Origin of the sequence: Pseudomonas sp. Q12-87 (assembly GCF_001269755.1) — a bacterium.
GTDB classification, from domain to species: Bacteria; Pseudomonadota; Gammaproteobacteria; order Pseudomonadales; family Pseudomonadaceae; genus Aquipseudomonas; species Aquipseudomonas fluorescens_S.
The window spans coordinates 114,206-229,548 of record NZ_LHVI01000022.1; the positions used below are offsets into that span (position 1 = coordinate 114,206).

The following is a 115,343-nucleotide window of genomic DNA, read 5'->3' on the forward strand; positions in this document are numbered from 1 at the left end:
TTGCTGTTCCATAGCCTGCTGGAAGATGGCAACGGCGTTTATGTCAATCAGCTGCAAGCCGAGTTGCAAGGCCCGCTGGACCCCGAGCGCTACCTGGCGGCATGGCGCGATACCTTCGCCGCGCATCCGCTGATGCGGACCGGGATCCTCTGGCAAGGCCTGGAGGAACCGCTACAAGGGGTTTATCGCGACCTGCACTTGCCGGTACGACAACTGGACTGGAGCACCCTCGACGAACCCCAGCGCCAGCAGGCCATGGCCGATTATTGCCAGGCCGACCGTGCCCTGGGCTTCGATCCGCAGCGCCCGCCCTTGCAGCGCATCGCCCTCATCCGGCTCGACGAACGCCGCACCTGGCTGGTGTGGAGCCGCCATCACCTGATCGCCGATGGCTGGAGTTCGGTGATGTTGATGGAAGAAATACTTGCCCGCTACAACGGCCTGGCGGTCATCCGTCGCCCACCTTATCGTGACTACATCGACTGGCTTGCCGCGCAACCGGACACACAGAGCCAGGCTTACTGGCAGCAGCGCCTGGCAGGCTTCGAAGGTGCCGGCTCTCTGCCCGCCCTGGCCGTCGCCGAAAGCGCGGCGACCGCGCAGTACTACACCGCCGGCCTGCAACTGGACGAAGCCCAGACCACCCGGCTGAACGCACTGGGGAAAAACAACCGGGTCACCCTCAATACGCTGATACAAGCGGCCTGGGGCCTGCTGCTGGCGCGCCATAACAACCAGCCGGATGTCATGTTCGGTGTCACCAGCAGCGGACGGCCGGGCGACCTGCCGGACGCCGGGCAGATGCTCGGCGTGTTCATCAACACGCTGCCGCTGCGTTTGCAGGTCGACTCCGGGTTGACCTTGGGCGACTACCTGCATCAGGTCCAGGCGATCAGCGTCGCCATGCGCGAGCATGAGCAAACGCCACTGGCTGAAATCCTCCAGCAGCACCCACGGGGCGCTGGGCTGTTCGATACATTGCTGGTGTTCCAGAACCTGCCGGCCCTGGGCGAACGGCAACTGCAATCGGGCGATTTGACGCTCAAGATCATGGATAACCTTGAACAGACCAGCTACGGCCTCACGGTCGAAGCCTTGCCCGGACGCCGTCTGGAGGTGCTTTTCAGCGCCGACGCCCGACGCCTGCCGGTCGAATCGCTGCAGGGGCTGATCAATGATCTGCGTCGGCTCCTGCTCGCCATGGACACCGCACCGGACACCCGTCTCGAACAGTTGTCGATCCTGACCACGGACGAGCGTGCCCGCCTGCTTGACTGGGGAACCCATCGGGCCGACTACAGCCTTGACGACACCTGGGAGCAACGGGTGGCCATGCAAGTCGCCCTCCACCCCGAGCGCTTGGTTACACGTTGTGCTGATCAGTGCCTGACCTATGCCCAACTCTGGCAACGCTCGGAAGTCCTGGCTCGCGGCCTTCAGGCATTGGGTGCGCAACCTGACCAGCCGATTGCCTTGCTCGCCGACCGGGGCCTCGACTGGTTGTGCCTGATGGTCGCGACCCTGCGTGCAGGCTATGCCTGGCTAGCGCTGGAACCGTCCCAGCCGCCGGCACGCTGGCAGCAGGTGCTGGCGCGGCTACAGCAGCCTTTGGTGATCAGCACCCCCGATTACGCAGAGCGCCTGATCTCGGTCTACCAAGGCAAGCACGCCTCGCCAGGCGACCTGGTGGAAATGAGCAGCCTCGGGCGTCTGCCGCACCAAGCGGCACGTCAGGACCAACTGGCCTATGTGCTGTTCACCTCGGGCTCCACCGGTCAGCCCAAAGGCGTGATGGTCACGCGCGCCGGCATGCTCAACAACATGCTGGCCAAGCTGGAACCCCTGGGTCTGAACCAGAACGATGTGATTGCCCAGACCGCACCGGCCTGCTTTGACATTTCTGTCTGGCAAGCACTCACCGCCCCGTTGTTCGGCGCTTGCGTGGAGATCATCGGCGACAGCGTCGTACGCGATCCCCAGGCATTGCTCCAAGTCCTTCGTACGCGCCAGGTCAGCCTGTTCGAGCCGGTCCCGGCGTTGTTGCAGGCGATGCTGGAAAGCCAGGCCGACCAACCGGTGCCATTGCCGGATTTGCGCTGGGTACTGCCCACCGGCGAAGCCCTGCCGGTGGCAACCACGCAGCAATGGTTCAGCCATTACCCGCACATTCCCCTGATGAACGCCTACGGTCCGGCAGAGTGTTCGGATGACGTGGCCTTCCAGCCCTTGCGCACCGCACCCGATCAAGGCACCAGCGTCGCGATCGGCCGGCCCACGGCCAATGCCGAACTGTACGTTCTGGGCCACGACCTGCAACCACTGCCCAGCGGCGTCGTCGGAGAGTTGGCCATCGGCGGCATCGGCGTCAGTCGCGGCTATCTGGCGGACCCGTCGCGCACCGCCGCCAGCTTCATTCCCAACCCGTTCGGCGAGGCCGGCAGTCGTCTTTACCTGAGCGGCGATCTGGCGCGCTGGGGCGATGACGGCGTGTTGCAGTATTTCGGACGCAAGGATTTCCAGCTCAAGCTGCGCGGCTTCCGCATCGAACCTGGGGAAATCGAAGCGCATCTGGAACGTCACCCGGACATCCTTCGCGCCATGGTCAGCCTGCAACGGCTGGGCAGCAGCGAGATGCTGGTGGGCTACTGGCAGGGTCGTCACGGACACGCACTCACCGATGCCGCGCTGACGCAGTTCGTCCTGGAGGGTTTACCCGCTTACATGGTGCCCTCCCTGTGGGTGCAGATGGACAGCTGGCCACAGAACGCCAACGGCAAAATCGATCGCAAGGCCTTGCCGGCCCCCACGCTGCACAACGCCGAGATCGATCCTCCGCGCAGCGCCAACGAACACTTGCTGGCCGAGCTATGGGCGACATTGCTGCCGCCCCAGGCGCTGGGACGCAACAGTCACTTCTTTGAAGCCGGTGGGCATTCACTCCTGGCGACCCGCCTGATCGCCCGCATTCGCCAACGTTGCGGCCTGGAACTGGCGCTGCGCAGTGTTTTCGATGCGCCGCTGCTGTGGCAACAGGCGCAGTGCCTGGACGTTCTCTCGACTCAACCGGCCAAGACCGCCAGCGCGCCCGAGCTGCGACCCATCGAGCGCCAGCAACACATGTCCCTGTCCCTGAGCCAACACCGCCTGTGGATGATCGATCGCCTGCATGGGCCATCCGCGGCCTACAACATGGCCGCCACCCTCAGCCTGCAAGGTTCACTGGACATCAGCGTCCTGCGCGCCACGTTCAATGTGCTGTTGAACCGTCACGAGGTCCTGCGCACCGCCTACTCGGACATCAATGGCGAACCGGTTTCGCTGATCGCAGCGCACCTCGACATGGAGCTGCCGCTGCGCGATGTCTCCCACCTCGACGCCGAACAACGCCAAGCTGTGGCTGATCAGGAGAGCCTGGACAACTTGCGCCTTCCCTTCGATCTGGCACAGGCACCCTTGATCCGGGCGCGAGTACTCAAGCTCGACGAGCGTCAGCATCTGTTATTCCTGAGCTTGCACCATATGGTCGCCGACGGCTGGTCGGTCGGCGTACTGATCAATGAACTGAGCCATGTCTATACCGCGCTCCATACCGGCACCCGTGCGCAACTGATGCCGTTGCCCGTGCAATACGCCGACTATGCACACTGGCAGCGTGAGTGCCTGCAAGGTCCAGGCCTCGATAAAGCAGTGGGCTTCTGGCAGCAGCAATTGCGCGGAGCGCCACAGGTCCTCGCGCTGCCGACCGATTGGCCGCGCCCGGCCCAAGCCGATGCGCGGGGCGCCGCCAAGGCCCTGGAAATACCCGCGCCGCTGCTGGCACGCCTCGAGGCACTGGCACTGGTCGAAGGGGTCACCCTGTATATGGTGCTGCTCAGCACTTTCGAAATGCTGCTGCATCAGGTGACGGGCAATGATGAGTTGTTGCTGGGCACCGACGTCGCCGGTCGCGACAACGCCAACCTGGAAGGTCTGATCGGCTTCTTCGTCAATGTCCTGCCGCTGCGCTCGCGTCGAACCGGTGACCAGCGCTTCAGGGATTTCCTGGCCCGTACCCGGGATACCTGCCTGCAAGCCTTCGAACATCAGGCGCTGCCGTTCGACCGTATTGTCGAAGCCTTGCAAGTGCCTCGCGAACGCAGCCGTAACCCGTTGGTGCAAGCCTTGTTCGTCCTGCAGAACACGCCCCCGGCCGACTTTGCCATTCCCGGTCTGGAGGTGCGCGTGCAGCCACCGGCGGAGCGCACCAGCAAGTTCGACATGGCGTTGTTCCTCGAGCGCCAGGGCGATGTCATGCGCGGTGATTGGGTCTACGCCCGCGCACTGTTCAAGGGCGAACGTATCGAGGCCTTGATCAGCGCCTGGCTGAGCCTGCTGCAACAGGTCGTCGAGCAACCCCACGCCGCGCTTGCTCATTTCACCCTCACATTGCCCTCTGTGGAGTCGTCCGCCTTGGCTCATTCGCCCGTGCCGTCGAGCAAGCTCGACAAACTGAAAAAAATGCCGACCCGCGCCACGGCGGCGCCCAAGCCGCTGATCCGCACCGCGCCATTACTGCCGGGACAGGAATTTCCCTTCATGATCGAACCCTGCGTACCCGACCTGGATCCGGTGGGATGGGCACAAGGCTCGCGGGACCTCATCGACACCCTGCTGTGCAAGCACGCCGGGCTCCTGTTTCGCGGCTTTGCCCTGGACGACGCCAAGGCCTTCGAAGCGTTCGCCGAGGCCATCCACCCTGGCCTGTTCGGCGGCTATGGCGACCTGCCGAAGAAGGAAGGCGGACGCAATATCTACCGGTCCACGCCTTATCCGGAGCGGGAGATGATCCTGTTCCATAACGAGAGCTCGCATTTGCCCCGCTCTCCGCGCAAACAATGGTTTTTTTGTGAACAGCCTTCGCCTGTAGGGGGCGCGACGCCTATCGTCGACTGCCGCGAACTGTATCGCCGCTTGCCGACCGCACTGGCCGAAAGGTTCGAAAGCAAAGGGCTGCTTTACGTGCGCACGTTCACCGAGCGCCTCGATGTCAGCTGGCGAGCGTTTTTCAAGACCGAGAACCGCGACGAGGTCGAGGCCCTGTGCCGGGCCAGCGGCACCGAGTTCAGCTGGTTGGCCAATGATGAGCTGCAAACCCGTACCCGTTGCCCGGCTGTGATCCGTCACCCCTTGAGCGGCGAGCGCAGCTTCTTCAACCAGATTCAATTGCACCACACCTTTTGCCTGGACCCTCAGGTACGCGAAGACTTGCTGCGAATGGTCGGCCCGGAACGTATGCCGCGCCAAGTGTATTTCGGTGATGGCAGCCCCATCGACCCTGAAACGATGGCGCTGATAGGTCGTCTCTACGAAGCCTGCGCGGTGCGTTTCGACTGGCAACAGGGCGATGTGATCATGCTCGATAACTTGCTGGCCGCCCACGCCCGTGATCCCTTCGAGGGCCCGCGAAAAATTGTCGTCGCCATGGGCGATCTGCATGAGCCGGCCCGCCTGGCCGGTCACAACAACGCAATGGAACTGCAGGATTGACCCCCACCATGAGCCATAACCTGAAAACGCATCACGACCTGCCCCTCAGTGCGGAGCAGTCCGTCGCCCTGCAAAGCGGCCGCCCGTTCGTGCATTTGGGCATGACCCTTGAGGGCGCGCTGCACCCCGGGCAACTGCATGAAGCATTGCTGAAGGTGATCGAACGTCATACCAGCCTGCACACGGCGCTACGCCCCTCGAATTTGTATCGAAGCCTGCGCCAGCATGTCGTGGCGCCAACGCTGCAATGGCATGTGCTGGAGGCCGGCGTGTCCGATGCCGAGCAGCAAAGTGCTGCGCTGTTGCAAGCGCCGTTTGCCATCGAAACCGGCTGTCTGGTTCGAGGCGTCTTGCGTCAACTGGCACCGGCCCAGTGGCGCCTCGATCTGCTGGTCGCGGCGTGTGCCGGTGACCGGCTCAGCCTGCAGAACCTGTTCAGTGAATTGACCGAACTCTATGCGCGCCCCGCAGCCGTACTGGAGGAAGCATTCCAGTATTCGCAGTACGTGGAATGGCGCAACGACCTTGATGCGGATGACGAAGCCCTCGACGGTCGCGCCTACTGGGCCGCGCTGGCGCTTGCGGACACCCCGCCAATGCAGCTGGGATCGCATCACGAACCGATGGGGCAGCGTGGCCTGTCGTCGGTCTCCCAACGCCTGCCCGTCGAGTTGCATCAGGCGCTACAGCAACTTGCCGACCGGTGCCAGCAACCGCTGGGGACCGTGCTGCAAGCGGCGTGGTGGTTGCTGTTAGCCCGTGTGGGCGGGCATCGCGTCTACACGGCTGGCTGGCAGCAGGATTGCCGTGTCGAGTACGAGGCCCTGACCAACGGAATCGGCGTGTATGAAAAAATCCTGCCGCTGGTGCTCGCCCCGGACCTGAACGGCACGTTCGAGCAGTGGCTGCAAAGCCTGGCCAGTCAACTCAACGAACATGTTCAACAACAGGAATACTGGAACGTCGCCGACACGACCCACACCCTTTATCGCAAAATCGGTTTCAACCTGGCCCGCCATTGCCAGGACGTCGACATCGCTGGCCTGCGCTGGCACGTTGATACGCTGCCGGGTGTCGCCCCATGCTTCGAGCTGGCCCTGCAAGTCGTGCTGGATGAGCACGGTCCCGGGCTGACCATCAGCATCCAGGCACCGGGGGCGCACTATGACGACGAAGTGCTGCAATGCCTGCTGGACCAATACGCCTGCCTGCTGCAAAGCCTGCCCGTAGGGCCCGACAGTCGCGCCCTGATCGAGCTGCCATTGAGCAACGCCGAGCATCAGGCCCGCCAATTACAACTGTGCGGCCCTCGCCGGGACTTCGGTTCACAGGCCTTGCCTCAGCGGCTGCATCACTGGGCGCATACCACGCCGGATGCGCCGGCCTTGCAGGTCGGCGACCACACCTTGAGCTATCGCCAGCTGCACGAACAGGTCGAACAGTTGGCCGGGGCCTTGTGCGCCCGAGGCGTTGGCCGTGAATCGAAAGTGGCTTTGCTGCTGCCCCGCTCGGCAGACCTGCTGCTGGGTCTGTTCGCGGTGCTGCGCGCCGGTGCCGCCTACATCCCTCTGGACCCGTCCTGGCCGGCCGCTCGCCAGGAAAAAATCCTCGCCGATGCGCAGCCACAGCTGCTCATTGGTTCAGCCCAGGACGTGAGCATTGCCGAGCTGCAAAACTCGGCGGTGGTCGCCTTGCCTTCGATCGACAGTATCGCGCTCAACGACGCGGCTTACCTGCTCTACACCTCTGGCACCAGCGGTGAACCCAAAGGCGTCGTCATTGAACACGGTCATTTGCTCAATTACGTCGCCGCGGTCAGCGAAGCACTGGACCTGGCCCATTGCAAACGCTTCGCGCTGATTTCCTCGGTGGCCGCAGACCTAGGCAATACCACGCTGTACGGAGCGCTGTGGAAGGGTGCGTGCATGGTGCTGGCCAGTGACGAAGCCAGCCGCGATGCCAGCGCATTCGCACGGTTTGTTCGCGATCAACGGATCGACTGCCTGAAGATCGTTCCGTCGCATCTGGCGGCACTGCTCGAAGACCACGCCAGTGCCTTGCCGGATGTTGTGATACTGGGCGGCGAACCGTGCCCGGGGGCATTGCGCCAACGCATCCAGCAAGTAGCCCCACATAGTCGGGTACACAATCACTATGGTCCGACCGAAACCACCGTGGGCGTGCTGTTCAGCCTCAGCCAGGCGTTCGACAGCGCCGCGCCGCTGGCCCTGGAACAGGCATTGGCCAACACTTGCGCCTATGTCCTGGAGCAAACCCCGTCCGGCCTGCAACCAGCACCGTTGGGCGCCTTGGGCGAGGTGTACCTGGGGGGCTCGCAAGTCAGTCGGGGTTATCTGAACCGAGCGTCAGACGCGTTTATCGACGACCCCTTCAAGCCGGGCCAACGCCTTTATCGCACGGGAGACCTGGCACGGTTGTCACCCCACGGGCGCCTGCACCTGGCCGGACGTAGCGACCAGCAGATCAAGATTCGCGGCTTTCGCGTCGAGCCCGGGGAGTTGGAGGCGGCGCTCTTGAAGCTGGCCGGCGTCAACCAGGCGGTGGTGCATTTCACCGCTGGCCAGCTGTTCGCCTACGCCGTCAGCCACCGCGAAAGCGCTGACTTGCTCGCCGAGTTGCGTACCTCGCTACCCGATTACCTGATCCCTTCGCAACTGCTGCGCGTACCGGCACTGCCGCGCCTGGCCAACGGCAAGATCGACTACGCCGCGCTGCCCAGCCCCGACAGCCTGGCGGAGCATCGGGTGGCGCTGGCGCCACGGGATGCGCTCGAAGCCCTGCTGACAGACCTTTACCGGGAACTGCTGGAACGCGACAGCCTGAGCATCACCGACAGTCTGTTCGATCTGGGCGGCCATTCGCTGATGGTCATCAAACTCTGCACGCGCCTGCGCAGCCTGTTGCAGCTGGAAGTACCGCCGGGGCTGGTGTTCGACAACCCGAGCGTCGAGACGCTGGCCCAAGCGTTGCGCGACCAGGAAAACCAGCCGGGAAGACTGGTGAAAATTGCCGAGCTGCGTCGCACGCTGGCCGCGATGTCGCCCGAGGAGCGCGCTGCCTTGCAGGCCCGCGCCAAAGCCTCCAGCCCTTCTGTCTGACGCCTCCAGGACGCAATCACGCTATGGAAATCAATCCGAACCAACTGGCCGAGCGTATCGCCAGGCTCACGCCGCAAAAACGCGAAGCCTTTGCCGCCGCATTGGCAGCGCAAGGCATCGCGCTCAGCCGCTTGCCGATCGTGCCGTCACCGGACGAGGGCCCCCGTCCGCTGTCCTGGGCCCAGCAGCGCCTGTGGTTTCTCCACCGCCTCGAACCCGACAGCAGCGCCTATAACATGCCCGCCGCATTACGTTTGCGTGGCTTGCTCAACCTCGATGCCTTGCAGCAGAGCTTCGATCAACTGGTGGTGCGGCATTCAATTCTGCGCAGCACCTTCCACGAAGCCGAGGGCAAGGCTCATCAGATCATCCACGAGCAACTGCCACTGACGCTGGCGCGGATCGATCTTTGCGCTGAGCAGGCCAGCGTGCGCCAGTCACGCCTGCAACAGCTGATCGACAGCGAAACCAATCGTCCTTTCGACTTGCAACAGGCCCCCCTGCGCTGCCTGCTGGTCAAGCTCAGCGACGATGAGCACGTGCTGATCCTGACCGCCCAACACATCGTCGCGGACGGCTGGTCCCTGGGGATCCTGGTAAGGGAACTGACTGCGTTCTACAGCGCCGCGCTGCAAGGCGTCGAGGCGCAACTGCCGGCCTTGCCGGTCCAATATGGCGACTATGCGGCGTGGCAACAGACGTGCATGAGCGACAGCGCCCTGGCACCGGAACTGACCTATTGGCGAGAACACCTGGCGGGGGAGCAACCGGTGCTGGAACTGCCGGTCGATCGTCCCCGCCAGAAGCACTCAAGCGGTCGAGGTGCCCGCCATTACCTCACCGTCGACCCGGCGTTGACTGACAGCTTGCGAGCGCTTGCCAAGGCGCGCGGGACGACATTGTTCACGGTACTTTTGAGCGCCTTCAACGTGCTGCTGTATCGCCTCAGCGGCCAGACCGACTTGCGTGTCGGCGTGCCTGTGGCCAACCGTACGCGCATGGAAACCGAAGGTCTGATCGGCTGCTTCATCAACACGTTGGTGATGCGCTGCGAGCTCAACGGCCGGCGCACCTTCAATGAGGTGCTGGAAGACGTCAACAACGCGCGGCGCAATGCCCTGGAACATCAACAACTGCCGTTCGAGCGGCTGGTCCAGGCCCTCGAGCCCGAACGCCATCTGTCCCACTCGCCCTTGTTCCAGGTGATGTTCAATCTGCTCGATGATCACGCGCCGCGTCGCCTGCAGTTGCCAGGGCTGGAAATCGAGGAGATCGAGCGCGAGCAGATGACCGCGCCATTGGACCTGGTGCTCAACGTGTCGGAGCGCAGCGACCGGCTCGAGGTGTGCTTCACCTACAACGCCGATCTGTTCGAACAAGACAGCATCGTCAACCATGGACAGGCCTACGCCAGCCTGTTGCAGGGCCTGGCAACGGCTCCCGATAGCCTCATCGCTCATCTGCCGATACGTGATGCCAAAGCCGAGCAGCATCTGTTGGCGCAGTGCCAGGCTTCATTGGCCCTTTCGCCGCTGCCCGAGCTGGTGCACCTGCGACTGGCGGCGCAAGCGGCGAAAACCCCGGACAGTCTGGCGCTGATCCACGATGACCTGGCCTGGAGCTACGCCGAACTGCAACGCCGGGTCGACCGTGTGGCCCAGCATCTGCTGGCGCTCGACCTGCCGGCGGAAGCGCGCATCGGACTGTGCCTGCCTCGGGGCCTGGACATCGTCGCGGCCGTGTTCGGCGTGTTGAAAGCAGGGCTTGCCTTCGTGCCGCTGGACCCCCAATTTCCAGCGGAACGCCTGGCTCACATGATCGACGATGCCGACATTCGCCTGGTACTGGTCGACGCATCCACAGCGCCGATAGTCGAGTCTTATCAACGGCCGATCCTCGACGTCTGTGCACTCGCGCCAATGCCCGGGCTTCAACCCGCCGTGGCGGAGCGCGCCGTGCACCGAGAACAACTGGCGTATGTCATCTACACCTCCGGCTCCACGGGCAAACCCAAGGGCGTGGCGGTCACTCACCGCTCGCTCGCCGGATATACCGAAGTCGCGCGCATCTATTACGGCGTCAGTGCCGAGGACCGGGTGTTGCAGTTCTCCACGTTCAACTTCGATGGCTTCGTCGATCAGCTGTTTCCTCCGCTGATGTGCGGCGCCAGCCTGGTCGTACGCGGCCCCGAGCTTTGGGACACTCGCGAATTTCTGACCCGGTTGTATCGCCATGGCATTACCGTCGCGGCCTGCCTGACCACCGCCTATTGGTACCAGCTCGCCCAGGATTTCGCCCTGGTCCCGGCCGACGCCTACGGTGCCTTGCGCCTGGTCAGCGTCGGTGGCGAAGCCATGCCGCCCGAAGGACTCAATGCCTGGCGCAAGGCCGGACTGAGTCATGTCCGGCTGCTGAATATCTACGGTCCCACGGAAATCACCGTGGTATCGAGTATCCAGGATTGCACCCTGCTGCTGGACGATGAACAGCTGCCGCTGCAAATGCCCATCGGCGAACCCTTGCGCGGCCGCGCCTATTACCTGCTAGACCGCGACGACAACCTGGCGCCTGTTGGTGTGCCCGGGGAGCTGTGTATTGGCGGCTCGTTGTTGTCTCGCGGCTATCACGACGTTCCAGGCCTGACCGCCGAACGTTTCTGCCCCGACCCGTTCGGCCCGCCAGGCAGCCGTCTGTACCGCACCGGTGATCGGGTCCGGCGCCTGCCCAACGGCACCTACGAATACCTCGGGCGCATCGACCAGCAGGTCAAGCTGCGAGGCTTCCGGATCGAATTGGGCGAGATCGAATCACGCTTGCAGAACCATCCGCAGGTTCGCCAGGCCGTGGTGATCGTGCGTGAGGACCGGCCCGGCGACCGTCGCCTGGTGGCCTATGTGGTTTACCAGGCGCAACCTTTGGCGATCACGGCCCTGCGCGAACACATCGCCCAGCATTTGCCTGCCTACATGGTGCCGTCCGCCTTTGTCACCCTGGAACAGATACCGCTGACGCCCGGCGGAAAACTCAACAGGGCAGCACTGCCGGCCCCCGATTATTCGCTGCAGACGACTCAAGTGCGTGCGCCGCAAACCCCGCAGGAGCAGCAGTTGCTGGCGCTCTGGCAAGACGTGCTCGGGGTGGAATCCATCGACCTGCACGACAACTTTTTCGCCCTGGGCGGGCACTCGTTGCTGGCGGCTCAATTGGTCACCCGCATTCGCCTGGCGCTGAACATCGAACTGCCCCTGCGGGTACTGTTCGAAGCGCCGACCATCGCGCAACTGGCCTCTGAGCTGTCCAAGGCAGAGGCCAGCAGCGAACGTCCCATCGAGCCCGCGCCTGTCCCGTCCCATGGCCGCAGGCTGCTGTCCCACGCCCAGCAAGGAATGTGGCTGGTACAAGCCATGCAACCGGAAAGCGCGGCGTATCACATTCCCAGCGCAGCGCGCTTGCGCGGCCACTTGGACATCGACGCGTTGCACCTGGCGTTCAAGGGATTGGTGCAGCGCCATGAAGCATTGCGTAGCAGCTTCCACGAACAGGACGCGGAGCTCTTCGTTCAGGTGCAGCCGCAGGTCGATCTGCCGATGCCCCTGCATGACCTCAGCGCCCTGCCCGCCGACGCCTGCGAAGACACGGCCCGGCGGTTGTTGATTGAGCTGGCGATACGCCCTATCGATCTGCGCCAGGCGCCGTTGCTGCGCTTGCACCTGATCAAACTGCGGGACGATGAACACCTGTTGTTGCTGGTGCTACACCACATCGTTTCAGATGGCTGGTCGATGGGCCTGTTAGTCAGCGAATTGACTCACCTTTATCGCGCCGCCCTGAGCGGTGAAAACCCGGCGCTGGCGCCATTGCCCATCCAGTACTCTGACTACGCTGCCTGGCAGCAGCGATACCTGGACGCGCCGATGCTTGAGCGTCAGCTGGGTTATTGGAAGCAGGCGCTTGGCGAACCCCAGCCGCCGCTGGACCTGCTCAGCGACAGACCGCGCCCGGCGGCCTTGAGCGGGCAAGGTGCGCGCTGGTCGTTCCAGATTGGCGAACACACCGCAGACGCCCTTAAACGGCTTTGCCTGAGCAACGGGGCCACCCTGTTCATGGGATTGCTGGGCGCCTTGCAGGTGTGCCTGTATGCCCAAAGCGGTCGCCAGCATCCGGTGATCGGCACCGACGTGGCCAACCGCAATCGCGCGGAAACCGAAGGGCTTATCGGTTTTTTCATCAATCAATTGGCCCTTCGCGGCGACCTGACCGGCAACCCGACGTTCAGCCAGTTGATCCAGCGTCTGCGCCCGCAGGTACTGGACGCTTTCAAACATCAGGAGCTGCCGTTCAACAAGTTGGTTGAAGCGCTCAACCCGCCGCGCAGTCTCGCCTATAACCCGCTGTTCCAGGTCAAGCTGGTGTTGCAGAACCAACCGGCCAGCGTGCTGCAGATGCCGGGGCTGGACGTGCTGCCCGAGCGCATCGAGCACGGCCAGTCACAGCTGGACCTGCACCTCACCGTGGAGGAGGACCGGGGCACCCTGGCCTGCACCCTCAAATACAGCACCGACCTGTTCGACGCGACAACGGCCGAGGCGTTCGCCAACGCCTTCAGCACACTGCTGGAACAGGTCGCCACTTACCCCGAGCGACTCATCGACGAGCTCGCCCAGGACTTGAAACGGCAAACCCATGAACAACGCATGAAGCACCTGAACGCACGCAACGAGCAGAGCCTGGCGCGGTTGGGCAGCACACGTCGGCGTACTCGATTCACTACTGACTCTATGGAGGGATAAGACATGAATGGTCCCGCGACACCTACCCTGGGCGGCATGCGCCGCAAGCCGATTCGCCTGGATGAAGAAAACCTAGTGACGTTCAAGCCGCTCAATGACGGCCAGAACTACACGCTGCTGTGTGAGCCCGCCAGCCCCGGCGTCAGCCTGATCGCCTGGGCGCAGCGGCAACGGGAACTGATCGAACGCAAACTGCTGGAACACGGTGCTTTGCTGTTTCGTCATTTCCAGGTCGACACTGCCACGGCTTTCGACCAATGCATCAGCTCATTGTCAGGGGGAGCGCTGGAGTACAAGTTCAGGGCCTCGCCGAGGACGCAGGTCGATCCGGGCCTGAACATCTACACGTCCACCGATTACCCACAGGACCAGCGCATTTTCCCTCACAACGAACACTCCTACTCGCCGGTTTTCCCGCTGAAGATTTTCCTGTGGTGCGACGTCGCCCCGCAATCGCGGGGTGAAACGCCGATCGGCGATACCCGCGCCATCACCCGCGGCATCGACCCACAGGTCCGTGAACGCTTCGCCCGTCTGGGCATCATGTACGTGCGCAACTACGGAGACGGCTTCGGCCTGCCTTGGCAAACCGTGTTCCAGACCGAGGACCGGGCGCAGGTCGACGCCTACTGCGCCAGTGTCGGCATACAGACGGAGTGGAAAGAGAACAATCGCCTGCGCACCCGCCAGGTCGGCCCAGCGCTGGTCCGGCACCCGCGCACCGACGAGATCCTCTGGTTCAACCACGCGACATTCTTCCACGTCAGCACCTTGCCGGCCAGCGTGGGCGATGCCCTGCAGGCCGATTTCGCCGACGACGACCTGCCGCAGAACACCTTTTATGGCGACGGCAGCCCCATCGAGCCCGAGGTGCTTGAGCACCTGCGCGCGGTGTACCTGCAAAACATGATCGAGTTCAGTTGGCAGCACGGCGACGTGTTGCTGCTCGACAACATGCTATCGGTGCACGCGCGCAACGAATACAGCGGTCCCAGGCGCATTCTGGTGTCCATGGCAGAAGCACTGAACAGTACGGACGTTGCGCTCAAGCCCTGAGCCGCTCGACCGTCCAACGCCGCTGACTCGCCCCTATTTTCAAGGCCTCATTCTATGTCCAGTAACGCCTTAGAGGGTTTTCGCCCCGCTCTGCAACAAAACCTGTATTGGTCGCGCGCCACGGATCGCAGCGCCCCGCTGTTCCTGACCCTGGCCTTGCCTGACGGTATCGACAGCGCACGCTTGCGTTCGGCCCTGGAGCACGTGCTGGAGCGCCACGAAATCCTGCGCACCCGCCTACTAGCCGCTCCCGGCATGGACCTGCCGGTGCAGGTGATCGCCGAACACATCGACATTGACTGGCGAGACATCACCACGGCCCCAGCCTCTATCGACGACTTGAAATCGGCACTGCGCGCGGTCCTGAGCCAGGAGACGCCACCTGCCCTGGCCGTCGCCCGGCTCCCCGCCACCCTGCTGGTCGCATTGCCTGCCGCCAACGTCGACGCTACCACTGTGGAGCGCCTGCTGTCGGAGTGGCAAGCGCTTTACCAAGGCAATGAGCTGCCGGACGACACCGTCCAGTTCGCTGACTTCGCCGAATGGCAGTTCGAGTACACCAGCGGCGGCGACAGCGACGCCGGTCGTGCCTTCTGGCAACGCCAACAAGCGCCGGACCTGATGGCGGTGCTGCATCCATTCCAGCGCGCATCGGCCGGTAATGAACGGCATATGGCCCAGGTCCAACAGACCCTGGACGCTGAATGCCAGGACCGACTCAACAGTGCCCTCGCCGGCCTCGATACCCCGGCGCAGCATCTGTTCGGCGCGTGCTGGGCGGTGCTGCTCAGACGTCATCTGGGCCAGCCCCAGGTGGTGCTCGGCTGGGAACATCCTGGCCGTAACAGTGCCACGACGACCGCCATGGGTCCCTATGCCAAGTCCTTGCCATTGCTGCTGACATTCGACGACAGCCAGTCCTTGGCCGGCCTGCTCGCTGCACTCCGCGCCTTGTTGACCGAGGCCGATACCTGGCAAGAAGCGTGGCCCGCTCAATCAGCGCCAACGCCGTTCGGTTTTCGCTTGCGCAAACCCGCGCCCTCGGCCTGGACCGTGCAGGCACTGGAAGGCGAAGAATGTGCGCATGCGTTGCTGCTGGAGGTCACTGAACGGGCGCAAGGATTCGAATTTCGCCTGCACTTCGACGCCTCGACACTGGACGTCGACGCCGCACGTCTGCTGCTCGATCAGTACCTGACCCTGTGCCTGCAAGCCAGCGCTGCCAGCTCGCAACCCTTGAGCGATGCCAACGGTATCAGTCGCGTTCACCAGGACTGGCTGGCGACCTTGAACCAGACCGCCACGCACCTGGCGACGCCGTCGTTGTTGCACCAGCTGTTCGAGCAACAGGTCGACCTGCAACCGGACGCCATCGCCATGACCCACGGTGATGCTCATCTGAGTTACCGGGCGCTGGAGCGCCAAGCCAACCAAGTGGCGCACCGACTGCGCCAGGCGGGGCTGACGGCCGGACAGCCGGTGGGGTTGTTCATCGAGCGTTGCAGCGAAGCCCTCGTCGGTATCCTGGGCATTCTCAAAGCGGGCGGCGCCTACTTGCCGCTGGACCCAACGTACCCGGCCGAACGCCTGAGCGACATGCTTGAGCAAGCCGCGGCCCCGCTGCTGCTGAGCCTGACACGTCTGCAAACGCGCTTGCCCGAGGGCAACTACGAAACGGTATGGCTCGACCAGCCGGGCAGCGACAGCACCTTCGACGTGCGTCCCGAGCCCATCAGCGATGCCGACACCCTGGCTTATCTGATTTTCACCTCAGGCTCCACCGGGCGCCCCAAAGGGGTCATGGTGACCCATCGCAATGCCGTGCATTCGACTTCGGCGCGCCAGTTGGCCTATGAAGAGCCGTTGACGTCATTCCTGCTCGTGTCTGGGCTGGCGTTCGACAGTTCGGTCGCCGGTCTCTTCTGGACCCTGGGCCGTGGAGGGCGACTGTGCCTGCCCCAGGACGACCAGGTTCAGGATGCGTTGGCACTGGGCCGCTTGATCGCGGCCCAACGCATCAGTCATACCCTGATGTTGCCGTCGCTCTACGCCCAGGTACTGGAACAGGCCGCCGACCAACTGGGCAGCCTGCGCTGCGCCATCGTCGCCGGCGAAGCCTGCCCGGCTGCCCTCGCCCGACACCATCGCGAGCAATGCGCGCAAGCCCAGTTGTACAACGAGTACGGGCCGACCGAAGGCACCGTCTGGTGCAGCTACTACCGCGCCCGAGGCGACGAACACGGTGTGTTGCCGATCGGCAAGGCCATCGCGAATATGCAGGTGTTCGTGCTCGACGAGCAGCGGCGTCCGGTGGCCGCTGGCGTGGCGGGTGAAATCTACCTCAGCGGCGCTGGCATCACCCAGGGTTATCTCGGACGACCGGACCTGACCGCCGAGCGCTTCTTGAGCAACCCGCTCGATCCCCAGGGCAGCCAGTGGTACCGCAGCGGCGATATCGGCAGGGTCAATCCCCAGGGTGACATCGAGTTCCTCGGACGTATCGACGACCAAGTGAAGATTCGCGGTTTCCGGATCGAGCTGGGGGAAATCGAAGCCCGCCTGCTGAGCCATCCAGGCATACGGGAGGCCGTCGTGATCGCCCGCCAGAACGAAGTCGGCGATACCGAACTCATCGCCTATCTGGTGGCGCGCGAGGCATGCCCCGGCGCTACCGCGTTGCGCGACTACCTGGGCACGCAATTGCCTGACTACATGTTGCCAAACGCCTATGTGATGCTGTCGGCATTCCCCTTGACCCCAAACGGCAAGCTGGATCGCAAGGCGTTACCGGCCCCCGCCCGTGATCGCCAGGTCAGCTACCGGGCACCGCGCAACGAACGCGAGCAATTGCTGGCAGCGCTGTGGTCCCAGGTGCTGGGGGTGGAGCGTGTCGGCCTGGATGATAACTTCTTCGAACTGGGTGGCCACTCGCTGACCGCGACCCGACTGGTGTCACGGCTGCGCAGCAGCCTCGGGCTGGAAGTGCCGGTACGTGCGCTGTTCCAACACCCGACGCTGGGCGAATTCATTGACCAGGCGCTGCCAAAGGCCGATGCCTCGACGTTACCGCCCATCACGGCCCAACACCGCCAGCCTTCAACGGCAATGTCCTACGCCCAGGAACGGCTCTGGTTATTCGATCGCCTGCACCCGGGAAGTACCACGTACAACGTGCCTGAATCGGCGCGCCTGCATGGCGACCTGGACGTGCTGGCGCTGGAGCGCAGTTTTGCGCTGTTGCTGCAACGCCATGAGGCCCTGCGCACGACCTTCACGCTGGAAAACAATCAACCGGTGCAGCGCATCAGTGCCGCGCAGGGTTTCACGCTGACTTTGATCGACCTCAGCCATCTGGACGAAGGTGATCGGCATCAGCACCTGCACACCGAACTCAGGGCCCAGGCCGCCCATCCGTTCGATCTGGCACGGGGCCCCTTGATCCGTGCGGGCCTGGTGCGGCTTTCTCCACGAGAGCATGTGCTTTGGCTGACCTTGCACCACATCGTCTTCGATGGCTGGTCGATGCGCGTGTTCATTCGTGAGTTGACCCAGCTCTACACGGCGTTGAGCAAAGGGGAACCCTCGCCCCTCGTCGGGCAAACCCTGCAGTACGCGGATTTCGCCCAGTGGCAACGCCGTGAACTGAATCACGACGCGCTCAAGCCGCAACTGGATTTCTGGCTGCAACACCTGGGCACCGACCGCACGCTGCTGCAACTGCCTTGTATGTTGCCGCGGCCGGCGCTGCCCAGCCATCGGGGCGCTGAGCACACCTTCGAACTGGGCCTGGAGACCACGCAAGCGCTGCACACCTACAGCCGGGAACAAGGCGCGACCCTGTTCATGACGTTGCTGGCCGTGTTCAACGTGCTGCTGGCCGGCCATAGCGCACAGCGGGCCATACGTATCGGCATCCCGATTGCCAATCGTCATCGCCAGGAGCTGGAGGGCTTGGTAGGTTTCTTCGTCAACACCCTGGCCTTGCGCACAGACCTGGCCGGCAACCCGGGATTCGACACGGTACTCAAACAGGTCCGGGACAACCTGCTGACGGCTCACGCCAACCAGGACCTGCCGTTCGAGCAACTGCTGCAAGCACTGCCCAGCGCGCAGCAGCACAGTACGCCGTTGATCCAGGTCATGTTCGACCTGCATCGCGAGCGCATCCTGACCTCGTCCGAGTTTGGCGATTTGAGGATCGAGCCGATCAAGGAGGACAATGGCAAGCGCAGTACCCTGTTTGACCTGATGCTCGACATCAGCGAGCGCGAGCACGGGCTGATCGCGACGTTCACTTACAGCACCGATCTGTTCGAACACGACAGCATCGTCGCGTTGAGCGAAGATTTCCGCGCCTTGCTCGATACCGTCCTGGGCCAGGCGGCGCCGTCGTTCGAAACGCTGTTGGAGCAGCTCAAGCCGATGAAACGGCCACCGGTCGAGCCTGCGGCGGACGCGCGAACGCAAGTGTTCAATGCCTTGCAGGCGGAGCTTGAACTCAGCGTTCTCGACGAGCAGGCGAATTTCTTCGAAGTCGGCGGCAGTTCGCTCAAGGCGGTGCTGCTGTGTACCCGGCTACAGGAAATGTGGGGCACGAAAATCCCCGCGCACCTGGTCTTCCTGAACCCGACGCTGGATGACTTGGCCAATGTCCTGAGCCGTTACGCCAAGACGATGGTCGACTGAATGACAGGCCCCGGGGTGTCCCCCGGGGCCTGTGGCCAGCTACTCAAGCCTTGAACAAGCGCCCCAACCCGCGTAGCCACGATCCTCGCCAGCACAATAGCAGCGTCACGACCATGCCGCAGGGCACCAGCGCCAGCAACCAGAAGACCATGCCCATGGCGACACCCAAGGCAACCTGGCTCAACAACAACCCCAAGGTCAACGCCAGTAGCGCGGTCCAGCGCAACGCTCGGGGTCCGGGAAACGGTTCGCCCGCCATGACCTTGCGCCAATGGACGAGCTGACTCAGCGCCAGCGTGCTGAGCCCCACACCCTGAAGCATCAGCACCAACAGGCTCGACATCCCATCAGCCATTCTTCACCCCTCCGAGCGCAACCACTGCGCCAGCGCGATTGCGCAAACGCCAGCCTACACTGGCTGCCAGCAGCGCAACCGCCAGCAGCGCCAGGTCCACCCCGGCGACTGCCGTGAAGCCTTGCCTGATGGCGTGCCAGGGATGATCGCCGGTGCTCCAGGCATTCGAGATCACCGCCAGCACGGCCAACGCGCTGATCGCCAGACACTGCGTAGCCCATGGCGCGCGCCGTTGCGGTGAGCGCCAGATAACCTGCGCGGCATGGGCGGTCGCCAGCAGCCAGGCCCCATAAAACACCCGGATTTCCCAATCGGCTCTACCGCCCAACTCCACCGGCAGCCAGCGATTGGCGACGAGCATGGCCAAGGTGGCCAGCGGCATCCCAGTGATCAATGCGCTGGTAAACAGCGTCATCGGCGCAACGCTCAACGGCCCATTCGCGTTTTGCAGGCGGCGCTTCTCCAGCCAATACAACAAACCGCTGCCCAGCATCACGCAACCACTCAAACCGGCGAGAAAATACAAGGCGCGCAACCACGGCTGCTGAAAGTGCGTGACGTGCAGACCCGCCAGGAACTTGAACGTCCCGGCGGCGACAGGCAACTTGGATTCGTACAACAGGCTGGCGTTGGCACCGTCGAAATACAGCGTCTGCTCATCCTCGCTCAGACGGTCACCGGCAGAGCGACTGATCTCAACGTAAGCATTGGCGTCCCCCGGATGCCAGACCCTGACGAACGTTGGCTCGCCGTTACCCCAGCGCAACCGGGCTTGCGCCATCATCTGATCGAGTGACGCCAGAACCCCCGGTTTGCCTGAGGCTTCCCGACGATACGCCGAGTTGGCTTCGGCCCCAAACTGGTCGGCCTGCTCTTGATAGACCGCCAGCACGCTAGCGGGCAGGTACAGCGGGAACAGGATCAGAACGCCGGTCAGCATGATGACGAAATGAAACGGCAGCGCGAAAACCCCCGTGAGGTTATGCAAATCCAACAGGCGCCTGGGCGATTTGTCGACGCGAAAAGTGAACAGATCCTGGAACAGGCGGGCGTGGATGCAAACGCCGACGATCAATGCGATCAAGCCCAACATGGCCGCCAGACCGAGCAAGCGTGTACCGGCGCTCCAGGTGGTGATATTCAAGGTGTAATGCAGTCGATAGAAAAAATCGCCGCCGCGACTGCCGGCCTCAGGCAAGACTTGATCCCCCGTCGGTGCGAGAAATCGACTGTAGCCATTTCCCTCAAGGGTCCAGGCTTGAAAGCGCAACAAGGGTCGACGGGCATCGGGCATTTCGACGTACCACTGCATCAGCGGTTTGCCTTCGCTCAGGCTAGCGACGTGTGGCACCACACGCCGATCCAGGGATATCGGCGCATCGACAGGCGCCAGACGGGTTTGCGGCAACATCCAACTGTCCAGTTCACGGTCGTACACCGCCAGGCTGCCCATGAAAAAAGCAATCAGCAGCAGTCCGGAAAACCCGACGCCGACGAACCGGTGCAACCAGAGCATGGACTGACGAACACTGTCGAACATCAGGTGCCTCCCGACAGATACTGAACCGTCCCCAGCGCCAGTATCGACACGCCAGCCAGCAGCACGCCATGGCGCCTTGCGCGCCGGGCGCAGAATAACCAGAGCACCAACAACGGGTAGATCACAAACCCGGCGATCGTGCTGGCGAGCACCGCTTCACTTCGCTGCTGGCCCAGCTGCATCAGGCCCAGTCCCACCAGGGTCGTCAGCGCCCAGACGAACAGATAGCTAATCGACAACGCCAGCACCAGCCACACCGTTCGCTGTCGATCCAGCGACTCTTTATCCCGTTTTACCGTTCGACGCGTCACCCTACCCTCCCTGCATATCGCTACAGCTGCCCGATAACGACAAAAGCCCGCCATACCGAAGTATGCCGGGCTCGTTCGTGACTGTCCCGATCAGAACTTGGCGCGCAAGGTCATGGACACTGCACGAGGATCACCAAAGATGTTCCCGTCCTGGAAGGTGTTGATGCGCTGGAAATACTTCTTGTCGGTCAGGTTGGTACCGAGCAGGTCTGCCGACAGATTCGGTGTGATCTGGTAACCGATACCGGCATCGTACAAGGCGTACCCGCCCTGGCGCAGCTTGGTGCCATCCATGCCGATCGAAGGCACGTCCAGCTTGTTGAACGTTTCGCTGACGACACTGACGCCGCCCTGCAAGCTCCACTTTTCCAACTCGCCAGGCAACTTGTAGAGCGTCCAGACGCGCAACATATTTTTCGGCAGGTAAGTCTGCAACTGCTCGTTAGGGCTGTCATAGCGCTTGTAGGTGTGGGTGAAGTTGGCGCTCAGGAACCAGTCCGGAGTCACCTGCCCACTCAATTCAGCTTCGAAACCCCGTGTCCGGGCCTTGCCGCTGGCGACCGATGCCCGGGAGTTCGGGTCGTTCATATCCGGAATCGCGCGGTTCTCTTCTTCGATCTGGAACGCCGCCAGCGATGCGTTCAAGGCACCGTCGAGGTATTCGCCCTTGATGCCCACTTCGTACTGCTTACCTTCAAGGGGCTTGATGATGCCATTGTTGATGTCCAGGTTGCTGACAGGCTGCGGCTGGAACACCCCGGCGTAGTTGCCGTACAAGGAGTAGGTGTCGTTGAGCTGGTAGATCAGGCCATAGAACGGCGTGAATTTCTGCGAAACGCCATCGCTGACTTTTTCCGAAGGTGAACCTGCCGTGGGTTGATGCTGGCTGCGATGCATATCAAGCCAGGTCACCCGTCCGCCGAGTACCAGCGTCAAAGGGTCCGAGAGACTCAGGCGCACGTTGCCATAGATCGCTTTGGAGCGGGTGTTGGCCACGCTGGTCGGCAGTTTGTCCGAATCTGGGAAGGCCGGATAAGGGAAGTCCGTCTGTGGATCGTTGAGGTCGACGTCGCCAATGAAATCGGAGAAATAGCCCCCGTTCGACGCAAACTCCGAGCGCGAATAGTTGGCTCCCACCAGCACTTTGTGCTCACGGCCAAGGAAGTTGAAGGGCCCGTCGACGTAGACGTCCGCCTCGTCCTGCTTCTCCCGATAATCGAACATGATCGAGTTCATCGACACCAGGTCGTCCGCCGGATCGATCCCGCCACCGTTGCGGGCATAGGCCTGGGTCAGGTCGTAGTTGTTGTCGGCGTGACGCAAGGCCAGCTTGGTGGTCCAGCCGTCACCCAAATCGTGCTCGACTTCAGTGAAGACCGCAGTGCTCCAGAAGTAGTCGCGGTTCCAGTCGGCGCCGTAGAAATTCTTGCGCGAGGCGTCCGGCAGCGACATGGCTGGCTGGCCGGCCGCATTGGTGTAGCGATAAGCTGGCAGCGAACGCTGGGCGCCTCGGATGTCGGTATTCTGGTTGCTCGCACCGATGGTCCAGACGGTATCGGGCGTGAGGTCAATGTCGACGACGCCATAGATCTGGTTCGATTCGCGCTTACCGCCACCGTCGTAGTAGAAACCTTGATCGTGCTCGCTGAGCACCAGGCGTCCACGCACGTTGCCGCTGTCGGTCAACGGACCGGTGACGTCGATCATGCCCCGATAGTTGTCCCAGGAACCGGCACTGATTTCGGCCGATACCGCCGCCTCGCTCAACGGGCGTTTGCGGACCAGGTTGATACTGCCGCCGGGGCCGCCAGCGCCCGTCAGGCTGCCGGACGGTCCCTTGAGCACTTCGACGCGGTCATACATCGTCAAGTCCGGAGACAGGAAGATCCGGTTATCCATGGTGGTCGGCGTGCCGTCAAGCTGCAACGAGGTGATCTCGAAACCACGGGAAAAGAAACTCAAGCGGCTGGCGTCGATACGCTGGACGGTGACACCGCCGACCTTACCCAGGGCATCTTCAAGGGTATACAGATTCTGCTTCTGGATACGTTCCTGGCCGATCACGTTGATGGTCTGCGGCACTTCGCGAAGACGCAACGGCACCTTGGTCCCCACCGACACGGTCGGCGCTTCGGTCTGCATGCCCACGATCGACTGCGCGGGCAGCGTCATGGTGCTTGGTGGCTCGGTTGGCGCCTGATTGACGTCGTCCTCTTGCGCCCATGCCGACGTGGTGAGCAACATCCCCCCGCTCACCATCGGCACCAGTAGCAGATTCCCCATCTTGGCCGTTGACCGGCCCTTAGCCCGTTGTTGCATGCCGCTCGCTCCTATGCGTGGCCCCGCAGGGCCATCATTTTTTTTGATTGTTGTAGTGCAGAACTACTGCTCGCCAAGAAACCCTGCAGAAAAACCGTTTCAGACAGGGAGGCAATGCCCCTGCGCTGAATGCTGTTCGACATCCGCCCCTGCATGATCGAACGGATACAGCTGGCCGCCGTCGCATTTGAGGACTCGATCGGCGATGGAAAAATAACGATCGTCATGACTGATCGCGATGATGGTTTTCCCCTGGGCCTTCAGTTCAGGCAGCAGCTGCTGATAGAAAAAACCACGGAAGCCGGGGTCCTGATCAGCGGCCCACTCATCGAGCAGCAGGATCGGCCGTTCCTCCACCAACGCCACCAGCAACGCCAACCGCTTGCGCTGCCCTTGGGACAGGCGAGTGGTGGAGAGGCCACCGTGTTCGTCGATCGTGACCTTGCGCTCCATGCGCAGACGCTCAAGCCACGCCTGGGCCAAGTCCATGTCGAAGTCACCGCTAGGACCGACCAGACGCTCGAACAGATAGAAGCTGGAAAACACCGTGGAGAAATGCGCCCGGTACCAGTCCCGCAACGGCGGGGTGATTTCCACGCCCTGCAGGCGCAAGGTCCCGGCGCTGGGCTCATACAGCCCGGTCAGCAACTTGGCCAGGGTCGACTTGCCGCTGCCGTTGCCGCCGACGATGAACAGGATTTCACCCTTCGCCACACTCAGGTCCACCGGCCCCAGGCGGAAACCATAGTCGTCGGCGGCATGGGGATAGTCATAGCCCAGCCCCTGCAATTCGAGCATGGGCTGGCGGGCATCCGCCTGACCGGTCTGCGCCGTGAATTCGGTACGGTAATCGGCAAAGGCCAGGGTCTCGATCTTGGCCAGCGAGACATTGCCCGCCACCAGGGTCGGCAGGCTGCCGATCAAGTCATTCAGGGGCATGCGCAAGAACATCAGCACCAGGACGAACGCGGCGATAACGCCATTGCCCAGGCCCAACCAGGCACCGGCAGCGAACAAGCCACCCGCCAGTGCAAGGATCAGGGCCACCGTCCAGTTCAGGCTCAAGGTCCAGTAACGATCGGCGTGCACTTCGTTGCGCCGCGCATACTCCGCGGCAGGCTGCAGATCCAGCGAATAGAAACGCTCCTTGCGCCGGGCATTGAGCGCCAGTTCGAAGCGTCCCTCGATCGCGCCCTGATAGGCCGCGTACAAGCGGTCGTCAGTTTCCCGTACACGCTTCATCAGCTGGCGCATCTTGTTGAACCAACCGTGGGCCAACCAGGTTCCCAAGCTCAGGCCGACGACACATATCAGCAGCAGCTGCCAGGACAACCAAGCCATGTACAGGCAACCACCCAGCATCAACACGGTGTTGTAAAACACGAACGGCAAGCGATTGAAAGCCTGACCGATGCTGACGATGTCCTTGCTCAAGGTCGCATACAGGCTGGCTTCGCCGATTTTTTCCAGCTGTTCGATGGAGGTGTCCAGCAAGCGCTTGACCATCTGCAAGCGCAATTCGTACACCACGCGGTGACCCAGCGCGGTCAACAAGGCCTGGGAACCGAAACCGCAGGCAAACAGCAGCACCAACAAGCCAACGAACCTCGCCGCCAGCAGCGTGTTCATGGTGACGGCGCCGGCGATCAGGCGATTGATCTCATTGAGCAATCCAATGCCGGCAGCGGCGCTGACCAGGCTGGCCAACAGGCCCAGGCTCAGCAACGCTCGGTGACGCTTGAGAAGAGATAAAAACAGGGTCATGCAAATTCCTCGGAGGCTGCATACGCGTACGGCGGATCGACTGGTTTATTCGAAGGCCAGCAACAGGTTTTCGATAGCGGTCAGTTCATCAACCTCGGGGGTAGCGCAGGCTTGCTCGATCAACGCGGCCATGTCACTGAGCACCGGGTGAGCGAACAACTTCGCCAATGCAACCTCACAGCCAAACTGGTGCCTGATCCGTGCCTGGATCCTGACCAGTTGCAGCGATTGCGCGCCCAACCGGAACAGATCGGCATCGGATGTGATGGGCCAGACGCCGAGCACTTCTTTCCAGATCTCGGCAAGGCTTGTCTGCCACTCTCCTACAGGCTCCTCGCCCGCTGCCCCGGCATTCCACAGCGGCTCCGGCAGCGCCTTGCGATCGATCTTGCCGTTGGCATTGAGTGGCAGTTTCGTCAACACGACAAAGGCCCCGGGGATCATGTAGGCCGGCAGCCGTTCACGCAGTCGCTGGGTCACGGCAGCGCTGTCCACCTCGATGATTTCACCGCACAGATACGCCACCAGGACGTCCTGATTACCTGGGCCGCGTCGCATCACCACGACCGCCTGGGCCACGCCTGGCAACGCGGCCAAGGCTGCCTCGATCTCGCCTGGCTCGATGCGAAAGCCGCGCAGCTTGATCTGGAAATCGCTGCGCCCCAGGAACTCCAACCCACCGTCGGCGCGATAACGCGCACGATCGCCCGTCCTGTACAAGCGACTGCCCGCCTGGACGCCCGGTGCATGAGGCTGTACGAAGGGGTTGGGAACGAATGACGCGGCGGTCAATTCAGGCCGATCGGCATAACCTCGGGCGACACCGCTGCCACCGATGTACAGATCACCGGCAACGCCGACCGGCTGGGGCTCAAGAAACTCGTCCAGGACATACAGGCGATTGTTGGCCAACGGCTGGCCGATGGGGATGACGGCACTGTCGACCCGCTCCACCCCGTGCACCGCCGACCACACCGTGGTTTCCGTGGGACCGTAGACATTCAGCAACTTGACCTGGCGTGCCAACAGCCGTTCAGCCAGTTCCGCCCCCAAGGCTTCGCCACCGCAGAGCACCCGCAGGCCTTTCCAGGCGGCTGAAGGGTGATCGACCAGCATTTGCCACGTGGCAGGTGTCGCCTGCATGACAGTGATGGCGTGGCGCTCGAGCAAGTCGATCAATGCCGGTGGGTCCAGGGCGGCCTCACGGCTGGCCAGGACCACGGTCGCGCCCTGGATCAACGGCAAAAACAGTTCCAGCCCAGCGATATCGAAGCCCAGGGTGGTCACCGCCAGGAGCCGATCAGTGCTGCTCAGTTGCACATGTTCCTGGATGCCCAGCAGGAAATTCACAAACGCCTGGCATTCAATGTCGACGCCTTTGGGGCGCCCTGTGGAGCCGGAGGTATAAAGGGTGTACGCCAATTGACGCGGATGAGTGACCCGCTCCAGGTTGGTATCGGGCAGTGCTGGCAATGCAGCGTCCAGCGTTTCCAGGGTGACCACGCAGGCGGCGGAACCGACGACGTCCCGCAGGGCCTCGCGCGTCAACACCAGGCCCGGTCGGGCCTGTTCGATGATATCGGCATTGCGTGCCGCCGGTTGCCCAGGGTCGATTGGCAGGTAGGCACCGCCGCTTTTCTGGATGGCAAGCAGCGTCACAAGCAAATCAGCGTCACGGTCAAGGCAAACGCCTACCCGTTGATCCGCTACCACACCGGCCGCTCTCAACCAATGGGCCAGTCGATTGGCGCGGGCGTTGAGCGCTGCGTAGCTCAACGGTTGCTCCCCGCTGATCAAGGCGCAGCGATCAGGACCGGCATCGACCTGACGCTCGAACAGGTCCGGCACGCCTTGATTCGGTACCAGCGTTCGATCGGTCCGGTTCCAGGCTTCCAATTGTTGCAAGCGCTGGGCGTCATCAAGCATCGGCAATTGCCAGACCGGCACGTCCGGTTGAGTCATGAGCCCATCCAGCAACTGGCGATAACACCCGGCGAGACGCTCGGCGGTGACAGGCGAGAACAGGTCCAGGTTGTATTCCAGTTCGCAGTACACACCGTCGGGGCGAACCGCTACGTCCAGGGTGAGATCGAATTTGGCGCTGTCTTGCGTCGGCAACACACGTTCGACCTCAAGCCCGGGCAAGGCCAGGTTGACTGCCGAGCCCGTGCTCAAGTTGAACATCGCCTGGAACACCGGTGAGCGACTGACGTCACGCTCGATTTCGAGGTGATCGAGCAGCAACTCGAATGGCGGTTCGGCGTGCTGCAGGGCAGACAGCGACTCACTGCGCAAACGCTGGCAAAGTGCACGACCCGTCAGTTGCGGATCCAACTGAACACGATAAACCAGCGTGTTCACGAAAAAGCCCAGCATCTGCTCCAGCTCTTCGCGGCTGCGCCCGCCGTGGGGGACGCCCACGGCAAAAGCCTGTTGGCCGCTAAAGCGCGCCAACAGCAACTGCCAGGCCGCCAGAAGGATGACAAAAGGAGTCGACGCACAATCGCGACAGAACGCCTGGATCCGAGCGGATTGGACGGGGTCCAGGGTGAACCGCAGCCGCTGGCCACGCTGGCTTTGCTGGGCGGGACGCGGAAAATCGGTGGGCAATTCCAGCACCGGTACCGACGCGCCCAGGTAGTTTTTCCAGTACTCGAGATCAGCCTGCACGGCGTCAGTGTCGAGGCGTTGTCGCTGCCAGATCGCGTAGTCCACGTATTGCACGGGCAATGGGGGCAACGTCGGGGTTTCACCTCGGACAGCCTGGGTGTAAGCCGAGGCCAGATCGCCCACGAGAATCGGATTGGACCACGCGTCGGACACGATGTGATGCATTTTCAACAGCAGCGCATGGCTGGAGACGTCGTAGCGAATCAGCTTGACCTCTAGCAGCGGCGCCTGGGACAGGACAAACGCCGACTGATCCTCAAGCGCCAGCAACGACGCCAGATGTTCATGCCGCGCGACACGATCGACGCCTGGCATCTCATGCTCTTGCATGATGAAGGCCACATCGTCGAGCAGCTCTTGTCGGGGCTCGCCATCGACTTCGATAAATCGGGTCCGCAATACGCCATGACGCTTGATCAGCGCCTCGAATGCCAAACGCAACGCTGGAACGTTCAACGCTCCCGTAAACAAAAAAGCGCGGGACAGGTTGTAAGCCGTGGCATTCGGTTCCAGACGTTGCAGGAACCAAAGGCGCTGCTGAGCGAAGGAAAGGACTTGCGGCCCAGCGCCGGATTGCCTTTGGAGACTGTCGGGCAGCTGTAATTCATCATCCTGGAGGAGCGCAAGCAATGCATCATCAAAGTCGTTCATCGGCGCTTCTACATCCCTATATGGTCCGACCTGTAACAAGGGGAATGAATATTAGGTGCCAATGATAATTAATGTCAATTGCAATGAATGACGTCACGCTCATTTGCAGTCTGGATCATTGATTCAGGGCCAGGCGCCCCGGGTCGAGCGGGGCTGGAGGATGGGGTTGAGGAGAAATTGCACGAACAAAAAAAAGGACCCGAACAGATTGTGTGAAAACTTAGCAAGGGACATCGTGTTCAAGCCGGAGAACATGAAGAAACTTGCCCGGTGCGGCGTGGCGATGCCATTAGAGAACGACAGGCTGCGCACACGGATCTGGAGCCGGGTTAAAAGCGGGCAATGAAACCTGTCGCCGATGAAGCAGGCACCCAGATCATCGGCGACATCTTCCGCGCCTCATGTCAATTCAAAAGCCCGTGGCCAAATGCAGCAGGATCGAGGCGAGCCCCGCTGGCGGACCGTAGCCGATCAAAAGCGCTTCACACTGACCATTTTGAGTAAGCGCGTCTTTAACGAACCTAACAGACGATCACTTACGGGCCTCCAGGATCAGATTGAAGGGTGTTTCTGTCGCACGACGCAGGTGTTTGAACCCAGCCGCGTCGAATACCTCGCGTAACCTCGCCTCGCCTGCCTGGGCTCCCAAGCCCAGCCCCACTTCCTGGGACAGCGAGTTCGGTGTGCAGATGAAAGTGGAAGCAGCATAGAACAGCCGCCCGACAGGGGTGATGTTCTCGTCGAGCGTGTCCTTGGCATAGGGCTCGACCAGCAAAACCGTACCGTCCGCCTTCAGCGAGCGATAGGCATGTTGCGCGGCACCGACCGGATCCCCCATGTCATGCAGGCAATCGAAGTAGCAAATCAGATCGTAATCGTCCCCGGGAAAGTCTTTTGCGGTGCTTTGGGCAAAGCTGACGCGATCATCGACCCCACCCTCCTTGGCACGCTGCGTCGCGGTGGCGATGGATGGTGCGTGATAGTCGAACCCGACAAAGCGCGACGCCGGGAAGGCCTTCGCCATGACGATTGTCGAGGCGCCGTGCCCACAACCGATGTCTGCCACCCGCGCGCCAGCAACGAGCTTTTCCACAACCCCTTCCAGGGCCGGTAACCATTGCGACACCAGAAAGGATTTGTAGCCGGGCCGGAAGAAGCGCTCAGTACCGCTGAACATGCACGGATGGTGATCACCCCAGGGCAGTCCGCCATCACCGCGCATTGCAGCCAGCAGTTTGTCCTTGTCGTGAAACATGGACGCCACCACCATCACCCCGCCGGCTACGTACACCGGTGAATCCTCGATGGCCAATGCCAACGCCTGTTCCTCCGGTAACGTGAATTGTCCGTCGTGGTGTTCCATATAGCCTGAGGCCACGTGCGCACTGAGCCACTCTTGAACCAGCCGCGGATGACAGCCGGTTTTCGAGGCGAGTTGCTGCGGGGTAACCGGTCGGCTATCGGCCATGGCTTTGTACAACCCGAGTTCATCGCCAAGGATCACATTGGCGAGCATGGCGGCGGCGCCCATATCGGACACCAGCTTGCCCATGAACTCGTTAAGTTTTACCTCGTCCATTACATACCCTCCTGCAAGAAGGCCACCGTAGACACGGGTGTAGAGGACCTGAAAACTGTTGCGGTGGTCGGATGGATTAACACGGGGCGCGTTGCCGCGGGCTCGTGCGCAAATGCCGGGTGAACGCTAGATCTGCCCGCCTGGCTGTCCACACCAGAAGTAGGTGTGGAATGTTCAGTCTAGTGCTTGGCGAATGCTCAAGTTATCTGACGCGACGCTCGGCGGTAAGGTGTTGAAATGACGGCATCGTGAGCACGCAAGTGTTCCTAACATCCAAGCGAGCCTTGTCATGATTCGAGCAACGGGTTGCTCTCATTCGATAAGCTCGAAAACATCGCTTAAAGATGTGGTACGCCAGGTGGCATTTTTGGCAGTTCCTTTAGACTCGCACTGTTACGGTTAGCGGCTTACGAATGTTCACTGGGTCAGCGTGAGCGCGCCTGCTACCTGCATCAACCAACGACCTAGAAGATCGACACGGGATAGGAAACGATCAAGCGGTTCTCGTTAAAATTATTGGTATTTCCGTAATCCCGGCGCACCGTCGAATTGCGCCAACGCAGGTACAACGACTTGAAACTACCGCTCTGCACTGTGTACCCGAATTCCGTCTCACGACCGGCTTCCTCGCCATGCGTCACACCGCCTGCGTGGGCATGCGTGCCTTTGATGTAGCGATTCATCAAGGTCAGTCCAGGAGCTCCCAGCGCCGCAAAGTCGTAGTCATGCCGTAGTTGCCACGAGCGCTCGCCGGCATTGTCATAGCTCGACCCATAACTGTCGTTTGCGACAGTCGCACCGCTGGCACCCGCCACTCTCTGCCATGCGCTGTCGCCCGTCAGTCGTTGCAACCCTCGCTTCCAACGGGTTGCCCTCCCCTAGTAGTACCCCTATCGCACCTTGGTATCGCATGGAGCATGTATCCGAAACCAAGCCCGATACCATCGTGTAATCGTCCCGCTTTGAATGCTCTGTTCTGATTACTCCTGACTTAGATCCAGACCTAAGTGACAGGGACACTGGAAAAATGCCCATGCGTTCGAAGATCAGGAGACAGAGATGGGGGCCGGAAGAGCGTTGTATACCGTCAGGGTTCACACAAAAGGTTTTCGCGACGGGGGTTACTCTCGCAGTGATGACGGCTGCTTGAACATCAGGCACTCGCTACCGGGTTTCGATAGCAGCGGGACGAACTCGGAACAGCTTTTTGCAGCTAGTTGGTCTGCCTGTTTCGACGCGGCGCTGGGCCTGGCGGCACTGAAGCAGAAGGTGTCACTACCGGTTGACGTCTCTATCGATGCCGAGGTCGATCTTTGTCTCAGTGGAGAGGCGTACTTTCTATGCGCTCGGTTGACCGTCAGCTTGCCGGGACTGGATCGCGAGGTAGCGCACAAACTGATCTACACCGCCCACCAGACATGCCCTTACTCCAAAGCCGTCCGCGGCAATGTCGAGGTTCAGCTCAGTCTCCTCTGAGCTCAGTGCTAATCATTTTCCCCCACTTCAGATACACGCCAAAGAACGTCAGAAGCGCGGAATTACGGGCCATGGCGGCCGTCATGTCTGGTGCGGCGCGTTTTCCCTGACCAGTACATCTTATGCAGGCTTTTCAACAACCATAAAAGCAAGGGTCCGATAATGAAAAAACTGACGACAGCAGCCGGCGCGCCGGTGGGCGATAACAACAACTCTCAAACGGCTGGTCCTAGAGGACCCGTGTTATTGCAGGACGTTTGGCTGCTAGAGAAGTTGGCGCACTTTGACCGTGAGGTTATTCCTGAACGCCGGATGCACGCAAAGGGCTCAGGCGCATTCGGCACTTTCACGGTTACTCACGACATCACCCGCTACACAAAAGCAGACTTATTTTCGAGCATTGGTAAGACCACGGATGTATTCGTCCGATTTTCTACCGTGGCTGGCGAACGTGGAGCCGCCGACGCCGAGCGTGACATTCGCGGGTTTGCCATCAAATTTTATACCGGCCAAGGCAACTGGGATCTGGTGGGCAACAACACACCTGTGTTTTTTCTGCGGGATCCGTTGAAGTTTCCAGACCTCAATCACGCAGTCAAACGTGATCCACGTACAAATATGCGTAGTGCCAGAAACAACTGGGATTTCTGGACACTACTGCCCGAGGCTTTGCATCAGGTCACGATCGTTATGAGCGACCGCGGACTACCGCACTCCTATCGACACATGCACGGATTCGGCAGCCATACGTTCAGTTTCATTAGTCCGGCGAACGAACGTTTTTGGGTGAAGTTCACCTGGAAAACCCAACAAGGCATCAAAAACCTGACTGATCAGCAAGCCTGCGAACTGGTCGGCGATGATCGCGAAAGCGCGCAACGGGATTTGTACACCAGCATTGAGGAAGGTCGCTTTCCCCAATGGAAACTCTACGTTCAAATAATGCCAGAAGCGGAAGCTGGGTCTTATCCGATCAATCCTTTCGATTTGACCAAGGTCTGGCCGCATAAAGATCATCCCCTGATCGAAGTCGGTGTCCTTGAGCTCAACCGCAACCCGGACAACTACTTTGTCGACGTCGAACAAGCCGCCTTCAACCCTGCCAACGTCGTGCCTGGCATCAGCTTTTCACCAGACAAAATGCTTCAGGCTCGATTGTTTTCCTATGGCGATGCGCAACGCTATCGCGTGGGCGTAAATCATCATCAGATTCCGGTAAATGCCCCTCGATGCCCAGTCAACAACTATCACCGGGACGGGCAAATGCGTACCGACGCAAATGCCGGAAGCGCCATCGGATATGAGCCCAACAGCCATGAACAATGGGCGGAGCAACCCGACTTCCGTGAGCCGCCTCTATCACTGCAGGGCAGTGCCTGGCACTGGAACCACAGGGAAGACGAAGATTATTTCACCCAACCTGGCGCCCTATTCCGGCTGATGGACACGGCTCAGAGACAGGCGCTGTTCGATAACACTGCGAGATCGATCCACGGAGCTAGTACACAGGCGAAGCAGCGCCACATCAACCACTGCACGCAAGCTGATCCGGAATATGGATCGGGCGTCGCCCAGGCAATTGAACAACTAGCTTGATCGAGACGCTATCAGCAAGAGCAAAAAGGTTACTCGCGCCATTTGCTCTTGCCCCTCCCGCCAACCCAACATTGAAAATGATTTCAAAGCGATTCAAAAACAGTCCTCCCAAAGGCTCAGCCATCAGAAGCTGTTCCAGGTCACGCGAGGCGGCATGAAGGTCAGAACCTCGTGGCGTAGGATGGCCCCGCTGATTCCACGCGTTCCAGTTCTTTCAGGTGACCGCGTTACTGGGCTTCAGCACTTACACCTTGATGTAATAGACGGCCGCGCACCCAATCGCTAAAAACGTCGCTCGTTAGGAGACATGGCGAAATGCTGAGGATCTATGGTGAGTCAGATGGAACACGTTGATCACATTCTGATAGTCGACGACGATCGCGAGATTCGAGAGCTCGTAGGTAACTACCTAAAAAAGAACGGTTTGCGAACCACAGTCGTGGCGGACGGCCGACAGATGCGCTCCTTTCTTGAGTCTTCCACCGTGGACCTCATCGTGATGGATATCATGATGCCAGGGGACGATGGACTGCTCTTATGTCGAGAACTTCGTTCAGGCAAACATAAAAGCACACCGGTCCTGATGCTGACCGCACGCAACGAAGAAACCGACCGCATCATCGGCCTGGAAATGGGAGCTGATGATTATCTGGTTAAACCCTTCGCAGCCCGTGAGCTGCTTGCACGTATCAATGCCGTACTGCGCCGCACGCGCATGCTGCCACCCAATTTGATTGTCAGCGAGGCTAGTCGCCTGCTTGCGTTTGGTAAGTGGCGGTTAGATACCACGGCGCGTCATTTGCTCGATAGCGAGGGGACTATCGTCACCTTAAGCGGCGCGGAATACCGTTTGCTGAGGGTATTTGTCGATCACCCCCAACGCGTCCTGAGCCGCGATCAATTGCTCAATCTGACCCAGGGGCGCGACGCAGATCTCTTCGATCGCTCCATCGATTTGTTGGTAAGCCGTCTGCGTCAACGCTTGCTGGACGACGCCCGCGACCCAGCCTACGTCAAGACCGTGCGCAGCGAAGGGTATGTTTTCACCTATCCGGTGGAAATTCTAGGAGAGCAGTCATGACGCCGCTGCGTTGGCCAAGAACGTTGGCCTCGCGACTGTCGTTGATCTTTCTCGTCAGCCTTGTAGCAGCTCATGGACTGTCTTTTGGGCTGCAGTTTTATGAGCGATACCAAAGCGCGATGACACTGATGCTGGGAAATCTGGAGCAAGACTTGACGACCACTGTGGCAATGCTTGAGCGCCTGCCCGCTGCTGAACGTCAAGACTGGCTACCGCGCTTTGAGCATCCCAACTATCGCTATCAACTGGACGAGGGCCAACCTGGTACGCCGATGAACATGGCCTCCGCCCCGGCGTCTGTTCGCTCCATGGAAGCGACACTGGGGCAAGATCACGACCTTAGCTTTACTGATATTTCTGACCTGCGTCCGCATTATCAAGCGCACCTACGCCTGAGCGACGGAAGCCCGCTGACGATTGATGTTCGGCCTAAAATATCCCCACTATCGCCATGGCTACCGTTGCTGTTAATCGTGCAACTGTTGCTACTATTCGGCTGTACCTGGTTTGCGGTACGAACTGCAATACGCCCCCTGACTCGCCTATCAAAGGCAGTCGATACTCTTGATCCGAACGGGGGAGGAACTCGTCTTGATGAGGCAGGCCCTATAGAAGTGGCCTACGCAGCGGTTGCCTTTAATACCTTGCAGGAACGCATCGCGACTCATATAAAAGAGCGCATGCAACTATTGGCTGCCATTTCTCACGATTTGCAGACGCCCATCACGCGTATGAAACTGCGCGCCGAGTTCATGGAAGACTCCGTAGAGAAGTACAAACTCTGTAAGGACCTGAGCGAGATGCAGCATCTGGTTCAGGAAGGGGTGGCATACGCGCGCAGCATGGATGGTTCAACTGAGACCAGCCGCCGGCTCGATCTGCACTCGTTCCTCGACAGCCTGGTATTCGATTATCTGGATACTGGAAAAAGTGTTGTTCTAAACGCGGAAATCGGCACCGTTATCGATACACGGCCGCATGCACTGCGACGAGTGCTAGTGAATCTTGTGGACAATGCGCTAAAGTTTGGCACAGAGGTCCAAATCACCGTTGAGCCTCAAACGGACAAACGCTTGGAGATCAAGATTCTGGATCGTGGTCCAGGAATTCCCGAGGACCAATTGCCAGAAGTGATTAAACCGTTCTATCGCGTGGAAAGCTCGCGCAACCGTGCTACGGGCGGTACAGGACTGGGACTAGCAATTTCCCAACAACTTACGCTAAAACTTCAAGGTACTTTAATACTGTACAACCGTGAAGGTGGCGGGCTGTGTGCTCAACTGACACTACCCAGTAGCTTGTCTGATTCTTCGAGGATGAGTAGCACCGTCGGATAAGGCGGTGCCATTCACTGCTGCGCCAGCCGATTGGCTGCATCGACTATTTTATTCGCGAATCAAAAACGCCCGCGGGGACTCTCCCATCGCACGGCGAAACATTGCGCTAAACGCACTTGCACTAACATAGCCCAGATCCCGGGCAATCAACCCGATTGACTCCCCCTTCTCGAGCCGGTTCAAGGCGCTGGCCAATCGCACCTGTTGCACCCAATGGCGGAAAGTCAGGCCTGTTTCCTTGAGAAACAGGCGGATTAACGTGCGCGAACTGGCACCCACTTTGTCCGCCCAATAGTCTACGTTTCGAGCTTGCCCTGGAGTGTCGAGAATAGCGTTGCACACCACCAACAGCCGGCGGTCTACCGGCCACGGTATCTGAAGCGGCAATGTTCGTGCAGATTCCAGTTCACTAAGAATCAGAGCTACGACGTGACTATTGCGGCCCCCGAGTGAATATTCGATGGGTTCACTGGCCAGCACCAGTATCAGTTCGCGCAATAGCAGAGAAACGTCCACGACTCGGCAGCTGTCTCCATAACTTGCGGCGACGTCGGCTTCTATGTAGATGGAACGCATCTTGACCGGGCTGAGCATCAATTGGTCATGTTCTTCTCCGGCGGGTATCCACAGAGCCCGTTTAGGCGGGAGAAACCACATGCCACCGCGGGTCGCAACACGCATGACACCGCTGATGGCATACAACAACTGGCCATGGCGATGTGTATGCGGGGGATTGTATTCCCCGGCCATTTGGTTGCGAGCCAATGCCGTCATCAGCCGCGGTACGTCCTGATAGTCTAGGTAATCCTCACTGCGTCCGTTCAATTCTTCGGCTTTGCTGACAATCCGTCCCTTTTGCTTCATCGATCACACTCACCCATTAGGTTGCAATGCCGAAGTCTCTGACATTGTCACTTTGAAGACATAAGCTGGCACTTGCCGACTCTTTGATATCGCTACGATCGCCCTTAATCAAATTTCCGAAAATAAGGGTACGTAGAAAATGGCCCCCATCAACACTTTTCCAAATGCATCCGACAAACATAGCGCACCTGCAGTCATCGGTTTATTGGTTCTTTCCATTGCATTACGTCCGGCGATTGTTTCTATTGGCCCCATCTTGCTGCTTATTCAAAACCAATATGGTTTGACCTTTACCCAAGCGGCGTTGCTGACTTCCATTCCCGATGTCTGCATGGGCACCTTCGCCTTAGTCGCACCCAATTTAAGTCGGCGCTTTGGTAGCGACCGTTGCGTAATTGCAGCGCTGGTTTTGCTTGGAGCAGCCTGCTTGGTGCGGGCAATATCTCCGGATGCCGTTTTTCTATTGCTCAGTACATTTCTGGTCAGTATCGGAATCGCAATTGCTGGTGCTCTCATCGGTGGTTGGATAAAAGCTCACTTTCCACATCGGCCAGCATTCTTCATGGGTATCTATGCCGCCGGCCTTAGCGTAGGAGCAACTCTTTCTGCGTTATTCACTGCACCCATTACTGAGTTCGCTCAAAGCTGGCGGGTGGGTGCCGGGATCTGGAGCTTACTGTGCGTCACAGCTGTAATAAGCTGGTTGTGGATGGCCCGACGGTTCGCAACTTCCGCACCGAAGGTCAACACCGTTGATAACCGGTCGCCCGTGACCGGGATGCCGTGGAGCAATCCTCAAGCGTGGCTCATAGCGTTGTATTTCGGCTCAAGTCAATTCGTGGTCTATGCCCTCTTCGCCTGGTTAGCACCCGCATCTACCGAAGTCGCTCTAACCGCCCTGCCCGCCGGAGTGTTGCTTGGGCTATTTACAGCGGTGTTTGCAATCGCAAGTGTCGGTGCTGGCCTGATCCCTGGAAGGCCCCATGACCGTCGTGGTCTTTTGGGAATCACCACCGTACTTGCACTCATTGGTACGGCGGGCATGGCGTTTGCTCCAGATACTTCGCCGATTCTTTACGTATTGCTTGTAGCAACCGGTCTAGGCATGTCCTTCACAGTTGGGATGACGTTGCCACTGGACAATTCCAAAACGTCTGCAGAAGCCGGGGCTTGGACCGTCTTCATGCTTTTCGTAGGCTACCTGATTGCAGCGTTGGGCCCCGTCTGCTTCGGCGCGCTGCGTGACTATACCGGAAGCTACGACCTTGCTTATGACATGCTGTTTGCGGTACTTCTTTTTATGCTGTGCCTGACGCCAATTCTGAAGCCGGCATCCGAAACGGGATTACGGGTGCCAGCGACCTGACATCGCAACGGTTTTATGCCGACGCATACATTGTATCAACTCAATAACCTACGCCACCCGCACTTGCAACGGTGCCAGCTGCACACTTTGGGAAACCACAATGACGGTCTTCTTGTCAGGCCAGCGGGTGGTGGAAATACGATTGCTCAATGGGGCTGGCGTGGCCGCAGACGAACCTGAAAAAGAGCCGGTGTGTCAACGGCTCTTCTAAAGGCGCCATCGGCGGGGGACATGTACATCAGTTGTTCTGGCCGCACCCTTGATCGACGGTGAGATAATCTAGCACCTTAGACTTGCCAGCGGAGTCTAAATAAGCCATCCGTGCGTTAACGACACCGCAACCGGATGAAGTTGCTTCGCTGACCGAAACCACTTAGGCAATGTCCAAGTGATCATAGTACATGTAGGCCTGCGGAGTTACATTCTCCTGGGCATTAGCTGCGACGGCGCCGAGGCTAACGATGGCAAACAGTGAAGCGATGCTGAGATTCTTGCAGTTCATGACGACATCTCCAGTTATTAAATGATTGATCCAGCAAGACAGCTTGTGCTGCTGCGATGGGTGCCATTTAACGCCGCTAAGGTAACCCGTGTGTGTCACCAACCTCCGCAAATAAACCAGTTCGTATCGGGAGGGTCTCAGATACATAAAATTACGATTTCAATTCATCCAAACAGGACTATTTAACCGAAGGATAGGTCGGCCTAATGTTGCGTAAAATGTAATGAAACAAGCGGGTTATTGAGCACTCAACTTCCCTTCACTCAAAAGCAGAAACAAACACACAACTACCTGAAGACCTCAGGCAGTCATGCGTATACTTGTGATTTCGTCAGGGTGCGTTCAGACGAGATTCAGAACGACGTCTATATTTCCGCGAACAGCTTTCGAATAAGGACAAGTCTGATGCGCGGTATCGATCAGGCGCAGGGCTGTATCACGCTCTATCCCCGGCAGGCTAACGTTAAGTCGAGCACGCAGAAAATAGGCATCACCTTCCAGGCAAAGATCGACTTCGGCATCAATGGCGACGTCGGCCGGAAGTTCGACTTTAAACTTGCGCGCCGCAAGCCCCAGCGCTCCGTCAAAGCATGCCGACCAGCCAGCCGCGAAGAGTTGTTCGGGGTTGGTACCATTGCCTTTGAAACCCGGTAGCGAATGGCGAATATCCAACTTTCCGTCGTCGCTTCGTGAAGTGCCCCCATCGCGAGCTCCTGTGGTGTGTACTTTAGCGGTATAGAGGATTTTCTTGGATGTCATATTGAAGCTCCTTATTTTATGGGAAGACGCCTGCCAAGTGCGTTGGTGAATCAGAGCAGACCCTTGGCAACCTCTCGATTGCACGAAGGTATCGTTCACCGCCAAGCCTGCTTATTGCGGCCGTAGTCGCTCGCGGCAGTTCTGTCATTTCACTGAGTTGATCGGATGTGATTTTGGTTGAGAAGGGCCCCTTGTAGGAGTTGGCAAGCAACTCCTACAAGGGGTGGTGGTGTTTATGAGACATCACTCAAACCGTCTGGTTATCCACCAACTGACCTTGCGGCGTGCGGCTAGAACCATCAGCCGCTACCAACTGCCCCTGCGGCGTACGGCTCGAACCATCGGCAGCTACCAACTGACCTTGCGGCGTACGGCTCGAACCATCGGCAGCTACCAACTGACCTTGCGGCGTACGGCTCGAGCCGTCCTGTACCAGGAAGTCACCACCGCCCAGCGCGTTCACAGGGGCCAACTGGAAGCATGTGCTGCTGCCGCAGGAGCTTTGTTCAACAGCGGCGTTAGCATGAGCGGCGGCACCAGCCAGGGCGAAAGCAGCGGCGGTCAAAAAGCGAGTCACGTTGTTCATGATTTTTCTCCTGTTTCAAAGGGGATTGGCAATCGGTAAGTGGAGGGCTCAGTTGTCACCAATGCAGCCGTCAGCGAACTTGCGGTAGTCCAGGACCTGCGTTTTGCTCTGGGTATCCAAGTAGGTCATCTGGGCATTCACAACCCCGCAGGTGGGTGCGGCGTCGTGTGTCAGCGACACCACTTTCTTGATGTCCAGGTGGGTGCCGTAGGTGTAGGTCTCAGGCGAGACGCCTGCTTCGGCGCGGGCGGACAACGTGCAGATGTTCAGGGCGGCAAACAGGCAAGCGGCGTAGATTGCTTTAGTGTTCATGGTGATCTCCTCAAGGCTTCAATGGCTAAATCGTTCTATTGAGCCGAGGCGGTCGGGTTTGCCTCGATGGAGCCTATTAGAAGCCTCAGAGGTATCTGGTCTGTGTCGAAAACAGGGGTGTTCAAATCGATTCGTATCAGAGCCGCCTGGAAATACACATCGATACAAACCTCAAGGGATTTGCGGCGCTCAACCAGTTCGCCACGGCTGCCACACCCTAAAAATCATTATTGACTGATCATTCCAATATATTTATGGCTTTGCCATGGATGTGCCAAACCCCAAGCGCCTTGGAGTCGAAGGAGCCGGCCGGGTAAGGCGGCAACATGTTGCCGCTGCATCTGACTTTTTTGCCGTTCAGCCTCATGGCGTCCACATACAAAAAGGTGCGCACTCCTAACGTCCCATCGTCTAAACCGAGTCCGATTATCTATAAGCGGAAAAAGCGTTGACGCTTTTGTGAAGAGTGCGTTGGGATGATAAGTGGCATAGCAGATGCGATGTTGTTGCCCCCCACCCTCACACCTATGGCCACCCAGCGTTTCTACTATTAAGCGCTAACACCGCATAACTGGTAAGTCTCACCCTGTGACGTCATGCTCGAGCTGCAGCACTCAAACTTTGGCAACCTCCTATTCCCCGGTTGGTTGCTTGATCAGTTGAACAGATGACGTAGAGGGATCCGATCATGGCCGAAGGTTATCGCGTGAGTTGCCTTAGCACAGCTGAGCGGCTTGGGAACGACGAATTGCACGCCTTAATGGCGGGTGTCGTCAGGCGTGACAGGCGTGAGTCACAACAACTCTTTGCGGCAGTGACACCCTTACTCATCGCCTTCTATGAAGGCCAAGTGCAGGCCGGGCGAATCAAGCGTGGAGCCACAGCGGGCCTGGTTCAGGAAGCTTTCAAGGCGCTCTACCTTGGACAGCCAGGTTATGACCCGACCCTACCGTTCCGGGCGTGGGTTCTCGATATCGCACGATCAACTCTACTGGGTAACGCGGGCTCAGAAGCCGTTTTCGACGCTCTTGCAGGTGTGGCGGTGCGCAACTGCCAGCAAGCCATGCAAGTCACGTGATTCGATCTATCGACGCCGCGTTATCAACGCTAGGAAGTACTCATGATCAATATCGAAAAAACCCTCTATACCGGTCATACCTACACAACAGGAGGTCGAGAGGGCACCGGCCGCAGCCATGATGGACGACTTGACCTCAAGCTTTCTCCACCCGGCGCGCCCGGAATAGGCACCAACCCGGAGCAATTGTTCGCAGTCTGCTGGTCAGCCTGCTTTCTCGGTTCTCTGCGCCATGCCTGCAATGCTCGTAGGATCGCCTTTCCAGTGATGGCCGGTGTCGATGCCCAAGTCGACCTGATCCATGGCGAACAGGGTTTTACTCTGCAGGCCCGACTGGTCGTATCGTTGCCTGACATCGAGTCGGACATCGCTTTGCAACTTATTGAAGCGGCAAACCAGAACTGCCCCTACTCAAAAGCCACGCGCGCCAACATCCCTGTGAGCATCACACTCGCCTGATTTTCCGCTCTATGCTCAACACCTTCAGCAGAAGCAGAAGCAAAGGAAACCGCCTGCTTCTGCCTCGCAATCATTGGCTATTCACAACACCAGACGCGAACACGATATCCCGCCAAACCCAGGCTAATCCGACACAATACTTTTGGCCTCAAGAAACGATTCCAGCCCAAAGGCGCCGAACTCCCGGCCGACACCTGACTGTTTGACCCCGCCGAACGGTGCAAGCAGTTCTGGCGCGACTCTGTTGATCAACACCGAACCGGCCTGTAGCCGGACCGCGAGGCTTCGGGCGCGTTCCGGCTGCCGAGAAAACACATAGGCCTGCAAGCCGTAGACACTGGCGTTGGCAATATCGATCGCCTGTTCTTGCGAGTCATATGCAATGATCGACAGCACCGGGCCGAAAATCTCCTCTTGAGCAATGTCCATGTCACTGCTGACGTCGGCAAAGACCGTGGGCCTTACGAAATAGCCCTTGTCCAGGCCGATCGGCCTGCCCTCCCCGCCGGCAATCAGCGTCGCGCCTTGTGCCTGCCCGCGGCGGATGAAACCTTGTACGCGGTCGAATTGCGCCTGACTGACCAGAGGCCCGATAACGGTGGCAGGATCCTGCGGACTGCCGACGACCATCGCCCCGACCAGGCTTTTTACACGGTCGATGATGTCCTCGGCGTGCTTGCGTGGCACCAGCAGGCGCGTGCCGGCAACACATGCCTGTCCGTTATTCATGAAGGCAGCATTCAATGCAAGAGGCATGGCCGCGTCTAGATCGGCGTCATCAAGGACGATGGAGGCCGACTTCCCCGTAAGCGACAAGCTCACTCGCTTCATGGTTTCTATACCGGCGCGAGCAATGAGTTTACCGGTGGCGGTGGACCCCGTGAATGAAACTTTCGCGACGTGTGGGCTGGTGCTGATTTCGTCACCGACATCACCGCCTCGCCCCAATAGAATATTGAAAACCCCTTTGGGCAAATCTGCGCGATGCAACGCCTGGGCGAGCACATCGGTTTGCAAGGGACTCAACTCGCTCGGTTTGATGACCGAGGCACAGCCGGCCGCAATGGCCGATGCCAGTTTGCTGCATATTGTCCCAGCGGTGCTGTTCCAGGGCGCAATCAGCGCCGCCACGCCGACCGGCTCCATCACCACGGTCGCGTCGCCCATCGAACGAATCAGGTCGTAGTTTTTCAACGCCTGCGCCGCATTGGCAAATGACTGCGAAGCGTAGCGACTGACCCATTGCGCTCGCGCGAACGGCGCACCGTATTCTTCGATGGCGGTATCACGAATTTCATCCGTGCTCGCCAGCACGGCAAACTGCAACTGCTCAAGCATCTCGATACGCTCGGCCTTGGAGGTGCGGCCCATCTCGATTTGAGCACGCGAAGCCGCCGCGATGGCGCACCTGGCATCTTCACGGTTGGCCAAGGTGACCGTACCGATGACCGTCTCGGTCGCCGGGTTGATGCATTGCACCGTTTCATTCCCCTGAACGGGAACGAATGCTCCATCAATGTAACTATGATTGATTTTCCACATCTTGGCGTACCTGATCGATTGCGGTTTACCCGCGATGAGCACCAACGCCCGGTATGCCCAGGCGTTGGCCAGGTCGGATAAAACTCCCGCGGATCAGCCTGGCATCGGCTCGCGGCTGAAGGCTTGCACCTCCTGCACCAGGCCTTGTGCTGCCATCATCACCAGCTGCCGGCCTTTTTCCGGTGACGCTTGCGCCGGGTCCGATCCCATGCGGCCATCCGGATGACGGGCGCGGAAATCGGCTGCCTCTCGAATCGGCCCCCAATTGGCGATCTGTGGCGAGTAGTCAGCCGATTTGATGGCGTGCGGATAGGCCCACTGGGTCACGGCAATTTCCGAAGGCGTTGCATGAATGCCGTGTCCTGTCGGGAACTGGTCCTTCGCCAAATCATTGATACCTTCCAGATCCCACCAGTTGCACAGCTTCAAGGCAAAACCCGCAGGGCGACGCGCGAAACTCGCCTCGGCATACAATTCCGAAAACGCCGCTTCGATCGATGCGATGTTGCCGCCATGGCCATTGAGAAAGAAGATTTTTTCGAAGCCGTGGGCAACCAGCGAGCGAGTCCAGTCACCGATGGCGGCGATGAATGTCGAAGGCCTGAGCGAGATCGTTCCCGGGAAACCGAGATGATGCTGGGCCATGCCGATGTTGAAGGTCGGGGCAATCAGAATGTCCGCTGACTCCTGCGCCTGATGGGCGATGATTTCGGGGCACATCCAGTCCGTCCCTAGCAGTCCGGTAGGCCCGTGCTGCTCGTTGGAACCGATCGGGATGACGACAGTACGGCTGCGCTCGAGAAATTTTGCGATTTCGGCCCAGGTCGATAGATGTAGAAGCATCTGCGTTCTCTCTTTGGAAGGGTTCCTTGCGGAACACGATGGGTGTGAAGTTCAAAGCGCCCGATCAACTTGCGGCGCATTCGAGATCCGGTCGCGATGCGCCAGCGGTTTGCTCGCGATGATCACGAACGCGGCGCACAGAAACACGCAGCCGACAGCGACGATGCCAGGGTTCATGCTTGCCGTTGATGTCTTTGCCCAACCGATCACTGCCGGGCCCCAAAAACCGCCGCACAGACCGATGGTGTTGATCAGAGCGATACCGCCCGCTGCCGCTTCGCCCTTGATGAGTTCAGAGGGCATCGCCCACAAGACCGTGTAGGCCATGAACATCATGGCGATCGCCAGCGTCAGCAGAACCATTGATAACATCAGGTTCCCATCGGCAACAGGATACAAAAGTATCAATAGTGCCCCGACGCCTGCCGGGATCGCGCAGTGATAGCGGCGCTCGCCGAAACGGTCGGAGCGGCGCCCGATCCAGTACATGCCTGCTGCCGCTGCCACATAGGGAATGGCCGCGCACCAACCCAGCTGCATCATGTCGTTGATACCTTGCGCTTTAAGGATCGCCGGGAGCCAGAAGCTCATGGCATAGATCGAGAAAATGATGCAGAAGTAGGCGCACGCCAGGATGTAGATTCTGCGATCTCGCAGCACGGCTCTGAACGAGTGGGCCCCTCCCGAGGAAGCGCCGAGTTCACGCTGCAGCAATTGCTTTTCCTCGACGCTCAGCCAGCGAGCTTCGGCGGGATGGTTGCAAAGGTAAAAATAGGCAAACGCACCAAGCAACACGCAGGGCAGACCTTCAATCAAGAACATCCATTGCCACCCAGCAAGGCCACCCACCCCCTCGAAAGTGGAGATCAGCCATGCCGAAAGCGGACCGCCAATAATGCCGCCGGCGGGACCTGCGATGAACACGATTGCAATGGCCCGGGCCATTCGTTTCGGGCCGTACCAGCACGACAGGTAATAGATCATCCCCGGTGCGAAACCGGCTTCAAAAACACCAAGCAGAAAGCGCATGGCATAGAACATCGGCACGTCGCGCACGAATAGCATGCAGGCCGATGTGATTCCCCATAACACCAGAATGCGACTGAACGTGTTTCGCGCCCCCACTCGAGGCAGCATCAGGTTGCTGGGTAGCTCGAACAGCACATACCCCAGAAAGAACACACCAGCGCCAACACCATAAGCAGCGTCCGACAGTCCAAGGTCGTTTTGCATCTGCAGTTTGGCAAAGCCGACGTTGATGCGATCCAGGTAGGCGAATACGTAGCAAACGAACAGGAGTGGCAACAGGCGCCAATTGAGTTTGCGGTACAACGTTGCAAGGGCATTGTCTGCGGGCGTCACGGTGGTCGACATGCGAGTCTCCGGTTTTTCTTGTTTGGTCTGACGTGTCGAAAGATGTTGCGCCGACGACGTAAACAGCAGCAAGAGCAACTATGCTCGTGTAACGTTGCCCTGTGAGCAACGCAGAATCCTGAAGGACAACTCATGCGCGAAATCAACCAGCAACGCTTGCGGTATTTTCATGAGGTGCTGACCCACGGATCGATCCGTGGCGCGGCTGACAGCATCAACACTTCGCCATCGGTGATCACGCGTCAGATCAAACTGCTGGAAGAAGAACTTGGCACCCGGCTGTTTGAACGCCAGGCCCGCGGCGTTCAGCCCACCGAGGCTGCCGCGCACCTGCTGGAGTTCTGGCGGGGCTATCGATCGCACCAGGAAAAGCTTGAAGACCAGCTCCAGGCGATCAAGGGTCTACAGTTGGGGCACGTGCGGGTCGTCATCAGCGAAGGGTACGTTGATACGTTGGTCGACCATGTGCTCGCGCCGTTCTGCGAACAGTATCCCAAGCTCGATATCCGACTGGACATCCTGCCCGTTGATGACGTCCTCACCGAGATTGCGGAAAATCGCGCGCATATCGGCCTGGCCTACAACCCTCCTCCCCACCCTCACATCGACTATCGAGCGACGTCCCGGCAACCGGTGATGCTGTTGGTTCGCCCGGACCATCCATTGGCCTTGAAAGGAACAATGGCAACCGTCGCCGATTTGCTCGACTGCCAACTGGTGCTGACTCCATCTACCTTCGGTATCGGCCATGCGCTGAAAATGCTCGAGTACGCCGAAAAGATAGAAATCCGTCCAGCTCTGGTCAGCAATTCATTGGCCGCCCTCAAGCGCCTTGTTGCATCCGGCGAGTTTGCTTCGCTGCTGGGCGAGGTAGCGGCCTATCGGGAAATCGCACAAGGCAGTCTCTCGGCCGTAGCCGTCGACCATCCACTGTTCCAGGGGATCGAGGCGAAACTGTTGGTGAAATCCGGACGCCCGCTGGCGGCACCCGCTCAAGAACTGCTGAACTGGATGCTGAAGCGCTTGCCGATGTTCGCGTCAGGCAGCCCTGATCATCCATGAGAAATAACGCATTGATCTTCAGCTGAATTGATAACAAAGCTATTGAATTTAATCCGACTTGCCATACCGACTCTCAACATATCCATAAACCCGGCTAGCTTTGGATGATCAAAATGTGCGCGCATCTGACTCTCCGATTCCCAGTAACCGCTGACGATCCAGGAATTTTTTGCGCGACGATTATCGGTAATTGCGTATCCCATACACTCTGAGGTCTCAAGAAGCGCACGAACAATGTGAGGAAGTGTCGAGCAGACTTCGCCCACTCGCCCGGGTGCGGCATCAATTTCGACGGTATTGATTGCTGAAATTAACATTCTCAACCCTCCTGCATGATCTACCGGAAATCCTGCCGTATTCACACTGATCATCGGTGACCTGATCGAGGCACTTGGGGCGCTATCGCTCGCGGTATTGCTCCTGATACCGGGCATCACGCCAATGCTCGACACGCTGCACGGCCATACCTGCAGACGTCCTGCGCTTGACCTGAGCAATACCGCGAGACAGCAGGTTCAGGCCAGATATCCGCCGTCGACCGTCAAGCTCGCGCCAGTGACAAACGAAGCGTCCTCACTGGCAAGGTAAGCGGCCATTCCAGCGATCTCGTCAGCGGTACCGAGCCGGCCCAGCGGCACCAGTTTGATCACATGATCCAGATAAGGCGCATCGGCCGGGTTCATGTCGGTCGCCGTCGGACCGGGTTGAATGTTGTTGACGGTGATGCCGCGCGCGGCGAAATCCAGGGCCAGACCACGCACCAAACCGACCAGCGCGGCCTTGGTCATCGAGTACGCACTGGACCCGGGGAAACCGGTACGCTCGCCGGCGACACTGCCGATGGTGATGATTCGGTCACCGCGACTCATGACCCTGGAGCAGACCTGAATCGCCACATAGGCGGCGCGTACGTTTACCGTGTACATATTATCGAGCGCCTCGACACTGAATTCATCGACTGAGCCGAGCCCCAGAATTCCGGCGTTGTTCACCAGGATATTCAGCGCACCGAAATGCTCTACCGTGGTGCCGACGGCACGCTCGATATCCTCTGCGATCCGGCTGTCGGCCTTGATCGCCAACGCCTTGCCGCCGTGTGCCCGAATGTCGGCAACCAGCGCCTCCGCCTGCGCATCGGATGCTGCATAAGTGAAGGCTACGGCGGCGCCCTCCAAGGCCAGTCGGCGCACAATTGCAGCGCCGATGCCGCGCGAGCCACCGGTGATCAGAGCAGTTCTGCCGATAAAACGTTGTGAGTTGCTGGTCATCTTCTTACCTTCCACTGAGGTTCATTGGAAACGTGCGTCCGCACGCCGATGGGCATTACTTCGCCGTGGCGGCTTTTTCGATCAGGCGGGCAACCGGTCCCGGGTTCGAAACCATCACGACATGGGACGCGCCCTTGACGACTTCCACACCTTTGGCGGCGGCGCGCTTGGCCATGAAGTCCATGGCTTGCGGCGGGATGTTCTTGTCCTTGTCGCCATAGATGTACCAGGACGGAACATGCTTCCAGGCGGGTGTGCCGGACTGTTCGTTGAGCGCCGCTTCCGTCACCGGGCGCTGGGTGGCAGCCATCAATGCGGCCTCTTTCGTGGGGACGTCAGCGGCGAACTGGTCGTGAAACTTGTCCTGCTGGATGTACAAGTCCTTGCCGCCATCGGCCAGCGGTACAGGCGCAGCAAGGGTTGGACCCAGCGTGCTGCCCGGGAATTTGCCAGCCAGCCCGGCGACGGTTTCCCCGGCTTCGGGTGCAAACGCACTGACATAAACCAGCGCTTTGACGTTCGCATGGTCGTTGGCCGCATCAGTGATGACGTTGCCGCCATAGGAATGGCCGACCAGTACTACAGGCGAATGAATACTCGTCAGCAATGCCGAGATTGCCGCGCCATCGCTTTTTACGCCGCGCAATGGGTTGGCGGCGGCAACCACCGGGTAACCATCGTTCTCAAGAATCTTCACCACCCCATTCCAGCTCGACGCATCGGCAAAGGCGCCGTGGACGAGCACGATCGTGGGTTTTTCAGTTTGTGCCCAGGCGGTTGTACCCATACTCAGGCTGACGGCGACGGCCAACGTGGCCAATATTTTTTTCATTGCAGACTCCGGATTTGATGGGAAATTAAGGGGCGAAACGAGTGAAGACAAAATCGTGATTGCGCACTCGCGCCTGGTGACAGGCGAAGCAGGTTTGGTGCTGGGCTTCATCGGCGGGTTTACCATTGATAAACCGCCCGAATCCCCATCCCCCGGTCGCTGCATATTTCTTCGAGTCTTTGACCATGACCTGCACGGTCGTGGCCGCACCCGGGATGGACGCCGGCTCGAATTCCGGGGACTGAACATGTTTCCAGGCAAGCTTTACCAGCACCGTGCCGTCAGGGAATGGAAGCGTTGAATCCTGATAAGCCTTGATAGCCAGATCATTGCCCAGCACGGCTCGCAGCTCGTCCAAAGGTGCTGCTTCCTGCGCCGGTGCGATCAGCGGCCATAGACGGTAGCTTTCAGGCAACTTCACGCCATAGATCGGGGAGGCGTCGCCATTACCGGCGTCGCCCGAGGCGACACCGGTGGCGGTCACTGCTGCGGTTGCAATGGCAGCCGACATCACTGCCAGATATTTGAGCTTCATCGTTGCCATCCTTTCAGCCGGTTCTCAAAGGTGATCGGCATCGATCACTGCCTGGGCGAAGGCTTGCGGCGCTTCTTGCGGCAAGTTATGGCCGACACCACCGCTGATCAACCGGTACTCATACTTGCCAGTGAAACGCTTGGCGTACGCCTCGGCAGGTGGATGCGGTGCGCCATTGGCGTCACCCTCCATGGTGATGGTTGGCACACTGATGGATGGCGAGGCCGCGAGTTTCTTCTCCAGCGCATCGTATCTGGCCTCGCCCTTGACCAGCCCCAGGCGCCAGCGATAGTTGAAGATGGACACAGGAACGTGATCCGGATTCTGCAAAGCCGCGGCGCTGCGGTTGTAGGTCGCGTCGTCGAAATTCCATTGCGGCGAGGCCAGCTTCCAGATCAATTTGGCGAAGTCGTGGGTGTTTTTTTCGTAGCCCAGACGGCCGCGTTCTGTCGCGAAGTAGAACTGGTACCACCACTGCAATTCGGCGGCGGGCGGCAACGGTGCCTTTCCGGCGTCCTGGCTGCCGATCAGGTAACCGCTCACCGCAACCAGTGCCTTGACCCGTTCAGGCCAGAGTGCCGCGACGATATCAGCCGTGCGCGCGCCCCAGTCATAGCCGCCGAGTACGGCTTGCTTGATCTGCAGCGCATCCATGAAGTCGATCAGGTCGGTCGCCAACGCGCAGGGCTGACCATTGCGGAGCGTCTTGGCGGAAAGAAAACGCGTATCGCCGTAACCGCGCGCGTAGGGGATCAATACGCGATAGCCTTTTTCTGCCAGCGCCGGGGCAACGTCGGTGTAGCTGTGAATATCGTACGGCCAGCCGTGCAACAGGATCACCACCGGGCCGTCAGCCGGGCCGACTTCGGCATAGGCAACATCCAGCAATCCGGCCTTGACGTGTTTCAACGGCCCGAAGGAAACGTTGCTGCCAACGGTAATTGGCGAAATTTTTCCGGCAGGCACTTCAACGGCATACGCTGCCGAGGACGCCATGCTCAGCACACCTGCTTGCAGCAAGACGATCGCCATGATGGATCGTGCGAGCAGATTGCGGTGCGGTGAAACGGCTGTGTGATTCAACGCGAGTGTTTTCATGATGAGTCTCCCAACGGAACCGCGCATGTGCGGTTCCAGGCGTTCAGATCAGGTTGATGGCCAGATTCAGTGAGTCGCGGACTTCTGCGCCGCAGCTCGCAGTGGACGGAAGGCTTCGCGTAGTTCTTCGCTGAACAGTTGAGGCTGTTCCCACGCTGCAAAATGGCCGCCCTTGCCGACTTCTTTGTAGTAAGACAGCGATGGATACGCGCGCTGTGCCCAGACTTTCGGAGCGCGGTAGATTTCATGCGGGAACACGGTAATCGCTACCGGCACCTTGATGTCGGCAGTCTTCTGCGCGGCGGCGCTGAAGTTATTGTTGTTGTTCTCCCAGTAGAAACGAGAGGACGATGCGCCCGTGTTCGTCAGCCAATACAGGCTGATGTCATCGAGCATTTCATCGCGGCTGAGCACGCGCTCGGGATGACCGTCGCTATCGGTCCATGCGGCAAATTTTTCATACATCCACGCTGCGGTGCCCGCGGGCGAATCGGCAAGCAAGTAGCCGATGGTCTGCGGCCGAGTCACCATCATTGCGCCATAAGCGGCGTTTCGACCGAAAAAGGTGCTAAGGGCGTTATAAGCGTTGCGTTCAGGTTCAGTCAGGCCGGCCGGTGCCGGGTCGCCGCTGCTGATCGGCTTGACAAGCTCCGGCGGTACCGTCGCCGGCATGTTCAGGTGGATACCCAGCAAACCGGGTGGCGCCAGACGCCCCAACGCATCGGAGATCACCGAACCGTGGTCCCCCCCCTGAGAGACGTAATGGGTGTAACCCAAGCGTTTCATCAGAACATCCCAGGCCTTGGCCACTCGATCCGGCCCCCAGCCGAGTTCAGTCGGTTTGCCGGAAAAGCCATGGCCAGGAATCGAGGGGATCACCACATCGAATGAGTCTTCTACACGCCCTCCGTACGCCGTTGGGTCAGTCAAGGGGCCGATGGAATCGAGGAACTCGAACTGCGAGCCGGGCCAGCCGTGAGTCAAGATCAGCGGCATGGCATTGGGGTTGCGCGAACGGACATGGATAAACTGGATGTCGACACCATCAATGGTGGTCACGAACTCCGGCAACGCATTGAGCTTCGCCTCGGCTTTTCGCCAGTCGTAACCGTTGCCCCAGTACTTGACCAATTCCTGAACCTGCGCCAGTTGCACACCTTGAGAGATATCACTAACCGTTTCTTTGTCAGGCCAGCGGGTGTTGGCGATGCGTTTGCGCAGATCGGTCAATTGCGCTTCGTCGACATTAATCCGGTACGGACGAATGGTTTGCGACTGGGTCACAGCGGCGGTGGCGTTCGGCTGTTCAGCAGCAGTACTGGCCGCCCATGCACCGCAACTGGCAGCCAAGGTCGCAAAACCGAATACGCCTGCCTGGACGCGCCTGCGCCATGTAATAACGGGGGAAGCCACATGCATGATGAATCTCCTTTAGATGTCGGTGCCCTGCTGCCATGACTGGGGTCGGGTTGACCTGATGTGCCAGATCGCAGGTCTGAGCGGCGTCATCTGCAACAGCGCAGTCGACGCAAGTTGATCAAATCACCGGCGGGACTCGAGGACGATTACACAATGGTGTTGATCGATACTTTGGTATCAGAGGCGAGAGCAGACCGGCTTTGTCACTACGTTGGCGAGTAAAAAAAAGCTCGACGGCGCTACCGCGCGTTGCCAGCATGGAAACCTTTTCAAAGACAACAACGTTCAGGAACACCGATGCGTGGAAAAACAATGTCCGCAGAGGCCGATGACAGTGCCGCGTCCTCCTCGCAATGGCAGGTCATCGGCCTTTGCATGCTGTTCAATGTAATTGATGGTATGGATGTGATGGCCATGGCGTTTACCGCCAGCAGCGTCGCGAACGAATGGGCATTGTCGGGAGCGCAAATCGGCATGCTGCTGAGTGCAAGTCTGGTGGGCATGGCGCTAGGTTCTTTATTGGCTGGGCCCACTGCCGATCGTTGCGGACGGCGGCCGATATTGCTGGCTGGGCTGATGCTCAGTGGCGCGACCATGCTGCTATCGTTCTGGAGCCCGGACCAAGGCTGGCTAATGGTCTTGCGCTTGTTTACGGGCATCGGTACCGGCTTGGTACTGGTAGCCGCCAATGTGCTGACTTACGAGCGGGCCAGTGAGAGTCGTCTACATCTTGCCCTCGCCCTGCAATCGATGGCTTTTGCATTTGGCGCCAGTCTAGGGGGGCTGTCGGCCCATGCACTGAATACTGGCGCCGGCTGGCGGTATGTCTTTTTGCTGGGTGGGCTGATCACTTTGGCGACGGCTTTGACGGGCGCAATCTGGCTGGGTGAGTCGCGCCAGTTTCTCCAGCTTGATCGGCGATCACTTCACTCCGGCACCGCAAGCTCGCCCTGCGTAAAATATCGACAGTTGTTTGCAGCAGGACAATGGACCCAGATCACAGCCCTTGCACTGGCTCTGCTGTTGCTGATGTCGTGCTTTTACTTTGTGATGAGCTGGACGCCGACACTGATGACTCAAAACGGCTTTTCCGAAAAGCAGGGCGCTGTCAGTGGCGTACTGCTCTGCCTTGGCGGCATGTCCGGGGCGCTCCTGATGGGTCTTACAGCCAACCGTCTGGGCTGCCGGCGATTGTTGCTGAGTTTTCTACTTTTCAATGGCGGCGTGATGATGCTGATCGTACCGGCCGCAGGCGCGGCTGATCTGGCCATAGTTGCGTGCGTCACCACGGGACTATTGCTCAATGGTGCTATCGCGGCAATCTTCATCTTGGCGCCCCAGGCATTTGACACAACCATTCGTACCACGGGCGTTGGCGTGGTCCTTGCTGCGGGGCGAATCGGGGCAATTATCTCGCCAATTATTGCGGGTCTGCTTTTGGATGCGCGATGGACCGCGCAAGATTTGTTCACATTTTTCGCAAGCAGCCAAGTACTGGCTGCCCTGCTGCTCTGGCGTGGCTACAGAGGTCCGAGAACGTGCAGCACGTAGTGATTCAGTGCTCATGTGTTTACCAGTTCATAGCGGTAGCTCCGAGCAAGGTTGATGAGCAACAAGGTTGCCGATCACGGGTTGATTATCAGCTTGCCGGACGTCTGGCGCGACTCGATATCACGATGCGCCTGCTCGGCTTGCGCTAACGAATAACGCCGGCCAATGACGGTTTTCAACTTGCCCTCTATCACCCAGGCGAACAACGCACGGGAGCGCTCGAGCAAGGCTTCACGGCTGCGCACGTAATGCATGACCGACGGATACGTCAGCTTGATGCTGCGCGGCAGGGAAAAAATATCGATAGGCGCAATCGGGTCCATGAACGGGCCGTATAGCGCCAGCGTGCCGAAGTAGTCGAGCAGGCTGACCGAGTCGGCGAATCCTTCTGCCCCGGTGCCGTCATACACCACATTGACCCGCTGGCCTTCAGTCAGGCGCAGCACCTGACTGGCGACCTGGCTCGCCCGACCGATCACAACATAGTCGGCCCCGGCAGCAATGACCGCGTCGACCTTGTTCTCCTGCGAAACGCGACCGATCACCTTGCCGCCGCGTAATTTGATCATTTGAGTGAGCATCTGCCCCACTCCGCCAGCCGCAGCATGCACGAAGGCAATGTCACCGTGACCTATGGCATAAACGCTGTGAACCAGATTACTGGCCGTCAGGCCCTGCATCATCAGGCTCGCGGCCGTGTCGAAGTCGATGGCGTTGGGCAGAGGCACCAATTGACTGACGGACGCCAGCACTTGCTGCGCATAACTGCCGGGCACGTAATGCCAAGCCACACGATCACCGACCTGGACTTCGCTCACGTCCGGCCCGATGGCCAGGACGATGCCTGCGCCCTCCACGCCGGGCGTCAGTGGCAACGACGAGGCTGCGCCCAGTCCCCGGCGAGTGCCGGTGTCCATGAAGTTGATACCCGCCGCCATGACCTTCACCAGCGCCTGACCGGGTCCCGGTGCTGCCAACTTGATTTCCTCCACGGACATGACCCCGGAATCGCCAAAGGCATGCATCACTACCGCTTTCATAAATTTTGAACCTGCTGCATGGACGACCTGCCCCTGCCTGATTCGAACCAAAGCGGGAAAAGGTGCGTCACGTCTGATCATTCAATCGTCGAGCGACGATGAAACCCGTACCAATGCTGACCGGGGGGTGTATCCAGGGTGTTTCGAGATCGGCGATGACTGCATGCTGATGTAACTACGCTGGCCATCGATACAGTCGCTTACAACGGCTGTTCCGGATCGTTCGCAGGAGGGGGCTGCGCGTTGCGGCGCAGTGCAATGGCGGGGATATTTATCGAAAGCGACACCAAAGTATGATGGGCGAGCGTCGGCACAAAGGCGCATCTTATTTCAATGGCGACAGCACGATGAGAAACGGTATGGCGAATGACCTCAAGCGCGTCATGGACGCGCTGCCGGGTGTGGTATTTACCGCACGGCCAGATGGTTGCGTCGATTATGTCAATCTGCAATGGCACGACTATACGGGGCGCGATGCCAATGATGCGCTAGGGAGCAACTGGCAGTCCGCAATCCACCCCGATGATCGCACGAACCTGCTCGAACGTTTGCACGCCGCGGCGGACAGTGATGCACCTCGGCCGGTTCACGCCCGTCTATTGCGCTTCGACGGCGCTTATCGTCGGTTTGCCTGGCATTTCTCGTCACTGGAAGATCATCCCGAGAGTGCGCGCAAATGGTGTGCGCTCGGCACCGATATCGAGGCGAGCCACCCCCCCGACACCCGCGATGCGGCCAACCTGTTCGACGTCAGCTCGATCATCGACAGCATTCCGTCCATGGTTGCGTTCATGAAACCGTCCGGTGAGCTGGAGCGGGTCAATCGCCAGATCGAGGATTACATCGGGGCCCCACTCGATGTCCTTAAAAGCTGGGCCGCCGGCGATACGGTGCACCCGGATGACCTTCCAACAGTCATCGCCGCCTGGATGCATTCGGTCACCACCGGTGAACCGTACATGATCGAGCACCGAATTCGCCGCTTCGACGGTGTATACCGCTGGTTCCATGTGCGAGGCCTGCCGCTGAAAGACCTCGAAGGGAACATCACCCGCTGGTGTGTATTGCAGGTTGATATTGACGAACGCCGACGTGACAAGGCGCTGATCGCGAGGGCTCTCGCAGAAGTCAGTGCTTCAGAGGATCGCCTGCGCAATATCATCGATGCCGTGCCCGGGTTTGTCTGGAGCGCTTCGCCGGAAGGCAGCGTGGGTTTCGTCAATCAGCGCTGGTGCGATTACACCGGCATGTCGCTCAGCGAAGCGTGCGGCAGCGGCTGGACGGCCTCAATCCATCCCGACGACGCGGACGCGCTGGATGTCTATTGGCGAGGGCTTTTGCAATCGGGTAATGCTGGTGAGTACGAGGCTCGCCTGCGACGCTTTGACGGTACCTACCGCTGGTTTCTGATCAGGGCCGTGCCCCAGCGGGACGACGCTGGCCGAGTGCTGCGCTGGTATGGCGAGAACACCGATATCGAAGATCGCAAACGGGCGGAGATGTTGCTCGATGGCGAAAAACGCTTGCTTGGCCTGATGGCTGGAGGCTCGTCGCTGCCGCTGATCCTGCAGACACTTTGCGAACTGGTGGAAGTCTTTCTCGAGCGCTGTGTTGCCAGTGTGGTTCTGGTCGATCTGAAGCGCTCCGAAGGTGCACAGGAGCATGCGTTGCGAATGCATCAGGGCGCGCCGACAAACATGCCGACCGACTTGTTGCCGGGGGCGGATGACAAGCTGCTTCGCGCCGAGCGCTGCCCTATCGTCATGGCGGCCACCTTCAACACGCCGATCATCTCCAACAACCTGTCGCAGGAGTCGCGCTGGAATGGCTGGTGCACGACGGCCCGCTCCCACGGTTTCCGGGGACTCTGTTCAATGCCGATTACCTCTAACAGCGGAGCGATCACGGGCGTTCTTTCGATATTGCACCGGGAAGCCGAACCGCTTTCACCGGAACAGCAGAATCTGATCGCGCAGTTCACTCACCTTGCCAGTATCGCCATTGATCGTGTGCGCGCCGAAGCTGCGCTCAAGCAGAGTGAGGCCTTTCTTGCCAAAGCCCAACGCCTGAGCGCCACAGGTACGTTTTCCTGGCGAGTGAGCACCGACGAAATCACCTGGTCGGATGAGGTCTATCGTATCCTCGAACTGGATTCGGCAACGACGCCGGGCTTCGACGCCATTTACCGACGCGTTCATCCGGACGACATATCGAGCCACCGGGAAATGATCAGACGCCAACGCCGCAAGGGACGTGACTTCGAGCATGAGTATCGACTGCTGATGCCCGATGGCACCGTGAAATATGTGCGTCTGGTCGCACATTCGATCAAGGAACCTGAAGCCGGCCTGGAATATATCGCCGCGCTGCAAGATATCACTCAGTGCCGCCTTGCCGAGGAGGTACTGAGCAAGGCCCGCTCCGAGCTGACGCATCTGGCCAGAGTGGCAAGCCTTGGCGCGGTCACCGCTTCGATCGCCCACGAGGTCAACCAACCTCTTTCCGGGATCATCACCAACGCCAGTACCTGCCTGCGCATGCTCGGGGCAAATCCGCCGAACGTCGAGGGCGCCCGGGAAACTGCGCGACGAACCATTCGCGATGGAAATCGCGCCGCCGATGTGATCAACCGATTGCGTGCGTTGTTCTCCAAAAAAAGCATCACAATCGAAAACGTGGACCTTAACGACGCGACCCGGGAAGTCATCGCCTTGCTGTTGGGTGAACTGCAACGCCACCGCGTCGTGCTTAACCCACAATTTGCCGATGCACTGCCGCTGGTCAAGGGTGACAGGGTTCAACTCCAGCAGGTGATCCTCAACCTCATCATGAATGCCGCGGAGGCGATGAGCACCATCAACGGTCGCTCCCGACAGATGATTGTCAGCACCGGTTTGACGGAAGATCACAGTGTTTTCCTTGCGGTCAAAGACAGCGGAAGCGGTGTTGATCCTCAGGACATGGAGCGTATTTTCAATGCTTTCTACACCACAAAAAGCACCGGAATGGGGGTTGGCTTGTCTATCAGCCGCTCCATAATCGAGCGCCACGCTGGCAACCTTTGGGCTCACGCCAACGACGGACCGGGGGCGACCTTCCTGTTTACTATCCCGCTTCGGTCTGTGCCCCTCGCAGGAGATATGGAATCGCCCGTCCAGCCGGACGCAAATGACATCTCCGACCACGCTATGGAGGGTAATTGATGGGCATGCCTCTGCTCGTTTCAGTCGTCGACGACGATGAGTCAGTTCGTGAATCGTTGCCAGACCTGATCAAAGAGTTCGGCTTCGCAGTCCAAGCGTTCGCTTCAGCGCAGGAGTACCTGGCGTCCGATTATCTTGAGCTCACACGCTGCCTCATTTTGGACGTAGCCATGCCGGGCATGTCGGGGCCGGATCTACTAAAAGAATTGTGGCGTCGCGAGTACCGCATTCCGGTCATTTTCATCACCGCGCTGGGCGACGCCAGCGAACAAGCGCAACTTCGGCACTATGGCGCAGTGGAATGTCTGATCAAGCCTTTCAGCGAGGCACAACTGCTCAAGGCATTGAGCGCCGCGCTTCCGCTTGATTGAACCAGCAGCCGGATACAAGGAGCTGACATCTTGAACTCGAAAAACGCCTTTACCCCTGGATACGGAGCATCACCGATGCATGATGACATGCCCGTGGTGTTCGTCGTGGATGATGATATCTCTGTGCGTGAATCGCTGGAGCTGTTGATCCGCTTCGCGGGATGGCAGCCACGACTTTTCGAGTCGGCTCAGGATTTTCTCGATGCACCCCGGCCGCTTGTACCCAGTTGCCTGGTGCTGGACATCAATCTGCCGGATCTCAATGGCCTCGATCTGCAAACATCCATCGCAGGCGACAGGCGCAACATGCCCATCATATTCATCACCGGCTATGGTGATATCCCGCTAACGGTTCGGGCCCTGAAAGCGGGTGCGGTGGAGTTTCTGACCAAGCCTTTTAACGATGATGTGTTGCTAAAAGCCATGGCCGATGCGCTGCAGAGCAGCCATGCTGCACTCGACGGAGAAAAATACCTTCGCAAACTGTTGGAGGCCTACCGAACACTGACACCTCGAGAACAGGAAATCATGGCATCGGTGGTCAGCGGACGTTTGAACAAAATTATCGCAGCCGATCTCAACATCAGCGAGATCACGGTCAAAGCTCATCGAGGTAAAGTCATGCGCAAAATGAAAGCCCGCTCGCTGGCCGACCTGGTAAAAATGGCCGCACTGATTACCCCCGTTAATTGAGATTCGCTGCGCACAACGGCATCAAGACGGGTGTGTATCGCCCAGGGTTTTCTGCCAGAGTGCTTCCAGTCGGCACACATCAAGTGTGTCGAAGCCTTCCGATACCCTTTCACGGCATACCCTGAGCAAGTCCACCGCCTGCAGCCGATAGCCCTGTTCCAGCCATAATTTCGCCAGGTCCATCGACGCCCTCAATTCCCAGGCCCAGGCACCCTGCTCCCGGCTCAAGGTACGCGCCTCTTCAAGCATGACCGACGCAGCATGCACGTCATCGCCATCCATGACCTTGATGAGACCCGACTTGATTCGCAGCAACTCCGGCAGTGCAAAGGCATCACCGCTGGCGCGGCAATGACTGATCGTACCGTCAACCAATACCCGGGCTTTTTCATATTGGTGACGCAGAATCAAGCCTTCGGCCAGCGAGATTTCGAATGAAGTCGTGAGCAGTTCGTAGCGCATGCCGTGCAGCTGCGCCAGACTTTCTTCGAGCACCGCGACAGAATTGTCGGGCTGCTCGGCGCGTATGGCGATCGCCGCACGCAAGCCATGGGCCGCGGCAATGTAAGGGCCGAGTGCGTTGGATTCGGCGATCGTGGCGAAGCGTTCGAGACTTGCCGCCGCCTTCTTCAAATCCCCCGTCCAGATATAAATGCACAGGATCCAGACCATTGCTATGCAGTAGGTGACCGAGTGATGCAGCGCACATGCCTCGGCCTCTATCTGCTCTGCCCAGCGTCGGGCCTGGTCAGGGAAACCCTGTAGCCACAGGGTTCGAGCCAACGCCAATCCGGTGCGATTACGATGATCGAATCCGTAGTAGATCGTACCGCTGCGTTTTGACGGCAAGCTGTTACGCAATGAACGTTCCAGTTGCTGTCGAGCAAGCGGCTGGTTGCCAAGCAGATGGTGGGAAATACCGGCAAGCGAAGCGGCAATGGCAATCGCTTCAGGTTTGTTCAGAATGTTGCCGACCTCGCTGGCCTTTTCAGCCCATGCCAAAGAAGAAGCAAAATCTCCGATGCGCTCATAGAAAATCTGTAGCCGTCCGAGCAGCCTGAGTTGGGACCCGTAATCGGACAATGAGATGGCGATGTCGAGTGCCCTGAGCAGAGCCTTCTGCGCCGCCTCGCTGTTGCCACGAGTGAACATAAGCACCAGACCCAGCGCGGCTTGCAATTCCATTTCAGTCGGCGTGCCGAAGTAACCCAGCTCGAGTAATTCAGCCGCCCGTGTGCACCAGGTCCGGCACTCGACCAACAAAGAAAAATGCAGGAACAACGGTGCGCTGGCCGCTGCCAGTGGTAACGCGAGCCCTGGATCACCTTGCGGCCCGAAGCTCCACTCCAGCGAACTCCTGACGTTGCCCAACTGACTGGCAAGGCGCTCCGAATTGTCGAAAATCTCATTGGGCGAGGTGCCTAGGCGTCCTAGCAGATCCATATAGAAAGCCGCATGCCTGAATGCCAGAGCGTTGACCTCGACATCACCTCGGGTGGCCAGCTTCTCCCGGGTGTAGGCGCGCGTCATCTCCAGCAGGCGGTAGGTCCACTTTAAATCGCTGTGATCAATGGTGACCAGACCTTTACAGACCAACTCATCGAGGATCTCCGCCGCGGCGGCAGTGTCGATCTGGGTGTCGGCAATGACTTGGGATGCCGCTTCCTGAGAAAACGGTCCGACGAAAACCGAAAGCCGCTCCAGCGCCAGACCCTGCAGCGGCGACAGCAGGTTGTAGCTCCAATCGAGCATCGCGCGCAGCGTTTGATGCCGTGGCAAGGCCGTCCTGCGTCCTGACCAGCCCAGTGAAAAACGCTCGCCCAGCAATGCGTGCGTGGTTTTCAGTCCATGGCTGGCAACGCGCATTGCCGCCAGCTCGATCGGCAGTGCCATACCCTCCAGACGTTGGCACATGTCGGCAATCAATTGCGCATCATCATCGTCCAGCATCAGTGATGCGTTACCCGATGATGCACGCTCAACAAACAGTCTGATCGCTGAAAAACCCAGCAACTCATCGATAGAGAGGTGCTGAGGTTCGCGGGGAAATTCGAGAGGATTGAGCCAGTGAACATATTCGCCACGGGCCCGCAGCGGTTCGCGACTGGTGGCCAGAACCCCGACCTTCGGGGCCGCGTCACTGATTTGCTCAACGATCACTGAAACCGCATCGATCAAATGTTCACAGTTGTCGATGACCAGCAACACCCTTTGCGTGCGTAAGTGCGCAAGCAGTACAAACATGGAGTCTTCGGCCTGAACCGGTATTTCCAGCGACCTGGCCAGCGCCGAAAGCACCAGCGATTGGTCTTCGACCTGGGCCAGGTCAACGAAACGGGCAGTCTGGTAACCCTGTGCGCAAATGCGGTGCGCCACCTCGATCGCAAGGCTGGTTTTGCCAACACCACCGGGGCCGACGATGGTAAAGAGTTTGGGCTGCAGCATGTGGTCGATAACTAATTGAAGATCGGTTTCGCGTCCGAACAGCTTGGCTCGCGGTGGTAAGTTGCATTGGGGCTCCACACGCTCGCCGTCGGTAGCTTGTGCCTCGATAACTGTTGGTTGGCTCCTGGGCGGTTGTGTTTCCAGAGGTGCCACAAACGCGTATCCCACACCGACCTGCGTGGAGATGTATCGCGCGTTTTCGTCACCATCACCGAGAATCCGCCGCAGGGCCGTCATATGAAAGCGCAGGCTGCCTTCCTCGACAATGATATCGGGCCATACCTGCTTGATCAGGTCGCTCTTGGTCAGCACCCTGCCCGGACGCACCAGCAAGGCAATCAATAAATCCAGTGCTCGCCCACCGATCTCGACTGGCGCTCCATTTTTTTCAAGCAACCTTTTCGCGGGCACGACGCAGAATGGGCCGAAAACATAATGGGTGGTGTTTGATTCGTGCGATTCGGCTGGAAATGACTCCACGAGGATCGTTCTCTCAAAATGGGGCGTTCGCCGGTTGGAAGCCGTTCGTGCAGGCCTCGAAATCATAGGTATATTGCACGATCTTTCAAATCAGATCATTCCACCAAACGTTTGATATTCAGCATTTCGCCGATGTTGGCCTGGATGGTGGATGAAAAAGACATCGAGCAATCAGGGTCAGTTTCATACGACTTTTCCTTGAGGGGTGGCGGGTTCAACTGGGAGATGGCGCCGACGCATCAGGCGATAGGCTGCCGGGATGACAAACAGAGAAAGCAAGGGGGCCGCAATGTGCGGCGTCCACGGCGGTTTGTACGTTGTAAGCCATCGTTGAATTGGTGGGGCCGAATCCAGTTGTAGCGATGCATCGAAAAATGGCTGATATCACGTTGTGCTTCCTGTGCAGTCCGATAGCCCAGGGTCGGTACCCATTCCGTTTTCAAGCTGCGGAATACGCGCTCAATCCGTGCATTATCCCGGCAGTTTCCTCGTCGACTTATGCTCTGACGCATGCGGTATCGCCACAATCGCTGGCGAAAGAGTCGGCTTGCATATTGCGATCCCTGGTCCGAGTGGAATAGCAGATCCGAAGGCCTGCCAAGCTGCTCGTAGGCCATATCCAGCGCCTTGATCACCAGTTCCGCGCCTGGCTTTTCCGACAGCGCCCAACCCACAATCCGACGCGTACACAGATCCAGAATTACAGCCAGGTAATGCCATTTTCCTTGCGCCCAAATGTAGGTGATATCGCCGCACCAGATTTGATTGGGGACTGGCACATCAAACTCGTGGTTCAATGTGTTCGGGATATCGAGTCGTTCAACTGTGGCTCGTTTGTAAGCGTGGGAGCCAGGTTGTTTATTGACTAAAGCAAGCTCGCGCATCAAGCTGCGCACTTTGAATCGACCAAGTTGTTCACCGTCTTCACGCATCAGCGAAAGGATGCTGCGACTGCCCGCAGCACTGCGACTTTGCGAGAACAGCTCACTGACTCTACGCAATCGAAGCCGTTCAACATCGGATGTACGGCACCGCAGGCGCTGGGCGAAGACCCGGAGGCTAGAGACCGATCACCTTATATTCGGATTCCAGGTCTCTACAACGTGACCGGCCATGACTTCTTGATAGAAACTATCTGTAAACATCAAAGAAAAAATACTCTGAAAGGATTTTGGATTGTCATGACCACACTGGATAGCACTTTTCATAGCCTGCATCAGAATGGACTGCTGGTCTTGGCCAACGTGGCCGATGCAGGCGGTGCGCGCATCGTTGAACACCTAGGCGGCAAGGCAGTCGCTACCAGCAGCGCAGCCATGGCTTGGTCCCACGGTTATCAGGATGGCAACAAGCTGCCTCTCGACCTGCTAAGCATCACCGTCGAGTCGATGGCACGGGTGCTCAGCGTGCCACTGACAGTGGATATCGAAGGCGGCTACTCGGATGACCTGGATCAGGTCGGCCAAGTGATCAACGCCGTCATCTCCGCCGGGGCAGTCGGAATCAACATTGAAGACGGCCTTGGCTCTCCAGAGCTGCTTGTTCGCAAGATCGACGTCGCGAGAAGAATCGCAAAACAGGCAGGCGTCAAGCTGTTCATCAACGTACGGACCGACGTTTATCTTAAAAATCTGTTCCCCGCTGAACAACGTCTAGAGGAACTCCTGAAACGCGCCGCACTGTATGCCAGCGCGGGGGCGGATGGTCTGTTCGCCGCCGGCGTGGTTGACTCCAACGAAATTGAAACCCTCTGCCGGGGAACCAAGCTGCCAGTCAATCTGCTGTCACGGGACGGGCTGCCTTCCCCCGACGAGTTAAAGCGTCTGGGCGTTAGACGACTCAGTGCGGGCTCCAGCATCGCCGAGTTTCTGCACGGTGCCATGGGAACATTAGTCCGCAGTTTCTTAGACAACGGCCAACTGGACATCCATGCTTTGAAGGCCCATACATACGGCGAATTGAACGCTTTGATGGCAGCGAAAAGCGAGTAGTGCCTTATCGCAGGACAATCAACCCCCGGCTTAGACGGTGTGCAAAGGGCGTCGATAGAAGCGCAGAACAGTTCGTGATAACCCCATCGACATTTAGCAGGATGGATCGCCCTTGACCCACGAACGAAGCTTGTCCAACGTAGGCGTCTTGACCCCGATCGTGCTCCAGCCCTTGAGTGTGTATAGCTTTATCTCAGCGAATGCCTGCAGGAGCAGGCTCGATAATGATGATCGCCAAGCTGAGCCTCACGCCTTGGGCAACCATACGCTGCGTGATCTGTCCGCTACCGAGTTCTGAATCGAACTCGCCTTCTGTGGTGACAGGAGTCCCCAACGGCGAGTGTTCCAGACACATTCGGCTTGCCTGACGGATGTGGCACGAATAACCTGCTCGGCCGCCCATTTGTCGTCCGCATCTGTTGGGTCAGTGTCTCGTTATTGGCACGGCCGTCCCCAGGCGACTGAGGCCGATGCCCGTGCAATGACAATGAAATCGTGATCTTTGACCAGTTCGATAAACGCCTTGGAGCCGACCTCGCACACCGCAAAACCCGCCTTTGGCGAACACGAGTGACGGGTAAACCGCAGGCCTTGTTCCTGCCTGAGGATTTCGTAGACACCCAGCCCGATAAAACCACTGGCGTTTAAAAGCAGTACCCTCTTCACCTGTCAGTCATCCTCCTGGCGCTAAAGCCTCAACCGTAAAACACCCCGAGCGATACACCGTACGGAACTGCATGCCCTGTCTTTGCAGCGTCTTGCGCACGGTCCTCAGGAACATGCCGTGGGAGACCACGACCGTGGTCTCCCCGGTCGTGGTGCACGCGGTATAAAGCTCATCGGCTACTTCCACGGCACGCAGGTGTTCCGATCTTCGGGATGCGGCCCCCAACGAAATACCCATCAGCCAAAGCACGCGATGCGAGGCGAACCATTGCCTCAAGCCCATCTTCAACAAAGGCACGCGACCCAGCCGCAGGTCGAATTCCTTCAATCGGTGGTCTTGCCGGATACGTCCGGCATCGAACAGCCGGCAGGCCGTGGCATAGGCTCGATTGATCGGCGATGAAATGATGTTCAGCCCTGGCATCATCAGCGGCCCGGACAACTGCGCACGGCTCAGGAAGTCGGCAATTTCGGCCTCATCGATCGACGAAGTCTGGTTGTACTCATCCAGCAGCACTTTGGCCGAGACAGCACCGCAGCGTCCGTAGTCGATCAGGGGAGTGGCGTGGCGTATCAAATAAATCACAGTGCCTTCCAGGGTCTATTTGAATGTTTTATTAACAAAAACTTTTGTCATATATTCATGTTTTCCAAACCTGATACCGACAGGCTCTGGCAGGCCGTCACCAAACGTCGTCGCCAGGATCGTGAAGCACTTGACTCTTGGCGACCAACTCGCCTTGGCCATAACGATGAAGCTGAATAACCGTCAAGCGCCGGGTCAGAGACAAAGCGCTGGTGGTTTCGTCGTCGATTTCGATCCAGAAAGGCACGACACTCTTATTGTCGATAAGCCGTGGCGCCGAAATCCTTCGGGTATTGACGCCCATCCGCTTCAACAGACGCTCGTTGCCCACGGCTGTAAAGGCAATCAGCCGAAACGCGCCTTTCGAACGTGCGACGTCGATGACTTCCTTGACCAGTTTCACTGTATTTCGCCAAGCTTGCTCAGCCGTCAGTTACTTGCCCGGTTCGACAAACGAATCCGTGGCACTGCATGATCCAAGATTCTAATTCGATGATGAGACGCTTCTTTTGGCCGCTCAAGTGTTTGCCCACATCGTCCATAGCGAACTGGGTTTGGGCGAAGAAACCCGCTGTCCGAAGGTCTGCCAATTCATATCGTCATGGTTGGAACGGACTCTGAAGAAAACCAGAGCGAGCCGGAAAAAGCACGATCCACACTAGTCTCTTCTGGCTCGCTGGTGCATGCCGAGATCCGCCCAGTCGAAGTCGAGTCGGTACTGCATGCGTATCAGGCAGAACACGGCACTGACCTCCTGGTCATGGGGGCTTACGGGCACTCACGCATCAGGCAGTTTCTGGTAGACAGCACGACCACGACGATGCTGCGAACATCCACTCTACCCGTATTGCTGCTTCGCTGAACCCGTTTCCTCGACCACAGTATTTCCATGACCGCCGAAATGCTGTGGCCATCCTGGACGATATTCTCATCCTCCGCCCCGTCAGATCCTGTAATAAATCGCCTCGTATGAAGTGTTGGAAAGCGTTGTAGGATTTCTTTCCACAATTATTTCCAGGTCCGTATGAGCACCCTCCAGGAACCTCCCAGTCGCCTTTCGAAGAACCGTTATCTCTCCTATGTTCCAGCGGCCTGGATATACTCGTTGCAGCGCTCTCCCCTCGCATTGATCGTCCGAGGGAGCGAATAATCCATGGAGTGGATCGTTGACCCCACCGCATGGCTCGGCCTGCTCACCTTGATCGTGCTTGAGCTGGTGCTCGGCATCGATAATCTTGTATTCATCGCCATCCTGGCTGACAAACTTCCGCCCGAGCAGCGCGACCGTGCCCGTATCATCGGCCTGTCCCTGGCGTTGCTGATGCGCCTTGGCCTCCTCGCCAGCATCTCCTGGATGGTGACCTTGACCAACCCGCTGTTCGAGGTCTTCGGCAAGACGTTCTCGGGCCGGGATTTGATCATGCTGTTCGGCGGTGTGTTCCTGTTGTTCAAGGCAACCATGGAGTTGCATGAGCGACTCGAGGGCCACGTGGCGCAACGTTCCGGCAACGCCGCCTACGCGATGTTTTGGCCTATCGTTGCGCAGATTGTGGTACTGGACGCGGTCTTTTCCCTGGATGCGGTGATCACGGCCGTGGGTATGGTGGAGCACCTGTCAGTCATGATGATCGCGGTGATGTTCTCTATCGGCTTGATGATGATCGCGAGCAAGCCGCTGACAAAGTTCGTCAATGGCCACCCTACCGTCATCATGCTGTGCCTGGGTTTCCTGATGATGATCGGTTTCAGCCTCACCGCCGAGGGCCTGGGTTTCCACATTCCGAAAGGTTACTTGTACGCCGCGATTGGTTTCTCGATCATGATCGAGCTGTTCAATCAGTTGGCACGCTCGCGTCGCAAGAAAAGCCTGCAAGGTCTTCGGCCGATGCGCGAGCGTACCGCCCATGCGGTGTTGCGCCTGCTGGGCGGTCAAAAGCTGGACGCCGATGAAGTCGGTGAGGAAATCGCCGACATGCTGGAAGGCGACGAACCGGAGCAGGTTTTCCATCGCCGCGAACGGGTGATGATCAGTGGCGTCCTGCAACTGGCCGAGCGCCCAATACGCAGTGTGATGACACCTCGTGCGCAAATCGACCACCTCGACTTGGCAAATGCTGCGCAAGAAATCCGTACAGCGCTGATGCACTCTTCGTATTCACGCTTGCCGTTGATCCGGGAAGGACGCGTGGATGAGCCACTAGGCTTTGTCCATAAGAAAGAACTGCTTAAGGAAATACTGGCGGGCAATCAGCCGAATCTGGAAGTCATGGCGCGCAAAGCCATCAACCTGCTCGACAGTTTCACGATCCTCAATGCGCTGGAACAAATGCGTAAGGAGTCGACCCACATCGCGTTCGTGGTGAACGAGTTCGGTGACTTCGTCGGCCTGCTCACGATGACTGACATTCTGGAATCCATTGCAGGTGAGCTGCCGGATGCCAGTGAAATCGAAGGCCCGAACATTGTTCCCCAGCAAGAGGGTTTCCTCGTCAGCGGAGCCCTGAATCTCAGCCAGGTTCGCGAACACATCGGCTTCCAGGCGAAAGCGACGGAAAATTACCAGACGCTTGCCGGGCTGGTAATGAGCCTGCTGGATCGCTTGCCCATCATTGGAGATACGCTCAGTTGGCAAGGATGGAGCATGACGGTGATGGAGGTTGAAGAGCGTAGGGTAACCAGGGTGTTGTTGCGTAAGGAATAAACGTAGAACGAGGCCGCGGTTGCGGCCTCACCGCCACCACCTCATCGTTTACGACAGCACACCAAACACTCCAAGCGCGCGCCTTATCCTGCTCTATCGGCATCGAAACGACGAGGTAATCGACGTTGCCTGACTCCTCTATAACGCCATGGATGTGCAACTGCACCTGCCCAACGACTGATCAAAGATGCCAAAGCTTACGCCTCAGCACTAAATTTCAGGCAAAAAAAAGCCACTCATCTGAGTGGCTTTTTCTGAATCTTGGAGCGGGAAACGAGACTCGAACTCGCGACCCCGACCTTGGCAAGGTCGTGCTCTACCAACTGAGCTATTCCCGCGTCTTGGTGTGGCGCATTCTATAGATTCAGATTACGCCGTCAACCCCTTGATTCAAAAAAGTTTTATTTTGGGTCTACGTCGGTCCGAAGATGCGGCCAGGCGGCGCGCAGGTATTGGACCATCGACCACAGTGTCAGGCCGGCGGATATCAGCAGCAGCGCATAGCCCAGCAGCACCCAGAAGCTGAAGTCCGAGGGGTTGGCCAGCAGGATCACCAGCGCCAGCATTTGCGCGGCGGTTTTCCATTTGCCGAGGTTCGACACGGCAACCTGGGCGCGGGCGCCCAGCTCGGCCATCCATTCCCGGAGCGCCGATACGACGATTTCGCGCCCAATGATCACCGCCGCTGGCAAGGTCAGCCAGAGGTTGCCGTGTTCCTGCACCAGCAGCACCAGGGCCACCGCGACCATCAGCTTATCGGCCACCGGATCCAGAAAGGCGCCGAAGGGCGTGCTTTGCTCCAGGCGTCGGGCGAGGTAGCCATCCAGCCAGTCCGTCGCGGCGGCGAAGGCAAAGACCGAGGCGGAGGCCATGTAGCTCCAGTGGTACGGCAAATAGAACAGCAATATGAAGATCGGGATGAGCAGGACGCGCAGAACGGTAATCAGGTTTGGGATATTCATCGGCACAACTGGCTACGAGGTTGACGGGCATTCTACTCGCTGTGCAGGTTTGCATAAATCGACTCAGCGAGCTTTTTACTGATACCGGGTGCTTTGGCTATCTCTTCGATGCTGGCACGAGACAGCTCCTGCAATCCACCAAAATGTTTGAGCAGGTCGCGACGGCGTGTCGGGCCGACCCCTGCCACTCCCTCCAGCGTAGACGTACGGCGGGTCTTGCCGCGCCGGGCGCGGTGCCCGGTGATGGCGAAACGGTGGGCTTCGTCGCGGATCTGCTGGATCAAGTGCAGCGCCGGCGAATCGCCCTTGAGGGTGAATTCATGGGCGGCGTCGTTCAGGTACAGGGTCTCGAAGCCGGCCTTGCGGGTTGCGCCCTTGGCCACGCCCAGCAGGATCAGGTCGGGCACCATCAGCTCGTTGAGCACATCACGGGCCATGGACAATTGGCCTTTACCACCGTCCACCAACAGGATGTCCGGCAGCTTGCCCTCCCCGTCCTTCAGCTTGCCGAAGCGCCGCATCAGCGCCTGGTGCATCGCCGCATAGTCGTCGCCTGGCGTCACGCCTTCGATGTTGTAGCGGCGATAATCGGACTTGATCGGGCCTTCTGGACCGAACACCACGCAGGAGGCTACAGTCGCCTCGCCGCTGGAATGGCTGATGTCGTAGCATTCCAGCCGTTGCGGCGGCTCGTCCAGGTTGAGGACGTCGGCCAGGGCATCGAACCGCGCCGCCACGTGCTGCCGATTGGCCAGGCGTGCGCCCAGGGCCTGTTCGGCGTTGGTCACGGCCAGTTGCTGCCAGCGCGCCCGGGTGCCGCGCACGCGGTGGCTGATGGACAATTCACGGCCGCGAAGCTTATCGATGGCTTCGATCAGCGCTGGGAAGTCTTCGTGCACCACGTTGACGATCAACTCGGCAGGCAGGTCGCGTTCCGGGCTGCTGATGTAGTACTGGCCGAGGAAAGCCGCCATGACCTCGGACACGTCTTCCTCGATACCTACCTGGGGGAAGAAGTTCTTGCTGCCCAACACACGACCGCCCCGCACACTGATCAGGTGCACACAGGCACCGCCCGGGTTAATGAACGCGGCGACCACGTCGACGTCGCCACTGCCGCCTTCCATGCTCTGCTGGTCCTGCACACGCCGCAGCAGCCCGATCTGGTCGCGCAGCTCGGCGGCCCGCTCGAACTCAAGGTTGACCGCCGCGTCTTCCATCGCCGCCGAAAGCTCGTCGGTCAAGGCGTTGCTGCGGCCTTCCAGGAACATCACCGAGTGACGCACGTCCTCGGCATAGACTTCAGGTTCGACAAACCCTACGCACGGCGCCTTGCAGCGCTTGATCTGGTATTGCAGGCAGGGCCGGGTGCGGTTCTTGTAATAGCTGTCTTCACACTGGCGAACGAAAAACGTCTTCTGTAGCAGGCTCAGGCTTTCACGAATCGCCCCGGCGCTGGGATAAGGCCCGAAGTAGCGGCCCTTGGCCTTCTTCGCGCCCCGATGAATACTCAGGCGCGGAAAAGCCCCGTCGGACAGGAACACGTACGGGTAGGATTTGTCATCGCGCAGCAGGATGTTGTACGGCGGGCGCCATTCCTTGATCAGCGTCTGTTCGAGCAGCAGCGCTTCGGTTTCATTGGCGGTGATGGTGGTTTCGATCTGCGCGATGCGCCCCACCAGGGCAGCGGTCTTCGGTGCGAGGCCGGTCTTGCGAAAGTAGCTCGCCAGGCGTTTCTTGAGGTTCTTGGCCTTGCCGACATAGAGCAGGCGCGCATCGCTGTCGAACATGCGGTACACGCCTGGACGGCCGCTGCAAGTGGACAGGAACGCGCTTGGATCAAACAATTCAGTCATTTTTCAGGCGCTGGCATCGACCATGCCGTGGCGCACCGCCAACAGCGTCAACTCAACGTCGCTGCTGATCGAAAGCTTCTCGAAGATACGGTAACGGTAGGTGTTGACGGTTTTGGGCGAGAGGCACAGCTTGTCGGAGATGATTTGTACTTTCTGGCAGCCGACGATCATCAAGGCGATCTGGATTTCCCGCTCCGACAGCGCATCGAAGGGCGAGTCGTTGGTGGGCTGGAACGATTTGATTGCCAACTGCTGGGCAATTTGCGGGCTGATGTAGCGTTGCCCGGCGAAAACCAGACGAATGGCCTGGACCATTTCGTTCAAACCGGCCCCCTTGGTGAGGTAGCCCGCTGCGCCTGCCTGCAACAACCGGGTCGGAAAGGGATCTTCTTCACAGACGGTGACCGCGACGACCTTGATGTCCGGGTGACTGCGCAACAGTTTTCGCGTGGCCTCCAGGCCGCCGATGCCAGGCATCTTGACGTCCATCAGCACCACATCCGGCTTCAACTCACGCGCCTTGATCAGCGCCTCTTCCCCGGATTCAGCCTGCCCAACCACCTGCAGGCCATCGATATCAGCCAGCATTCGTGTAATGCCCGTACGGACTAGATCATGGTCATCGACCACTAACACCCTAATCAAGCAGACACCTCACGATTTGGTCTTATTTGGATTGCCCCACACCTTAGCAAAAACCATTCGCCAGACCTAGCGCAAAAGGGACGGATAACAGTTACAACACATCTTCTTCACCACGCGGCCAAGGCCTCAAGCACCAGCGTCTCGCTGCATCCTCAGGAAACACTCGTCCTCGCCCACAACCCGCAGCCCCATGCGTTCGTACAGTGCCCTGGCCGGATTATTCTTGAAAACCGTCAGGCGCAGTGCCGGTCGACGCTCCTGCGCCACCAGGCGCCAAACCTGTCCGATCGCCCAGGTACCGGCGCCCTGCCCGCGAAACGCTTTATCGATCTGTAATTCCCGGATATATAAAGCGCGCGCGTCACGGCTGAGGCTGACAAAGCCCAGCACCTGGTCCCCACGGTAAATGATCCAGTTCTGGCGAATGATCCAGGCCAGATCGAACGCCTCGTCCTGCCATAGCAAATAGTGCTTGATGTAATAGGGAAGCATGTTGTCGCAGGTCAATTGACGGGCAAAGTCGATGTCCCCGGCAACAGCCTCACGCCAGTCAAAGCTCATGGGTACCTCGTCAAGGCCGCATAACCGGCACGACTTGCCCGGCCCACCCCTCGGCATCGCGACGGGCAATGACCAGGAGTTCACCCGCGCCTGTCGCGGCCGCGACCAGCGAACCGTCCGGGCCCCAGATCGCGCTGCGCCCGGCCGATTCCCAGCCTCCAGTGGCGCCACCATGGTTGGCCATCAGGACCGTCATGGCGTGCTGCCCGGCATAACCCTGCAACAAGGTAGTGTCAGGTGTATAGCCGCCTTCGGTAATCAGCACGCCTGCTGCATACAGCGTAGCGCCCTGCGCGGCCGCAGTCGCGGCATGACTGGGGTGAGAGAAATCGGCACACACTGCCAGCGAGATGTGTTCCTGCCCTATCTCCAGCATCGAGCCGCCGTGGCCTGGAGCGAACGCGACTTCTTCCCCAGGATGCAAATGTTGCTTGCTGTACACCCCAAGGGAGCCGTCGGCACCGAGGACCAGCGCGCCGATCAACACCGGCGCCTCTGCCGACAAGCGAATCGGCATGCCCACCACGGCAGTCAAGCCGAGCTCGCGCGCCAGGTCACGCAGCGGTTGCAAGACGGCGTCGTCCGGCAGGATGGCCAGGCCCGCCGCGAGGCCGCGTTCGTAACCGGTGAGCGACAGCTCGGGAAACACCAGCAGCTGCACGTCCTGTTCAGCGGCGGCCTGCATGAAATGCTGATGGCGCAGGAGATTGGCGTGAACGTCCCCCGCGATGGAAATCGACTGGGCGGCGGCAAAGGCTGGAACGGTCATGGTTATCCTTGAAGGGTCGCGCAAGCCTGAAGTTTGTCATAACGCCCACCGGACTCAAGCCAAAGCGGACAATTGCATGGAGCCGATAGCATTTTCTGATTGAAGCGGCGTACCGCCCTCTAGTAAGCTCAGGCTCATTCATCGGAGACACACCATGTTCAATGCCCTCTCACAGCTTCCTACCGCCAGCGTCCCGCGCTCGGTTGCGGCTGCGCGGGTGAACAACGTGCAAAGTCCGGTCAGTTTTTATTTTGGGTATTGGTTTAGCCACTGGCGCGCCTGATACCCAACCGGCGCCCACTTCAACGGGTCGCCTGCCAGAGTTTCCAAACCCCCGGTCGGCCTCCCGACCGGGGGTTTTGTTTTTTCCGGCCATACATTTTTGCAGCATCGACACCTTGAGGATTGAGCCATGAACTACGCCACTTATTACCGTTACGACAGTTTTTCCGCCTGGCGATTTACCAGCCACCGCTCGGGACAGCCTGCCGCCTCCGATCGGTCACCTACCGGTGGCAAGCCTCAATTGCGGGCCAATACGGCCAATTGTCGAACACCCCAATAGGACCTGCGCGCGGGAACCAACCCGCCCCACGTCCAGGAAACCAGATCATGAATTCGTCCGTCTCCGCTTTGCCGCTGTCCACGCTCAACCCGGCCAATGAAGCCCTGACCCTGCGTCTGCCGAGCTCGTTGCAGCTCAAGCAACAACTGCCCCTCAGTACGACTTTGAGCCAGCAGGTGCATGCCCATCGCCAGGCCATTCGCGCGATCCTCGACGGTGAGGACTCCCGCCTGTTGCTGATTGTCGGCCCCTGCTCCATCCACGATCCTAAGTCCGCCCTCGAATACGCCACCAACCTGGCCCGCGTGGCCCATGAAGTCAGCGACAGCATGCTGCTGGTGATGCGCGCCTACGTCGAAAAACCGCGCACGACCGTGGGCTGGAAAGGCCTGGCCTACGATCCGCGCCTCGATGGCAGCGATGACATGGCCGCCGGCCTGACTCTGTCCCGAGAACTGATGCGCGAAATGCTGCAACTTGGCTTGCCCGTCGCCACCGAATTGCTGCAACCGATGGCCGCCAGTTACTTCGACGACCTCCTCAGCTGGGTTGCCATTGGTGCCCGCACCACCGAATCACAGATCCACCGGGAAATGGCCAGCGGCCTGGGCATGCCGGTGGGTTTCAAAAACGGCACCGATGGCGGGGTCGGCATTGCCTGCGACGCCATGCGCTCGGCGGCCTATCCCCATCGGCATTTCGGTGTCGACAGCCAGGGGCATCCGGCGATCATCCAGACCCCGGGCAATCGCGACACACATCTGGTTTTACGCGGCGGCCATCGCGGACCGAACTACGACCACCAGAGCGTCGCGCAGATCCACAGCGACCTGACCCGCCTGAGGATACCGGCGCGGATCATGGTCGATTGCAGCCACGCCAACAGCGGCAAAGACCCGCTGCGCCAGCCGCAGGTGTTCAATGACGTGCTGGAACAGCGCCTGCAAGGCAACCGCGCCCTCATCGGCATGATGCTGGAGAGTCATCTGTTCGAAGGCTGCCAGCCGCTGGGCCCGTCGATGCGCTACGGCGTATCGGTCACCGACGGTTGCCTGGGTTGGGAAGCCACCGAACAGCTGCTGCGCCAGGCCCATCGCAAACTGCAAGCGCCCGCCTGAGATCCCGCAAGCGCCCTCCTCCGGGAGGGCCTCGCTCAGCCCTGCACCTTGGAGCGCACCTGGACCGTGACCTCGCCGGATCGCTGGCTGACGTCATCCAGGCGCTCGACCTGATAAAACAGCGTCACTGATCGGCCGCGCTGCTCCTGCCAATACGCCACAGGCACGACAAAACTGAGCGCCTGACCGGCCGTGACCTCGGTGATTTCCCGCTCCTCGACATGGGCATAATTGCCATTGCACTGAAACCAGACCAGCTCGCCCGCCTCGGTCCCCGCATTTTCGATGACGACCGTCAGCCCACTCTGAAGCTCATCGACTTCCAGCACCCCATCCTCCAGCCCCAGGATCCGAGGCGCCCTCAGCGCAGGACGCACCAGCGCGCCTATGTTCAGCGATAAGGGCTCGGCACGGCGTACCGAATGTCCCTGCCGCACGACATAAACCAGGCTCAGTGCGTTGCCGACATGGGGCGCAATTTGCGAATGATCGATCCAGAACGACACCTCGCGGCCGACCGTGTGAGCCTCTATCTCCAGCACATCGCGCCAGAGTGCCTTGGCCTCCCGGCTGGCGATCAGGATCAGTCGGTCTCCCGTGGCCATTCTGAAATAGGGCCGGACGGTCAATGCCGTGCCTTCTGGCACGCGAGCCGGATCAAGGCTGCCACCCACCGCCTCCTTGGCAATGGCGGCCAGCAACTGTGACGGCGCGTCGCCGATCTGCAGTTGCAGCGGCTGCGAAACCAGCGTGGCCGGCAATTGTTTGCCGATGACTTGGTAGGAAATTTCCAGCGATCCGCCATCCAGTTCAGCGATATGTGGCTCGCGCACGACGAAAACGACATTCCGGCCAACCTGGCGCTCCGTCACGAATCGGCTTTCTTGATAACGGTAGGGTTGGGCATCCGGATTGAGCCCGTGCCAACGCAGCAACACTTCATCCCCACACGCCATCAGCGGATAAGGCTTGATGGTGATGACCACCTTCCTCCAGGCGGGGTTGATCACGCCGCCCTTGGCGGCAGGCAAATCAGGCGCAGGGAGCCTCGCTGGGGAGGTCTGCCGGGGGCGTTGGGCGGGTCGGTAAGGGTTCATGTACAGGCTCCAGTCCTTGGAATAAGGGCACCGTTCATATGACCGCGCCCGAGAACACCATTAAAACCCGACCGTCCCAAACCCACAGTCAGACAAGACAACGGCACCAGTGGTCCCTGGCGCTTGAATGCGTAGCTGCAAACCACAGGCGCTATCGGAAGTATCCAGTCACCCTTCGCTCCGTCCGACTTCTGATCGGATTCTTCCTGCTTTTTTTATTCCAGTTTCAGTGAGTCACTGCGGTTTCTTCCTACACCGCCCAACGGAAGCCTGGATTAGAGTGAGGTCGCAATCTCAACGTGAACCTCTTCGAAAAAGGTACGAACATGCAACGGAATGCAACCACTCAATTTCCCATCCTGCTGGTCCCTGGGTTGTTCGGGCTTGAGACGATCGGCGGTTTCGAATGTTTCCATGGCATCCGGCAAGCGCTGCGCACCGCTGGCGCCCGGGTGTTCATTCCTTATCTATCGGCTACCCATTGCAATGAGGCCCTCGGCGAGCAATTGCTGGCTCAGATCGATCGGGTCCTCAATGGCACCGGCGCGACCAAGGTCAATCTGATCGGCCACAGCCAAGGAGCATTGGCCGCCCGCTACGCCGGTGCACACATACCCGGAAAAGTCGCCTCGGTGACCTCGGTCAGTGGTCCCAACCAGGGCTCCGAGCTGGCGGATTTCCTGCGCAAGGCCCTCGTTCCCGGACGATTGCCAGGGCCAGTAGCAAGCAAGGTCGCCACGCTTTTTGTCGACTTCATCGCGTTGCTCACCGGCCAGACGCAGCTCCCGACCTCCACGGTCGCGGCATTGGCGGCGCTGACCACCGAGGGCGTTGGCACGTTCAACGACAAATATCCCCAGGGCCTGCCGAAAAACTGGGGCGAGAGCGGCCCGGACAAGGTCAACGGCGTGCGCTACTACTCCTGGAGCGGCACCTTGCAAGACGCGCCCGGGGCAGCGGGCGACGTGACCGACCCGCTGCGTCTTTTCTGCCGCGCCTTTGCCGAGTACTTCATCACCGAAGCCGGGCAGAACGACGGCATGGTCGGACGCTTCAGCTCGCACTTGGGCAAGGTGATTCGCTCCGACTATCCAATGGACCACATGGACGCCATCCACCAGCCGGTGGGCAAAATACGCAAGGGAGCCGACCCGATAGCGCTTTATGTGCGCCATGCCGAACGCTTGCGCAAAGCCGGCCTTTGATCGCTGCCTCACGGATTTGACGCAATTTTGACAACAACCCGTCCATGAATCCGGTAGGCTCAACACCTTTGAAAATAGCGAAAGGAAATTTCCCATGGCCAAAGCCACTGCCCGTCACATCCTGGTTTCCACCGAAGACAAGTGCAACGAACTGAAGGCCCAGATCGAAGCCGGTGCCGATTTCGCCGAAATCGCCAAAGCCAACTCTTCGTGCCCATCCAGCCGTCAGGGCGGCGACCTGGGCTCGTTCGGTCCAGGCCAGATGGTCAAGGAGTTCGACACCGTGGTATTCAGCGCACCGATCAATGTGGTCCAGGGCCCGGTGAAGACCCAGTTCGGCTACCACCTGCTGGAAGTCACCAGCCGCCAGGACTGATCCCGGTTTATCGACATAACGGCCCGCCATTCGGTGGGCCGTTGTGTTTGGGTCACGTGAGGGGCTGGCGATCCATGCGCCGCTCGCGTACAAATCGTGGTCATCGATCACCCGGCTTTAAGGCTGACAATGCGACTGGCGTTCCCTTCACTGCTATTCACTGCCGTGGCCCTGCTGGCAAGCGCCTTTGGCGCGAACGCAGCACCGCAACATGCCCTGACCGTCTACGGTGAACCGGCCAAGTACACCGAAGGCTTCGGCCACTTCGCCTACGCCAACCCCCAAGCGCCCAAGGGCGGCACCATGCGCCGCTCGGCCATCGAGATCGGTCATTTCGACCATGTCCTGCCCTATATCGACAAAGGCATCGGCGTCAGCCAGATCGATGGAATGCTCTACTCACCGCTGGCCCAGCGCTCGCTGGATGAACCCTATACCGTCTACGGCCTGGTGGCCGAGAAAATGGAGCGCGCCGAGGATGGCCTGTCCCTGCGCTTCTACCTGAACCCCAAGGCCCGTTTCGCCGATGGCAAGCCCATCACCGCACAAGACGTGCGCTACAGCTTCGAGTTGCTGATGTCCCAGGGCAGCCTGCGCTATCGCACTCAGTTCGCGGCGGTCAAAGGCGTCGAGGTGGAATCGGAGCGCACCGTTCGGTTCGACTTCAAGAACAACGAAAACCGCACCCTGCCCCTGGATATCGCCACCCTGCCGGTATTCCCCGAACACTGGTGGAAAACCCGCGACTTCGCCAACGGCGGCGGCTACGAGGCCCCATTGGGCAGTGGCCCGTACCGGGTGGGCAAGGTCGATTCCGGCCGCAGCATCACGTTCGAGCGCAACGCCGACTGGTGGGGCAAGGACCTGCCCGTCAGCCGTGGGCTCTACAACTTCGATCACTTCAGCATTGAATATTTTGGCGACACCGACGTGGCCCGCCAGGTGCTGCGCGGCGGCGCCTACGACTACAACCGTGAATTCTCCGCCACCGCCTATTCCATCGGTTATGACGGCCCGGCCCTGCACGACGGCCGCTTGCAAAAGGCTCACCTGGCCACCGAGGCGCCCCAAACCGCCCAGGGCTTTGTGTTCAACCTGCAGAAACCGCAATTCCAGGATCGCCGTGTGCGCCAAGCCCTGGCCATGCTCTGGGATTTCGAATGGAGCAACCGCCAGATGATGCGCAACCTCTATGTGCGTCAGCAGAGTTACTTCTCCAATACCGACCTGGCTGCTCGACAACTGCCTGATGCCGCCGAGTTGGCGATCCTCGAACCCTTGCGCGGGCAAATACCCGATGAAGTCTTCAGCCAGGTATTCGAAGCACCAAAAACCGACGGCAGCGGCGTGATCCGCGACAAGCAATTGCAAGCCCTGGCGCTGCTGGAACAGGCCGGCTGGAAACCCGACGGTGACCGCCTGGTGAATGCCGAGGGCGAACCGTTGAGCTTCAATTTCCTGGTCAGCCAGAACGGCATCGACCGCCTGCTGCTGCCCTACAAGCGCACCCTGGCACAGATCGGCATCGACATGAGCATCCGGCGGATCGACGCATCCCAGTACGTCAATCGCCTGATGAGCCGCGACTACGACATGATCATCACCGGCTACCCCGTCAGTACCTCGCCGGGCATGGAGCTCTACAATTATTTCGGCTCGGCCGCCGCCAACGATCCGGGGGCCAATAACTACATGGCCCTGAAGAACCCGGCTGTTGACGCGTTAATTGATGGGCTGGTCAAGGCCACGACCAAGGCCGACATGCTCCGCCACGCCCACGCCCTGGACCGCGTGCTGCAATGGAATTACTACTGGATCCCCAACTATTACCCGCCTGGCAGCTCGACCGTGTGGTGGAATCGCTTCGGCATTCCCAAGGTGCAGGCGAGCAATGAAGAAGCCATCGAGAGCTGGTGGGAAATCAGCACCACACCGCTGACCAACGAACAGATGACCGCCGAACGCATCAAGCGTGGCGCATCCGGAGGATCGCACTGATGTGGGCTTATATCGCGCGGCGCCTGCTGCTGATCATCCCGACGCTGGTGATCATCCTGCTGGTGAACTTCGTCATCGTCCAGGCCGCACCAGGCGGGCCGGTGGAACAGGCCATCGCCCATCTGCAAGGCATCGGCGGCGCCAGCGTCGGCAGTTCGGGCAATGCCATGACGGGCAATTCCCGCGCCAGCCGCGGCCTGGACCCGCAGCTGATCAAGGACATCGAAAAACAGTACGGCTTCGACAAGCCCGCCCATGAACGCCTGTGGCTGATGCTCAGCAGCTATGCCCGCCTGGACTTTGGCAAGAGCTTCTTCCGCGGCGCCACGGTCACTGACCTGATCCTGGAAAAAATGCCGGTGACCATTTCCCTCGGGCTCTGGGCGACGCTGCTCACGTATCTGGTGTCGATTCCCCTGGGCATCCGCAAGGCCGTACGCCACGGTTCCGCGTTCGACGTATGGAGCAGCACCGCGATCATCATCGGCTATGCCATGCCGGCGTTCCTCTTCGCAATGTTCCTGATCGTGGTATTCGCTGGCGGCACGTCGTTGAACTGGTTCCCGGTGCGCGGGCTGGTGTCGGAGAACTTCGAGTCGCTGTCGACCCTGGGCAAGGTCGTCGACTACTTCTGGCACCTGGTGCTGCCGGTCACGTCGCTGGTCATCGGCGGCTTCGCCACCCTGACGATCCTGACCAAGAATTCGTTCCTCAATGAAATCACCCGCCAATACGTGGTCACGGCGCGGGCCAAGGGCATGAGCGAGCGACGGGTGCTGTACGGCCACGTATTTCGCAATGCCATGCTGCTGGTGGTATCGGGCATTCCCCAGGCGTTCATTGGCGTGTTCTTTGCCGGCTCCCTGCTGATCGAGGTGATTTTTTCCCTCGATGGCCTGGGGCGCATGAGTTACGAGGCCGCCGTGTCCCGGGACTACCCGGTGGTGTTCGGCTCGCTGTTTATCTTCACGCTGTTCGGCCTGCTCATCAAACTCATCGGCGACCTCTGCTACACCTTGGTGGACCCGCGCATCGACTTCGCCGCGAGGAACGCCTGATGTTCAAGTTGTCTCCCTTGGGCCGCCGGCGTTTCGAGCGTTTCAAGAAAAATCGCCGGGGCTGGTGGTCGCTGTGGCTGTTCATCGGCCTGTTCATCCTGACCCTGGGCGGCGAACTGATCGCCAACGACAAGCCGTTGGTGGTGAGTTACCAAGGCTCGCTGTATTTCCCGGTGTTCAAGCGCTACACCGAGCAGGCGTTCGGCGGGCAGCTGCCGTTCCAGGCCGATTACCGCAGTGGCTACGTGCAGAACCTGATTCACAAGGACGGCGGCTGGCTGCTGTTTCCACCGATCCCGTTCAGTGACGACACGCCCAATTACGACCTCAACCAACCGGCGCCAAGCCCGCCCTCGTCGGTGAACTGGCTGGGCACCGATGACCAGGCCCGCGACGTGCTGGCCCGGGTGATATTCGGCGCCCGGGTGTCGATCCTGTTCGCCCTGGCCCTGACGGCCATCAGTGCGCTGATCGGCATCGCCGCCGGCGCCTTGCAAGGTTATTACGGGGGCTGGGTGGACTTGCTGGGACAACGTCTGCTGGAGGTTTGGTCCGGGCTGCCGGTGCTCTATCTGCTGATCATCTTGTCCGGCTTTGTCGAACCGAATTTCTGGTGGCTGCTGGGGATCATGGCGCTGTTTTCCTGGCTGGCCCTGGTGGACGTGGTCCGGGCCGAGTTTTTGCGCGGGCGTAACCTCGAATACGTGAAAGCCGCCCGGGCCCTTGGCCTGTCCGACCGCAAGGTGATCATGCGGCACATCCTGCCCAATGCGATGAACGCCACCCTCAGTTACCTGCCGTTCATTCTCACCGGAGCGATTTCCACCCTCACTGCCCTGGACTTCCTCGGCTTCGGCATGCCGGCCGGCAGCGCCTCGCTGGGTGAATTGATCGGCCAGGGCAAGCAGAACCTGCAAGCGCCGTGGCTGGGGCTGACGGCGTTCTTCACCCTGGCGCTGATTCTTTCCCTGTTGGTGTTTATCGGCGAAGCGTTGCGAGACGCGTTCGATCCACGCTCTTGAAAACAGCCATGAAGCGGAAACCTTGAGATGAGCGACAACCTGATCGAAATCCGCGACCTGAGCGTGGCCTTCAACGACAACACCGTGGTGCGCAACCTGTGTCTGGACATCCGCCCCGGCGAATGCCTGGCGCTGGTGGGCGAGTCCGGCTCCGGCAAATCGGTGACCGCCCACTCGATCCTGCAATTGCTGCCCGAAACCGGAACCCGCACCACTGGCAGCATTCGCTATCGCGACCAGGAGTTGGTGGGGGCCGAAGCCACGACCTTGCGAGAGCTGCGCGGCAATCGGATCGCGATGATCTTCCAGGAGCCGATGACCTCGCTGAATCCGCTGCACAGTGTTGAAAAGCAGATCGGCGAAACCTTGATGCTGCACAGAGGCCTGGGCGGCAAGGCGGCGCGCCTACGCATTCTGGAGTTGCTCGCCCTGGTCGGCATCCAGAAACCCGCCGAGCGGCTCAAGGCCTACCCCCACCAACTGTCGGGCGGCCAGCGGCAACGGGTGATGATCGCCATGGCCCTGGCCTGCGAGCCGGAACTGTTGATCGCCGACGAACCGACCACCGCGCTGGATGTGACCGTACAGCGCAAGATTCTGCTGCTGCTCAAATCCCTGCAAAAACGCCTTGGCATGTCGTTGCTGCTGATCAGTCACGATTTGAACCTGGTGCGCAGCATCGCCCAACGGGTCTGCGTGATGAAGTCCGGGGAAATCGTCGAGCAGGCGCCTTGCGAAACCCTCTTCAGCGCGCCGAAACATCCCTACAGTTGCGAGCTGCTGCACGCCGAACCGGAAGGCGAAGCCCTGCCCCGGGACGAACGGGAAGACGTGTTGCAGGTGCAGGACCTGCGGGTGAGTTTTGCCCTGGGCGGCGGGCTGTTCCGCCGCAAGGAATACCTGCGCGCGGTGGACGGCATCAGCCTGAGTATCCAGCGCGGCAAGACCCTGGGTATCGTTGGGGAGTCCGGCTCCGGCAAATCCACCCTCGGCCAGGCGATCCTGCGGTTGATCGAATCCGAAGGCAGCATCCGCTTCCAGAACGAGCCCCTCGACCAGCTCTCGCAAAAAGCCCTGCGCCCTTGGCGCAAGCAGATGCAGGTGGTGTTCCAGGACCCGTTCGGCAGCCTCAGCCCCCGGATGTCGGTGCAGCAGATCATCAGCGAAGGCCTTGAGGTTCATCAACCCTCCAGTCCCGCGCAATGTGAAGCCCGGGTGATCCAGGCTCTCCAGGAAGTCGGCCTCGACCCCCAGACCCGCCATCGCTACCCACACGAATTTTCCGGCGGACAGCGCCAACGCATCGCCATTGCCCGGGCGCTGGTGCTCAAGCCGGCGCTGATACTGCTGGACGAACCGACCTCGGCCCTGGACCGCACGGTGCAAAAGCAAGTGGTCGCCCTGCTCCGTCAGCTCCAGGCGAAGTACGACTTGACCTACCTGTTCATCAGCCATGACCTGGCGGTGGTCCGCGCCCTGGCCCACGACCTGATCGTGATCAAGGACGGCAAAGTGGTCGAGCAAGGCGCCAGCCATGAAGTCTTCAACTCGCCTCAGCACCCCTATACCAAAGAGCTGCTGGCGGCGGCGCTGCCCAGGTAAAAGCCCGCGTTAATCCTGATGCGGTTCATTGGAAAAGAATGACGGTCCTGTGGCGAGGGAGCTTGCTCCCGCTCGGCTGCGAAGCAGTCGTAACCGGCGGGTACGGGTGTGCCTGATGCTCCGCATTGGGCAGGTTTTGGGACCGCTTCGCGGCCCAGCGGGAGCAAGCTCCCTCGCCACGGGTTTGTCGATTGCCTTAAGTGAACAGCTTTACGCTTTTATCCAGTGTTTAGCTGCGGCGCTGATCCAGCGCCAAGGCAAATTCGCCGATTGCTTCCACCACCTGCTGCGCCCCTCGGTGAATGTCGAGGATGACCGTGCCCGCCTGGTTCGCCAGCGTCACGCCCTGCTCGGCCTTGAGCGTGCTGGACTGCATGCTGGTCACCGCTTGCCGGGCCAGGTCGCGGTTCTTGCCGACGACTTCGGTGATGGCCACCGTTGCCTGGCTCGTGCGCCGTGCCAGGTTGCGAACTTCATCGGCGACCACGGCGAAACCGCGTCCCTGCTCCCCCGCTCGCGCCGCTTCGATGGCCGCATTGAGTGCAAGCAAGTTGGTCTGTTCGGCAATACCTCGGATGGCATCGACGATGCTGCCGATTTCCTCGGACTGGGCGCTCAAGGCGCTGATTCCCGTGGCCACTTGCTGGAGTTCGTCGGCGATGCTTTGCACGATGGTCACTGTCTGCTGCACAACCGCAGTGCCCAGCTGGGTGTGCTCATCCGTCTGCCGGGACGTCTCGAACGCCAACCGCGCCGCATTTGATTCAGTCTGGCGTTGCTCGACCTCACGGGTGTAATCGGTGGCGAACTTGACCACCCCATACAACCGGCCCTGAGCATCGTAGAGCGGGTTGTACGTCGCCTGCAGCCAGACCGTGGCGCCGTGTTTGTCGATACGCTGGAACAGACCGGTCATGTACTCGCCACGATTCAGTCCGGCCCAAAAATCTCGATATGCCCCGCTATCAACCTCGCTGGGCTTGCAGAACAGGCGATGATGCTGACCGCAAACTTCCTCCAGCCGATAGCCCATGACCTTGAGGAAATTGGCATTGGCCCGCACCACCTGGCCACTCAAGTCGAATTCGATAACCGCCATGGACCGGTCAATCGCTTGCCTGAAGCTGGATTCGGTCTGGCTGCGAAGGATGCGCTCGCTGACATCATGGGCCACTCCAATGATGCGCTGCAGGTTGCCATCCTGGTCGAGCACCGGCATGTAGCTGGCCTCCACCCACAGCCAGCGCCCATCGCGGGTCAGGTGCAAGAACTGCGCTTCGACTCGCTGCCCCTGCCCAACCTGCTGCCACAGCGCGGCGTATTCCCGGCTGCGTGCATAAGCGGGCTCACAGAACATCCGATGATGCTTGCCTTGAATCTCTCCGAACGCGTAGCCCGCCATGCTCAAGAACAGCGAATTGGCGCTGAGCACGTGCCCCGCCGGATCGAATTCAATGATCGCCATCGCTTGATGGAAAGCGGCCCGTTCGGCCTCTAGGGCGGCCTGCCTGGCCTGGATCGGGTGCAAGGTTTCCTGATGCTTGCGAGTGCGAATGAACATGGGTACCGCTCCGGAAACGTAAAGTGCCTGGCCGTAGGCATCGCACGACACGATGCCTTGTTCGCTTAAGAGGAGCCATTAAGCCACTATCTCTCGATAAATTGTACAATTTTAAATATTTGTACAATTAAATTGCGCAGCAAGGCCAGTCCGGTCATGCGCGCGGCGCTCAATGCCAGCCGATTTTCCAGCGCTTGTCATCCCGCAGCTCAGACCAGTCGAATAGCTCCACCCGCTGGCTGTGTACGGCCTGAAGCTCGACTTGAACAGGGACACCGGCCTCGTCACAGATCAGTTGGGTGACCAGGAAATGCTTTTCTCGATTGGCCGGCTGGCAGGCCGTCCATTTGGAAAGCTTCAGCTTACGGGGATTGAATGCGTTCACACGTTCTCCATACAGGGCAGGAAATCCGAACGCGATCATGTACACAAACCGTTATCTGTACAAGTTAACCGGACAGATAACGGGACAGTTTCGATCCAGCGATTTCCCCCGGCATAATGCAGCTCTTGGCAATCCTTCACCCGAGGCTGCCGGCAAACCCCTTGGAAATGCCCGATGAACCCCACCGAAAGCCTCAAGGACTACAAGCGCGTACGCACGCTGGCGATCCGCTCCTTATTCGAGATCATCGAGCAATCCAGCGAGGGCACGGTGATTGTCGACCGCGATGCGAACATCGTCTGGATGAACGAGCGCTACGCCCGACGCTTCGGCCTGAATTCGGCACAGGAGGCGATTGGCCGGGCTTGCGAAAGCGTGATCCCCAGCAGTTTGCTGCGTGAAGTGGTGCGCACCGGGCGGCCGATCCTGCTGGACATGCAAGACACGCCCAAGGAACCGCTGGTGGTCATGCGCCTGCCGATCCACGACAGCGCCGGCGCGGTGATCGGCGCCATCGGCTTCGCCTTGTTCGATGAGTTGCGCAGCCTGTCGCCGATGCTCAAGCGCTACTTGAGCATGCAGGAAGAACTGGCCTCCACCCGTTCGCTGCTACGGGCGCGGCAGACCAAATACAACTTCGCCCATTTCATTGGCACGAGCAGCGCCGGACTCGAAGTCAAGCGTCGCGCCCGACGCAGCGCCAGCGCAGATTCACCGGTACTGCTACTCGGCGAAACCGGCACTGGCAAGGAATTGCTGGCCCAGGCGATCCACAGTGCTTCACCGCGAGCACACAAGGCATTCGTCAGCATCAACAGCGCGGCGATTCCCGAATCCCTGCTGGAGGCCGAATTCTTCGGCACTGCCCCTGGCGCCTTTACCGGCGCCGACCGCAAGGGCCGCGCTGGCAAGCTGCAGATTGCCCAGGGCGGCACGCTGTTTCTGGATGAGATCGGCGACATGCCGTTGCCCCTGCAAAGCAAGTTGCTGCGGGTGCTCCAGGAAAAGGAATACGAACCGGTTGGCTCCAACGAGGTGCTGCAAAGCGACGTGCGCGTGATCGCTGCCACATCCACCGATCTGGAAGCGGCCATCAAGCGCGGAGAGTTTCGCGCCGACCTGTATTACCGCCTGAATGTACTGCCAATCCAGGTTCCGCCGCTGCGCGAACGCCTGGATGACCTGCCCGCCCTGAGCGAAGCGATCCTTGAAGAGCTGCGCAGCCAGCACGAACTGAACCACGATGCCCTCGCCTTGCTGGCCCAACACGCTTGGCCCGGCAACATCCGCGAACTGCGCAACGTGCTGGAACGGGCAGCGTTGCTCAGCGATGACTTGGTGCTCACTGCGGCCGATATCCGCGCGGCCATCGGCACCTTCACCCCAGTCACCCGCGACACGAGCCCGCACCTCGACGCCTTGCCCCACGAAACCTTCAGCCAGGCACGGGCGCGATTCGACCGGCAACTGATCGAAACCACCCTCGCGCAATGCGGGGGCAAGGTGGTTGAAGCGGCTGAGCGATTGGGGTTGGGACGGTCGACGCTGTACAAGAAAATGGTGGCGCTGGGGATTGCAGAGTCTCAATAACGAGACGTCGATCTCCAAACGTAGACAGATCATCTTGTAAGCGTTTTACGCTTATCGCGAGCGAGCTCGCTGCCACAGGAGGCGGTGTCTTCCTGGAATACCCCGTCCCCCTGTGGGAGCGAGCTCGCTCGCGATGAAGCCCGCATAGCCACGCAAATCTCAAATCAGAGACAAAACTCGAAATACACACCGCAATATTTACCAATCTCCTTATATTTCAAATAGTTACCAACCTGGCACAAAACTCGCTAGAGCCTCTCCCAAGCTTCATCACAACAATAACAATCCCCAGGAGACACACCATGAGTGTGATCATTGCCTTGGCAGCCCTCACGCTGCTGATGGTCGCCGCCTACCGTGGCTACAGCGTCATTCTTTTTGCCCCCATCGCCGCCCTCGGCGCCGTCCTGCTGACTGACCCTTCCGCCGTCGCCCCTGCGTTCACTGGGGTGTTCATGGACAAAATGGTCGGGTTCATCAAGCTCTACTTCCCGGTGTTCCTGCTCGGCGCGGTGTTTGGCAAGCTGATCGAGTTGTCGGGCTTCTCGCGCTCCATCGTCGCCGCGGCGATTCGTTTGCTGGGCACGCGCCAGGCCATGTTGGTGATCGTGCTGGTCTGCGCCTTGCTGACTTACGGCGGTGTGTCGCTGTTCGTCGTCGTGTTCGCGGTCTATCCATTTGCCGCCGAGATGTTCCGCCAGAGCAATATTCCCAAGCGCTTGATCCCGGCCACCATCGCCCTTGGCGCATTCTCGTTCACCATGGACGCCCTGCCCGGCACGCCGCAGATCCAGAACATCATCCCCAGCACCTTCTTCAACACCACCGCCTGGGCCGCGCCGTGGCTGGGTGTAATCGGCACGCTCTTTGTGTTCAGCCTCGGCATGCTGTTTTTGCAACGCCAGCGCAACAAGGCCCAGCGCCTGGGTGAAGGCTATGGCACGCAACTGCGCAACGAGCCGGAAACCGCCGAAGACATCAAGCTGCCCAACCCATGGATCGCTGTGTCGCCCTTACTGGCGGTGGGGATCATGAACCTGCTGTTCACCCAGTGGATCCCGCAGTGGTACGGTAAGACCCATAGCCTCGCGCTGCCAGGCATGGCCGCACCGGTGACCAGCGATATCGCCAAGCTCACTGCGATCTGGGCCGTGCAGGCGGCGCTGCTGGTGGGGATCATCATGGTGTTGCTGTTTGGCTTTCGCGCCATTCGCAGCAAGCTGGCCGAAGGCAGCAAGAGCGCGGTGGGCGGTGCCTTGCTGGCGGCGATGAACACCGCTTCTGAATACGGTTTCGGTGCGGTGATCGCCTCGCTGCCGGGCTTCCTGGTCTTGGCCGATTGGCTCAAGAGCATCCCCAACCCGCTGGTCAACGAAGCGGTGACCGTGACGCTGCTGGCGGGCATTACCGGCTCTGCGTCGGGCGGCATGAGCATCGCCCTGGCGGCGATGTCCGAGAGCTTCATCAGCGCCGCCCACGCCGCCAACATTCCCTTGGAAGTGCTGCACCGGGTTGCGGCCATGGCCAGCGGCGGCATGGACACCCTGCCCCACAACGGCGCGGTGATTACCCTGCTGGCAGTGACCGGGCTGACCCACCGTGAAGCCTACAAAGACATCTTCTGTATTACGCTGATCAAGACCCTGGCGGTCTTCGTCGTGATCAGCGTGTTTTACGCCACTGGCATCGTGTGAGGTTCCCATGACAACCCTTCTTTCGGGCAAGACTGCCCTGGTCACCGGCTCCACCAGTGGCATCGGCCTGGGCATCGCCCTGAGCCTGGCCAAGGCCGGTGCCAACCTGATCCTCAATGGTTTCGGCGATGCCTCGGCGGTGATCGCCGAAGTGAAGCAGTTCGGTGGCAAGGTCGGCCATCATCCAGCCGATGTCAGCGACCCGGCGCAGATCGCCGACATGCTCGCCTACGCCGAGCGTGAGTTCGGCGGCGTGGACATCCTGGTGAACAACGCCGGGATCCAGCACGTGGCTGCCGTGGAAGACTTTCCGGTAGAGCGCTGGGATTCGATCATCGCCATCAACCTGTCCTCGGTGTTCCACGCCACCCGCCTGAGCCTTCCCGGCATGCGCGCCAAGGGCTGGGGACGGATCGTCAACGTCGCCTCGGTGCATGGCCAGGTCGGCTCAGTCGGCAAGGCGGCGTATGTCGCGGCCAAGCATGGGGTGATCGGCCTGACCAAGGTGGTCGGCCTGGAAACCGCCACTACCAACGTCACTTGCAACGCCATCTGCCCCGGTTGGGTGTTGACACCGTTGGTGCAAAAGCAGATCGATGATCGCATCGCCGCAGGGGTCGATCCGCAACAGGCCCAGCACGACCTGCTGGCCGAAAAGCAGCCGTCCCTGGAGTTCGTCACCCCGCCGCAGTTGGGCGAGCTGGTCCTGTTCCTGTGCAGCGAAGCCGGCAGCCAGGTACGCGGCGCGGCGTGGAATATTGACGGTGGGTGGTTGGCTCAGTAACACCACCACCCTCTGGCGAACATGCTGTTTGTGGCGAGGGAGCTTGCTCCCTCGCCACATAAAGCACCTTGTGCTGCAATGCTCGTAAGCCCATAAAAACACAAGAGGCACCCCATGTCCGACATCCTCTGGCAACCCAGCCCCGAACGCATCGCCCAGTCGCGCATGAACGCCTTTGGCCAGTTCGTCAACGCGCGGCACTCTCTGCGACTGAGCGATTATCCGGCCCTGCACGCCTGGAGCATCGAGCAGCGCGAAGCGTTCTGGCAGGCCATCGTCGATTACTTCGACATCCGTTTTCACCAGGCGCCTACCCAGGTTCTGCTGGAAGACCCACAGATGCCCAGCGCCCGGTGGTTCCCGGGGGCGACGCTGAACTTCGCCGAACATTTGCTGCGGCGTCGCGACGAAGCGGTGGCCGTGGTCGCCCTCGCCGAGAACGGCGACCAGGAACAACTGACCTGGGCCGAACTCGCCGCCCATGTCGCCGGCCTGCAAAGAAGCCTGAAAGCCGCTGGCGTGACCCAGGGCGATCGAGTCGCTGCCTGCATGCCCAACACCTGGCAGACCCTGGTGGGCATGCTTGCCACCACCAGCCTGGGGGCGATCTGGTCCTGTTCTTCGCCGGATTTCGGCACTCAGGGCGTGATCGATCGCTTCGGCCAGATCGAGCCCAAAGTCCTCATCACCTGCGCCGGGTATCGTTACGCCGGCAAGGTCATTGACCAACGGCCCAAGGTCAATGAAATCCTCGAACGGCTGCCGTCGCTGCAACAACTGATCGTGTTGCCATATGCAAAACCCGACGCCAGCGTCGACGATTTCAAGACGTCAGCCAATGTCGCGCTATGGGACGGGTTTTATCAAAGTGGTGGCGAGCCGGAATTCACCAGCGTTCCTTTTGCCCATCCGCTGTACATCCTGTATTCCAGCGGTACGACCGGCGTGCCGAAATGCATCATCCACGGCACCGGTGGCGTACTGCTGCAGCACGTCAAGGAACATGGCCTGCATGTCGACCTCGGTCCCGAGGACCGGCTGTTCTATTACACGACCTGCGGCTGGATGATGTGGAACTGGCTGGTGTCGGCCCTCGCCGTGGGCAGCGCCGTGGTGCTTTACGACGGCTCGCCGTTCCACCCGGGGCCCGAGCGCCTGCTGGACGTGATCGATCAGCAACGCATCAGTGTGTTCGGCACCAGCCCCAAGTTCCTCGCCGCCTTGGAAAGCGAGGGCCTGAAGCCCCGGCAGACACACCGCCTGGACAGCCTGAAAACCATTCTGTCCACCGGTTCGGCATTGGCGCCCCATAGCTACGATTACGTCTACCGCGACATCAAGCCCGACGTTTGTCTGGCCTCGATGTCCGGCGGCACCGACATCGTCTCGTGCTTCGTCAATGGCAACCCGTTGTCGCCGGTACGCCGGGGCGAGATGCAGGGCAAGAGCCTGGGCATGGCGGTGCAGGTGTGGAACGAGGCCGGCCAAGCGGTGATGGGTGAAAAAGGCGAGCTGGTGTGCACCCGGCACTTCCCGGCCATGCCCATTGGCTTGTGGAACGACCCTGGGCAGGAAAAACTTCGCGCGTCCTATTTCAGTCAATTTCCCAGTGTTTGGGCCCAAGGCGATTACGCCGAAGAATTGCCCCACGGCGGCCTGCTGATCCACGGACGCTCCGACGCCGTGCTCAACCCCGGTGGCGTGCGCATCGGCACGGCGGAAATTTATCGGCAGGTGGAAAAGGTCGAGCAGGTGCTGGACAGCGTCGCCATCAGCCAGCAATGGCAAGGCGATGTGCGGGTGGTGCTGTTCGTACGCCTGCGCGAGGGCGTGGCATTGGATGAAGCCTTGGCGCAGCAGATTCGCCAGGTCATCCGCGCCAACACCACGCCACGGCATGTGCCGGCGAAAATCCTGGCGGTCAGCGATATTCCACGGACCATCAGCGGCAAGGTAGTAGAACTGGCGGTGCGTAACGTGGTGCATGGCGAAGTGGTGAAAAACACCGATGCATTGGCCAATCCCGAGGCGCTGGAACAGTTTCGGGATCGGGTGGAGCTTGCGAGCTGACCGTTAGCGCTTTGTTGGCCTTGACTGCCTCTTCGCGAGCAAGCCCGCTCCCACAGTGGTCCGCTGTGGGAGCGGGCTAGCTCGCGAAGAACGATAACGCGGTATTTCTATCAAGCAATCAGTCCACCAACCCCCACTCACCCGCCGCCGGGTCGGGTGGAGGTACCGCACCCGACTCGGCATGCAGCTTCAAACGCAAGCGCAGGTTGTTCGCCGAGTCAGCATTCTTCAGTGCCTCTTCTTCATCGATGGCCCCTTCCAGCACCAGGTTGAACAAGGCGTGGTCGAAGGTCTGCATCCCCAGTTCCTCTGATTTCTCCATGATGCCCTTGAGCTCGCCGAATTCGTTGCGTCGGATCAAATCGGCCACCGTGGGCGAACCCAGCATGACCTCCACGGCCGCCCGGCGCTGGCCGTTGCGGGTACGCACCAGGCGCTGGGAGACGAAAGCCTTGAGGTTGTTGCCCAGGTCGTTGAGCAGTTGCGGCCGGCGCTCCTCGGGAAAGAAATTGATTACCCGGTCCAGGGCCTGGTTGGCGTTATGGGCATGCAGCGTGGAAATCACCAGATGCCCGGTGTCGGCGAAGGCCAGGGCGTGTTCCATGGTTTCGCGATCGCGAATTTCGCCGATCAGCACCACGTCCGGCGCCTGGCGCAAAGTGTTCTTCAGGGCGGCATGGAAGCTGCGGGTGTCGACACCGACTTCCCGCTGGTTGATGATCGATTTCTTGTGCCGGTGGATATACTCCACAGGATCTTCAATGGTGATGATATGGCCGCTGCTGTTGCGATTGCGGTAGTCGATCAATGCCGCCAGGGACGTGGACTTGCCAGACCCCGTCGCACCGACGAACAGTATCAAGCCCTGCTTCTGCATGACGGTGTCGAGCAATACCTTGGGCAGCTTGAGGTCCTCGAAACGCGGGATGTCCAGCTTGACGTTGCGTATCACCATGGACACGTCATTGCGCTGCTTGAAGATATTGACCCGGAACCGTCCGACACCCGCCAGGGAAATGGCCAGGTTCATTTCCAGCTCCCGATCGAACTCAAGGCGCTGTTCGGCGTCCATCAAAGACTCGGCGAGCCTGGCAATGTCGCCGACCTTGAAGGCCTGGTTACCCAAGGGCTTGAGCACCCCCTCGAAACGCGCACACGGTGGCGCGCCGGTGGACAGATAAAGGTCGGAGCCATCCTGGCTCGCCAGGGTGCGCAACAAAGGATCGATTTCCATGGACTGAAACTTCCGCGAGACATCAATGAAACAAGCCGACCCGAGTATGGAAAACCTCACACCAGCCCGCGCTTACCTTATCCAGAGGATAGTAGACGCCATAGCACCGACATGATTTCCAGGGATTTTGTAATGAATGCAACACCCAACGGCAGCGAAACACAGCGTCTGCTTGACCGCCTGGACTGGGCCTCCACACCGCTGGGCGCTGCCGATACCTGGCCGCAGAGCCTGCGAACCGCCGTGGACATCGTGTTTCACTCGCCCATGCCGATGGCCTTGCTGTGGGGCGCCGAGCTGTCCCACCTCTACAACGACGCCTTCGCCCGACTGGCCGGCGACAAGCACCCGCGGGCGTTCGGCCAGCCGACCCATACGGCGTGGCCCGAACTCAGGGGCGTGACCGAGGCGATCTATCACCGCGTGTTGCAGGGCCAGACCCATAGCAGTCGCGATCAACGATGGCGCGTGCCATTCGCCGGTCGCCTCTGCGACGTTTGGCTGGACCTGACCTACAGCCCGGTGCGCGACGAAAGCGGCGCCGTCGCCGGGATTCTGATCACGGCCATCGAGACCAGCGAGCGACGACGCCTGGCCCTGGAATTCGAGCGACGTTCCGAGGCCAGCCTCAAGGCCCAGCAGGAAAGCGAGGAACGGCTGCAACTGGCCTTGGCGGCCGCCGATGCACTGGGCACCTGGGATTGGGACATCAGCGAAGACCGATTCATCGCCGACACGCATTTCGCCCTGTTGCATGGCGTCGACCCGAATCTGTCGCGCCAGTTGCCCATCAGCGCCTACCTCGAAGGCGTCCACCCCGAAGACCGGGCCATGGTTGCTCGCAGCATCAAGCATTGCATTACCCACGGCACCGAATATGCCGAGGAATACCGGCTGTTGCAGCCCGACAGTGAAATGCGCTGGGTTTACGTGCGCGGGCGTTGCTACAAGGATCGGCACGGCCGGCCCAAGCGTTTCCTCGGCGCGGCCCTGGACCTGACCGAACGCAAGCGCACCGAGCAGGCCCTGCGCCAGAGCCAGACCGAACTGCAATTGATCATCAATGCCATGCCAATCCTGATCAGCTACGTGGACCGCGACCAGCGGTTCCGGCTGAACAACAGTGCCTACCTGGACTGGTACGGCCTGACCCCGCAGGAGCTCTACGGCAAGACCATTCGCGAGGTGCTGGGCGAAGAAGCCTACGCGGCCCGCGCCGCGCAGATCGCCGGGGCGCTGGCGGGCAAGCCGTGCAGCTTCGCCATACAGTCGGCCCACCGCGACGGACGTCCGCGCCACGCGCTGACCAACTACCTGCCGCGCCGGGGATCGGACGGGGCGGTGAACGGTTTCTACATCTTTGTCATCGATGAGACCGAGCGCAAGAAAACCGAGGAAGCGTTGCGCAACCTCAACGAAACACTGGAAGAGCGGGTCATCGCCCGTACCCAGCAACTGGCCGAGGCCAACCACCGGCTGCAAAGCGAGATGTTCGAACGCGAACGCGCCGAAGAAGCCCTGCGCCACGCCCAGAAGATGGAAGCCGTGGGCCAGCTCACCGGCGGCATCGCCCACGACTTCAACAACATGCTCACCGGCATTCTGGGCAGCCTCGACCTGATCCAGCGCTATATCGCCAATGGCCGCGCCGACGAGATCGGCCGTTTCACCGAGGCGGCGGTGTCCTCGGCCAACCGCGCCGCAGCCCTGACCCATCGGCTGCTGGCTTTTTCTCGCCGCCAATCCCTGGATCGCAAACCGCTGGACGGCAACGAGCTGGTGCAATCACTCGAAGACCTGCTCAGGCGCACCACCGGGGAACACATTGTGTTGCGCCTGCAATTGGCCAATGAGCTGTGGCCGGTCAGCACCGATGCCAGCCAGTTGGAAAACGCCCTGCTCAACCTGGTCATCAACGCCCGGGACGCCATGCCAGACGGCGGCGAATTGGTGATCGAGACCGCGAACGTCTACCTCGACGGCAGCGATATCAGCACCCTGGAGCCGGTCAAGGCCGGCGATTACGTGATGATTGCCGTCAGCGACAACGGCAGCGGCATGACGCCGTCGGTGCTGGCCAAGGCCTTCGATCCGTTCTTTACCACCAAGCCCATCGGCCAGGGCACCGGCCTGGGGCTGTCGATGATCTACGGGTTCGCGCAGCAGTCCGGCGGTCATTTGCACCTGGACAGCGTGCCGGGACAGGGCACCCGGGTGCAGTTGTATCTGCCACGGTTGCACGTTACGCCCGCTGAGCCAGCGACAACGCCAGGCAAGCTCGAGGTACCGGCGGCGATCGCCGGGGAAACGGTCCTGCTGGTGGAAGACGAGCCCGCGGTGCGCATGCTGGTGCTGGATCTGTTGAACACCCTCGGCTACACCGCCCTGGAAGCCCAGGACGCCAAGACGGCGCTGCCAATGCTCGAATCAGGCCGGCGTATCGACCTGCTGGTGACCGATGTCGGCTTGCCGGGCATGAACGGCCGGCAACTGGCGGAGATCGCTCGCCAGCACCGGCCAGGCCTCAAAGTCCTGTTCATGACCGGTTATGCGCAGAAAGCCGCTGAACGGGAGGCGTTCCTGGAACAGGGCATGGACATGGTCGCCAAGCCTTTCACCCTGGATCTGCTGGCGAACAAGATTCGACGGATGATCAACCATGGCAGCTGACTTGAGGCATAATCGCCGCCCCGCTGCCCTCCACCGCTCAGGTCACCGCTGCAATGAAAGCCCAAGCCCGCCATATCCTGGTGAAAACCGCCGAAGAAGCCGAACAGCTCAAGCAACGCATCGCCAAGGGCGAAGCCTTCGATGTGCTGGCCAAGAAATACTCCACCTGCCCCTCCGGCAAACGCGGCGGTGACTTGGGCGAAGTGCGACCGGGGCAGATGGTCGGCGTGATCGATGCGGTGATTTTCAAGAAGCCGCTGCGGGTCGTGCATGGGCCGATCAAGAGCAAGTTTGGCTATCACCTGGTGCAGGTGTTTTATCGGGATTGAACGATGGTGCGCTAACAACATTGATTATGTGGCGAGGGAGCTTGCTCCCGCTGGGCTGCGAAGCAGGCCCCAACAAACAGAAACGGCTGCTGCGCAGCCGAGCGGGAGCAAGCTCCCTCGCCACAGGACACACCCAATTTCCGGTGTAGTCAGTCCTTGGGCATCAACGCCCCCGGCACCTGGATCACCCGGCTCGCCAGCCAGTGCCCCGCCTCGGCCGCCTCCCGCGGACTGCCGCCCAGCAAGCGACTCGCCAGGTACGCAGCGCTGAAAGAGTCTCCCGCCGCCGTGGTGTCCACCACGCGTTCGACCCGCTGGGCGGGGACCTCATAGAACTTGCCATCGCAACGAATCAGACACGCCTGCGCGCCGCGCTTGAGCACTACTTCCGGGGTGCCTAACTGCCCATAAGCAGTAAATACCGCGTCAACATCGGCATACCCGAACAACGCCTGCTCATCCTCCACCGTCAGCAGCGCGAGTTCCACATAAGGCAGGACACTGCGATAGGCCGCGCGGGCAGCTTCGACGCTGGTCCAAAGCCTGGGCCGGTAGTTGTTGTCAAACACCACCTGCGCCCCGCGCCGACGCGCTTCGATCAGGGTTTCGATGAGCCTGGCACGCCCCTGTTCGCCAAGCACCGCCAGGGTGATGCCACTGAAATACAGCATGTCGTAATCCGGCAGCGCCGCGAGGATCGGTCCGGCAGCCGCCGTGGTAAAGCATTCGCGCACCGCCGCCTCGTTGCGCCAGTACAGGAACCGCCGCTCGCCCGCCGCATCGGTCTGGATGCAGTACAACCCCGGCAAGCGCCCAGGCAAACGCTGGACCCGTTCCAGGCCGATATTCTCCGCGGCCCACGCCTGGCACATGGCGTCACTGAAACTGTCGTCGCCCAGGGCCGTGACGTAATCCACCGAGCCCTTGTCACCCAAGGCGCGGGACAGGTACACGGCGGTGTTCAGGGTATCGCCGCCGAAGCTCTGTTGCAGGCTGCCGTCGGCGCGTTGTTGCAGTTCGATCATGCATTCGCCGATCAGGGCGATGCGGGGTTTTGGGTTGGGTGTACTCATGGATGATCCTGATGTTCCGGTGGTGTCTTACAGGCCGCCTTCGCGAGCAAGCCCGCTCCCACAGGGGATTTTTGGCGAACACAAACTCTGCGTTCACGCCCGTCCACATGTGGGAGCGGGCTTGCTCGCGAAAGCCGCGACTCGGTCTCAAGCCCTAGAAGCAAGTCTCCATGCTCTCCACCACCCGCAACCCCTCATCCACCAGGCACCCCACCCGCCATTTGTCGAACGTCAGGCACGGATGCGAAGTACCGAACGAAATGATATCGCCCACGCGCAACTCAACCCCCGGCGCCACGGTCATGAACGCATGCTGGTCCATCACCGCCGTCACCTGGCACTTGCTCACGTCGTCACCGGCCACCGAATCCGAGCCAGGCTTGTAACGCTTGAGCGGCACCGGCAACCCAGCGTCGTAGGCCACGTCGCGCTTGCCCAGGGCGATCACCGCGAAGCCAGGCTCCGGCAGCGATTGCACGTGGGCCCAGACTTCCAGGGCCGGGCGCAGGCCTTCGTGCAGGTCGCTACGGCGCTCCAGCACGCAGCACTGGGCTTCTTTGTAGATGCCATGGTCGTGGGCGACATAGCTGCCCGGGCGCAGCACGCTGAGGAAACGTCCGTGGGCATTCTGGACTTCGAAGGACTCGGCGATCAGGTCGTACCAGGCCGAGCCCGAGGCGGTAATGATCGGTTTATCGATGGCGAACGCGCCGCTGTCCTGCAACTGCACCGCCAGCCGCACCAAGGACGCGGCGAAGGCGCGGATACCGCTGACGGCATGATCACCGTGAATCACCCCTTCGTAACCTTCGATACCGGTCAGCGCCAGCGCCGGCTGGCTGCGGATCGCCTCGGCCAGGGCCAGCACTTCGGCTTCAGTCCGGCAACCGCAACGCCCGCCGAGCACACCGTATTCGATCATCACGTTCAGCTTCACGCCACGAGCGGCAAAAAAAGCGCCCAGGTCAGCGACGTTGTCCGGATGGTCGACCATGCAGTGAAATTCGAACGCCGGATCCACCAGCAAATCGGCGATCAGCGCCATGTTCGGCGCTCCCACCAGTTGGTTCGCCATCAACACCCGGCGTACCCCGTGGGCGTACGCGGCGCGGGTCTGCACGGCAGTGGCAAGGGTCAGGCCCCAGGCGCCGGCATCGAGTTGGCGGCGAAACAATGCGGGGGTCATGCTGGTCTTGCCGTGGGGCGCCAGTTCGGCGCCGCTGCCTGTGACGAAGGCCTGCATCCAGCGAATGTTGTGCTCCAGCGCCTCGCGGTGCAGCACCAGAGCCGGCAAGCTGACGTCCTTCAGCAGGTGGGCGCCGGTGATGGCGGCGCCCTTCTCGACGGCGGCATTAAGAATGGCAGAAGACATGTTCGAACTCCTTGCAGACGGCCGCTGGCAGCCGTTGCTGTCTATTCATTGATGCGACGGGCCAGGTTGTTGGCGCTTTCGATCAGCACCCGGCGGTAGTCGGCGTAATTGTTCTTGGCGTCGGCCCGGGGGGCGACAATGCATAAGGTCGCGATGGCCACGCCGTTGGGGTCTTTGACCGGTGCGGCGAAGCAGTGGGTGAAGGTGTCGGCGACACTGTCGAAAGAGAAAAAACCGTCGAGGCCGGCCTGGCGGATTTCCTTGAGGAATTGTTCCAGGGGCAGGCGCTCGCCGTCCGGCAGGATGAAGTCGTCGGGGTCAATCAAGTCGACGATCTGCTGGTCGCTCAAATGCGCCAGCAACAGGCGACCGGACGCCGTCCACGGGATCGGCGCGTTCTCGCCAATGTCCGATGAGATGCGGAAATGCCGCTCGCCTTCCTTCATCAGCGCCACGGTATATTTGCGCCCGTTGAGCAGGCACATCTGCGCGGTTTCCCGGGTCTGGCTGACGATTTCCTGCAGGGCGTGATCGGCCTCGCGGCTCAGGTCGAAATGCCGCAAGTGTGCCTGGCCGAGGAAATACAATTGTCGCCCAAGGTAGACGTGGCCGTCCTTGCCGACCGGTTCCAGGATGCGCCGCTCAAGCAGCGACGCGACCAGTTCGTAGACCGTGGACTTGGGGCTGCCGATGCCGCTGGCGATATCGTTCGGGCGCAGCGGCTGGCCGATTTCCTTGAGAAAATCGAGGATATCGAACGCCCGATCCAGTCCTCGGGCCCGGCGTTTGATGGTGTCTTCGGTCATGTCTTGGATTCCTGAAATTTCGCTTATAGTCGCATGTATCTTTACCGTGGCGAGGGAGCTTGCTCCCGCTCGGCTGCGCAGCAGTCGCAAGAGATAGGCCTGCTACGCAGGCCAGCGGGAGCAAGCTCCCTCGCCACGGAAGCGAATTCGCCAGATGATCTGGTTCAGGCCTTTTTCTTGTAGGCCACGCAATCGATCTCGACCTTGCAATCAACCATCATGCTGGCCTGCACGCAGGCCCGGGCCGGGGCGTGTTCGGGGCTGAAGTATTCGCCGAAGACCTTGTTGAAACTCCAGAAATCCCGCGGGTCATCCAACCACACGCCGCAACGCACCACATCCTTGAGGTCGTAACCGGCCTCCTCGAGAATCGCGATGAGGTTCTTCATGGTCTGGTGCGTCTGTTCGACGATCCCGCCGACAATAATTTCGCCGTTCAGTGCCGGTACCTGGCCGGACACATGCAACCAGCCATCGGCCTCCACGGCGCGGGCGAAGGGCCGTGGCTGACCGCCGCCTGCGGTGCTGCCGGTGCCGTAGCGCGTAATGCTCATGGGTGTTTCTCCTTGCTTGTCTGAAATTGAATTAAAAGCGGGTGTTCTTGAGAAATTCCGCCAGGCGCGGCGACTGCGGCCGCTCGAACAGTTCCTTCGGTGGCCCCTGCTCTTCGATGCGCCCTTGGTTCATGAATACGATCTTGTCGGAGACCTCGAAGGCAAAGCGCATTTCATGGGTCACCAACAGCATGGTCATGCCATCCTCGGCCAGGCCCTTGATCACGTTCAGCACTTCGCCCACCAGTTCCGGGTCCAGGGCCGAGGTGACTTCGTCGAACAGCATCAGGCTGGGATTCATGGCAATTGCGCGGGCAATCGCCACACGTTGCTGCTGGCCGCCGGACAACTGGCCGGGAAAGTGATCGCGCCGCTCCAGCAGGCCGACCCGCTCCAGCCACTTCTCGGCCAGGGCCACCGCTTCGTCCTTGGGCAGTTTTTTCACCTTGAGCAGGCCCAGGGTGACGTTCTGCAACGCAGTCAAGTGAGGGAACAGATTGAACTGCTGGAACGCCATGCCGGTCATGGCCCGGTGCCGGGCAATGACTTTCTCGGGGTGACGCACGCGTTTGCCGCCAATGTCGTCGTAGCCGATGGATTCACCGTCGAGCACGATCTGGCCGCCCTGGAACTCTTCCAGCATGTTCACGCAACGCAGCAGCGTGGTCTTGCCCGAACCGCTGGAGCCGATCAGCGTGACCACGTTGCCGCGCTGCATGCTCAAGTCCACACCCTTGAGTACTTCCAGCGGGCCGTATTGTTTGCGCAGGCCGCGAATGTCCAGCAGCGGTTGGGTATTGGAGAGCTTTGTATTGGAGAGCTTCGAAACGTCAGTCATGGCATCGCCACCCGCTTTTCAATGTGCCGCCCGAGCAATTCGATGGCGTAATTGATGATGAAAAAGAGAAAACCGGCGAACAGGTAAAACTCCAGGGTCATGAAGGTCCTGGCGATGATCTGTTGGGTGCTGAGCAGCAGTTCGGCGACGCCGATCACCGACAGTAGGGTCGAGGCCTTGACGATCTCGGTGGAAGAATTGACCCAGGTCGGCAAGATCTGTCGCAGTGCCTGGGGCAACAACACATAACCCAGCGCCTGGAAGAACGTCAGGCCGATCGCCTGGCTGGCTTCCATCTGCCCTCGCGGCAACGCCTGCAAGGCACCGCGCACGATCTCGGCCACGTGGGAGCCGCAAAACAGCGTCAGGCCCAGCACGCCGGCCTGGAATGCACCGATCTTCCAGCCCAGGGCCGGGGCCATGTAGAAGCAGGCGAGCACCAGCACGAACACCGGCGTGCCGCGAATCAGGTCGACGTAGAAACGAAACGGTGCGCGCATCCAGACGCGGCCGTAAGTCAGTACCAAGCCGGCCACCAGGCCGATCAAGGTGCCGAGCAAAATGGCCAGCACCGAACATTGCACGCTGGTGAGAAAACCGGCCCACAAGGTGTCCCGGGCGACCCACAACTCATGCAACCAACTAGGGGATTCGTACATGGGCAGCTCCTAACGGCGGATCGCCAGGCGCTGCTCGAAATACCGCAGCAGCATGGCAATGAGGTAACAGGCCGCGACATACAGGGCCGTGGTCACCAGCCAGGTCTCGATCACCCGGTAGCTCTCCACGTTGATCTTGCGCGCGTAATAGGTCAGCTCCGGCACGGCAATCGCCGCCGCCAGTGAGGTGTCCTTGAACAGCGAAATGAAGTTGTTCGACAGCGCCGGCAGCACATTGCGCAGCATCACCGGCACGGTGACGTAGGCTTTCACCTGCCACTCGCCCAGACCGATGGCCAAGCCCGCCTCCCGCTGGCCCTTGTGGATGCTCATCAACCCGCCGCGAAAAACTTCAGTCAAATAGGCGCCGGCGTAAAGCGAGAGGGTAATGACGAACGACGGCAGCTTGTCCAGGCGAATGCCCAGGCTCGGCAAGGCGAAGTAGATCAATAGAATCAACACCAGGATCGGTGTATTGCGGATCACCGTGACATACACCGAGGCCAGCACCCGCAGGACGCGATGCTTGCTCAGCAGCGCGAACGCCATCGCCAGGCCGATCACGCAACCGATGGCGATTGACACCAGCGCCAGGGAAAGCCCCAGCCCGAGCCCCGCCAGCAAGGTGTCGAAATCGCGCCAGACGGCGGCAAAGTTCAACTGATAATTCATGGTCGGCACTACCTTCATCGGGGCGCCTGGAGTGGCGCCCCGGGCTCACAGGGTCATTTGAATTCAACAGGGAAACCGATCGCCGGCGACGGCAGCTCGACGCCGAACCATTGCTTGAACGACGCGGCATACGTCGGGAATTCCACGCCGGTCATGGCTTCATGCAAGGTGGTATTGACGAAGTTCAGCCAGTCCTGGTCGCCGCGCTTGACTGCGCAGGCGTAGGTTTGCGGGCTCCAGGCATAGGCCGGGCTGCGATAGCGGCCGGGGTTCTGCACCATCAGGTATTTGACCGAGGATTGGTCAGTGGCGGCGGCATCGGCGCGCCCGGAGTTCACCGCCTGGTACATCAAGTCAACGCTGTCGTATTGGTCGACCTTGGCCTTGGGCAAGGCCTGATGCACCAACTCCTCGGCATACACGTTCTGCAGCACCGCCACGGTCACGCCGTCGCCGCCGGCCTTGAGGTCTTCGATTTCCTTGTACTTGCTGTTGGCCGGCAACAACAGGCCCACCCCTTCGCGGTAGTACGGCAAGGTGAACGCCACTTGCTGGGCGCGGCTGGCGGTGACGGTGATGAACTGGCAGCTCATGTCGACCTTGTCGGTCAGCAGGTTGGGAATCCGCGCGTCGGAAGACTGCACCACGAACTCGACTTTTTCCGGGTCATTGAACAGGCCTTTGGCGACCATCCGTGCGATGTCGATATCGAAGCCCTGCAACTTGCCATCCGCTCCCTGGAAGTGCCACGGCGCGTTGGTACTGCCCGTGCCCACAATCAATTTCCCACGTTGCAGCACGCTGTCCAGCTTGCTGTCTGCCGCCTGAGCGACACCCACGGCAGCCGTCGTGGCCGCAAAGAGAAAAACACACGCTTTGAACAAGGAAGGTCGGCGTTGCATGGCAAGCACTCCAGGATGGGTTTATTCCGCTATACCGGAACACGGTATGTAACAACGGAATAGACAGCAGAAAGTGTGCCACAGGCTGGGGGCGTATGGGTGAGGAAAATAGAAAGTGAGGGAAATCAGCGGGATGGGGAAATCAGCACGATTGAAGACGGCTTGAGGACGTACCGCGATTGCTACCGTTGGCCACGGCGCACGGGTAGCAGGGCCCCAAACCGGCGCCAGGCTGAACGCCCACAGCACGGAAAAGAAGCAGGTGAATCAGGAGCAATGGGATTGAAAACCTGTGGGAGCGGGCTTGCTCGCGAATACGGTGGGTCAGTCGATAATGCTGTTAATGAAATACCGCATTCGCGAGCAAGCCCGCTCCCACAGTTTGTTCGGCGGTGGTTCTGAAAGTGTGTGCGCTATTTACGCTTGTAACTCTTGCTGCCGCCCGGCGTGAGGCAATAAACCCCACCCCGGGGGCCGACGCAGTAATCGCCGCTGCCGCACTGGCAACCGTCGGAAGATTTGAGTAACGACTGCGGCCGAGCCTCATTGCGCAGCCCCAGCACGGCAGAACAGGATTTCTTCGAAGCACTGATGGAGCCGTCATTGCACAGGAAGGTATCGCCGTCACACCCGGCAATACCGCCCTTGCGCCCGGAACACGGTTGATTGGCGGCGATGGCTGAAGTCGACAAGACCAAAAGCAAAATTGCGACGCTGATGCGAAGTGGAGCGAACATTCCGTGACAGAGGCTCATGACAGCTTCCCGGCTGATAGGTGGCCTCATGATATCACCAGGCAAGTTTTGCAAACATAGCCGGAAAATGGGAATTACCGCTTGGCTGCCTCATCATAGACCTGCCCGCGCTCCCGTTTACCCACCGCGATCACCGTGACGACCAGCACCTCATCGACCACACGATAAACCAATCGATACCCAGCATTGCGCAGCTTGATTTTATAGGCATTGCCCAACCCATGTAGGCGGTCGGCGTGGACATGCGGGTTCACCAGTCGCTCTTCAAGCTTCTTTTTGAACTGCTCTCTCAGAGTAGCTCCCAGCTTTTGCCATTCCTTCCATGCTTTATCAGAAAACTCCAACTCATAGGTCATCAAGGGAAACCTTGATCGTTGGATCATTTTCACGCTCGCGGCAGAGAGCGACCAATTCCATATCTTCAAGCCGGTCCATCATTGCTTCATATTCTTTGGCAGGGACGCAATAGAAAGCCGGCTCATTGCGGTTGAGGATCGCTACGGACAATCCTCCACCAGCGGCAACGGTGCCCATCGGATTTTTCTTGAGCTCAGAAATGCTTGCTACAACTTGAGAAAGCACGATATGTGTCATGGAATAAACCTTGAATACTTTTAATAGTGCTAAAAATAGCACTCCGAAACACCCCTTACCACTCCTCAGCGCCCGCAAAACCTAACCCTGGACAACATCCGCAAATCCCCCTCGCGGTAATAGTCGTCGCTCCAGCTGTCATCCACCGCCAGGGGCTTGACCTGTTTGAGCGCGAGTTTTTTCGCGAAGTAGCGGAAGCGGTAGTGCTCATAGAAACGCAGCAGTTCCAGCCCGTAGCGGTCGGCCAGGTCGGTGTCGCCCTGGATGATGAGGTAGTTTTCATCGTTGCCGCTGCTGGCGGCGGCGCTCAGGTTATGACTGCCGCTGATGATGGTCGGTGTGTCGCTGGTGAAGTCCGTGACGATGGCCTTGGTATGCACCAGCAGGTTGCCCTTCTGGCCTTTCATGTTTTCCTTGAGCCAACCTTCCAGGCCGGTGTTGAGCAGCGCGGTGGCCGCGAATTCGGCGGTGCGGTCGGCATGGAAGCCGGTGATGCGGCTCTTGGTGTTTTGCAGGCCGTAGCGCAGCACGTCGTCATTGGGTTGCCCGAGCACGGCATCGAGGATCCGGTCGGGCAAGACGAATGCAGTGACGAACAACAGGTCCTTTCGAGCTGCGTTGATGATCTCGACGAAGCGGTCCAGGTCGCCCTCCCCGGTACGCGGCGAGAACCCGGCAAACAGGGCTTTCGTCGGTGCCATGGGGTTGTTCAGGGTCAGCCATTGGCGAATGCCATCGACGTCTTGTGGTGCGGCCCAGATTTGCTCGAACACTTGGCGATAGCTATCGCTGACCTGCGGATCGTCCAGCACGTGGACAACGTTGGCTTGGCGGTAAACACCGTTGGCGGTGAAGTTGGTACTGCCGCACAGCACCGCCTGCGGTTGTAACGCGCCACTGCCATCGACCTTGCTCAGCACGATGAATTTGTCGTGGAAAATGTTGTGGGTGACCCGCCCACGCTGGTTGGCCGCCGGCAGTTTTTCGAGGCTGGCTTCGTTGCGCAGCGTGGTGTCGTCGCCCGGCTCGGCATGGTAGAGCACGCGGACCTGTGCGCCGCGCGCATGAGCGGCGTTGACTGCGTCGATAATCACCGGCAATTCGTATTCATAGATGGCGACGTCCAGAGCCCAGGTGGCGTCCAGCGCCCGATCGATGAAGCCGATCAAACGCCCCAGCAAGCCATTTTCCAGCCAGCGACGCGGGGCGTCGGGCCAGTCATCGATGGAGAGGTTTTTGTTGGCGCTTATCAACGCATCCACTTCAGGAAACTTGCGCTGGAAAGCCTGGCTGGCAGCGACGGCTCGATTGAAGATCACCCGCTGGCTGGCCGGCTGTCCGTCATCACTGGTAACCGTGACCTCCAATGACTCACCCAACTGCGGCGCATCAGGGCTGCCGTAGGCCAGGTGTACGCGGTAGTGCATCGTTATGCCGGGGTTCACGGCGTAATCGGCCCAACGAAATTTCTGCAAGGGCGCCTTGTCGCTGGGTGTGGCGTGGAACTGGGGAAAGGTGTGGGCCTTGTCGGGAAAGGTCAGGCTGTTGAAGAGGAACAGCCAGGGTTTGTCGCCCTGTTGCTTCTCGATGGCGAAACCCAGCAGGCCCTTGCGCCGGGACTCGGCCAGGTCCATGGCGAGCAGCACGCCATTGGTGCCGGCATAGGCCTTGACCCGAAAATCGTCTTGGGCGTTGGTGACGAGTACGCGCATGGTTCACTCCTGTGAGGGGCTGCCTGAGCATAGAGCAGTGATGCCGAACAAGTGGGCAGATGCGGGACCGAGGTGATGCCTTCGCGAGCAAGCCCGCTCCCACATGAGATCCGCTGCGACACAAATTCAGTGGACGCCTCATAACACGTGTGGGAGCGGGCTTGCTCGCGAAGAGGTCCTTCCAGACGCCGCACATTCAAAACTATTACATTTGATCAATATGCCAATACTCCGCCTGCAGCTGCCCCGCCAACTGCCGCGCCCGGCCCAGGCGGATCGGGCCGCGCTCGATGTCGATCAACAGGCACGGGCAATCCAGGGATGGCAGAGCCCGTCCCTCTTTCACCCGCCCATCAGTCATCACCAATACCCGCTGCTGCTCCACCGGGAAGCGCTTGCGCCGGGCCGTCAACCAGCGCCCGGCCTCACTCAGCGCTGCGAGCAACGGCGTACCGCCACCGGCACCGAGCCCATCCAGCCAATCCCGCAGCCCGGCAGAAGCCTTGAGCCCTTGTACCTGCCAGTTCGGGAGCGTGCCGCTGGCCGTCAACAGCGCCAAGCGGGCCCGTTGCCGGTAGGCGTCGTCGAACAATTGCGCCAGCAGGCCCTTGCCCTCACTCAAGGCTTGATGACGCCGGGTCGAGGCCGAGGCGTCGACGATCACCAGCCACAGCTCATGGGGGGAGCGACAGCGATTGTGAAACCGCAGGTCCTCATGCAGGCGTGGACGCCCCTTGAGCAACGTGCCCGGCCAATTCACCGCACCGCTGGCGGCGGCTTTGCTGCGGCCCTGGCGGCCCTGATCGAGGCGTCCGGCGCGGGGTCTGGCATTCGCCCCCGCAACTGAACGAGGGCGAATGCCTAGGGCTTTTTTGGCCAGCTCGGCACTTCACGTCGGGCGCCGGTCGGCAATGCCCGGGCCGGCAAATCGCCCCACTGGCCTTGGCCTTCATCGGGCCGACTGGTTTCATTGGCACCCGCCTGCGGTGCCTGGGACGGTGCCGGCGCAGTATGCCCGCGGCGTCGGTGACGCAAGGCAAACTCGGCGACCGCATCGATGTCTTCAGCGGCGATGGATTGCGCACCGCGCCACGCGGCATGGGCTCGGGCCGCTCGCAGCCAGACCAAGTCGGCACGCAAGCCATCGACGCCGGCGGCAAAGCAGCGCTCGGTAATGTGCGCCAGGGTCGAATCGTCCAGGGCAATTGCGGCCAAGCGGTTGCGGGCCTGTTGGCAGCGCTCGCGCAACTGCTGCTGGGCCGTTTCCCACTCCACGCAAAACGCCATCGGATCGCTGTCGAAATCCAACCGTCGGCGGATGATCTGCCCGCGTTCAAGCGGCGCAGTGTGGCCGTCGAGGGCCACGTTCAAACCGAAACGGTCAAGCAACTGCGGGCGCAGCTCGCCCTCTTCCGGGTTCATGGTGCCGATCAGTACAAAGCGCGCCGGATGCCGGTGGGAAATGCCGTCACGCTCGATCAGGTTGGTGCCGCTGGCGGCCACGTCCAGCAGCAGGTCCACCAGATGATCGGGCAACAGGTTCACTTCATCGACGTACAACACGCCGCCGTCGGCCTTGGCCAGCACGCCGGGAGAGAACTGCGCGCGCCCTTCCCCCAAGGCAGCGTCCAGGTCGAGGGTGCCCACCAGGCGTTCTTCGGTGGCGCCCAGGGGCAAGGTAACGAACTGACCGCTGGCCAAGAGATCCGCCAGGCCTCGAGCCAACGTCGACTTGGCCATACCGCGCGGACCTTCGATCAGCACACCGCCGATTTTCGGATCGATCGCGGCCAGGCACAGGGCGAGCTTCAAGTCATCGGCGCCGACCACGGCGGAGAGGGGGAAATGGGGGGTGTGGGTCATGTCGAATGCCTAATGAATGTGCGAGGTTCCCCGGTGGCGAGGGAGCTTGCTCCCGCTGGGGCGCGAAGCGGCCCCCAGAACTTGAGGTCCCAGTGCCCCTTCAGAATGACGACTGCTGCGCAGCCGAGCGGGAGCAAGCTCCCTCGCCACAAGTGCACGGCTCCTGTCCGCATTTCAACCATCCTCTTCGATGTCCAACAACAAATTCTCCAACGCCTCGCGATACTCACCCGGCGCCTGCCACATCCCTCGCTGCTGCGCTTCGAGCATGCGTTCGGTCATGTCCCGCAGGGCGTCGGGGTTGTGCTGGCGGACGAACTCGCGAGTATCCGCATCGAGCAGGTACGCATCGGCCAGCAAGGCGTACTGATGATCGTCGATCAACTGCGTGGTCGCGTCGAAGGCGAACAGATTGTCCACCGTCGCCGCCAGTTCGAACGCGCCTTTGTAGCCATGACGCTTCACGCCCTCAATCCACTTCGGATTGGCCGCTCGGGCACGGATAACGCGATTGAGCTCTTCTTTCAGGCTGCGGATTTTCGGCAGGTCCGGCTGGCTGTGATCGCCATGGTAACTGGCCGCTGCTTCACCGCTGAGGGTCTCTACCGCCGCCAGCATACCGCCCTGGAATTGGTAGTAATCATTGGAATCGAGCAAGTCGTGCTCGCGATTATCCTGATTCTGCACCACCGCTTGCACCTGGCTCAGGCGCCGGGAAAACTGCTCTCGTGCGGCGGTGCCTTCATCGCTGCCGCCGTAAGCGTAGCCGCCCCAGTTCAGGTACACCTCGGCCAGGTCTTCGCGACTCTGCCAGAGGCGGCCGTCGATCGCGCCCTGCACGCCTGCGCCATAGGCGCCCGGCTTGGCACCGAAAATCCGCCAGCCGGCCTGTCGCGCAGCGGCTTCCGGCTCCAGGCCCGACGCCAGCAGCGCTTCGCGTTCGCCACGCACCTTCGCCGCCAAGGGATTCATGTCGTCCGGTTCCTGCAAATCGGCGACGGCCTGCACGGCAGCATCGAACAGCCGGATCAGGTTGGCGAAGGCATCCCGGAAGAACCCGGATACCCGCAACGTGACATCGACCCGCGGCCGGTCCAGCAGGCTCAACGGCAGGATCTCGAAATCGTCGACCCGCTGGCTGCCCGTGGCCCATACCGGACGCACGCCCATCAGTGCCATCGCCTGGGCAATATCATCGCCGCCGGTGCGCATGGTGGCGGTGCCCCAGACTGACAGGCCGAGCTGGCGCAGGTGATCGCCGTGGTCCTGCAAGTGCCGCTCGAGGATCAGGTTCGCCGATTGAAAACCGATGCGCCACGCCGTGGTGGTGGGCAGGTTGCGCACGTCCACCGAGAAAAAATTGCGTCCGGTGGGCAGCACATCCAGGCGCCCGCGGCTCGGCGCGCCACTGGGGCCAGCCGGCACGAAGCGCCCGCCCAGCGCATCGAGCAAGCCGCGCATCTCAGCCGGACCACAGGCGTCCAAGCGCGGCGCCACGACGGTGCGCAGGTTGTCGATGATGCTGCCCACCGTCTCCCAGCCCGGCGCGTCAAGTTGCGGCACCTCATCGCTGAGCGCTTGCTCGATCAACCGCGCGGCGAACAACTCCAGACGCTCGCGGGTATCGCCGGCAGTGCGCCAAGGCTCGTCGCTGATTCGGCGCAAGGCCTCGGGACAGTCTGCGGCCCAAGGTTCGGCCAATGCGCAATCCAGCGGATCGAAACCCAGCCCGAACGCCTTGGCCAACGCTCGCAGCAGGCTCGATTGCGCGCCCTTGCCATCGCCACGGGGAATGCGCAACAACGCCAGCAAGGTGTCGATGCGCAGCCGTCCGTTGGGCGATTCGCCGAAAATGTGCAGGCCATCGCGGATCTGCGACTCCTTCAAATCGCACAGGTAGGTGTCCAGGCGCGGCAGCCAGATCGCCGCGTCGGCGTCGCTATTGAGGGCGGCGTCGAGTTGCAACTCGCGGTCGATGTGCGTCTCGCGCACCAGGTTGAGGATGTCCCGTTGCAGCTCTCGGGCACGGCGCGGATCGAGCAATTGCGCCTCGTAATATTCGTCCGCCAACAGTTCGAGGTTACGCAGCGGCCCGTAGGTTTCGGCGCGGGTCAGCGGCGGCATCAGGTGGTCGATAATCACCGCCTGGGTGCGGCGCTTGGCCTGGGCGCCCTCGCCCGGGTCGTTGACGATGAACGGATAGATGTTCGGCAGCGGTCCCAGCAGCGCGTCCGGCCAGCAATTTTCCGACAGCCCGACGCCCTTGCCCGGCAGCCATTCGAGGTTGCCATGCTTGCCGACGTGGATGACTGCATGGGCGCCATAGGTGTTGCGCAACCAGAAATAGAACGCCAGATAACCGTGGGGCGGGACCAGGTCCGGGTCGTGGTACACCGCACTCGGATCGACTTGATAACCCCGGGCCGGCTGGATCCCGACGAATGTCAGGCCCAGGCGCAGGCCGGCGACCATCAGGCGGCCGTCACGGAACATGGGATCTTTCTCGGCCCCCCCCCAGCGTTCGAGCACCGCTTGGCGGTTGCCCTCGGGCAGCGCGTCGAACATGGCCTGGTAGGCTTCCAGGGCCAGGCTCTGGTGACACGGCCGCAGGTCGAGGCTGTCCAGGTCGTTGCTGACCCCGCCGAGCAATTGCTGGATCAACGCGGTGCCGCTCCCAGGCAATTCAGCCGGCAGTAGATAGCCCTCGGTCTGCATGGCGCGCAGGATATTCAGCGCCGCCGCCGGGGTATCCAGGCCAACGCCGTTGCCGATGCGCCCGTCCCGGGTCGGGTAGTTGGCGAGGATCAGCGCCACACGCTTTTCGGCGTTGGGCAAACGCGCCAACGTGGTCCAGCGCCGCGCCAGTTCGGCGACAAAATCCATGCGTTCCGGCACGGCCCGGTAGCAGACCACATCGCTCTGGCTGCGCTCGCTGCGCCAGGCCAGGTCCTTGAAGCTGATGGGCCGACTGATGATCCGCCCGTCCAGCTCCGGCAAGGCAATGTGCATCGCCAGGTCCCGCGGTCCCAAGCCTTGTTCGCTGGCACGCCAGCCCGGTTCGTTGTCCTGGGCGCAGATCGCCTGGATCACCGGGATGTCGCGGCGAAACGGCCGCAGGTGCGGGGCTTCCGGGCTGGACTGGGCGAAGCCGGTGGTGTTGAGGATCACCCCGGCTGCGACTTCATCCAGCCAATCTTCGACCAAGGCTAGGCAACCGGGCTCCTTGAGGCTGGCCACGGCAATCGGCAGCGGATTGAGCCCCGCCGCTTGCAGCCGCTGGCAGAACACATCGACGAACGCGGTGTTCGCCGCTTGCAAGTGCGAGCGATAGAACAGCACCGCCGCCACCGGTTGTTCGGCCTGCCAGTCGGCTTGCCAATCGCCAAGGCTGGCGTTGGTTTTCCCCGGGTGGTAGATCGCTGTGCGCGGCAGCGTTTGCGGCTCGGCCCAGGCGTAATCGCGGCCAAACCATTGGCTGCCCACATTGTGAAACAGGTCCAGGGCATTGCCCAACCCACCCTGACGCAGAAACTGCCAGAGCCGGTCGCGGTCCTCGAAGGGCACGTTGCTCAGGTCGCTGAGTTCCGGGTCGGGACGATCGTCCCCCGGTATCAGGATCAGCTTCACGCCACGCCCGGCCAGTTCCATCAGGCGTTCAATGCCGTAGCGCCAATAACCGATGCCGCCATGCAGTGACAACAGAATGACCTTGGCATGACGCAGCACGTCGTCGAAGTACAGGTCCACCGAGGCGTGGTTTTGCACTTGCATCGGGTTGGCGAGGCGAAATTCCGGATAGTCACCAGGCAACTGCTTGGCCGCCTCGGCCAGCAGCGCCAGGCTGGAATCGCCGCTGCACAGGATCACCAGCTCGGCGGGGGTTTGCCCCAGGTCGGCTATGTTGTCATCCGACACGAAACCGCCGGGCTGGGTCCTGAGCAGGTGCATGGCTTAGGCGCTGAGGGCGGCGCGCAGTTGCGCTTCAAGCAACGCGGCGTCCAGCGCCTGGCCGATCAGCACCAGGCGGGTCACTCGTGCTTCCTCGGCGCCCCACTGACGGTCGAAATGCTTGTCAAAGCGCGTGCCGACACCCTGGATCAACAGGCGCATCGGCTTGTTCGGGATCGCCGCGAAACCCTTGACCCGCAACACGCCGTGCTGGACCACCAGTTGCGTCAGCGCGTCCAGTAACTGGCTTTCGTCGGCCTGGGGCAGTTCGATGGAAATCGAATCGAAAGCGTCATGGTCATGGTCATGGTCGTCATCGTCGCCGTCATGGTGATGATCGTGATGGCTGTGGCGACCGTCGATGTGTTCTTCGGAGCCGGCGCCCAGACCGATCAGCACGTCCAGCGGCAGGCGACCGCTGCTGGCTTCGATGACCTTGACCGCCGGTGGCAGCTCTTCGGCGACTTCCAGGCGTACTTTCGCCAGGTCTTCAGGGCTGATCAGGTCGGCTTTGTTGAGGATCACCAGGTCGGCGCTCGCCAGCTGATCGGCGAACAATTCATGCAGCGGTGATTCATGGTCCAGGTTCGGATCGAGTTTGCGCTGGGCATCGACCTGGTCGGGGAACGCAGCGAAGGTGCCGGCGGCCACGGCCGGACTGTCGACCACGGTGATCACCGCATCGACCGTGCAGGCGCTACGGATTTCCGGCCATTGGAAGGCCTGGACCAGCGGCTTGGGCAGGGCCAGGCCGGAGGTTTCGATCAGGATGTGGTCGAGGTCGCCGCGCCGCGCTACCAGCTCGCGCATCACCGGGAAGAACTCTTCCTGCACCGTGCAACACAGGCAACCGTTGGCCAGCTCGTAGACACGACCGTTGGCCTCTTCTTCGGTGCAACCGATGGAGCACTGCTTGAGGATCTCGCCGTCGATGCCCAGCTCGCCGAATTCGTTGACGATGACGGCGATACGCCGGCCCTGGGCATTGTCGAGCATGTGCCGCAGCAAGGTGGTTTTACCCGAGCCGAGGAAACCGGTAACGATGGTGACGGGGAGCTTGGCCAGTGTTTTCATCGGATGCCCTTTGGCAAGGTGGCGGGCAAACGGGACGACAACCGCTGGCACAGGCGTGCGCGGAAGATTTCGCCACCGGATCACCCCGCCCGGTTGTAGTGAGAATCTGTCTCGAGGCAGGTCTCCTGGCTGACGGTGGGCCAGTCGTTCGACTGGCAATCGCTGCGCCTTCCCGTGCGCCTTTTGAAAAGGACTAGCACAGTGGCCTTGCAGAAACCTCACCGTTCACAGTTGCGGGGGCAGCCGCGGCTTGGACCGCGTTCCCTTCTTAGCTTCGGCGCAGGCCGAAGAACCTCGAAGGCGCAAGGCTACGCAGGGTGTGGGTGCGGGTCAATCTCCAGAGGGTTCTTCGGTGCCAGTGCTGCCGCTTTCGCGAGCAAGCCCGCTCCCACATTGGATCTACGTTGGCCTCAAATTTTGGATTCGGCAACGATCCCATGTGGGAGCGGGCTTGCTCGCGAAGGGCACAACTCGGTTTGAGCCTGTGAACCCATGCCAATTGACGCCCCGCCCTCGCCCATGCTCTCCTGTGCATGGTTTGCGTAGCGGGTTCTGTTAGCTCAAATTCGGATGCCGGAAGTCCATAGCCAAGGCGCTGTGACGAGTCATAGCCCGCTATGGCGAGGAACAGCAACGCAGGATATGGATTTCTGGCGCCGAAGTTGGGCTAACAGAACCCGCTACACAAACCACTTGTTACGGGTGCCCTTCACAGGGTGAAACGGGAAACCGGTGAATCGTGTGCTTTACTCCAAGGCCACGTCAGTCCGGTGCTGCCCCCGCAACGGTAAGCGAGCGAAGCGTCTGAACCACTGTGTCCCAGGACATGGGAAGGAGACGCTTGCAGGCCAGGCGCAAGCCCCGCCCCTCGCGAGCCCGGAGACCGGCCCATGACTCATGCATCAACAAACCCGCGGTGGGCGGGCGCTGTTCGAACCCTGGGTGTTCATCGCCCGGGTTTTCATTGCGCTCCAATCACCCGCTGAACGAGAACAGAGGGAAGCGCCATGTCGACCATCATCAGCAGCACCGCCCGCTCCACCAGCAGCACCACTACCCTGAGCCAACGCCTGAGTGCGGCGATCCTTGCTTCGATCCTGGGCGCCGGGCTGGTCTATTTCGCTGGTTTCTCCCATATCGAAGCCGTGCACAACGCCGCCCACGACACCCGTCACAGCGCCGCCTTTCCGTGCCATTGAGGCCTGACGACATGATCAAGCGTATCGCCCGGACCGCAGGCTTCAGCGGATTGCTGGCCGCCCTGCTGCTGACCCTGCTGCAAAGTTTCTGGGTATCGCCGCTGATTCTCCAGGCCGAGACCTTTGAGAAGGCCCCGACGGCCGAAGTCCATGAACACGCCGACGGCGCTGCCCACACCCATGATGCCGAGGCCTGGGAGCCGCAGGACGGCTGGCAGCGCGTGCTGTCCACCACGGGCGGCAACCTGGTGGTCGCGGTGGGTTTCGCGCTGATGCTGGCGGGCCTGTACACCTTGCGTGCGCCGACTCGCACCTCCCAAGGCTTGCTCTGGGGACTGGCCGGTTATGCCACGTTCGTGCTGGCGCCAACCCTTGGTCTTCCACCGGAACTGCCCGGCACCGCCGCGGCGGACCTGGCCCAACGGCAAATGTGGTGGATCGGTACCGCGGCGTCTACGGCAGTGGGCATCGCCCTGATCGCCTTCGGCAGGCACTGGCTGCTCAAGCTGCTGGGCCTGGCGACATTGCTGGTGCCCCATGTCATCGGCGCACCACAGCCGGAAGTCCACTCGACGCTCGCCCCCGAAGCCCTTGAAAGTCAGTTCAAGATCGCCTCGCAAGTGACCAACGCCGCGTTCTGGCTGGCCTTGGGCGTTATCAGCGCCTGGCTGTTCCGCCGTCACGGCCAAACCCATCACGACGCATGAGCATCGGCCCAATGCTGGTGGCCGGCCTGGGCTGCCAGCGCGGCAGTCCGGTCAGTGCGCTGCGGGCATTGCTCGACCAAACGCTGCTGGCCCATGGCATTGCGCTGGCGCAGGTGCAGGCCCTGGCCAGTATCGACCTCAAGCGTGACGAACCGGCCCTGCTGGAATTGGCCAGCCAACTGGCACTGCCGCTGATTTGTTTCAGTGTCGAGCAGTTGAGTGCCTATCAAGAGCGCCTCAGTCACCGCTCCGAGATCGCCTTCCAGCGCACCGGCTGCCATGGCATCGCCGAAAGCGCCTCCCTGGCCCTGGCCGATCAGATGGGCGCGATGCCCGCAACGTTGCTGGTTACTCGACAGAAAGCCCTTAAGGTGACGCTGGCATTGGCGCAAGTCTGGTAATTCCCGATAATTCGTCCCTCAGGATCATGAGCGCTGTTCATTTGAACGATGCTCAATCACCCGCTACAGGAACCGGTCATGACCGTTTACTTCATCGGCGCCGGCCCCGGCGACCCGGAACTGATTACCGTCAAAGGCCAGCGGCTGATTCGCAGCTGCTCGGTGATTATCTACGCCGGCTCCCTGGTGCCGGCTGCCGTGCTTGAGGGCCATTGCGCTGAACAGGTGATCAACAGCGCCGAGCTGCACCTGGAACAAATTATCGAATTGATCAATAACGCGCATCGCAAAGGCCTGGACGTGGCCCGGGTGCATTCCGGCGACCCGAGCCTGTACGGCGCCATCGGCGAGCAGATTCGTTGCCTGCGGGAGCTGGATATCCCTTTCGAGATCATCCCGGGCGTGACCGCAACCTCAGCCTGCGCCGCCCTGCTCGGTGCGGAATTGACCCTGCCGGACATTTCCCAAAGCCTGATCCTCACCCGCTACGCCGACAAGACTGCGATGCCCGTCGGAGAAGAACTGAACAGTTTGGCGCAACATGGGGCGACCATGGCGATTCACCTGGGGGTCAATCATCTTGAAAAAATCGTCGATGAATTGCTGCCCCACTACGGCGTGGATTGTCCGATTGCAGTGATTCACCGGGCGACATGGCCCGATCAGGATTGGGTGATGGGAACGCTGGCTGATATTGCCGCGAAGGTACAGGTCAAGGGGTTTCGCCGAACGGCGTTGATCCTGGTGGGGCGTGTACTGGGTAATGATGTATTCAGCGAATCATCGCTGTACCGAGCCGGGCATGCGCATCTCTACAGACCCTGACTCGATCTGACGGATGCTCAAGTAATTGTGGCGAGGGAGCTTGCTCCCGCTGGTCCGCAAAGCGGACCCCCAGCAACCCACGCGCTCATCACGAAAAGCACATCGGTTGCCTTGCGATTGCTTCGCAATCGAGCGGGAGCAAGCTCCCTCGCCACAGCGAACACCTATCAGTAGTAGGCGTTTTCTTTCTGCGTATGGTCGGTCACGTCGCGCACGCCCTTGAGCTCCGGGATGCGTTCGAGCAAGGTGCGCTCGATGCCTTCCTTGAGAGTCACGTCGGCCTGGCCGCAGCCCTGGCAGCCGCCGCCGAACTGGAGCACGGCGATGCCGTCTTCCACCACGTCGATCAGCGAAACCTGGCCGCCGTGGCTGGCCAGCCCCGGGTTGATTTCGGTTTGCAGGTAATAATTGATGCGCTCGTTGACCGGGCTGTCGGCGTTGACCATCGGCACCTTGGCGTTCGGGGCCTTGATGGTCAGCTGGCCGCCCATGCGGTCGGTGGCGTAGTCGACGACGGCATCGTCCAGGAACGCTTCGCTGAACGAGTCGATATACGCGGTGAAGCTCTTGAGCCCCAGCGCGGTGTCTTCGGGTTTCTCTTCCCCCGGCTTGCAGTAGGCAATGCACGTCTCGGCGTATTGGGTGCCGGGCTGGGTGATGAAGATGCGGATCCCGATACCCGGGGTGTTCTGCTTGGACAGCAGGTCGGCCAGGTAATCGTGGGCGGCATCGGTAATCGTAATGGCGGTCATGGGA

The 115,343-nt window shown here is 60.3% G+C and carries 88 protein-coding genes, 1 tRNA gene, 4 pseudogenes and 2 riboswitches (1 of these 95 cut by a window edge); of the genes and pseudogenes, 37 read left to right on the forward strand and 56 right to left on the reverse strand.

What is annotated here, in order from left to right:
• The 5 genes in view from AD663_RS15990 to AD663_RS16010 are tightly spaced (at most 54 nt apart) and all read left to right on the forward strand, a layout consistent with a single transcriptional unit that may run on beyond the window.
• A protein-coding gene (locus AD663_RS15990; RefSeq protein ID WP_053214120.1) for a non-ribosomal peptide synthetase crosses the window boundary here: on the forward strand, positions 1–5,526 show its 3' portion. It extends 3,411 nt beyond the left edge of the window; the window shows 5,526 of its 8,937 coding nt (coding positions 3,412–8,937); its start codon lies beyond the left edge, outside the window; it ends in the stop codon at positions 5,524–5,526.
• A gap of 8 nt (positions 5,527–5,534) precedes the next feature.
• Positions 5,535–8,645 carry an amino acid adenylation domain-containing protein gene (locus tag AD663_RS15995; protein WP_053214121.1) on the forward strand — a complete coding sequence of 1,037 codons (3,111 nt, stop codon included), beginning with the start codon at positions 5,535–5,537 and terminating at the stop codon, positions 8,643–8,645.
• A gap of 23 nt (positions 8,646–8,668) precedes the next feature.
• Positions 8,669–13,435 carry a non-ribosomal peptide synthetase gene (locus tag AD663_RS16000; RefSeq protein WP_053214122.1) on the forward strand — a complete coding sequence of 1,589 codons (4,767 nt, stop codon included), beginning with the start codon at positions 8,669–8,671 and terminating at the stop codon, positions 13,433–13,435.
• 3 nt (positions 13,436–13,438) lie between these two features.
• Positions 13,439–14,491 (forward strand): TauD/TfdA family dioxygenase, encoded by a 1,053-nt coding sequence (locus AD663_RS16005; RefSeq protein WP_053214123.1) that lies wholly within the window; start codon positions 13,439–13,441, stop codon positions 14,489–14,491.
• Between the two features lie 54 nt (positions 14,492–14,545).
• Complete coding sequence (locus tag AD663_RS16010; RefSeq protein WP_053214124.1) at positions 14,546–19,177, forward strand: non-ribosomal peptide synthetase; 4,632 nt, start codon at positions 14,546–14,548, stop codon at positions 19,175–19,177.
• A 43-nt stretch (positions 19,178–19,220) separates the two neighbouring features.
• Here the strand turns inward: AD663_RS16010 and AD663_RS16015 are convergent, their stop codons facing one another.
• From AD663_RS16015 to AD663_RS28440, 8 genes and pseudogenes are all read right to left on the reverse strand, one after another.
• Complete coding sequence (locus AD663_RS16015) at positions 19,221–19,532, reverse strand: DUF3325 family protein (protein ID WP_053214125.1); 312 nt, start codon at positions 19,530–19,532, stop codon at positions 19,221–19,223.
• Entirely contained in the window at positions 19,525–21,072 is a 1,548-nt protein-coding gene (locus AD663_RS16020; protein ID WP_053214126.1) for a PepSY domain-containing protein, read from the reverse strand. Before AD663_RS16020 ends, AD663_RS16015 begins: the two co-directional genes overlap by 8 nt.
• A complete protein-coding gene (locus AD663_RS16025) occupies positions 21,072–21,383 on the reverse strand; it encodes a hypothetical protein (RefSeq protein ID WP_053214127.1) in 312 nt (103 codons plus the stop codon). The genes AD663_RS16020 and AD663_RS16025 overlap by 1 nt, the downstream gene beginning before the upstream one ends.
• Positions 21,384–21,473: 90 nt before the next feature.
• The gene (locus AD663_RS16030) at positions 21,474–23,702 is read right to left on the reverse strand and encodes a TonB-dependent siderophore receptor (RefSeq protein WP_053214128.1); all 2,229 of its coding nucleotides are present in this window, start codon (positions 23,700–23,702) and stop codon (positions 21,474–21,476) included.
• Between the two features lie 99 nt (positions 23,703–23,801).
• The gene (locus AD663_RS16035) at positions 23,802–25,466 is read right to left on the reverse strand and encodes a cyclic peptide export ABC transporter (protein ID WP_053214129.1); all 1,665 of its coding nucleotides are present in this window, start codon (positions 25,464–25,466) and stop codon (positions 23,802–23,804) included.
• A 45-nt stretch (positions 25,467–25,511) separates the two neighbouring features.
• Entirely contained in the window at positions 25,512–28,787 is a 3,276-nt protein-coding gene (locus AD663_RS16040; RefSeq protein ID WP_053214130.1) for a non-ribosomal peptide synthetase, read from the reverse strand.
• A 532-nt stretch (positions 28,788–29,319) separates the two neighbouring features.
• Positions 29,320–30,366, reverse strand: a complete 1,047-nt coding sequence (locus tag AD663_RS16050; protein WP_003182670.1) for a class I SAM-dependent methyltransferase — start codon at positions 30,364–30,366, stop codon at positions 29,320–29,322.
• A gap of 464 nt (positions 30,367–30,830) precedes the next feature.
• Positions 30,831–31,220: pseudogene (locus AD663_RS28440) on the reverse strand (OprD family outer membrane porin); the annotation flags it as partial.
• Between the two features lie 205 nt (positions 31,221–31,425).
• Here AD663_RS28440 and AD663_RS16060 point away from each other — a divergent pair.
• From AD663_RS16060 to AD663_RS16075, 4 genes are all read left to right on the forward strand, one after another.
• Positions 31,426–31,842, forward strand: coding sequence for an Ohr family peroxiredoxin (locus AD663_RS16060; protein WP_033046113.1), 417 nt, complete (start codon positions 31,426–31,428; stop codon positions 31,840–31,842).
• A 162-nt stretch (positions 31,843–32,004) separates the two neighbouring features.
• Entirely contained in the window at positions 32,005–33,438 is a 1,434-nt protein-coding gene (locus tag AD663_RS16065) for a catalase (protein WP_053214133.1), read from the forward strand.
• 340 nt (positions 33,439–33,778) lie between these two features.
• Positions 33,779–34,519, forward strand: coding sequence for a response regulator (locus tag AD663_RS16070; RefSeq protein ID WP_053214177.1), 741 nt, complete (start codon positions 33,779–33,781; stop codon positions 34,517–34,519).
• The gene (locus tag AD663_RS16075) at positions 34,516–35,856 is read left to right on the forward strand and encodes a HAMP domain-containing sensor histidine kinase (protein WP_053214134.1); all 1,341 of its coding nucleotides are present in this window, start codon (positions 34,516–34,518) and stop codon (positions 35,854–35,856) included. Before AD663_RS16070 ends, AD663_RS16075 begins: the two co-directional genes overlap by 4 nt.
• A 48-nt stretch (positions 35,857–35,904) precedes the next feature.
• Here the strand turns inward: AD663_RS16075 and AD663_RS16080 are convergent, their stop codons facing one another.
• Positions 35,905–36,720, reverse strand: a complete 816-nt coding sequence (locus AD663_RS16080; protein ID WP_053214135.1) for a helix-turn-helix transcriptional regulator — start codon at positions 36,718–36,720, stop codon at positions 35,905–35,907.
• Positions 36,721–36,859: 139 nt separating this feature from the next.
• Here AD663_RS16080 and AD663_RS16085 point away from each other — a divergent pair, with 139 nt between their 5' ends.
• Positions 36,860–38,086: a CynX/NimT family MFS transporter gene (locus AD663_RS16085; protein WP_003182680.1), complete on the forward strand. Its 1,227-nt coding sequence runs from the start codon at positions 36,860–36,862 to the stop codon at positions 38,084–38,086.
• A 238-nt stretch (positions 38,087–38,324) separates the two neighbouring features.
• Here the strand turns inward: AD663_RS16085 and AD663_RS29620 are convergent, their stop codons facing one another.
• From AD663_RS29620 to AD663_RS16105, 5 genes are all read right to left on the reverse strand, one after another.
• On the reverse strand, positions 38,325–38,459 hold the full coding sequence (locus AD663_RS29620) for a DUF2790 domain-containing protein (protein ID WP_371261193.1): 135 nt from the start codon (positions 38,457–38,459) through the stop codon (positions 38,325–38,327).
• Complete coding sequence (locus AD663_RS29625) at positions 38,460–38,588, reverse strand: hypothetical protein (RefSeq protein WP_003182682.1); 129 nt, start codon at positions 38,586–38,588, stop codon at positions 38,460–38,462. It lies immediately after the preceding gene.
• A gap of 342 nt (positions 38,589–38,930) precedes the next feature.
• Positions 38,931–39,347, reverse strand: coding sequence for an organic hydroperoxide resistance protein (locus tag AD663_RS28445; RefSeq protein WP_003182684.1), 417 nt, complete (start codon positions 39,345–39,347; stop codon positions 38,931–38,933).
• Between the two features lie 247 nt (positions 39,348–39,594).
• A complete protein-coding gene (locus AD663_RS16100; RefSeq protein ID WP_053214136.1) occupies positions 39,595–39,933 on the reverse strand; it encodes a hypothetical protein in 339 nt (112 codons plus the stop codon).
• Between the two features lie 48 nt (positions 39,934–39,981).
• The gene (locus AD663_RS16105) at positions 39,982–40,245 is read right to left on the reverse strand and encodes a DUF2790 domain-containing protein (RefSeq protein ID WP_053214137.1); all 264 of its coding nucleotides are present in this window, start codon (positions 40,243–40,245) and stop codon (positions 39,982–39,984) included.
• Between the two features lie 688 nt (positions 40,246–40,933).
• Between AD663_RS16105 and AD663_RS16110 the strand changes: the two genes are divergently transcribed.
• Complete coding sequence (locus AD663_RS16110; RefSeq protein ID WP_003182691.1) at positions 40,934–41,323, forward strand: hypothetical protein; 390 nt, start codon at positions 40,934–40,936, stop codon at positions 41,321–41,323.
• Positions 41,324–41,365: 42 nt separating this feature from the next.
• Positions 41,366–41,782 (forward strand): Ohr family peroxiredoxin, encoded by a 417-nt coding sequence (locus AD663_RS16115; RefSeq protein ID WP_003182693.1) that lies wholly within the window; start codon positions 41,366–41,368, stop codon positions 41,780–41,782.
• A 123-nt stretch (positions 41,783–41,905) separates the two neighbouring features.
• On the opposite strand, the gene AD663_RS16120 is transcribed toward AD663_RS16115, so the two are convergent.
• From AD663_RS16120 to AD663_RS16130, 3 genes are all read right to left on the reverse strand, one after another.
• Positions 41,906–43,324: an aldehyde dehydrogenase family protein gene (locus AD663_RS16120; protein ID WP_053214138.1), complete on the reverse strand. Its 1,419-nt coding sequence runs from the start codon at positions 43,322–43,324 to the stop codon at positions 41,906–41,908.
• Positions 43,325–43,417: 93 nt separating this feature from the next.
• Positions 43,418–44,167, reverse strand: coding sequence for a creatininase family protein (locus tag AD663_RS16125; protein ID WP_003182697.1), 750 nt, complete (start codon positions 44,165–44,167; stop codon positions 43,418–43,420).
• Between the two features lie 51 nt (positions 44,168–44,218).
• Positions 44,219–45,541 carry an MFS transporter gene (locus AD663_RS16130; protein WP_003182699.1) on the reverse strand — a complete coding sequence of 441 codons (1,323 nt, stop codon included), beginning with the start codon at positions 45,539–45,541 and terminating at the stop codon, positions 44,219–44,221.
• A 132-nt stretch (positions 45,542–45,673) separates the two neighbouring features.
• Here AD663_RS16130 and AD663_RS16135 point away from each other — a divergent pair, with 132 nt between their 5' ends.
• Positions 45,674–46,603: a LysR family transcriptional regulator gene (locus tag AD663_RS16135; protein ID WP_003182701.1), complete on the forward strand. Its 930-nt coding sequence runs from the start codon at positions 45,674–45,676 to the stop codon at positions 46,601–46,603.
• Here AD663_RS16135 and AD663_RS28450 read toward each other — a convergent pair.
• The 6 genes from AD663_RS28450 to AD663_RS16160 all read right to left on the reverse strand — a co-directional run bounded on the left by AD663_RS28450 (position 46,594) and on the right by AD663_RS16160 (position 51,755).
• Positions 46,594–46,920, reverse strand: coding sequence for an antibiotic biosynthesis monooxygenase (locus AD663_RS28450; RefSeq protein WP_003182703.1), 327 nt, complete (start codon positions 46,918–46,920; stop codon positions 46,594–46,596). The genes AD663_RS16135 and AD663_RS28450 overlap by 10 nt on opposite strands.
• A 198-nt stretch (positions 46,921–47,118) precedes the next feature.
• Entirely contained in the window at positions 47,119–47,871 is a 753-nt protein-coding gene (locus AD663_RS16140) for a 3-oxoacyl-ACP reductase family protein (RefSeq protein ID WP_003182705.1), read from the reverse strand.
• A 55-nt stretch (positions 47,872–47,926) separates the two neighbouring features.
• Positions 47,927–48,703 carry an alpha/beta fold hydrolase gene (locus tag AD663_RS16145; protein WP_003182707.1) on the reverse strand — a complete coding sequence of 259 codons (777 nt, stop codon included), beginning with the start codon at positions 48,701–48,703 and terminating at the stop codon, positions 47,927–47,929.
• Positions 48,704–48,728: 25 nt separating this feature from the next.
• The gene (locus AD663_RS16150) at positions 48,729–49,238 is read right to left on the reverse strand and encodes a cytochrome P460 family protein (protein WP_003182709.1); all 510 of its coding nucleotides are present in this window, start codon (positions 49,236–49,238) and stop codon (positions 48,729–48,731) included.
• A 24-nt stretch (positions 49,239–49,262) separates the two neighbouring features.
• Entirely contained in the window at positions 49,263–50,336 is a 1,074-nt protein-coding gene (locus AD663_RS16155; protein ID WP_003182710.1) for an alpha/beta fold hydrolase, read from the reverse strand.
• A 66-nt stretch (positions 50,337–50,402) separates the two neighbouring features.
• Positions 50,403–51,755 (reverse strand): epoxide hydrolase family protein, encoded by a 1,353-nt coding sequence (locus AD663_RS16160; protein WP_053214139.1) that lies wholly within the window; start codon positions 51,753–51,755, stop codon positions 50,403–50,405.
• Between the two features lie 297 nt (positions 51,756–52,052).
• Between AD663_RS16160 and AD663_RS16165 the strand changes: the two genes are divergently transcribed.
• Positions 52,053–53,306 (forward strand): MFS transporter, encoded by a 1,254-nt coding sequence (locus tag AD663_RS16165; protein WP_053214140.1) that lies wholly within the window; start codon positions 52,053–52,055, stop codon positions 53,304–53,306.
• Between the two features lie 74 nt (positions 53,307–53,380).
• On the opposite strand, the gene AD663_RS16170 is transcribed toward AD663_RS16165, so the two are convergent.
• Positions 53,381–54,346, reverse strand: coding sequence for a quinone oxidoreductase (locus AD663_RS16170; protein ID WP_003182717.1), 966 nt, complete (start codon positions 54,344–54,346; stop codon positions 53,381–53,383).
• A gap of 359 nt (positions 54,347–54,705) precedes the next feature.
• On the opposite strand from AD663_RS16170, the gene AD663_RS16175 reads away from it, so the two are divergent.
• The 3 genes from AD663_RS16175 (at position 54,706) to AD663_RS16185 (ending at position 58,613) form a co-directional block, all read left to right on the forward strand.
• A complete protein-coding gene (locus AD663_RS16175; RefSeq protein WP_053214141.1) occupies positions 54,706–57,549 on the forward strand; it encodes a PAS domain-containing protein in 2,844 nt (947 codons plus the stop codon).
• Entirely contained in the window at positions 57,549–57,920 is a 372-nt protein-coding gene (locus AD663_RS16180; RefSeq protein WP_003182723.1) for a response regulator, read from the forward strand. The genes AD663_RS16175 and AD663_RS16180 overlap by 1 nt, the downstream gene beginning before the upstream one ends.
• Positions 57,921–57,995: 75 nt before the next feature.
• Positions 57,996–58,613, forward strand: a complete 618-nt coding sequence (locus tag AD663_RS16185) for a response regulator transcription factor (RefSeq protein WP_033046117.1) — start codon at positions 57,996–57,998, stop codon at positions 58,611–58,613.
• A 21-nt stretch (positions 58,614–58,634) separates the two neighbouring features.
• Here AD663_RS16185 and AD663_RS16190 read toward each other — a convergent pair whose 3' ends face one another.
• Together AD663_RS16190 and AD663_RS28455 are read right to left on the reverse strand one after the other, a co-directional pair.
• Positions 58,635–61,538, reverse strand: coding sequence for a winged helix-turn-helix domain-containing protein (locus AD663_RS16190; RefSeq protein ID WP_003182728.1), 2,904 nt, complete (start codon positions 61,536–61,538; stop codon positions 58,635–58,637).
• A gap of 320 nt (positions 61,539–61,858) precedes the next feature.
• A pseudogene (locus AD663_RS28455) lies at positions 61,859–62,590 on the reverse strand (IS3 family transposase); the annotation flags it as partial.
• A gap of 129 nt (positions 62,591–62,719) precedes the next feature.
• Here AD663_RS28455 and AD663_RS16195 point away from each other — a divergent pair.
• The gene (locus AD663_RS16195; protein WP_053214142.1) at positions 62,720–63,529 is read left to right on the forward strand and encodes an isocitrate lyase/phosphoenolpyruvate mutase family protein; all 810 of its coding nucleotides are present in this window, start codon (positions 62,720–62,722) and stop codon (positions 63,527–63,529) included.
• Positions 63,530–64,202: 673 nt separating this feature from the next.
• Here the strand turns inward: AD663_RS16195 and AD663_RS16205 are convergent.
• Both AD663_RS16205 and AD663_RS16210 read right to left on the reverse strand, forming a co-directional pair.
• Positions 64,203–64,781 carry a histidine phosphatase family protein gene (locus tag AD663_RS16205; protein ID WP_053214144.1) on the reverse strand — a complete coding sequence of 193 codons (579 nt, stop codon included), beginning with the start codon at positions 64,779–64,781 and terminating at the stop codon, positions 64,203–64,205.
• Between the two features lie 97 nt (positions 64,782–64,878).
• Positions 64,879–65,184 carry a hypothetical protein gene (locus AD663_RS16210; RefSeq protein WP_053214145.1) on the reverse strand — a complete coding sequence of 102 codons (306 nt, stop codon included), beginning with the start codon at positions 65,182–65,184 and terminating at the stop codon, positions 64,879–64,881.
• 162 nt (positions 65,185–65,346) lie between these two features.
• Between AD663_RS16210 and AD663_RS28460 the strand changes: the two are divergent.
• Both AD663_RS28460 and AD663_RS16215 read left to right on the forward strand, forming a co-directional pair.
• Positions 65,347–65,643 (forward strand): annotated as a pseudogene (locus tag AD663_RS28460) (universal stress protein); the annotation flags it as partial.
• A 291-nt stretch (positions 65,644–65,934) separates the two neighbouring features.
• Positions 65,935–67,482: a TerC family protein gene (locus AD663_RS16215; RefSeq protein WP_053214146.1), complete on the forward strand. Its 1,548-nt coding sequence runs from the start codon at positions 65,935–65,937 to the stop codon at positions 67,480–67,482.
• A 262-nt stretch (positions 67,483–67,744) separates the two neighbouring features.
• Here the strand turns inward: AD663_RS16215 and AD663_RS16220 are convergent.
• The 6 genes from AD663_RS16220 to AD663_RS16245 all read right to left on the reverse strand — a co-directional run bounded on the left by AD663_RS16220 (position 67,745) and on the right by AD663_RS16245 (position 72,275).
• Positions 67,745–67,820 (reverse strand) — tRNA-Gly (locus AD663_RS16220).
• Positions 67,821–67,883: 63 nt separating this feature from the next.
• On the reverse strand, positions 67,884–68,444 hold the full coding sequence (gene pgsA / locus AD663_RS16225; protein ID WP_003182757.1) for a CDP-diacylglycerol--glycerol-3-phosphate 3-phosphatidyltransferase: 561 nt from the start codon (positions 68,442–68,444) through the stop codon (positions 67,884–67,886).
• A 32-nt stretch (positions 68,445–68,476) separates the two neighbouring features.
• Positions 68,477–70,300, reverse strand: coding sequence for an excinuclease ABC subunit UvrC (gene uvrC / locus AD663_RS16230; protein WP_053214147.1), 1,824 nt, complete (start codon positions 70,298–70,300; stop codon positions 68,477–68,479).
• Positions 70,301–70,303: 3 nt separating this feature from the next.
• Positions 70,304–70,945, reverse strand: a complete 642-nt coding sequence (uvrY, locus tag AD663_RS16235) for a UvrY/SirA/GacA family response regulator transcription factor (RefSeq protein WP_003182764.1) — start codon at positions 70,943–70,945, stop codon at positions 70,304–70,306.
• A gap of 126 nt (positions 70,946–71,071) precedes the next feature.
• A complete protein-coding gene (locus AD663_RS16240; RefSeq protein ID WP_053214148.1) occupies positions 71,072–71,506 on the reverse strand; it encodes an N-acetyltransferase in 435 nt (144 codons plus the stop codon).
• A gap of 10 nt (positions 71,507–71,516) precedes the next feature.
• Complete coding sequence (locus tag AD663_RS16245) at positions 71,517–72,275, reverse strand: carbon-nitrogen hydrolase family protein (RefSeq protein WP_003182768.1); 759 nt, start codon at positions 72,273–72,275, stop codon at positions 71,517–71,519.
• A 612-nt stretch (positions 72,276–72,887) separates the two neighbouring features.
• Between AD663_RS16245 and AD663_RS16250 the strand changes: the two genes are divergently transcribed.
• Positions 72,888–73,958 (forward strand): 3-deoxy-7-phosphoheptulonate synthase, encoded by a 1,071-nt coding sequence (locus AD663_RS16250; protein WP_053214149.1) that lies wholly within the window; start codon positions 72,888–72,890, stop codon positions 73,956–73,958.
• Positions 73,959–73,993: 35 nt separating this feature from the next.
• On the opposite strand, the gene AD663_RS16255 is transcribed toward AD663_RS16250, so the two are convergent.
• The gene (locus tag AD663_RS16255) at positions 73,994–74,989 is read right to left on the reverse strand and encodes a hypothetical protein (protein ID WP_256217222.1); all 996 of its coding nucleotides are present in this window, start codon (positions 74,987–74,989) and stop codon (positions 73,994–73,996) included.
• A 392-nt stretch (positions 74,990–75,381) separates the two neighbouring features.
• On the opposite strand from AD663_RS16255, the gene AD663_RS16260 reads away from it, so the two are divergent.
• The 6 genes from AD663_RS16260 (at position 75,382) to AD663_RS16285 (ending at position 82,316) form a co-directional block, all read left to right on the forward strand.
• On the forward strand, positions 75,382–76,260 hold the full coding sequence (locus AD663_RS16260) for a triacylglycerol lipase (protein WP_003182775.1): 879 nt from the start codon (positions 75,382–75,384) through the stop codon (positions 76,258–76,260).
• A 94-nt stretch (positions 76,261–76,354) separates the two neighbouring features.
• Positions 76,355–76,636, forward strand: coding sequence for a peptidylprolyl isomerase (locus tag AD663_RS16265; protein WP_003182776.1), 282 nt, complete (start codon positions 76,355–76,357; stop codon positions 76,634–76,636).
• 129 nt (positions 76,637–76,765) lie between these two features.
• Positions 76,766–78,634: an extracellular solute-binding protein gene (locus tag AD663_RS16270; protein ID WP_053214150.1), complete on the forward strand. Its 1,869-nt coding sequence runs from the start codon at positions 76,766–76,768 to the stop codon at positions 78,632–78,634.
• Complete coding sequence (locus AD663_RS16275; RefSeq protein ID WP_003182779.1) at positions 78,634–79,692, forward strand: microcin C ABC transporter permease YejB; 1,059 nt, start codon at positions 78,634–78,636, stop codon at positions 79,690–79,692. Before AD663_RS16270 ends, AD663_RS16275 begins: the two co-directional genes overlap by 1 nt.
• Entirely contained in the window at positions 79,692–80,714 is a 1,023-nt protein-coding gene (locus AD663_RS16280; RefSeq protein WP_003182783.1) for an ABC transporter permease, read from the forward strand. Before AD663_RS16275 ends, AD663_RS16280 begins: the two co-directional genes overlap by 1 nt.
• 27 nt (positions 80,715–80,741) lie before the next feature.
• Complete coding sequence (locus AD663_RS16285) at positions 80,742–82,316, forward strand: ABC transporter ATP-binding protein (protein ID WP_053214151.1); 1,575 nt, start codon at positions 80,742–80,744, stop codon at positions 82,314–82,316.
• A 229-nt stretch (positions 82,317–82,545) separates the two neighbouring features.
• Here the strand turns inward: AD663_RS16285 and AD663_RS29630 are convergent, their stop codons facing one another.
• The 3 genes and pseudogenes from AD663_RS29630 to AD663_RS16295 form a co-directional block, all read right to left on the reverse strand.
• On the reverse strand, positions 82,546–83,007 hold the full coding sequence (locus AD663_RS29630) for a methyl-accepting chemotaxis protein (RefSeq protein WP_371261196.1): 462 nt from the start codon (positions 83,005–83,007) through the stop codon (positions 82,546–82,548).
• 90 nt (positions 83,008–83,097) lie between these two features.
• A pseudogene (locus AD663_RS29635) lies at positions 83,098–83,877 on the reverse strand (PAS domain-containing protein); the annotation flags it as partial.
• 169 nt (positions 83,878–84,046) lie between these two features.
• Positions 84,047–84,262: a TIGR02450 family Trp-rich protein gene (locus AD663_RS16295; protein ID WP_003182789.1), complete on the reverse strand. Its 216-nt coding sequence runs from the start codon at positions 84,260–84,262 to the stop codon at positions 84,047–84,049.
• Between the two features lie 174 nt (positions 84,263–84,436).
• Between AD663_RS16295 and AD663_RS16300 the strand changes: the two genes are divergently transcribed.
• The 4 genes from AD663_RS16300 (at position 84,437) to AD663_RS16315 (ending at position 90,400) form a co-directional block, all read left to right on the forward strand.
• Positions 84,437–85,852 carry a sigma-54-dependent Fis family transcriptional regulator gene (locus AD663_RS16300; RefSeq protein WP_053214153.1) on the forward strand — a complete coding sequence of 472 codons (1,416 nt, stop codon included), beginning with the start codon at positions 84,437–84,439 and terminating at the stop codon, positions 85,850–85,852.
• Between the two features lie 302 nt (positions 85,853–86,154).
• A complete protein-coding gene (locus AD663_RS16305; RefSeq protein WP_003182795.1) occupies positions 86,155–87,546 on the forward strand; it encodes a GntP family permease in 1,392 nt (463 codons plus the stop codon).
• Positions 87,547–87,553: 7 nt separating this feature from the next.
• A complete protein-coding gene (locus AD663_RS16310; RefSeq protein ID WP_003182797.1) occupies positions 87,554–88,330 on the forward strand; it encodes a 3-hydroxybutyrate dehydrogenase in 777 nt (258 codons plus the stop codon).
• 114 nt (positions 88,331–88,444) lie between these two features.
• Entirely contained in the window at positions 88,445–90,400 is a 1,956-nt protein-coding gene (locus AD663_RS16315; protein WP_053214154.1) for an acetoacetate--CoA ligase, read from the forward strand.
• A gap of 118 nt (positions 90,401–90,518) precedes the next feature.
• On the opposite strand, the gene AD663_RS16320 is transcribed toward AD663_RS16315, so the two are convergent.
• The gene (locus AD663_RS16320) at positions 90,519–91,634 is read right to left on the reverse strand and encodes a PilT/PilU family type 4a pilus ATPase (RefSeq protein WP_003182801.1); all 1,116 of its coding nucleotides are present in this window, start codon (positions 91,632–91,634) and stop codon (positions 90,519–90,521) included.
• Between the two features lie 132 nt (positions 91,635–91,766).
• Here AD663_RS16320 and AD663_RS16325 point away from each other — a divergent pair, with 132 nt between their 5' ends.
• Positions 91,767–94,304 (forward strand): PAS domain-containing sensor histidine kinase, encoded by a 2,538-nt coding sequence (locus AD663_RS16325; protein WP_053214155.1) that lies wholly within the window; start codon positions 91,767–91,769, stop codon positions 94,302–94,304.
• 53 nt (positions 94,305–94,357) lie between these two features.
• Entirely contained in the window at positions 94,358–94,633 is a 276-nt protein-coding gene (locus tag AD663_RS16330) for a peptidylprolyl isomerase (protein ID WP_003182808.1), read from the forward strand.
• A gap of 149 nt (positions 94,634–94,782) precedes the next feature.
• Here AD663_RS16330 and AD663_RS16335 read toward each other — a convergent pair whose 3' ends face one another.
• The 16 genes from AD663_RS16335 to cobW form a co-directional block, all read right to left on the reverse strand.
• A complete protein-coding gene (locus tag AD663_RS16335; protein ID WP_053214156.1) occupies positions 94,783–95,706 on the reverse strand; it encodes a sugar kinase in 924 nt (307 codons plus the stop codon).
• Positions 95,707–95,860: 154 nt separating this feature from the next.
• Positions 95,861–97,078 carry an amino acid deaminase gene (locus AD663_RS16340; protein WP_053214157.1) on the reverse strand — a complete coding sequence of 406 codons (1,218 nt, stop codon included), beginning with the start codon at positions 97,076–97,078 and terminating at the stop codon, positions 95,861–95,863.
• Positions 97,079–97,119: 41 nt separating this feature from the next.
• Positions 97,120–97,884 (reverse strand): IclR family transcriptional regulator, encoded by a 765-nt coding sequence (locus AD663_RS16345; protein ID WP_003182813.1) that lies wholly within the window; start codon positions 97,882–97,884, stop codon positions 97,120–97,122.
• Positions 97,885–98,048: 164 nt separating this feature from the next.
• Entirely contained in the window at positions 98,049–98,438 is a 390-nt protein-coding gene (locus tag AD663_RS16350) for a RidA family protein (RefSeq protein ID WP_003182814.1), read from the reverse strand.
• A 31-nt stretch (positions 98,439–98,469) separates the two neighbouring features.
• A complete protein-coding gene (locus tag AD663_RS16355; protein ID WP_003182816.1) occupies positions 98,470–99,276 on the reverse strand; it encodes an amino acid ABC transporter ATP-binding protein in 807 nt (268 codons plus the stop codon).
• Positions 99,273–99,935 carry an amino acid ABC transporter permease gene (locus tag AD663_RS16360; protein WP_003182818.1) on the reverse strand — a complete coding sequence of 221 codons (663 nt, stop codon included), beginning with the start codon at positions 99,933–99,935 and terminating at the stop codon, positions 99,273–99,275. Before AD663_RS16360 ends, AD663_RS16355 begins: the two co-directional genes overlap by 4 nt.
• A gap of 9 nt (positions 99,936–99,944) precedes the next feature.
• A complete protein-coding gene (locus AD663_RS16365) occupies positions 99,945–100,607 on the reverse strand; it encodes an amino acid ABC transporter permease (protein ID WP_003182819.1) in 663 nt (220 codons plus the stop codon).
• A gap of 53 nt (positions 100,608–100,660) precedes the next feature.
• Positions 100,661–101,509: a transporter substrate-binding domain-containing protein gene (locus AD663_RS16370; RefSeq protein WP_003182822.1), complete on the reverse strand. Its 849-nt coding sequence runs from the start codon at positions 101,507–101,509 to the stop codon at positions 100,661–100,663.
• A gap of 413 nt (positions 101,510–101,922) precedes the next feature.
• Positions 101,923–102,264 (reverse strand): hypothetical protein, encoded by a 342-nt coding sequence (locus AD663_RS16375; protein ID WP_050551579.1) that lies wholly within the window; start codon positions 102,262–102,264, stop codon positions 101,923–101,925.
• A 74-nt stretch (positions 102,265–102,338) separates the two neighbouring features.
• The gene (locus AD663_RS16380; RefSeq protein ID WP_003182826.1) at positions 102,339–102,620 is read right to left on the reverse strand and encodes a type II toxin-antitoxin system RelE/ParE family toxin; all 282 of its coding nucleotides are present in this window, start codon (positions 102,618–102,620) and stop codon (positions 102,339–102,341) included.
• Positions 102,610–102,858 (reverse strand): type II toxin-antitoxin system Phd/YefM family antitoxin, encoded by a 249-nt coding sequence (locus AD663_RS16385; protein ID WP_003182829.1) that lies wholly within the window; start codon positions 102,856–102,858, stop codon positions 102,610–102,612. Before AD663_RS16385 ends, AD663_RS16380 begins: the two co-directional genes overlap by 11 nt.
• Before the next feature lie 65 nt (positions 102,859–102,923).
• Positions 102,924–104,570: a phospholipase D-like domain-containing protein gene (locus tag AD663_RS16390; protein ID WP_003182831.1), complete on the reverse strand. Its 1,647-nt coding sequence runs from the start codon at positions 104,568–104,570 to the stop codon at positions 102,924–102,926.
• A gap of 205 nt (positions 104,571–104,775) precedes the next feature.
• Positions 104,776–105,330: a VWA domain-containing protein gene (locus AD663_RS16395; protein WP_033046120.1), complete on the reverse strand. Its 555-nt coding sequence runs from the start codon at positions 105,328–105,330 to the stop codon at positions 104,776–104,778.
• A gap of 101 nt (positions 105,331–105,431) precedes the next feature.
• A complete protein-coding gene (locus AD663_RS16400; protein ID WP_003182835.1) occupies positions 105,432–106,433 on the reverse strand; it encodes an ATP-binding protein in 1,002 nt (333 codons plus the stop codon).
• 174 nt (positions 106,434–106,607) lie between these two features.
• Complete coding sequence (cobN, locus tag AD663_RS16405) at positions 106,608–110,381, reverse strand: cobaltochelatase subunit CobN (RefSeq protein WP_003182836.1); 3,774 nt, start codon at positions 110,379–110,381, stop codon at positions 106,608–106,610.
• 3 nt (positions 110,382–110,384) lie between these two features.
• A complete protein-coding gene (gene cobW, locus AD663_RS16410; protein WP_003182838.1) occupies positions 110,385–111,455 on the reverse strand; it encodes a cobalamin biosynthesis protein CobW in 1,071 nt (356 codons plus the stop codon).
• Between the two features lie 97 nt (positions 111,456–111,552).
• A riboswitch (cobalamin riboswitch) is annotated at positions 111,553–111,767 on the reverse strand.
• A gap of 371 nt (positions 111,768–112,138) precedes the next feature.
• Positions 112,139–112,362, forward strand: a riboswitch (cobalamin riboswitch).
• Positions 112,363–112,462: 100 nt separating this feature from the next.
• Between cobW and AD663_RS16415 the strand changes: the two genes are divergently transcribed.
• From AD663_RS16415 to cobM, 4 genes are all read left to right on the forward strand, one after another.
• Positions 112,463–112,654: a CbtB-domain containing protein gene (locus AD663_RS16415; RefSeq protein WP_003182840.1), complete on the forward strand. Its 192-nt coding sequence runs from the start codon at positions 112,463–112,465 to the stop codon at positions 112,652–112,654.
• 11 nt (positions 112,655–112,665) lie between these two features.
• Positions 112,666–113,361 (forward strand): CbtA family protein, encoded by a 696-nt coding sequence (locus tag AD663_RS16420; protein ID WP_003182843.1) that lies wholly within the window; start codon positions 112,666–112,668, stop codon positions 113,359–113,361.
• Positions 113,358–113,762: a cobalamin biosynthesis protein gene (locus AD663_RS16425; protein ID WP_003182845.1), complete on the forward strand. Its 405-nt coding sequence runs from the start codon at positions 113,358–113,360 to the stop codon at positions 113,760–113,762. The genes AD663_RS16420 and AD663_RS16425 overlap by 4 nt, the downstream gene beginning before the upstream one ends.
• Positions 113,763–113,840: 78 nt before the next feature.
• The gene (gene cobM, locus AD663_RS16430) at positions 113,841–114,587 is read left to right on the forward strand and encodes a precorrin-4 C(11)-methyltransferase (RefSeq protein ID WP_003182848.1); all 747 of its coding nucleotides are present in this window, start codon (positions 113,841–113,843) and stop codon (positions 114,585–114,587) included.
• Between the two features lie 167 nt (positions 114,588–114,754).
• Here the strand turns inward: cobM and nfuA are convergent, their stop codons facing one another.
• A complete protein-coding gene (gene nfuA / locus AD663_RS16435; protein ID WP_003182850.1) occupies positions 114,755–115,339 on the reverse strand; it encodes a Fe-S biogenesis protein NfuA in 585 nt (194 codons plus the stop codon).
• Positions 115,340–115,343 lie beyond the last annotated feature (4 nt).

Excerpts from the sequence above, each read along its gene's own strand:
- AD663_RS16390 (WP_003182831.1), bottom strand. The coding sequence starts at position 104,570 with ATGCGCGTACTCGTCACCAACGCCCAAGACGATTTTCGGGTCAAGGCC.
- AD663_RS16075 (WP_053214134.1), top strand. The coding sequence starts at position 34,516 with ATGACGCCGCTGCGTTGGCCAAGAACGTTGGCCTCGCGACTGTCGTTG.
- AD663_RS16060 (WP_033046113.1), top strand. The coding sequence starts at position 31,426 with ATGGGGGCCGGAAGAGCGTTGTATACCGTCAGGGTTCACACAAAAGGT.
- AD663_RS16300 (WP_053214153.1), top strand. The coding sequence starts at position 84,437 with ATGAACCCCACCGAAAGCCTCAAGGACTACAAGCGCGTACGCACGCTG.
- AD663_RS16125 (WP_003182697.1), bottom strand. The coding sequence starts at position 44,167 with ATGCTTCTACATCTATCGACCTGGGCCGAAATCGCAAAATTTCTCGAG.
- AD663_RS16070 (WP_053214177.1), top strand. The coding sequence starts at position 33,779 with ATGGAACACGTTGATCACATTCTGATAGTCGACGACGATCGCGAGATT.
- AD663_RS16340 (WP_053214157.1), bottom strand. The coding sequence starts at position 97,078 with ATGTCTTCTGCCATTCTTAATGCCGCCGTCGAGAAGGGCGCCGCCATC.
- AD663_RS16335 (WP_053214156.1), bottom strand. The coding sequence starts at position 95,706 with ATGAGTACACCCAACCCAAAACCCCGCATCGCCCTGATCGGCGAATGC.
- AD663_RS16420 (WP_003182843.1), top strand. The coding sequence starts at position 112,666 with ATGATCAAGCGTATCGCCCGGACCGCAGGCTTCAGCGGATTGCTGGCC.
- AD663_RS16185 (WP_033046117.1), top strand. The coding sequence starts at position 57,996 with ATGCATGATGACATGCCCGTGGTGTTCGTCGTGGATGATGATATCTCT.
- AD663_RS16065 (WP_053214133.1), top strand. The coding sequence starts at position 32,005 with ATGAAAAAACTGACGACAGCAGCCGGCGCGCCGGTGGGCGATAACAAC.
- AD663_RS16265 (WP_003182776.1), top strand. The coding sequence starts at position 76,355 with ATGGCCAAAGCCACTGCCCGTCACATCCTGGTTTCCACCGAAGACAAG.
- AD663_RS16020 (WP_053214126.1), bottom strand. The coding sequence starts at position 21,072 with ATGTTCGACAGTGTTCGTCAGTCCATGCTCTGGTTGCACCGGTTCGTC.
- AD663_RS16140 (WP_003182705.1), bottom strand. The coding sequence starts at position 47,871 with ATGACCAGCAACTCACAACGTTTTATCGGCAGAACTGCTCTGATCACC.
- AD663_RS16150 (WP_003182709.1), bottom strand. The coding sequence starts at position 49,238 with ATGAAGCTCAAATATCTGGCAGTGATGTCGGCTGCCATTGCAACCGCA.
- AD663_RS16175 (WP_053214141.1), top strand. The coding sequence starts at position 54,706 with ATGGCGAATGACCTCAAGCGCGTCATGGACGCGCTGCCGGGTGTGGTA.
- AD663_RS16425 (WP_003182845.1), top strand. The coding sequence starts at position 113,358 with ATGAGCATCGGCCCAATGCTGGTGGCCGGCCTGGGCTGCCAGCGCGGC.
- AD663_RS16165 (WP_053214140.1), top strand. The coding sequence starts at position 52,053 with ATGCGTGGAAAAACAATGTCCGCAGAGGCCGATGACAGTGCCGCGTCC.
- AD663_RS16135 (WP_003182701.1), top strand. The coding sequence starts at position 45,674 with ATGCGCGAAATCAACCAGCAACGCTTGCGGTATTTTCATGAGGTGCTG.
- AD663_RS16080 (WP_053214135.1), bottom strand. The coding sequence starts at position 36,720 with ATGAAGCAAAAGGGACGGATTGTCAGCAAAGCCGAAGAATTGAACGGA.
- AD663_RS16145 (WP_003182707.1), bottom strand. The coding sequence starts at position 48,703 with ATGAAAAAAATATTGGCCACGTTGGCCGTCGCCGTCAGCCTGAGTATG.
- AD663_RS16305 (WP_003182795.1), top strand. The coding sequence starts at position 86,155 with ATGAGTGTGATCATTGCCTTGGCAGCCCTCACGCTGCTGATGGTCGCC.
- AD663_RS16005 (WP_053214123.1), top strand. The coding sequence starts at position 13,439 with ATGAATGGTCCCGCGACACCTACCCTGGGCGGCATGCGCCGCAAGCCG.
- AD663_RS16385 (WP_003182829.1), bottom strand. The coding sequence starts at position 102,858 with ATGACACATATCGTGCTTTCTCAAGTTGTAGCAAGCATTTCTGAGCTC.
- AD663_RS16120 (WP_053214138.1), bottom strand. The coding sequence starts at position 43,324 with ATGTGGAAAATCAATCATAGTTACATTGATGGAGCATTCGTTCCCGTT.
- AD663_RS16400 (WP_003182835.1), bottom strand. The coding sequence starts at position 106,433 with ATGACCCACACCCCCCATTTCCCCCTCTCCGCCGTGGTCGGCGCCGAT.
- AD663_RS16285 (WP_053214151.1), top strand. The coding sequence starts at position 80,742 with ATGAGCGACAACCTGATCGAAATCCGCGACCTGAGCGTGGCCTTCAAC.
- AD663_RS16170 (WP_003182717.1), bottom strand. The coding sequence starts at position 54,346 with ATGAAAGCGGTAGTGATGCATGCCTTTGGCGATTCCGGGGTCATGTCC.
- AD663_RS16155 (WP_003182710.1), bottom strand. The coding sequence starts at position 50,336 with ATGAAAACACTCGCGTTGAATCACACAGCCGTTTCACCGCACCGCAAT.
- AD663_RS16320 (WP_003182801.1), bottom strand. The coding sequence starts at position 91,634 with ATGGAAATCGATCCTTTGTTGCGCACCCTGGCGAGCCAGGATGGCTCC.
- AD663_RS16380 (WP_003182826.1), bottom strand. The coding sequence starts at position 102,620 with ATGACCTATGAGTTGGAGTTTTCTGATAAAGCATGGAAGGAATGGCAA.
- AD663_RS16215 (WP_053214146.1), top strand. The coding sequence starts at position 65,935 with ATGGAGTGGATCGTTGACCCCACCGCATGGCTCGGCCTGCTCACCTTG.
- AD663_RS16360 (WP_003182818.1), bottom strand. The coding sequence starts at position 99,935 with ATGTACGAATCCCCTAGTTGGTTGCATGAGTTGTGGGTCGCCCGGGAC.
- AD663_RS16260 (WP_003182775.1), top strand. The coding sequence starts at position 75,382 with ATGCAACGGAATGCAACCACTCAATTTCCCATCCTGCTGGTCCCTGGG.
- AD663_RS16370 (WP_003182822.1), bottom strand. The coding sequence starts at position 101,509 with ATGCAACGCCGACCTTCCTTGTTCAAAGCGTGTGTTTTTCTCTTTGCG.
- cobM (WP_003182848.1), top strand. The coding sequence starts at position 113,841 with ATGACCGTTTACTTCATCGGCGCCGGCCCCGGCGACCCGGAACTGATT.
- AD663_RS16310 (WP_003182797.1), top strand. The coding sequence starts at position 87,554 with ATGACAACCCTTCTTTCGGGCAAGACTGCCCTGGTCACCGGCTCCACC.
- AD663_RS16330 (WP_003182808.1), top strand. The coding sequence starts at position 94,358 with ATGAAAGCCCAAGCCCGCCATATCCTGGTGAAAACCGCCGAAGAAGCC.
- AD663_RS28445 (WP_003182684.1), bottom strand. The coding sequence starts at position 39,347 with ATGACATCCAAGAAAATCCTCTATACCGCTAAAGTACACACCACAGGA.
- AD663_RS16010 (WP_053214124.1), top strand. The coding sequence starts at position 14,546 with ATGTCCAGTAACGCCTTAGAGGGTTTTCGCCCCGCTCTGCAACAAAAC.
- AD663_RS16245 (WP_003182768.1), bottom strand. The coding sequence starts at position 72,275 with ATGACCGTTCCAGCCTTTGCCGCCGCCCAGTCGATTTCCATCGCGGGG.
- AD663_RS15995 (WP_053214121.1), top strand. The coding sequence starts at position 5,535 with ATGAGCCATAACCTGAAAACGCATCACGACCTGCCCCTCAGTGCGGAG.
- AD663_RS16040 (WP_053214130.1), bottom strand. The coding sequence starts at position 28,787 with ATGAACGACTTTGATGATGCATTGCTTGCGCTCCTCCAGGATGATGAA.
- AD663_RS16270 (WP_053214150.1), top strand. The coding sequence starts at position 76,766 with ATGCGACTGGCGTTCCCTTCACTGCTATTCACTGCCGTGGCCCTGCTG.
- AD663_RS16280 (WP_003182783.1), top strand. The coding sequence starts at position 79,692 with ATGTTCAAGTTGTCTCCCTTGGGCCGCCGGCGTTTCGAGCGTTTCAAG.
- AD663_RS16350 (WP_003182814.1), bottom strand. The coding sequence starts at position 98,438 with ATGAGCATTACGCGCTACGGCACCGGCAGCACCGCAGGCGGCGGTCAG.
- AD663_RS29625 (WP_003182682.1), bottom strand. The coding sequence starts at position 38,588 with ATGAACTGCAAGAATCTCAGCATCGCTTCACTGTTTGCCATCGTTAGC.
- AD663_RS16115 (WP_003182693.1), top strand. The coding sequence starts at position 41,366 with ATGATCAATATCGAAAAAACCCTCTATACCGGTCATACCTACACAACA.
- uvrC (WP_053214147.1), bottom strand. The coding sequence starts at position 70,300 with ATGACTGAATTGTTTGATCCAAGCGCGTTCCTGTCCACTTGCAGCGGC.
- AD663_RS16345 (WP_003182813.1), bottom strand. The coding sequence starts at position 97,884 with ATGACCGAAGACACCATCAAACGCCGGGCCCGAGGACTGGATCGGGCG.
- AD663_RS16355 (WP_003182816.1), bottom strand. The coding sequence starts at position 99,276 with ATGACTGACGTTTCGAAGCTCTCCAATACAAAGCTCTCCAATACCCAA.
- AD663_RS16105 (WP_053214137.1), bottom strand. The coding sequence starts at position 40,245 with ATGAACACTAAAGCAATCTACGCCGCTTGCCTGTTTGCCGCCCTGAAC.
- AD663_RS16180 (WP_003182723.1), top strand. The coding sequence starts at position 57,549 with ATGGGCATGCCTCTGCTCGTTTCAGTCGTCGACGACGATGAGTCAGTT.
- AD663_RS16325 (WP_053214155.1), top strand. The coding sequence starts at position 91,767 with ATGAATGCAACACCCAACGGCAGCGAAACACAGCGTCTGCTTGACCGC.
- AD663_RS16030 (WP_053214128.1), bottom strand. The coding sequence starts at position 23,702 with ATGCAACAACGGGCTAAGGGCCGGTCAACGGCCAAGATGGGGAATCTG.
- AD663_RS16035 (WP_053214129.1), bottom strand. The coding sequence starts at position 25,466 with ATGACCCTGTTTTTATCTCTTCTCAAGCGTCACCGAGCGTTGCTGAGC.
- AD663_RS16365 (WP_003182819.1), bottom strand. The coding sequence starts at position 100,607 with ATGAATTATCAGTTGAACTTTGCCGCCGTCTGGCGCGATTTCGACACC.
- cobW (WP_003182838.1), bottom strand. The coding sequence starts at position 111,455 with ATGAAAACACTGGCCAAGCTCCCCGTCACCATCGTTACCGGTTTCCTC.
- AD663_RS16415 (WP_003182840.1), top strand. The coding sequence starts at position 112,463 with ATGTCGACCATCATCAGCAGCACCGCCCGCTCCACCAGCAGCACCACT.
- AD663_RS16275 (WP_003182779.1), top strand. The coding sequence starts at position 78,634 with ATGTGGGCTTATATCGCGCGGCGCCTGCTGCTGATCATCCCGACGCTG.
- AD663_RS16315 (WP_053214154.1), top strand. The coding sequence starts at position 88,445 with ATGTCCGACATCCTCTGGCAACCCAGCCCCGAACGCATCGCCCAGTCG.
- AD663_RS28450 (WP_003182703.1), bottom strand. The coding sequence starts at position 46,920 with ATGTTAATTTCAGCAATCAATACCGTCGAAATTGATGCCGCACCCGGG.
- AD663_RS16160 (WP_053214139.1), bottom strand. The coding sequence starts at position 51,755 with ATGCATGTGGCTTCCCCCGTTATTACATGGCGCAGGCGCGTCCAGGCA.
- AD663_RS16000 (WP_053214122.1), top strand. The coding sequence starts at position 8,669 with ATGGAAATCAATCCGAACCAACTGGCCGAGCGTATCGCCAGGCTCACG.
- AD663_RS16130 (WP_003182699.1), bottom strand. The coding sequence starts at position 45,541 with ATGTCGACCACCGTGACGCCCGCAGACAATGCCCTTGCAACGTTGTAC.
- AD663_RS16250 (WP_053214149.1), top strand. The coding sequence starts at position 72,888 with ATGAATTCGTCCGTCTCCGCTTTGCCGCTGTCCACGCTCAACCCGGCC.
- AD663_RS16195 (WP_053214142.1), top strand. The coding sequence starts at position 62,720 with ATGACCACACTGGATAGCACTTTTCATAGCCTGCATCAGAATGGACTG.
- AD663_RS16240 (WP_053214148.1), bottom strand. The coding sequence starts at position 71,506 with ATGAGCTTTGACTGGCGTGAGGCTGTTGCCGGGGACATCGACTTTGCC.
- AD663_RS16085 (WP_003182680.1), top strand. The coding sequence starts at position 36,860 with ATGGCCCCCATCAACACTTTTCCAAATGCATCCGACAAACATAGCGCA.
- AD663_RS16110 (WP_003182691.1), top strand. The coding sequence starts at position 40,934 with ATGGCCGAAGGTTATCGCGTGAGTTGCCTTAGCACAGCTGAGCGGCTT.
- AD663_RS16015 (WP_053214125.1), bottom strand. The coding sequence starts at position 19,532 with ATGGCTGATGGGATGTCGAGCCTGTTGGTGCTGATGCTTCAGGGTGTG.
- cobN (WP_003182836.1), bottom strand. The coding sequence starts at position 110,381 with ATGCACCTGCTCAGGACCCAGCCCGGCGGTTTCGTGTCGGATGACAAC.
- pgsA (WP_003182757.1), bottom strand. The coding sequence starts at position 68,444 with ATGAATATCCCAAACCTGATTACCGTTCTGCGCGTCCTGCTCATCCCG.
- nfuA (WP_003182850.1), bottom strand. The coding sequence starts at position 115,339 with ATGACCGCCATTACGATTACCGATGCCGCCCACGATTACCTGGCCGAC.
- AD663_RS16100 (WP_053214136.1), bottom strand. The coding sequence starts at position 39,933 with ATGAACAACGTGACTCGCTTTTTGACCGCCGCTGCTTTCGCCCTGGCT.
- AD663_RS16375 (WP_050551579.1), bottom strand. The coding sequence starts at position 102,264 with ATGAGCCTCTGTCACGGAATGTTCGCTCCACTTCGCATCAGCGTCGCA.
- AD663_RS16050 (WP_003182670.1), bottom strand. The coding sequence starts at position 30,366 with ATGGACGAGGTAAAACTTAACGAGTTCATGGGCAAGCTGGTGTCCGAT.